This window comes from Williamsia herbipolensis (genome assembly GCF_000964005.1).
GTDB lineage: Bacteria > Actinomycetota > Actinomycetes > Mycobacteriales > Mycobacteriaceae > Williamsia_A > Williamsia_A herbipolensis.
Map to the genome: position 1 here is coordinate 1 of NZ_JXYP01000035.1, position 103,565 is coordinate 103,565.

At 68.6% G+C, this 103,565-nt stretch carries 93 protein-coding genes and 1 pseudogene; 39 read left to right on the forward strand and 55 right to left on the reverse strand.

Annotated elements, in window-relative coordinates:
• A partial coding sequence (gene ygfZ / locus TU34_RS17940; protein WP_203225491.1) for a CAF17-like 4Fe-4S cluster assembly/insertion protein YgfZ occupies positions 1-1,122 on the forward strand: 1,122 nt, incomplete at its 5' end.
• Positions 1,119-1,805, forward strand: coding sequence for an MOSC domain-containing protein (locus TU34_RS17945; RefSeq protein ID WP_045824284.1), 687 nt, complete (start codon positions 1,119-1,121; stop codon positions 1,803-1,805). The genes ygfZ and TU34_RS17945, both read left to right, overlap by 4 nt.
• Before the next feature lie 3 nt (positions 1,806-1,808).
• On the opposite strand, the gene TU34_RS17950 is transcribed toward TU34_RS17945, so the two are convergent.
• Positions 1,809-3,101, reverse strand: coding sequence for a glycosyltransferase family 61 protein (locus TU34_RS17950; protein ID WP_045824285.1), 1,293 nt, complete (start codon positions 3,099-3,101; stop codon positions 1,809-1,811).
• 220 nt (positions 3,102-3,321) lie between these two features.
• On the opposite strand from TU34_RS17950, the gene TU34_RS17955 reads away from it, so the two are divergent.
• Positions 3,322-3,501 (forward strand): DUF3073 domain-containing protein, encoded by a 180-nt coding sequence (locus TU34_RS17955; RefSeq protein WP_045824286.1) that lies wholly within the window; start codon positions 3,322-3,324, stop codon positions 3,499-3,501.
• 64 nt (positions 3,502-3,565) lie between these two features.
• Here the strand turns inward: TU34_RS17955 and purM are convergent, their stop codons facing one another.
• The 5 genes from purM to TU34_RS17980 all read right to left on the reverse strand — a co-directional run bounded on the left by purM (position 3,566) and on the right by TU34_RS17980 (position 10,096).
• Positions 3,566-4,675, reverse strand: a complete 1,110-nt coding sequence (gene purM / locus TU34_RS17960; RefSeq protein ID WP_045824287.1) for a phosphoribosylformylglycinamidine cyclo-ligase — start codon at positions 4,673-4,675, stop codon at positions 3,566-3,568.
• Positions 4,676-4,705: 30 nt separating this feature from the next.
• Positions 4,706-6,385 carry an ABC transporter ATP-binding protein gene (locus TU34_RS17965; RefSeq protein WP_082080410.1) on the reverse strand — a complete coding sequence of 560 codons (1,680 nt, stop codon included), beginning with the start codon at positions 6,383-6,385 and terminating at the stop codon, positions 4,706-4,708.
• Positions 6,382-7,347, reverse strand: coding sequence for an ABC transporter permease (locus TU34_RS17970; protein WP_045824288.1), 966 nt, complete (start codon positions 7,345-7,347; stop codon positions 6,382-6,384). The genes TU34_RS17965 and TU34_RS17970 overlap by 4 nt, the downstream gene beginning before the upstream one ends.
• 9 nt (positions 7,348-7,356) lie before the next feature.
• Positions 7,357-8,370, reverse strand: a complete 1,014-nt coding sequence (locus TU34_RS17975; RefSeq protein ID WP_052689043.1) for an ABC transporter permease — start codon at positions 8,368-8,370, stop codon at positions 7,357-7,359.
• Between the two features lie 115 nt (positions 8,371-8,485).
• Positions 8,486-10,096, reverse strand: coding sequence for an ABC transporter substrate-binding protein (locus TU34_RS17980; RefSeq protein WP_150116591.1), 1,611 nt, complete (start codon positions 10,094-10,096; stop codon positions 8,486-8,488).
• 224 nt (positions 10,097-10,320) lie between these two features.
• Here TU34_RS17980 and TU34_RS17985 point away from each other — a divergent pair, with 224 nt between their 5' ends.
• Positions 10,321-12,312 carry an OPT family oligopeptide transporter gene (locus TU34_RS17985; RefSeq protein ID WP_045824289.1) on the forward strand — a complete coding sequence of 664 codons (1,992 nt, stop codon included), beginning with the start codon at positions 10,321-10,323 and terminating at the stop codon, positions 12,310-12,312.
• Between the two features lie 16 nt (positions 12,313-12,328).
• Here TU34_RS17985 and purF read toward each other — a convergent pair whose 3' ends face one another.
• Together purF and TU34_RS17995 are read right to left on the reverse strand one after the other, a co-directional pair.
• On the reverse strand, positions 12,329-13,903 hold the full coding sequence (gene purF / locus TU34_RS17990) for an amidophosphoribosyltransferase (protein WP_045824290.1): 1,575 nt from the start codon (positions 13,901-13,903) through the stop codon (positions 12,329-12,331).
• Between the two features lie 121 nt (positions 13,904-14,024).
• Positions 14,025-14,408: a sterol carrier family protein gene (locus TU34_RS17995; RefSeq protein ID WP_045824291.1), complete on the reverse strand. Its 384-nt coding sequence runs from the start codon at positions 14,406-14,408 to the stop codon at positions 14,025-14,027.
• A 69-nt stretch (positions 14,409-14,477) separates the two neighbouring features.
• On the opposite strand from TU34_RS17995, the gene TU34_RS18000 reads away from it, so the two are divergent.
• The 3 genes from TU34_RS18000 (at position 14,478) to TU34_RS18010 (ending at position 16,892) form a co-directional block, all read left to right on the forward strand.
• Entirely contained in the window at positions 14,478-14,825 is a 348-nt protein-coding gene (locus tag TU34_RS18000; RefSeq protein ID WP_082080412.1) for a VOC family protein, read from the forward strand.
• 63 nt (positions 14,826-14,888) lie between these two features.
• Entirely contained in the window at positions 14,889-16,397 is a 1,509-nt protein-coding gene (locus TU34_RS18005) for a glutamate-cysteine ligase family protein (RefSeq protein ID WP_045824293.1), read from the forward strand.
• A 42-nt stretch (positions 16,398-16,439) separates the two neighbouring features.
• Positions 16,440-16,892: an Rv0361 family membrane protein gene (locus TU34_RS18010; RefSeq protein ID WP_045824294.1), complete on the forward strand. Its 453-nt coding sequence runs from the start codon at positions 16,440-16,442 to the stop codon at positions 16,890-16,892.
• A 25-nt stretch (positions 16,893-16,917) separates the two neighbouring features.
• Here the strand turns inward: TU34_RS18010 and TU34_RS18015 are convergent, their stop codons facing one another.
• The 4 genes from TU34_RS18015 to purL form a co-directional block, all read right to left on the reverse strand.
• Positions 16,918-17,763: a phytanoyl-CoA dioxygenase family protein gene (locus TU34_RS18015; protein WP_045824295.1), complete on the reverse strand. Its 846-nt coding sequence runs from the start codon at positions 17,761-17,763 to the stop codon at positions 16,918-16,920.
• A 44-nt stretch (positions 17,764-17,807) separates the two neighbouring features.
• Positions 17,808-18,887 (reverse strand): NAD(P)H-dependent amine dehydrogenase family protein, encoded by a 1,080-nt coding sequence (locus TU34_RS18020; RefSeq protein ID WP_045824296.1) that lies wholly within the window; start codon positions 18,885-18,887, stop codon positions 17,808-17,810.
• Between the two features lie 129 nt (positions 18,888-19,016).
• Positions 19,017-19,211: a DMT family transporter gene (locus TU34_RS18025; protein ID WP_045824297.1), complete on the reverse strand. Its 195-nt coding sequence runs from the start codon at positions 19,209-19,211 to the stop codon at positions 19,017-19,019.
• The gene (gene purL, locus TU34_RS18030) at positions 19,208-21,541 is read right to left on the reverse strand and encodes a phosphoribosylformylglycinamidine synthase subunit PurL (protein WP_045824298.1); all 2,334 of its coding nucleotides are present in this window, start codon (positions 21,539-21,541) and stop codon (positions 19,208-19,210) included. Before purL ends, TU34_RS18025 begins: the two co-directional genes overlap by 4 nt.
• 106 nt (positions 21,542-21,647) lie before the next feature.
• On the opposite strand from purL, the gene eccA reads away from it, so the two are divergent.
• Together eccA and TU34_RS18040 are read left to right on the forward strand one after the other, a co-directional pair.
• Complete coding sequence (eccA, locus tag TU34_RS18035) at positions 21,648-23,447, forward strand: type VII secretion AAA-ATPase EccA (RefSeq protein ID WP_045824353.1); 1,800 nt, start codon at positions 21,648-21,650, stop codon at positions 23,445-23,447.
• A gap of 98 nt (positions 23,448-23,545) precedes the next feature.
• A complete protein-coding gene (locus tag TU34_RS18040) occupies positions 23,546-24,298 on the forward strand; it encodes an SDR family oxidoreductase (protein ID WP_045824299.1) in 753 nt (250 codons plus the stop codon).
• Between the two features lie 6 nt (positions 24,299-24,304).
• Here the strand turns inward: TU34_RS18040 and TU34_RS18045 are convergent, their stop codons facing one another.
• Positions 24,305-28,315, reverse strand: a complete 4,011-nt coding sequence (locus TU34_RS18045) for a type VII secretion protein EccC (protein ID WP_045824300.1) — start codon at positions 28,313-28,315, stop codon at positions 24,305-24,307.
• A gap of 78 nt (positions 28,316-28,393) precedes the next feature.
• Here TU34_RS18045 and eccD point away from each other — a divergent pair, with 78 nt between their 5' ends.
• Genes eccD through TU34_RS23680 form a run of 5 tightly spaced genes read left to right on the forward strand, consistent with a single transcriptional unit; the run spans position 28,394 to position 34,799 of the window.
• Complete coding sequence (gene eccD, locus TU34_RS18050) at positions 28,394-29,962, forward strand: type VII secretion integral membrane protein EccD (RefSeq protein ID WP_052689033.1); 1,569 nt, start codon at positions 28,394-28,396, stop codon at positions 29,960-29,962.
• The gene (gene mycP, locus TU34_RS18055; protein ID WP_238981375.1) at positions 29,959-31,425 is read left to right on the forward strand and encodes a type VII secretion-associated serine protease mycosin; all 1,467 of its coding nucleotides are present in this window, start codon (positions 29,959-29,961) and stop codon (positions 31,423-31,425) included. Before eccD ends, mycP begins: the two co-directional genes overlap by 4 nt.
• Positions 31,425-32,198 carry a hypothetical protein gene (locus TU34_RS18060; RefSeq protein ID WP_045824301.1) on the forward strand — a complete coding sequence of 258 codons (774 nt, stop codon included), beginning with the start codon at positions 31,425-31,427 and terminating at the stop codon, positions 32,196-32,198. The genes mycP and TU34_RS18060 overlap by 1 nt, the downstream gene beginning before the upstream one ends.
• Positions 32,199-32,211: 13 nt before the next feature.
• A complete protein-coding gene (locus TU34_RS23675; RefSeq protein ID WP_150116592.1) occupies positions 32,212-32,940 on the forward strand; it encodes a hypothetical protein in 729 nt (242 codons plus the stop codon).
• Positions 32,937-34,799, forward strand: a complete 1,863-nt coding sequence (locus tag TU34_RS23680; RefSeq protein ID WP_150116593.1) for a hypothetical protein — start codon at positions 32,937-32,939, stop codon at positions 34,797-34,799. Before TU34_RS23675 ends, TU34_RS23680 begins: the two co-directional genes overlap by 4 nt.
• A gap of 15 nt (positions 34,800-34,814) precedes the next feature.
• Here the strand turns inward: TU34_RS23680 and TU34_RS18070 are convergent, their stop codons facing one another.
• Together TU34_RS18070 and eccB are read right to left on the reverse strand one after the other, a co-directional pair.
• Positions 34,815-35,216 (reverse strand): DUF732 domain-containing protein, encoded by a 402-nt coding sequence (locus TU34_RS18070; protein ID WP_160298549.1) that lies wholly within the window; start codon positions 35,214-35,216, stop codon positions 34,815-34,817.
• A gap of 23 nt (positions 35,217-35,239) precedes the next feature.
• Positions 35,240-36,679 carry a type VII secretion protein EccB gene (gene eccB / locus TU34_RS18075; RefSeq protein ID WP_045824304.1) on the reverse strand — a complete coding sequence of 480 codons (1,440 nt, stop codon included), beginning with the start codon at positions 36,677-36,679 and terminating at the stop codon, positions 35,240-35,242.
• Between the two features lie 116 nt (positions 36,680-36,795).
• Here eccB and eccE point away from each other — a divergent pair, with 116 nt between their 5' ends.
• Positions 36,796-38,829: a type VII secretion protein EccE gene (gene eccE / locus TU34_RS24515; protein WP_082080416.1), complete on the forward strand. Its 2,034-nt coding sequence runs from the start codon at positions 36,796-36,798 to the stop codon at positions 38,827-38,829.
• A 78-nt stretch (positions 38,830-38,907) separates the two neighbouring features.
• Here eccE and TU34_RS18085 read toward each other — a convergent pair whose 3' ends face one another.
• The 10 genes from TU34_RS18085 to TU34_RS22450 all read right to left on the reverse strand — a co-directional run bounded on the left by TU34_RS18085 (position 38,908) and on the right by TU34_RS22450 (position 45,964).
• The gene (locus TU34_RS18085; protein WP_045824306.1) at positions 38,908-39,198 is read right to left on the reverse strand and encodes a WXG100 family type VII secretion target; all 291 of its coding nucleotides are present in this window, start codon (positions 39,196-39,198) and stop codon (positions 38,908-38,910) included.
• Between the two features lie 29 nt (positions 39,199-39,227).
• Entirely contained in the window at positions 39,228-39,542 is a 315-nt protein-coding gene (locus TU34_RS18090) for a WXG100 family type VII secretion target (protein WP_150116595.1), read from the reverse strand.
• Positions 39,543-39,629: 87 nt separating this feature from the next.
• Entirely contained in the window at positions 39,630-40,427 is a 798-nt protein-coding gene (locus TU34_RS22440; protein ID WP_052689034.1) for an ESX secretion-associated protein EspG, read from the reverse strand.
• A complete protein-coding gene (locus TU34_RS22445) occupies positions 40,424-41,416 on the reverse strand; it encodes a PPE domain-containing protein (protein WP_052689035.1) in 993 nt (330 codons plus the stop codon). The genes TU34_RS22440 and TU34_RS22445 overlap by 4 nt, the downstream gene beginning before the upstream one ends.
• A gap of 58 nt (positions 41,417-41,474) precedes the next feature.
• On the reverse strand, positions 41,475-41,780 hold the full coding sequence (locus TU34_RS18105; protein ID WP_045824308.1) for a PE domain-containing protein: 306 nt from the start codon (positions 41,778-41,780) through the stop codon (positions 41,475-41,477).
• A 43-nt stretch (positions 41,781-41,823) separates the two neighbouring features.
• Positions 41,824-43,056 (reverse strand): hypothetical protein, encoded by a 1,233-nt coding sequence (locus TU34_RS18110; protein WP_160298550.1) that lies wholly within the window; start codon positions 43,054-43,056, stop codon positions 41,824-41,826.
• A 59-nt stretch (positions 43,057-43,115) separates the two neighbouring features.
• Entirely contained in the window at positions 43,116-43,433 is a 318-nt protein-coding gene (locus TU34_RS18115) for a type VII secretion target (protein ID WP_045824309.1), read from the reverse strand.
• A gap of 131 nt (positions 43,434-43,564) precedes the next feature.
• On the reverse strand, positions 43,565-45,166 hold the full coding sequence (locus TU34_RS18120) for a WXG100-like domain-containing protein (protein ID WP_150116596.1): 1,602 nt from the start codon (positions 45,164-45,166) through the stop codon (positions 43,565-43,567).
• Between the two features lie 5 nt (positions 45,167-45,171).
• A complete protein-coding gene (locus TU34_RS18125) occupies positions 45,172-45,495 on the reverse strand; it encodes a hypothetical protein (protein WP_045824311.1) in 324 nt (107 codons plus the stop codon).
• A 34-nt stretch (positions 45,496-45,529) separates the two neighbouring features.
• Positions 45,530-45,964: a YbaB/EbfC family nucleoid-associated protein gene (locus tag TU34_RS22450; protein WP_150116597.1), complete on the reverse strand. Its 435-nt coding sequence runs from the start codon at positions 45,962-45,964 to the stop codon at positions 45,530-45,532.
• A 246-nt stretch (positions 45,965-46,210) separates the two neighbouring features.
• Here TU34_RS22450 and TU34_RS23150 point away from each other — a divergent pair, with 246 nt between their 5' ends.
• Together TU34_RS23150 and TU34_RS18140 are read left to right on the forward strand one after the other, a co-directional pair.
• Entirely contained in the window at positions 46,211-46,666 is a 456-nt protein-coding gene (locus tag TU34_RS23150; RefSeq protein ID WP_052689038.1) for a DUF2694 family protein, read from the forward strand.
• The gene (locus TU34_RS18140) at positions 46,663-47,088 is read left to right on the forward strand and encodes a YbaB/EbfC family nucleoid-associated protein (protein WP_052689039.1); all 426 of its coding nucleotides are present in this window, start codon (positions 46,663-46,665) and stop codon (positions 47,086-47,088) included. The genes TU34_RS23150 and TU34_RS18140 overlap by 4 nt, the downstream gene beginning before the upstream one ends.
• Before the next feature lie 12 nt (positions 47,089-47,100).
• Here the strand turns inward: TU34_RS18140 and TU34_RS18145 are convergent, their stop codons facing one another.
• The 5 genes from TU34_RS18145 to cysD are packed head-to-tail and all read right to left on the reverse strand — an operon-like array spanning position 47,101 to position 51,323.
• Positions 47,101-47,418 carry a DMT family transporter gene (locus tag TU34_RS18145; protein ID WP_045824312.1) on the reverse strand — a complete coding sequence of 106 codons (318 nt, stop codon included), beginning with the start codon at positions 47,416-47,418 and terminating at the stop codon, positions 47,101-47,103.
• A complete protein-coding gene (locus TU34_RS18150) occupies positions 47,418-47,768 on the reverse strand; it encodes a DMT family transporter (RefSeq protein WP_045824362.1) in 351 nt (116 codons plus the stop codon). Before TU34_RS18150 ends, TU34_RS18145 begins: the two co-directional genes overlap by 1 nt.
• An 8-nt stretch (positions 47,769-47,776) precedes the next feature.
• Positions 47,777-48,532, reverse strand: coding sequence for a 3'(2'),5'-bisphosphate nucleotidase CysQ (locus tag TU34_RS18155; protein WP_045824363.1), 756 nt, complete (start codon positions 48,530-48,532; stop codon positions 47,777-47,779).
• Between the two features lie 14 nt (positions 48,533-48,546).
• Positions 48,547-50,409, reverse strand: coding sequence for an adenylyl-sulfate kinase (gene cysC, locus TU34_RS18160; protein WP_045824313.1), 1,863 nt, complete (start codon positions 50,407-50,409; stop codon positions 48,547-48,549).
• The gene (gene cysD / locus TU34_RS18165) at positions 50,409-51,323 is read right to left on the reverse strand and encodes a sulfate adenylyltransferase subunit CysD (RefSeq protein ID WP_082080419.1); all 915 of its coding nucleotides are present in this window, start codon (positions 51,321-51,323) and stop codon (positions 50,409-50,411) included. Before cysD ends, cysC begins: the two co-directional genes overlap by 1 nt.
• Before the next feature lie 58 nt (positions 51,324-51,381).
• On the opposite strand from cysD, the gene TU34_RS18170 reads away from it, so the two are divergent.
• The 6 genes from TU34_RS18170 (at position 51,382) to TU34_RS22455 (ending at position 57,790) form a co-directional block, all read left to right on the forward strand.
• Positions 51,382-52,275 carry a helix-turn-helix domain-containing protein gene (locus tag TU34_RS18170; RefSeq protein ID WP_082080420.1) on the forward strand — a complete coding sequence of 298 codons (894 nt, stop codon included), beginning with the start codon at positions 51,382-51,384 and terminating at the stop codon, positions 52,273-52,275.
• 42 nt (positions 52,276-52,317) lie between these two features.
• The gene (locus TU34_RS18175; RefSeq protein WP_045824316.1) at positions 52,318-53,214 is read left to right on the forward strand and encodes an enoyl-CoA hydratase; all 897 of its coding nucleotides are present in this window, start codon (positions 52,318-52,320) and stop codon (positions 53,212-53,214) included.
• Positions 53,215-54,399, forward strand: coding sequence for an acyl-CoA dehydrogenase family protein (locus tag TU34_RS18180; protein ID WP_045824317.1), 1,185 nt, complete (start codon positions 53,215-53,217; stop codon positions 54,397-54,399).
• Positions 54,396-55,364: an acyl-CoA dehydrogenase family protein gene (locus TU34_RS18185; RefSeq protein ID WP_045824318.1), complete on the forward strand. Its 969-nt coding sequence runs from the start codon at positions 54,396-54,398 to the stop codon at positions 55,362-55,364. The genes TU34_RS18180 and TU34_RS18185 overlap by 4 nt, the downstream gene beginning before the upstream one ends.
• Positions 55,361-56,470 carry an acyl-CoA dehydrogenase family protein gene (locus TU34_RS18190; protein WP_045824364.1) on the forward strand — a complete coding sequence of 370 codons (1,110 nt, stop codon included), beginning with the start codon at positions 55,361-55,363 and terminating at the stop codon, positions 56,468-56,470. Before TU34_RS18185 ends, TU34_RS18190 begins: the two co-directional genes overlap by 4 nt.
• 72 nt (positions 56,471-56,542) lie before the next feature.
• Positions 56,543-57,790 carry a sensor domain-containing phosphodiesterase gene (locus TU34_RS22455; protein WP_160298551.1) on the forward strand — a complete coding sequence of 416 codons (1,248 nt, stop codon included), beginning with the start codon at positions 56,543-56,545 and terminating at the stop codon, positions 57,788-57,790.
• On the opposite strand, the gene TU34_RS18200 is transcribed toward TU34_RS22455, so the two are convergent.
• The 6 genes and pseudogenes from TU34_RS18200 to hsaA all read right to left on the reverse strand — a co-directional run bounded on the left by TU34_RS18200 (position 57,787) and on the right by hsaA (position 63,671).
• Positions 57,787-58,953: a sulfotransferase family protein gene (locus TU34_RS18200; protein ID WP_045824319.1), complete on the reverse strand. Its 1,167-nt coding sequence runs from the start codon at positions 58,951-58,953 to the stop codon at positions 57,787-57,789. The genes TU34_RS22455 and TU34_RS18200 overlap by 4 nt on opposite strands.
• Before the next feature lie 28 nt (positions 58,954-58,981).
• The gene (locus TU34_RS18205) at positions 58,982-59,764 is read right to left on the reverse strand and encodes an SDR family oxidoreductase (RefSeq protein ID WP_045824320.1); all 783 of its coding nucleotides are present in this window, start codon (positions 59,762-59,764) and stop codon (positions 58,982-58,984) included.
• A gap of 7 nt (positions 59,765-59,771) precedes the next feature.
• Complete coding sequence (locus TU34_RS18210) at positions 59,772-60,992, reverse strand: hypothetical protein (RefSeq protein ID WP_045824321.1); 1,221 nt, start codon at positions 60,990-60,992, stop codon at positions 59,772-59,774.
• A pseudogene (gene hsaB / locus TU34_RS18215) lies at positions 60,983-61,557 on the reverse strand (3-hydroxy-9,10-secoandrosta-1,3,5(10)-triene-9,17-dione monooxygenase reductase subunit). Before hsaB ends, TU34_RS18210 begins: the two are co-directional and overlap by 10 nt.
• 1 nt (position 61,558) lies before the next feature.
• Positions 61,559-62,485, reverse strand: a complete 927-nt coding sequence (hsaC, locus tag TU34_RS18220) for an iron-dependent extradiol dioxygenase HsaC (protein WP_045824322.1) — start codon at positions 62,483-62,485, stop codon at positions 61,559-61,561.
• 4 nt (positions 62,486-62,489) lie between these two features.
• Positions 62,490-63,671 (reverse strand): 3-hydroxy-9,10-secoandrosta-1,3,5(10)-triene-9,17-dione monooxygenase oxygenase subunit, encoded by a 1,182-nt coding sequence (hsaA, locus tag TU34_RS18225; protein WP_045824323.1) that lies wholly within the window; start codon positions 63,669-63,671, stop codon positions 62,490-62,492.
• Between the two features lie 181 nt (positions 63,672-63,852).
• Here hsaA and TU34_RS18230 point away from each other — a divergent pair, with 181 nt between their 5' ends.
• From TU34_RS18230 to TU34_RS18245, 4 genes are all read left to right on the forward strand, one after another.
• On the forward strand, positions 63,853-65,055 hold the full coding sequence (locus TU34_RS18230; protein ID WP_045824324.1) for a 3-ketosteroid-9-alpha-monooxygenase, oxygenase component: 1,203 nt from the start codon (positions 63,853-63,855) through the stop codon (positions 65,053-65,055).
• A gap of 4 nt (positions 65,056-65,059) precedes the next feature.
• Complete coding sequence (locus TU34_RS18235; RefSeq protein ID WP_045824325.1) at positions 65,060-65,422, forward strand: hypothetical protein; 363 nt, start codon at positions 65,060-65,062, stop codon at positions 65,420-65,422.
• Positions 65,423-65,489: 67 nt separating this feature from the next.
• Positions 65,490-66,290, forward strand: coding sequence for a VOC family protein (locus TU34_RS18240; RefSeq protein ID WP_045824326.1), 801 nt, complete (start codon positions 65,490-65,492; stop codon positions 66,288-66,290).
• Between the two features lie 125 nt (positions 66,291-66,415).
• Complete coding sequence (locus TU34_RS18245; RefSeq protein WP_045824327.1) at positions 66,416-67,342, forward strand: type IV toxin-antitoxin system AbiEi family antitoxin domain-containing protein; 927 nt, start codon at positions 66,416-66,418, stop codon at positions 67,340-67,342.
• Positions 67,343-67,403: 61 nt separating this feature from the next.
• On the opposite strand, the gene dmpG is transcribed toward TU34_RS18245, so the two are convergent.
• Genes dmpG through TU34_RS18260 form a run of 3 tightly spaced genes read right to left on the reverse strand, consistent with a single transcriptional unit; the run spans position 67,404 to position 70,161 of the window.
• Positions 67,404-68,453: a 4-hydroxy-2-oxovalerate aldolase gene (gene dmpG / locus TU34_RS18250; protein ID WP_045824328.1), complete on the reverse strand. Its 1,050-nt coding sequence runs from the start codon at positions 68,451-68,453 to the stop codon at positions 67,404-67,406.
• 1 nt (position 68,454) lies between these two features.
• Positions 68,455-69,354: an acetaldehyde dehydrogenase (acetylating) gene (locus TU34_RS18255; protein ID WP_045824329.1), complete on the reverse strand. Its 900-nt coding sequence runs from the start codon at positions 69,352-69,354 to the stop codon at positions 68,455-68,457.
• Positions 69,355-69,363: 9 nt separating this feature from the next.
• Positions 69,364-70,161 carry a 2-keto-4-pentenoate hydratase gene (locus TU34_RS18260; RefSeq protein ID WP_045824330.1) on the reverse strand — a complete coding sequence of 266 codons (798 nt, stop codon included), beginning with the start codon at positions 70,159-70,161 and terminating at the stop codon, positions 69,364-69,366.
• Between the two features lie 172 nt (positions 70,162-70,333).
• Between TU34_RS18260 and kstD the strand changes: the two genes are divergently transcribed.
• Together kstD and TU34_RS18270 are read left to right on the forward strand one after the other, a co-directional pair.
• On the forward strand, positions 70,334-72,022 hold the full coding sequence (gene kstD, locus TU34_RS18265; RefSeq protein ID WP_045824331.1) for a 3-oxosteroid 1-dehydrogenase: 1,689 nt from the start codon (positions 70,334-70,336) through the stop codon (positions 72,020-72,022).
• Positions 72,022-72,885 (forward strand): MaoC/PaaZ C-terminal domain-containing protein, encoded by an 864-nt coding sequence (locus TU34_RS18270; RefSeq protein ID WP_045824332.1) that lies wholly within the window; start codon positions 72,022-72,024, stop codon positions 72,883-72,885. The genes kstD and TU34_RS18270 overlap by 1 nt, the downstream gene beginning before the upstream one ends.
• Before the next feature lie 10 nt (positions 72,886-72,895).
• Here TU34_RS18270 and TU34_RS18275 read toward each other — a convergent pair whose 3' ends face one another.
• The 3 genes from TU34_RS18275 to TU34_RS24520 all read right to left on the reverse strand — a co-directional run bounded on the left by TU34_RS18275 (position 72,896) and on the right by TU34_RS24520 (position 74,833).
• A complete protein-coding gene (locus TU34_RS18275) occupies positions 72,896-73,858 on the reverse strand; it encodes a ferritin-like domain-containing protein (protein WP_045824333.1) in 963 nt (320 codons plus the stop codon).
• 136 nt (positions 73,859-73,994) lie between these two features.
• Positions 73,995-74,609, reverse strand: coding sequence for a TetR family transcriptional regulator (locus TU34_RS18280; RefSeq protein WP_045824334.1), 615 nt, complete (start codon positions 74,607-74,609; stop codon positions 73,995-73,997).
• Between the two features lie 95 nt (positions 74,610-74,704).
• Positions 74,705-74,833: a hypothetical protein gene (locus tag TU34_RS24520; protein WP_268810425.1), complete on the reverse strand. Its 129-nt coding sequence runs from the start codon at positions 74,831-74,833 to the stop codon at positions 74,705-74,707.
• A 170-nt stretch (positions 74,834-75,003) separates the two neighbouring features.
• Between TU34_RS24520 and TU34_RS18285 the strand changes: the two genes are divergently transcribed.
• Positions 75,004-76,686 (forward strand): MFS transporter, encoded by a 1,683-nt coding sequence (locus tag TU34_RS18285; protein ID WP_045824366.1) that lies wholly within the window; start codon positions 75,004-75,006, stop codon positions 76,684-76,686.
• Here TU34_RS18285 and TU34_RS18290 read toward each other — a convergent pair.
• The 7 genes from TU34_RS18290 to TU34_RS18320 all read right to left on the reverse strand — a co-directional run bounded on the left by TU34_RS18290 (position 76,683) and on the right by TU34_RS18320 (position 84,546).
• Entirely contained in the window at positions 76,683-78,350 is a 1,668-nt protein-coding gene (locus tag TU34_RS18290) for an AMP-binding protein (RefSeq protein WP_045824335.1), read from the reverse strand. The genes TU34_RS18285 and TU34_RS18290 overlap by 4 nt on opposite strands.
• Entirely contained in the window at positions 78,347-79,522 is a 1,176-nt protein-coding gene (locus TU34_RS18295) for a lipid-transfer protein (RefSeq protein ID WP_045824336.1), read from the reverse strand. Before TU34_RS18295 ends, TU34_RS18290 begins: the two co-directional genes overlap by 4 nt.
• Positions 79,519-79,959 carry a MaoC family dehydratase gene (locus TU34_RS18300; protein ID WP_045824337.1) on the reverse strand — a complete coding sequence of 147 codons (441 nt, stop codon included), beginning with the start codon at positions 79,957-79,959 and terminating at the stop codon, positions 79,519-79,521. The genes TU34_RS18295 and TU34_RS18300 overlap by 4 nt, the downstream gene beginning before the upstream one ends.
• Positions 79,956-80,969, reverse strand: a complete 1,014-nt coding sequence (locus TU34_RS18305) for a bifunctional MaoC family dehydratase N-terminal/OB-fold nucleic acid binding domain-containing protein (RefSeq protein ID WP_045824338.1) — start codon at positions 80,967-80,969, stop codon at positions 79,956-79,958. Before TU34_RS18305 ends, TU34_RS18300 begins: the two co-directional genes overlap by 4 nt.
• Positions 80,970-80,975: 6 nt before the next feature.
• On the reverse strand, positions 80,976-82,142 hold the full coding sequence (locus tag TU34_RS18310) for an acyl-CoA dehydrogenase family protein (protein WP_045824339.1): 1,167 nt from the start codon (positions 82,140-82,142) through the stop codon (positions 80,976-80,978).
• Between the two features lies 1 nt (position 82,143).
• The gene (locus tag TU34_RS18315; RefSeq protein WP_045824340.1) at positions 82,144-83,229 is read right to left on the reverse strand and encodes an acyl-CoA dehydrogenase family protein; all 1,086 of its coding nucleotides are present in this window, start codon (positions 83,227-83,229) and stop codon (positions 82,144-82,146) included.
• A gap of 156 nt (positions 83,230-83,385) precedes the next feature.
• Entirely contained in the window at positions 83,386-84,546 is a 1,161-nt protein-coding gene (locus TU34_RS18320) for a beta-ketoacyl synthase N-terminal-like domain-containing protein (RefSeq protein ID WP_045824367.1), read from the reverse strand.
• A gap of 231 nt (positions 84,547-84,777) precedes the next feature.
• On the opposite strand from TU34_RS18320, the gene TU34_RS18325 reads away from it, so the two are divergent.
• Positions 84,778-87,270 carry a sensor domain-containing protein gene (locus TU34_RS18325; RefSeq protein ID WP_160298552.1) on the forward strand — a complete coding sequence of 831 codons (2,493 nt, stop codon included), beginning with the start codon at positions 84,778-84,780 and terminating at the stop codon, positions 87,268-87,270.
• Between the two features lie 21 nt (positions 87,271-87,291).
• Here the strand turns inward: TU34_RS18325 and TU34_RS18330 are convergent, their stop codons facing one another.
• On the reverse strand, positions 87,292-89,454 hold the full coding sequence (locus TU34_RS18330; protein ID WP_045824369.1) for an acyl-CoA dehydrogenase family protein: 2,163 nt from the start codon (positions 89,452-89,454) through the stop codon (positions 87,292-87,294).
• Between the two features lie 205 nt (positions 89,455-89,659).
• On the opposite strand from TU34_RS18330, the gene kstR reads away from it, so the two are divergent.
• The 3 genes from kstR to TU34_RS18345 are packed head-to-tail and all read left to right on the forward strand — an operon-like array spanning position 89,660 to position 91,984.
• Positions 89,660-90,361: a cholesterol catabolism transcriptional regulator KstR gene (gene kstR / locus TU34_RS18335; protein WP_082080422.1), complete on the forward strand. Its 702-nt coding sequence runs from the start codon at positions 89,660-89,662 to the stop codon at positions 90,359-90,361.
• Positions 90,358-91,521, forward strand: coding sequence for an iron-containing alcohol dehydrogenase (locus tag TU34_RS18340; RefSeq protein WP_045824341.1), 1,164 nt, complete (start codon positions 90,358-90,360; stop codon positions 91,519-91,521). The genes kstR and TU34_RS18340 overlap by 4 nt, the downstream gene beginning before the upstream one ends.
• A gap of 49 nt (positions 91,522-91,570) precedes the next feature.
• Complete coding sequence (locus tag TU34_RS18345; protein WP_045824342.1) at positions 91,571-91,984, forward strand: DUF6264 family protein; 414 nt, start codon at positions 91,571-91,573, stop codon at positions 91,982-91,984.
• Positions 91,985-92,012: 28 nt separating this feature from the next.
• Here the strand turns inward: TU34_RS18345 and TU34_RS18350 are convergent, their stop codons facing one another.
• Positions 92,013-92,594, reverse strand: a complete 582-nt coding sequence (locus TU34_RS18350) for a TetR/AcrR family transcriptional regulator (RefSeq protein ID WP_045824343.1) — start codon at positions 92,592-92,594, stop codon at positions 92,013-92,015.
• Positions 92,595-92,710: 116 nt separating this feature from the next.
• Here TU34_RS18350 and TU34_RS18355 point away from each other — a divergent pair, with 116 nt between their 5' ends.
• The 3 genes from TU34_RS18355 (at position 92,711) to TU34_RS18360 (ending at position 96,313) form a co-directional block, all read left to right on the forward strand.
• Entirely contained in the window at positions 92,711-94,489 is a 1,779-nt protein-coding gene (locus TU34_RS18355; RefSeq protein ID WP_045824344.1) for an acyl-CoA dehydrogenase, read from the forward strand.
• A 283-nt stretch (positions 94,490-94,772) separates the two neighbouring features.
• A complete protein-coding gene (locus TU34_RS22460; RefSeq protein ID WP_052689041.1) occupies positions 94,773-95,069 on the forward strand; it encodes a hypothetical protein in 297 nt (98 codons plus the stop codon).
• Positions 95,057-96,313 (forward strand): HNH endonuclease signature motif containing protein, encoded by a 1,257-nt coding sequence (locus tag TU34_RS18360; protein ID WP_052689042.1) that lies wholly within the window; start codon positions 95,057-95,059, stop codon positions 96,311-96,313. Before TU34_RS22460 ends, TU34_RS18360 begins: the two co-directional genes overlap by 13 nt.
• A 19-nt stretch (positions 96,314-96,332) precedes the next feature.
• Here the strand turns inward: TU34_RS18360 and TU34_RS18365 are convergent, their stop codons facing one another.
• The 4 genes from TU34_RS18365 to TU34_RS18380 all read right to left on the reverse strand — a co-directional run bounded on the left by TU34_RS18365 (position 96,333) and on the right by TU34_RS18380 (position 101,668).
• On the reverse strand, positions 96,333-97,226 hold the full coding sequence (locus tag TU34_RS18365) for a DUF8017 domain-containing protein (protein WP_045824345.1): 894 nt from the start codon (positions 97,224-97,226) through the stop codon (positions 96,333-96,335).
• A 64-nt stretch (positions 97,227-97,290) separates the two neighbouring features.
• Complete coding sequence (locus TU34_RS18370; protein WP_045824346.1) at positions 97,291-98,283, reverse strand: hypothetical protein; 993 nt, start codon at positions 98,281-98,283, stop codon at positions 97,291-97,293.
• Between the two features lie 247 nt (positions 98,284-98,530).
• Positions 98,531-101,059 (reverse strand): ATP-dependent Clp protease ATP-binding subunit, encoded by a 2,529-nt coding sequence (locus TU34_RS18375; protein WP_045824347.1) that lies wholly within the window; start codon positions 101,057-101,059, stop codon positions 98,531-98,533.
• A gap of 216 nt (positions 101,060-101,275) precedes the next feature.
• Positions 101,276-101,668, reverse strand: coding sequence for a winged helix-turn-helix transcriptional regulator (locus tag TU34_RS18380; RefSeq protein WP_150116599.1), 393 nt, complete (start codon positions 101,666-101,668; stop codon positions 101,276-101,278).
• A 127-nt stretch (positions 101,669-101,795) separates the two neighbouring features.
• Between TU34_RS18380 and TU34_RS18385 the strand changes: the two genes are divergently transcribed.
• Together TU34_RS18385 and TU34_RS18390 are read left to right on the forward strand one after the other, a co-directional pair.
• The gene (locus TU34_RS18385) at positions 101,796-102,650 is read left to right on the forward strand and encodes an NmrA family NAD(P)-binding protein (RefSeq protein ID WP_045824348.1); all 855 of its coding nucleotides are present in this window, start codon (positions 101,796-101,798) and stop codon (positions 102,648-102,650) included.
• 69 nt (positions 102,651-102,719) lie between these two features.
• Positions 102,720-103,334: a class I SAM-dependent methyltransferase gene (locus TU34_RS18390; protein WP_045824349.1), complete on the forward strand. Its 615-nt coding sequence runs from the start codon at positions 102,720-102,722 to the stop codon at positions 103,332-103,334.
• Positions 103,335-103,565: the final 231 nt, after the last annotated feature.

Sequence of the window (103,565 nt, forward strand, 5' to 3'; positions counted from 1 at the left end):
ATCCCCGCCCCCGATGACTCCCCCGACGCCGGTGTCGCATGGCACCACGGCGACCCGCTGGGCGAACAACGCAGCGCGGCCGAGTCGGTGGTGGTGGTCGATCGGTCGCACCGTGGCGTGATCGAGATCAGTGGCGACGAGCGGTTGAGCTGGCTGCACACCATCACCAGCCAGTTCGTCAGCAACCTCCCCGACCGGCAGTCGGCCGAGAACCTCAGCCTCGACGTGAACGGTCGCGTGGAGGAGCATTTCGTCGTCACCGACATCGACGGGCTCACCCTCATCGACACCGAAGCTGAACGGACGCAGCCGCTGTTGGGGTTCCTGCAGCGAATGGTGTTCTGGGCGAAGGCCGAACCGGTTCTCCGCGACGACCTCGCCCTGCTCACACTGCTGGGCCCCGACGCGATGTCGGGACCCGTCGCGGCGCTGCTCGAGATCCCCGCGGATGCGGCGGTCTACCAGGCGGGCAGCATCCCCGAGCAACACCACGACGCCGAGCCGGTCGGGTTCTGGCGCGTCATGCCCCCGCTGGGTGAACGCGGCCCCGATGGCCGACCGACCATCCCCCGCGTCGACGTCCTCGTCCCGAGGACCGAACTGGGCCGATGGTGGGACGCCCTGGTCGAGGCCGGCGCCCGACCTGCGGGCTCATGGGCCTACGAGGCGTCGCGGGTGGTCTCGGTGTCGCCGCGATTGGGTGTCGACACCGACGACCGCACCATCCCCCACGAGGTCGAATGGATCGGCGGCCCCGCGGAATTCGGCGCGGTCCACCTCGAGAAGGGCTGCTACCGCGGACAGGAGACCGTGGCGCGGGTGCACAACCTGGGCAAGCCGCCGCGGCGACTGGTGCTGCTGCAACTCGACGGCAGCTCCGACACCCGCCCGGTGACCGGCGACGCCGTCACCGCCGACGGCCGTGCGGTCGGCCGGATCGGCACCGTGGTCGACCACTACGAGTACGGACCCGTCGCCCTGGCGCTGGTCAAGCGCAGCGTGCCGGCCGGGACCGCACTCCTCGCCGGCGGCGCCGCGGCCGCCATCGACCCGTCGTCGCTGCGTGACGACGACCGCGTGCAGGCCGGACGTGCCGCGATCGAAGGATTGCGCGGGCGATGACCCTGTCCGACGCCGGCTCGGTTCTCGCGGTCTGTGGCGCCGACCGTCCCGTCGCGCTCGATCGCATCGGCGACAGCGGCATCGCCAAGACCCCGTTCACCGGCGCGGTCTCGGTGACCGCCGAGGGTGTCGTGGGCGACCTCATCTGCGACACCAAACACCACGGCGGCATCGATCAGGCCGTCTACGCCTACAGCGACACCGAGGCCCGTCGGTGGGCCGACGAACTCGATCGTGACCTGGCGCCGGGCTGGTTCGGCGAGAACCTGCGCGTCGACGGGGTCGCGGTCAGCGATGCGGTCATCGGCGAACGCTGGCGGGTCGGCGACACCGTCGAACTCGAGGTGACGATCCCGCGCGTCCCGTGCCGGACGTTCGCGGCGTGGGCCGAGGAGGACCGCTGGGTTGCGCGGTTCGCCGATCGCGCCGACGTCGGCGCCTACCTGAAGGTGCTGGTCCCGGGCCCGATCGCTGCCGGTGACGACATCGTCGTGCTCGACCGTCCGGACCACGGCGTCACCGCCCGCGCCCTGTTCACCGGCGACGTGACCACCGCCGCGCTCGAGCACCTGACCACCGACCCCCGTTACGCCGGCAAGGTGCATCGCGAGGCGTCGAAGGTGCTGCGCAGACAGACCCGCGAGGCGGCTCGGACAGCCCGTGCGAGCGTCGCGCCGGAGTGACCGTCACACGGCGCCGACGTCATCGAGCGCGCGTTCGACCTCCCCGACGTCGATGGTGAACGGCAACAACCACGGCGACCCGGTCCCCACCGTCGGCCCGTACACGCTCGCGTAGCGGTGACCGCAGGCCGCGGCCAGATCGGCGTAGTACGGCTCGGTCCACCCACTCGCGGCCAGGTGGATCACCGATGTCCCCCGCGGGGCGAAGATGCTGTTGACCATGGCCGCGCCCATCACGCCGACGATCACGTCGGCGCGCAGGCACGCCTCCGCCTGCTCCCGGGCCGATGCCGTGATCGGGTCGAGGGTCACGAATCCACGCCGAGACAACAGGTCCTCGATCTCGGCGCCGTTGATGATCTTCCGACCCGCCGCCCCACCGCGGCGGAGGATGTGCAGACGTGTGCCGGGACCGTCGGGCCGTTCCAACCCGGCGACGACGGCCTCGCGAGACGCCGCGATCGCGTCGGGTGACTTCCGCACCGGGTGCAGCGTCGGTTGCGACATGTACCGGACGTCGCGGACCACGACGGGCCGCTCGAACGGGACGAGCGTCACCTCGACGTCCGGATCGCCGAGCGCGAGGCCCAGCGACTCCTGTCGGCGCAGGTTGATGAGTGTGCCGCGGTCGGTCATGACCCACCGTGGCCGGGTGCCCGGTGCCGTGCTCCTGGCCGCGGCGACCGCTCGGGAGAGGTCATCGGTGAGCCAGTGGCCGAAGTTGCTGCTGCCGGGCGAGCCGAGGTAGACGGTGTCGGGATGATCGGGCAGGGTCCGCGCCAGGCGGAGATCGGCCGGGGTCGGCTGCTGCAACGCCACCCGGTCGTGTGACCGCGCGCTCTCGTACAGAGCACGGATCGTGCCATCCCGCCGCAGGTAGACCGCGTTGCGGTAGAGGATCACCTCGTCGAATCGCGCCTCGCGGACCTCGACGCCGGCCGGATGCACCCGCCGCGTCTCCTGGTAGATCTCGGCGGCGTCGAGCGGCTCGCCGTAGAGATGCAGCTCGGGACCGTCGTAGGTGTGTCGCCCGAACACCTCGGTCGTGGCGACGGCGGCGTCTCCCAAAACGAACGACTCGTCCTCGTGGAGGGTCTCGTCGTCGTACATCGGCGGGTGCATCGACAGCGCGGTGCGGGAGAAGTCCTCGACGTCATGGTCGGACAGGTCGGTCGGATGACGCCGCAGCACGCGGGCGACGAGATCGGCGACCATCCATCGCAACCGTTGGCCGTTGTCGGCGAGCAACCGCCGGGTCCCGTAGTTGTCGATCGACGCGCGTATGAGGTCGGCCACGTGACAGCACACCTTTCTCGACGTGATGCACAACCGTACAATTTCCCTGGTGGGAGCCGCTGAACGGCCGACGCGCCACGACCCGCCCTCGCGCGGTGCGGGCTGGTCCGCATCGGGGCCCGGAGCGCGCTAGACTGTTGCACACGACAAGATTTATAAACTCAGAATGGGGCCGCCAGTCTTGATTGGCCGCCCCGTCATTGTGCGAGGGGGTCCCCCTATGGGCCGCGGCAGAGCAAAAGCGAAGCAGACGAAGGTCGCTCGGGAGTTGAAGTACAGCTCCCCGAACATGGACCTCTCCAGCCTGCAGCGAGAGCTGGCGAACGAACCCGAACGCCCCTCCGATCGACCGGACCCCGCTGACGCGTGGGCCGACGAGGACGAGTGGCGTCGGGCCTGACGGGCTCCGTCACCACCGACGTACCGCACTGACCACCGCACGGCCCGCGAGGGCCGCGGTCGGATCAGAATCGCGGATGTTCACCCTTCAGTGCAGCGGCTCCCGCGTGGTCTTTTCCGTCGTGTGACTTGGTGATCGACCCGAGCACCCAGCTGTTCAGGTGCCGGGCGGTCAGCACGGCCAACGCGCGATCGGTGTCCTCGGGGGCCACGATCGCGACCATGCCGATCCCCATGTTGAAGGTGCGTTCCATCTCGAGGCGCTCGACGCGTCCGCGCTGGGCGATCATCGCGAACACGGGGTCGGGCGTCCATGTGCCGCGATCGAGTTCGGCGAGCAGGCCGTCGGGGATGACACGTGCCAGGTTCTCGGCGAGTCCACCGCCGGTGACGTGGCAGAACGTGCGGACATCGGTCTCCGCCGCCAACGCGAGGCAGTCCTTGGCGTAGATGCGGGTGGGTTCGAGCAGTTCCTCACCCAGCGTGCGACCGAACTCCTCGACCTGTCCGCCGAGATCCATGTGGCCCCATTCGAGCAGCACCTTGCGGGCGAGCGAATACCCGTTGGAGTGCAGACCCGAGGACCCCATCGCGATCACCACGTCGCCGGGGCGCACGCGGTCCGGTGACAGCACCGAATCCGCCTCCACCACACCGACTCCGGTGGCCGACAGGTCGTAGTGCGCGTCCTCCATTAGTCCGGGGTGCTCGGCGGTCTCGCCGCCCAGCAGGGCGCACCCCGCCTCGACGCATCCGTCGGCGATGCCCTTGACCAACTCCGCGACGGTCTCCGGCACCACCTTGCCGACGGCGATGTAGTCCTGGAGGAACAGCGGCTCGGCGCCGCACACGACGAGGTCGTCGACGACCATGGCGACGAGATCGCGACCCACCGTGTCGTGCTTGTCCATGGCCTGGGCGATGGCCAGCTTCGTTCCGACACCGTCTGTCGAGGAGGCCAGGACCGGCTCGCGGTAGGTGCCCTTGAGGGCGAACAGGCCGGCGAACCCGCCGATGCCGCCGAGCACCTCCGGTCGCGACGCGCGTTTGGCGTGGGGGGCGAACAGTCGCACGGCCCGATCACCTGCGTCGATGTCGACGCCGGCATCGGCGTAGGACGCCCCCCGCCGGACTGGAGTGCTGTCGCCTGCGGGATCGGAGTCCTGATTGGTCACGCGCCACACGCTACCGGAGCAGGTCCGCGCTCATCGCCCTTGCTCCCGCCTGCGCTGCTGGACCACCGGATCCGGAACAGGAACCGCGGCGAGCAGTCGCTTGGTGTACTCGGCCGTGGGGGAACGCAGGATCGTCGAACCCCGGTCGAGTTCCACCACGACACCGTCCTTGAGCACCGCGACGCGCTGTGCGACCTGCTCGACGACAGCGAGGTCGTGGCTGATGAACAGTGCCCCGAAGCCGTTCTCCCGTTGCAGGTCGGCGAACAGTTCGAGCACCGATGCCTGCACCGACACGTCGAGTGCGCTGGTCGGTTCGTCGGCCACCAGCAGGTCGGGCTTCAGAGCCAGGGCGCGGGCGAGGTTCGCCCGTTGCCGCTGGCCTCCGGACAACTCGTGCGGGTAGCGCTTCTCGGTGCCCGCGGGCAGGCGCACCGCGTCGAGCAGGTGGCGCACGCGGGCGTCGATGGCGGCGCGGTCACCGAACCTGTGCACCACCAGCGGTTCGGCGACACAGTCACCGACCGTCATCCGCGGGTTCAGCGATGTCGCCGGGTCCTGGAAGACGAATCCGAATCGCTTGCGGATGGGCTTCATCGCCCGACCCGAGAGCCCGGCGATGTCGGTGCCCAGGACGGTCACACGGCCGGCGCTGGACTTCTGGAGTCCGGCGACGCATCGACCGATCGTCGACTTGCCCGATCCCGACTCACCGACGAGCCCGAGCGTCTCGCCGCGGGCGATGGTGAACGACACGTCGTCCACCGCACGGAACACCCCGCCGGCGATGCCGAGGGGGAACTCCACGGTGAGGTGCGCGACCTCGAGCACGGTCTCGGCGTCGTCGGGCACCTCCGGGGCGGACGAGTCGGTGCCCAGGTGCGGCACCGCACCGAGCAGCATCGCGGTGTAATCGTTTTTCGGGGAGGCGAAGAGCTCGCGCACGGGAGCCACCTCGACCACACGGCCGGCGTTCATCACGACCACCCGATCGGCCATGTCGGCGACGACGCCCATGTTGTGGGTGATCAACACGATCGCCGACCCGAGCCGGTCCTTGAGGTCACGCAGCAGATCGAGGACCTCCGCCTGGACCGTGACGTCGAGGGCGGTCGTCGGTTCGTCGGCGATGATCACAGCCGGGTCGCAGGCGATGGCGATCGCGATCACCACGCGCTGCTTCTGACCGCCCGACAGTTCGTGCGGGTAGTAGTCGACACGTTTCTCGGGATCGGGCAGTTGCACCATCGTCAACAACTCGACGGCGCGGGCCCGCACCTGCTTGCGGGTGAGCTTCGCGACCGCGGAGGGGTGCGCGGTGATCGCCTCGGCGAGTTGCGATCCCACGGTGAACAGCGGGTCGAGGACCGCGCCGGGTTCCTGGAACACCATCGCGATGTACTTGCCGCGGATGGCCGTCAGCTCCCGCGCACCCATCGCGGTGACCTCGCGGTCGCCGAGGCGGACGCTGCCCGAGACCGTCGCCGTCTCCGGCAGCAATCCGATCGCGGTCCGGGAGCTGACCGATTTGCCCGAGCCCGACTCGCCGACCACGGCGAGCACCTCGCCGGGCTGCACGGAGAAGCTCACGTCGCTGACGGCGTCGACGACACCGGCGTCGGTGCGGAACGACACCGACAGCCCTTCGATCGACAGGGCTGGACCTGCCGGGGCCGGAATTGCCGGGGCGGGTGTTCCGGTGGTGGTCACGACGCGTCCTTCGAGCGGCCGCGGCGCGTCCGCAGCAGCGGGTTGGTGGCCTCATTGATGCTCTCGCCGACCATGGTGAGTCCCAACACCACGAACACGATCGCCAGACCGGGGAACACACTGGTCCACCAGATGCCGTTCGAGACATCCGGCAGTGCGCGGTTGAGGTCGTACCCCCACTCCGAGGCCGACGTCGGCTCGATGCCGAGGCCGAGGAATCCGAGACCGGCGAGGGTCAGGATCGCCTCCGAACAGTTCAGCGTGAGGATGACCGGGAGCGTCGAGGTCACGTTGGGGAGGATGTGGCGGAACATGATCCGGCCCGATCCGGCACCGGTGACGCGTGCGGCGTCGACGAACGGTTCGGCCTTCACCGACACCGTGGCATTGCGCACCAGCCGGAAGTACTGCGGGATGAACACGACCGTGATGGAGATCGACGCGGCCATGATCCCGCCGAAGCCGCCGCTGAGATGCGCTCCGAGAGAGGCGGACACGACGATCGCGAGCAGCAGCGAGGGGAACCCGTACATCGCGTCCATGAACAGGACCAGCACGCGGTCGACCCAACGTCCGACGAAGCCCGACACCAGTCCGAGTGCGATCCCGACGACGATGGAGAACGCCAGGGCCAACACGATGACGATCAGGGCGGTGCGGGCGCCGTAGGCGACGCGGGAGAACACATCGAGCTGACCCACGGTGGTGCCGAACCAGTGATCGGCCGACGGTCCCTGCAGTGCCGGGAAATCCTGGCCGCCCGAACTCTGTTGACTGAAACCGTACGGCGCGATCAGCGGCGCGAAGAGCGCGACGAGGACGAAGAACGCCACCAGCACCAGGCCGGCGACGAGGGTCGCACGCTGCAGTCCCGACGTCGACCGCAGCAGACCGACGCCGGGGAACTGCCGACGGCCGGGTGGTGGCGGGACGTGTGCGACGTCGACGAGTGATTCGGTCATCGTGTTCCCCTAGAACCGGATCCGTGGATCGATCATGGCGACCACCGCGTCGATCACGAAGCTGATGACCGCGATGATCACCGCGATGAAAGCGACGATGCCCTGGACCGCGATGTAGTCGCTGTCCTGCAGATATCGCGCGAGTTGATAGCCGAGGCCCTTCCACTCGAAGGTCGTCTCGGTGAGCACCGCACCGCCGAGCATCATCGCGATCTGCATGCCGATCACGGTGACCACGGGCACCATCGAGTTACGGAAGGCGTGGCGTCCGACCACTTTTCGTTCGTTCAGGCCGCGCGCGCGGGCGGCCTCGACGTACCCCGACCGCAGGGTCTGCAGCAGGTTCACACGCACCAGGCGCAGGAACACCCCCGCGGTCATCAGTCCGAGGGCCAGGGCGGGAAGGATCGCGTGCTTGAGCACGTCCCAGATGTAGCCGGAGTCGCCGTAGAGCAGCGCGTCGACGATGTAGATGTTGGTCTTCGGCGACACGTTCTGGATGGCCAACTCGGTGGAGACGTCGGCCCGTCCGTTCGACGGCAGCCATCCCAGTTCAGCGGAGAAGATCAACTTGAACAGCATGCCGACGAAGAACACCGGCGCCGCGTAGAAAAGGATCGCCATCACCCGCAGCGTGACGTCGGACAGACGGTCACGATGGGTGGCGGCGAAGCGCCCCAACGGGATTCCCACCGCGAACGCCACGATCAACGACCAGAACACCAGTTCCAGGGTCGCCGCCCCGTAGGTGACGATCACGCTGGAGATCTTCTCGCCGTCCACGCTGGCGCGACCGAGATCACCGGTCAGCAGTCCTTTGAGGTACTCCCAGTACTGCACCAGGATCGGGTGGTCGAGGCCGGCCGCGCGGCGACGTTCGGCGATCTGCTCCGGCGGCAGGATCCCGCCGAGCTTCGCCGAGATCGGGTCTCCGGCGATGCGCAGCACGAAGAAGACGACGGTGACGAGGATCCAGATCGTCGGGACGATCAACAGCAGACGGATGCCGAGGTACTTCGCCAGGGCGCCCTTGCGGGAGGCGAACAGGTCGCGCCGTCCGCCCGCGGGTGCGGGGGCGGACGACGCGGTGTCGCCTGCGGTGGCGTTGCCTGCCTCGGCGGCAAGCGATTCGGTCACGTCAGCTCTTCGCCAACATGCCGTAGCGGAACGTGAACGACTTGTCGAGGGTCACGCCCTGCAGCGACTTCACCCCGATCGCGACCTGCTTGCCCTGCAGCAGCGGCAACGTGGTGACGAAGTCCTCGGCGACGGTGTTCTGGATGTCGGCGAGGATCGCCGCACGCTTGGTCGGATCCGCTTCTGTCCGTTCGGCACTGAGCATCTGCGAGATCTGCGGATTCGAGAAGTTCGACTGCAGGAAGTTGTTCTGGTCGAGGAACGGCGTGAGGTAGTTGTCGGCGTCGGGGAAGTCCGGGAACCAGCCGAGCTGGTAGGTCGGGTAGTTGTCCTTCACCCGGGCCTTGTTGTAGGTCTCCCAGTTCGCCGAGTTCAGCGTCACCCGGAAGAGCCCGGTGGCCTCGAGTTGGGCCTTGACCTTGGCGTACTCGTCGGCGGAGTTGGAGCCGTAGTGATCCGGGTTGTACCAGAGGTTGATGTCGACGGGCGCGGTGACGCCGGCCGCGGCCAGGAAGCCACGCGCCTTGGCGGCATCGGGCTTCTCCCCGTAGATCTTGTAGGAGTCCACCGCACCGGGCAGCCCGCCGGCGACCATGCTGTACGCCGGCGAGTACGTGTCCTGGTAGACGTCCTTGGCGATGGCCTCGCGGTCGACCGAGGAGGCGATGGCCTTGCGCACGGCCAACTTCTGCGCAGGGTTGGCGCCCGCCATCGTGTCGAAGTTGAACACGATGTAGCGCAGCTCGCCGCCGGGGCCCTCATGCACGGTCAGCCCGCTGTCCGACCGCAGGGCAGCGATGTCGGTCGGGGTCAGCGACCGGTAGGCGACGTCGATCTGTTTCTGCTGGATGTCGAGCTTGAGGTTCGTCGGCTGCGCGTAGTACTTCACCCGGATCGTGTCGGTCTTCGGCGTGCCCAGCATGCCGTTGTAGCTGTCGTTCTTCCGGTACTCGACGAGCTGGTTCTTCTGGTAGCTCGTGATCTTGTACTGACCGCCGAAGGCGTTGGACTTCACGATCGCGTCGTCGTCCAGGATCTTGTCGGCCGGGAAGACCTTCTCGTCGACGATCGGCCCGACATTGGTCGTGAGGACCTGCGGGAACGTCTGGTCGTTCGGCTCCTTGAGGGTGAAGTTGACCGTCGTCGCGTTCGGCGCGTCGGTCTTCGACAGGTTCGCCAGCAACGAGGCGGGTCCGTTGGGGTCGTTGATGCCCAGCATCCGGTCGAAGGTGAACTTCACGCTGGTCGCGGTCAGGGGGTCGCCGTTGGCGAAGGTCAGTCCCGATTTCAGCGTGCAGCTGTAGACCGTCGGCGCGGTGAAGTCGCATTTCTCCGATGCGGACGGGGTGAGTGCGCCGGTGTTCGGTGCGGAGTCGAGGAGGAACGGGTAGACGTTCTTCATCACGGCCATCGAGCCGTTGTCGTAGGAGGCGGCCGGGTCGAGCGCGTAGACCTGATCGGTGGTGCCGACGGTGACGACGTCACCGGATCCCCCGGAGTCGGTGCGGCCCGAACCGCACGCGGTGAGAACCAGCGCCCCGGCGGTGACCGTGACGAGCGCGGCGGTGACCGCGCGGGCGGTGCGGGGGGAATTCGCCTGTGGTGCAGACATGTTCATCGATCCTCTTCATCCGACCCCGATCGGGGGTCTCATCGTGCTCGCAGCCACACCCGCAGGCGTGGCACGGCGGTACCGCAGCGAGATACGACGGGGGACGTTACCCACGCTGTGTTGCGTCGGGGTAAAAATGGCCGGATCGGCCCCATCCGACATGAGCGTGCGACACCGCGGCCATACTCGGATGCGAGTTCGAGCGACGAGAGTGAGGACCGGCGATGTCCGTCGACAGCAGACCCCGTGGTGCCGTGCGTGAATTGACCGTGCGCGGTGTGATCCTCGGCGGGATCATCACGCTCGTCTTCACCGCCGCCAACGTCTATCTCGGCCTCAAGGTGGGCCTGACGTTCGCCACCTCGATCCCCGCGGCGGTCATCTCCATGAGCGTGCTGCGGTACTTCCGCAACCACTCTCTCGTCGAGAACAACATCGTGCAGACCATCGCCTCGGCGGCAGGCACGCTCTCGGCGATCATCTTCGTGCTGCCCGGCCTGATCATGGTCGGCTGGTGGACCGGGTTCCCCTACTGGACGACCGCTGCGGTCTGTGCGACCGGCGGCATCCTGGGCGTCGCGTTCTCCATCCCCCTGCGCCGCGCGCTGGTGACCGGCTCCGACCTTCCCTTCCCCGAGGGTGTCGCGGGCGCCGAGGTCCTCAAGGTCGGCACGTCGGACTCCGCACAAGCCGCCGCCGACAACAAGACCGGACTGCGGATGCTGTCGGTGGCCGCGGTCGTGGCCGCGGGGTTCTCGCTCGTGTCGTCGCTCAAGGTGATCAGCAACGCGGTGTCGACGTCGTTCAAGGTCGGCTCGGGCGGCACGATGGTCGGAGCGAGCCTGTCGATGGCGCTCATCGGCGTCGGCCACCTGGTCGGTCTCACCGTCGCCATCGCGATGGTCGTCGGTCTCGTCATCTCGTTCGGCATCCTGCTGCCCATCCGCACCTCGGGGAACCTGTCGGGCTCCGAGGCGCTCGCCGACACCGTCTCGTCGACGTTCTCCTCCGACGTGCGCTTCATCGGCGCCGGTGCGATCGCGGTCGCCGCGGTCTGGACGTTGGCGACCATCCTGCGTCCCATCGTCACCGGCATCATCGAGTCGGCACGCTCGGCCCGCCTGCGCCGTGGGGGCACCGAGGTCGACGTCGTGGAACGCGACATCCCCATCCAGATCGTCGCGGGCGTCACGGTGTTCATGCTCATCCCGATCGGCTGGCTGCTGTGGGATTTCACCAGCAGCACCGCACTCAACGGCGGTGTCGCCGGGATCATCACCGTCAGCCTGGTGTACCTGCTCGTGTTCGGTCTCGTCATCGCCGCGGTGTGCGGCTACATGGCCGGCCTCATCGGCTCGTCGAACAGCCCGCTGTCGGGCGTCGGCATCCTCGTCGCCATCAGCGCGGCGCTGCTCATCAAGGTCACCTTCGGTGACGCGAACAGCTCACAGATGACCGCACTCGTCGCCTACACGCTGTTCACCACGGCGGTGGTGTTCGGCGTCGCGACGATCTCCAACGACAACCTGCAGGACCTCAAGACCGGTCAGCTGGTCGGGTCCACCCCGTGGAAGCAGCAGCTGGCCCTGGTGATCGGTGTGCTGTTCGGTTCGGCCGTGATCCCGCCGATCCTGCAGCTGATGCAGACCGCGTTCGGGTTCGCCGGTGCACCCGGCGCCGGCGACGACGCGCTCGCCGCTCCGCAGGCCTCGCTGATCTCCTCGCTCGTCAGCGGCGTGTTCGGCAGCTCGCTCGACTGGGCACTGATCGGGCTGGGCGCGCTCATCGGCCTCGGTGTCATCGCGATCGACGAGACGATGAGCCGCACCACCCGGTTCCGGCTGCCCCCGCTCGCCGTGGGACTCGGCATGTACCTGCCGATCTCACTCACACTCGTCATCCCGATCGGCGCCGTGCTGGGCTTCTTCTACAACCGCTGGGCCGACCGGAACGCGACCAACGTCGAACGGACCAAGCGCCTCGGTGTGCTGCTCGCGTGCGGACTCATCGTGGGCGAGAGCCTGTTCGGCGTGGTGTTCGCCGGCATCGTCGCGGCGTCGGGCGCCGACGATCCGCTGCGCATCGTCGGCGAGGGCTGGGACAACTGGGCCCAGATCGTGGGGATCCTGGCGTTCGTCCTCGTGGTGGGCTGGCTTTACAAGCGCACCCAGAAGGTGTCGGAGACCGCCGCCGTGAAACCGGAGGCCCCGGTCTGATCGACCGCGGTGGCGGTCAGGGACGACGCAGCGCGCTGGCGTTGTCGTTGACCGCACCCAGCGGATCGGAGCCGACCGCGTTCGAGAGCATCGTCTCGAGGACGGCCTTGCCCATCGAGGTCTCGGTCGGCAGATCGATCGGGTACTTGCCGTCGAAACAGGCCGCGCACAACTGGTCTCGCGACTGATCGGTGGCGGCGATCATCTCGTCGATGCTGATGTACCCCAGCGAGTCGGCGCCGATGGCCTGACGCACACCCTCGACCATGCCCTCCTCGGACTCCATGCCGTTGGCGATGAGCTCGGCGGGAGAGGCGAAGTCGATGCCGTAGAAACACGGCCACCGCACGGGGCTCGACGCGATGCGCACATGGATCTCGGCGGCACCGGCCTCGCGCAGCATGCGGATCAGGGCGCGCTGGGTGTTGCCGCGGACGATCGAATCGTCCACCACCACGAGCCTCTTGCCGCGGATGACCTCTTTGAGCGGGTTGAGCTTGAGACGGATGCCGAGCTGGCGGATCGTCTGCGAGGGCTGGATGAAGGTGCGACCCACGTACGCGTTCTTCATCAGGCCCTGGCCGTACGGGATCCCCGATTCCTGCGCGAACCCGGTGGCCGCCGGTGTACCCGACTCGGGTACCGGGATCACCAGATCGCCCTCGGCGGGGAACTCGCGCGCCAGGCGGCGACCGATCTCGACCCGCGAGGAGTGCACCGAGCGACCGTTGATGACGCTGTCGGGGCGGGCGAGGTAGACGTACTCGAACACGCACGCCTTGGGGGTGGGCTGGGCGAACCGCGAGCTCCGGACGCCGTCGGCGTCGATGGCGAGCAGCTCGCCGGGCTCGATGTCGCGGACGAACGAGGCACCGACGATGTCGAGGGCGGCGGTCTCCGAGGCGACGACCCACCCGCGGTCGAGGCGGCCGAGGCACAACGGGCGGACGCCGTGGGCGTCACGCGCGGCGTAGAGGGTGTGCTCGTCCATGAAGGTCAGGCAGAACGCGCCCTTGAGCGTGGGCAGCAGTTCCATCGCGGCCTGCTCGATGGTGCGGTCGGCCGCACCGTGTGCGAGCAGCGCACCGACGACGTCGGAGTCCGACGTCGCCCCGCCGTGCAACCGCGACTCCATCAGCCCCGCGGCGCGGGCGGTGCTCGCGAGATCGGCGGTGTTGACGAGGTTGCCGTTGTGGCCCAGTGCGACACCGGTTCCCGCGGCGGTCGTGCGGAAGATGGGCTGCGAGTTCTCCCAGGTGGTCGATCCGGTGGTCGAGTAGCGGCAGTGCCCGATGGCGACGTGGCCGGGCATCGAGGCCAGCGTCTGCTCGTCGAACACCTGGCTCACCAGACCGAGATCCTTGAACACCAGCACCTGCGAGCCGTCACCGACGGCGATGCCGGCGGCCTCCTGGCCGCGGTGCTGCAGGGCGTAGAGCCCGTAGTAGCTGAGTTTGGCGACATCCTCGCCGGGCGCCCAGACGCCGAAGACGCCGCACTCTTCCCGGGGGTCGTTCTCGTCGATGTCGAGCTCGGCATCCGGCGTGAGGCCGGCGAGAAGATTCGGGCTGTGGATCGACAGCTCGGTCACAGTGACGCTCCCAAAGGTGGGCGGTGCGGAGGGCGTAGAAGTGAGTCTAGGGCCCCTGCGCCGACCTGGGCGAATCATGTGAGTGCGCGTCTCTCCCGTGCGCCCCTCGGGCACCAACGGTTCAGATCGCGACCACGGGCAGGTACGCCGCGACCTCGACCGCACGGCTCCCCGAGGCCGACACCGCTCCCGCGGCCACCGCGTCGTCGAGATCGAGCAGTCCGGTGGCGAGCAGCAGCCAGGTGCGCGGGTCGGTCTCGACGACATTCGGAGGCGTACCCCGGGTGTGCCGCGGGCCCTGGATGCACTGCACCGCCACGAACGGGGGCACCCTGACCTCGACCGACGCCCCCGGAGCGAGTTGGGCGACGGTGCGTGCGGACATCCGGACCGCGGCGGCCAGATCGGCGCGGGCCGGCGTCGGCAGCGTGTCGTCACGCAACCACGCCGCCACGGCGAGCACCGATGCGCGCATCTGCGCGGGATCGACGGACTTGGGGGCCATGAGCACCGATGATGACAGCAGCGGCGCGCACCGACCCGCACCCCGGACACCGACGGAGGAATTCCCGCCATGACCGTGAGAAGGATCATGCCGATCGTCACCGTCGCCGACATCGCGACGGCGAGTCGGCACCACACCGACATCCTCGGTCTCACCGAGGTGATGAACCACGAGTGGATCGCGACGTTCGCCGATCCGGGATCGGGACTCCAGCTCAGCCTGATGACCACCGACCTCACGGCACCGTGCAACCCGGCGATCTCGGTCGAGGTCGACGACGTCGACGCCGCCTATGCGCGAGCCCTCGCCTCCGGGGCGGAGATCGTGCACGAACTGCAGCCCGAGGACTGGGGCGTACGGAGGTTCTTCTACCGCGACACCGACGGCACCGTGGTCAACGTGCTCCAACACCAGTAGCTCCGACCGTCGGCGTGTCCGATATGCGGGCGCGCACCCCCTCGTCGATGACACGATGGGCCGATGGGCGCCGAGGTCTCCACGCGTGAGTTCACCCGGGAGGACCGGCGCCGTTTTCGCGAGCAGGTCGGCCGCGGCACCGACGCCATCGCCCGGATGCTCGCCGACGGCCTGTTCACCGACGCCGGTCGGCAGGTGGAGCCGCTGCTGGGCATGGAGGTCGAACTCAACCTGATCGACCGGGCGATGAACCCCGCCATGTCGAATGCGACTGTGCTGCAGGCGATCGCCGACCCCGAGTTCCAGACCGAGTTGGGGCAGTTCAACATCGAGATCAACGTCGCGCCGCGACCGTTGACCGACGACAACACCATCGCCCTCGAGCAGGCCCTACGCGCGTCGCTGAACCGGGCCGAACAGCGCGCCGCGGCCACCGACAACCACATCGTGATGATCGGCATGCTGCCCACGCTGCGCACCGACCACCTGCGCCACCGGTGGATCTCGGCCAACCCCCGCTACGGTCTGCTGAACGAGCAGATCTTCGCCGCGCGTGGTGAGGACATCGCCCTCGACATCGACGGGATCCCGCTCGGCGACGAACGCGTCGGCGAGCGTCTGGTCACCACCAGCGATTCGATCCTCCCCGAGGCGGCGTGCACATCGGTGCAGCTGCACCTCCGTGTGGCCCCGGAAACCTTTGCCGCGCACTGGAACGCCGCGCAGGCGATCGCCGGTGTCCAGGTGGCCGTCGCCGGCAACTCCCCGTTCTTCGCCGGCAAGGCGCTCTGGCACGAGAGCCGGATCCCGGTCTTCGAACAGGCGACCGACACCCGACCGCTGGAACTGAAGAACCAGGGCGTACGTCCGCGGGTGTGGTTCGGCGAACGGTGGATCACCACCATCTTCGATCTGTTCGAGGAGAACACCCGATACTTCCCGGCGCTGCTGCCCGTCTGCAGCGACGACGATCCGCTGGCGACCCTCGCGTCGGGTCGGATCCCCGAGCTGAACGAACTGAAACTCCACAACGGGACGGTGTATCGCTGGAACCGTCCCATCTACGACGTCGTCGACGGCCACGCGCACCTGCGCATCGAGAACCGGGTGCTGCCGGCCGGGCCGACGGTGCTCGACACCATGGCCGACTCGGCGTTCTACTACGGCGTGGTCCGCGCTCTCGTCGACGCCGACCGGCCGCTGTGGTCGCAGATGTCGTTCGACGCCGCCACCGAGAACCTGCACTCCGGCGCCCGCGACGGTCTCGACGCCCAGCTCTACTGGCCCGCCGTCGGCTGGGTGTCGCCCGACGAGCTGGTGCTGCGACGACTGCTCCCCCTCGCCGACCGCGGTCTCGCGGCTTTCGGGGTGTCCGAGCGGGCGCGCCGGCGCTACCTGTCGGTGATCGAGGGGCGATGCCTGCGCCGACAGACCGGCGCGGTGTGGCAGCGCGAATCGGTGGCCGCACGCGAGCGCGCGGGCGACTCCCGCGACCGCGCGCTGTCGGGCATGTTGCGCGAGTACGTCGACCGGATGCACGAGGGAGAGGCCGTGCACACCTGGGATCTGTAGTCCCACCACCTACCCGACGGACGCACGGCTACCGTTGCGTCCATGACCGCCGCACCCGATCCGACAGCACCCGACCGCTCCAACCGCCGCGGGTTCGTCATTGTGGCCGTCGTGGTGGTGGTCGCCATCGCGGCACTCGCCGTCGGACTGGTCGCCTACTTCTCCGACGGCAGCGACGACGCGAAGGGTGGCCGCACCGACACCCAGCAGGTCAGCGATGTCGCGCACCAGTTCACCGACGCCGCCAGCAAAGGTGACGCGACCACCGCGCGCGACGCGGTGTGCACCGCGGACAAGAGCCGGTACTCGAACCTGTCGACACGTCCGCTCCCCCAGGCCCTGCCCGCGTTCACCCTGGTCGACGTGAAATTCGCCGGCGATGACGCGACCGGCACGGTGAAGACCACCGGCCAGCCCGACGGCGCGATCTACTTCCACAAGGACGGCGCGGACTGGAAGCTCTGCCCGTCGTCGAAGGCGAAGTTCTCCGGCTGACGACGGTTCGCCACCGGGCCGTGGACTACCGGGCCGCGTTCTTGACGAACTCCTCGACGCCGGCAGGCGGTCGGACACCGCCGAAGTAGCCTCCCCGCACGTGCCGGCGCCGTTCACCGTCGTCGGTCGCCCGGGCCGCGGAGTGCCAGAGGTAGGCGTCGTGCAGGATGACGTCGCCGGCGTCGGCGTACACCGCGACCTCGCCGCGCACCTTCTCGAAACGCAGCGGCATGTCGAAGGGCGGCGTCCGGTCGGTGCGACCGCGGGCGGCGCGGGCGCCGTCGGGAACCGTGACCCCGTTCGCGTTCCGGAAGGGCGCCGGTGTCGCCCAGAGATGGCTTCCCGGAACCACTCTCAAGAATCCGTTGGCCGGACTCGTGCCGTCGACGTGGATGGTGAACGCGGTGCTGGGCCAGACGTCGAGGCTCGGGCCGGCCTGCCAGTCGGTGTGCCAACCGATGCGTGCGTAGCCGGACTCCTTACCCGGACGGGCGTCCTGGTAGACCACACCGAACTGCTCGTGGGCACGCAGCCAACAGTTCTCGCCCAACAGCGAGGACATGACCGACCGCAGCACCGGGTCGGACACCGCGTCGGCGACGGCGGGCGAGACCTCCGAGACGTATTCGACGTAGTTGACGAATCCTTGTGTCCCCGTGTTCTCGTCGAGGAACACCGTGGAACCGTACCGGTCACCGAGGTCGCCCGACCGGACCCTCTCCTGGGCCTCGATGCACTCCGCTTCGATCCGCGCCAGCCGCGTCTCGTCGACGAGTCCACGCAGGATCGCGTACCCGTGCATGTCGTAGAACCACAGCAGGTCCTCGATCTCGTCGGTACCGAAGACGCCGATGCTGTGGTGGGCTCCCATGGGCCGAGGTTACGACCGCAGGCGGGTGTCCGCGCGTCGAGCGATCACGCCGGCGGGATCAGACCTCGGCCGGTGATGAGAGGGAGGTCGAGAGCGGTGACGAGGCCGGGCTCGGCGGCGACGACGGCCTCGACCGCGTTCACCAGCCGCATGGCGGTGACGATCATGCCCGAGACGTTGTGGTCGCCGTGCTCGCCGTGATGGGTGAAGTCGACGGTCATCATCGGTTCGCCGGTGATCTCGATCCGGTAGCAGCCGTCGCCGGTGTGGGGTGTCGGCCAGTCGGGTCGCTGTGTCGGGTCGGTACGGGTGATGTGGTCGAGAACCACGCGTTCGACCCCGTCGACGGTGCCGATCACCTGGAAGCGGACGGCGGCCATCGTGCCCTCGGCGATGTCGCACGACACGGTCGAGATGTCGCGCTCGGCGGGGACGCGTTCCACCTTCTCCACCAACGGCTCGTCGAGGGTGAGATCGAGACCGGCGGCGATCTGGCGCACCACACTCCCCCACGCCATCGACAGGACTCCCGGCGTGAACAGCATCGGGGTCTCGTCGAGGGGCTTGCCGAAGCCGAAGATGTCGCTCATCACCACCGGTTGGTAGTAGGTCGAATAGTCGGCGATCTCGTAACAGCGGACCTGGTCGATCCGCTGCGACAGGCTCGTCATGGCCAGGGGCAGAACATCGTTGGCGAAACCCGGATCGATGCCGTTCACGTGCAGGCTGGCGTTGCCCTTCTTGCCCGCGGCGTCGACCCTCTCGACGAGATCGGCGGGCACCACGCCGGTCGGGAACTGCAGCAGCACCGGACCCGACGACACGACGTTGATGCCGTGCTCGATGAAGTAGATGAGGTCTTCGAGGGCCTCGAAGATCCGGTCGTCGACCATCGCGGTGTGCACGATGCAGTCGGGTTTCAGGGCGATGAGCGCGTCGCGATCGTTCGTGGCGAGCACCCCGAGGTCGCGGCCGAGGTCGGCGAGCTCTCCCGCATCCCTGCCGACCTTCGCCGGGTTGGACACCCACACGCCGACGAGCTCCAGGTCGGGGCGGGCGTCGATGCCGGCGATCGCGTGCCGTCCCACCGTTCCCGTGGACCATTCGACAACCCTGAGCACCACGCGAGACCTCCGTGTCCGACCGTCACCGACCACCCCAGAGTAGAACAGGTTCTAGTTTTGCAGGCCGCTTTGAGCATCGCCGGGGACCGCTGAACTGAGCGCTCCCCCGATCTGGGCCCGGGACGAGTTCTACGCGTCGATGTGTGCGGTGCCGAGGTTGACCAGGATCGCGCCCACCACGATGAACGCGATGCCCACCAGCGCGACGAGTCCGAGTCGTTCCCGGAAGAACACGGCACCGGCGATCGCCACGAGTGTCGTGCCGGCGGCCGACACGTCGCACCCGATGGCGCCGCACAGCAGCAGCGCCGCCGCCGGTGTCATCCGAACAGAGCGGGCAACGTCGCCTCGTGGACCTCACGCAGTTCGGCGAGGGTGACCGAGAAGTGGTCCTGGATCTCGACCGAGTCGCTGCCCTGATCGACCACGCCGATCCGCGTCCAGGGCATCTCGCGAGCGGTGAGCATCGAGCAGAACCGGGTCTCCTCGGTGCGCGGCACCGCGACGAGCACCCGACCGGCCGATTCGGAGAACAGCCATACGAACGGGTCGGCACCCTCGGGAAGGATGATGCGGCAACCGGTCTCGCCCGCGAGCGCCGATTCGACGACGGTCTGCGCGAGCCCGCCCTCGGACAGGTCGTGCGCCGCGGAGATCAGTCCGTCACGTGATGCCGCGGTGAGGATCGACCCGAGCAGGCGTTCGCGCTCGAGGTCGACCTCCGGGGGGACGCCACCGAGGTGGTCGTGGGCGACCTGCGCCCAGATCGACCCGTCGAGTTCGTCTCGCGTGTCGCCCATGAGGATCAGCGTCTCGCCGGGTTCGGTGCCGAATCCGGTCGGGATACGTCGGTGGACGTCGTCGATGACACCGAGCACGCCGACCACGGGGGTCGGGAGGATCGGGGTCGAACCCGTCTGGTTGTAGAAGCTGACGTTGCCGCCGCACACCGGGATGCCCAATTGCGCACAGCCGTCGGCCAGACCCCGGACCGCCTGCGAGAACTGCCACATCACGGCCGGGTCCTCGGGCGAGCCGAAGTTGAGGCAGTTGGTGACCGCCTTCGGGGTGGCGCCGGTGACGACGACGTTGCGGTAGGCCTCGGCCAGCGCGAGCTGCGCACCGCGGTACGGGTCGAGGAAGGTGTAGCGGCCCGAGGCATCGGTCGCGAGAGCGATTCCGCGACCGGTGTTCTCGTCGATGCGGATCACACCACCGTCGGCGTTCTCGGCCAGCACGGTGTTGCCGCGGACATACCGGTCGTACTGCTCGGTGATGAACTTCCGGCTGCACAGCGCCGGCGAGGCGAGCATGGTCAGCAGTGTCGAACGCAGCTCGTCGTCCGACGACGGGCGCGCGAGATCGGCGCTACGCGAGGCGATCACACCGTCCTGCCACTCCGGACGCTCCACCGGGCGCTGGTACACCGGACCCTCGTGGGCGACGGTGCGCGGCGGCACGTCGACGACGGTCTCGCCGTGCCAGGTGATCTCGAGGTTGTCGCCGTCGGTGACCTCACCGATCACGGTCGCGAGCACGTCCCACTTCTTGCAGACGGCGAGGAACGCGTCGACGTTCTCCGGCGTGACCACCGCGCACATGCGCTCCTGCGACTCGCTGGAGAGCACCTCGGCCGGGGTCATGCCCTCGGCGCGCATCGGCACCGTGTCGAGCTGGATACTCATGCCGCCGTCGCCCGCGGACGCCAACTCCGAGGTGGCACAGGACAGTCCGGCGCCGCCGAGATCCTGGATGCCGACGACGAGGCCTGCGTGGTAGAGCTCGAGGCAGCACTCGATGAGCACCTTCTCGGTGAACGGGTCGCCGACCTGGACGGCCGGCAACTTCTTGCGATTCGGGCCGGATTCCCCGGTGTCGTCGAAGGTCTCCGACGCCAGCACCGACACGCCGCCGATGCCGTCGAGACCGGTGCGGGCACCGAACAGGATGATCTTGTTACCGGCGCCGGAGGCGAACGCGAGCTGCAGGTCCTCGACGCGGAGCACGCCTGCACACAGCGCGTTCACGAGCGGGTTCCCCGCGTAGCTCGCGTCGAAGACGGTCTCGCCGCCGACGTTGGGCAGACCGAGAGAATTGCCGTAGCCGCCCACACCGCGCACGACACCGTCGACGACGCGACGGGTGTCGGGGGCGTCGGCCGCACCGAAGCGCAGCTGGTCCATCACCGCGATCGGACGCGCACCCATGGCCATGATGTCGCGGACGATGCCGCCGACCCCGGTCGCCGCGCCCTGGTAGGGCTCGACGTAGGACGGGTGGTTGTGCGACTCGACCTTGAAGGTGACCGCCCAGCCGTCACCGATGTCGACGACGCCCGCGTTCTCGCCGATGCCCGCGAGCATCGACGAGCGCATCTCGTCGGTCGTGGTCTCACCGAAGTACTTCAGGTGGACCTTCGACGACTTGTAGCTGCAGTGCTCCGACCACATCACCGAGTACATCGCCAGCTCGGCGTCGGTGGGACGCCGGCCGAGGATCTCGCGGATCCGTGCGTACTCGTCGTCCTTGAGGCCGAGCTCGGCGAAGGGCTGCGGGACGTCGGGGGTGTCGGCGGCGACGGAAACGGTATCTACCTGTGCGCTCACAGCGACATCGTATGTGGTCGGGTCGCAGCGCCGCCTCCTCGCGCCCATGCGGTGTCGCCGTCCCCCGCACGGGATAGTCTGACGGGCGCAATCGTAGGAATGTGCGGGAGCGTTCGAACCGCATCCGCTCCAGACATGCCCGGGGGTCGTGGTCGTGGTCGATATCCGTCAGGCACGCCAGCTGTTCGATCTCGGTGTGCTGTCGCTGGGCATCCCCGTCGACGGCCAGGAGGCCGCCCGCGATCCGCGCCAGGCGATGCTGGCGTTCCAGCGCGCCACCGAGTACGCGCCGGAGATGTGCGACGCCTGGCTGGGCCGTCTCGCCTGCGGCGACGACGCCCCCGACGCGATCATGAACCTCTACCGCTCCCGCGGCGCGGTCAACGCGGAGCTGCGGCGACTCGGGCTGCCCCCGCGAACCCTCGTCGGTCGGTTCGCGACCGGGCTCTACATCGACTTCCCCATCACCGACACCGTCGAGATCATCGCCGCCTACGCCGCGTCGCTCGTCGGTGGACTGGACTACACCGGCGCCGAGGAGGTCCTCGACGAGATCCCCGCCGGCACCGACGCCCCCATCGCCACCTACGTCCGGGCGATCATGCACTTCCGCACTCAGCGGTGGCCCGACGTGTTGACGATCCTGTCCGGCTCGGGGTCGTGGACCGACGAGTACATGCAGGCGGGCGCGAACGTGATGGCCGGTTCGGCGTGCGCACAGCTGGGCATGTTCGCCGAGGCGAACCGCCGCCTGTCCGAGGCCGAGACCGGTCCCATCCCGGCGGCGTCGACCGCGGCGATGTTCACCCACGGTCTCGTGCTCCGCGAGGAGGGGCAGGAGGACAAGGCCCGCGCCCTGTTCGAGCAGGTCTACTCCCGCGACCCCAGCTTCACCGCCAACGCCAGCGCCCTGGCCGACCAGCGCTATCGGCTCGTGGTCGTCGAACCCGACCGCATCGCACGTCGTACCGATCGCTGGGACCCGGCGTCGGTGCCCGAGGAGACACCGGCGGGGATCACCGACCCGGTGACCGGCGCACAGACCGATCAGCTCGCCGCGGCGAAAGCCGAACTCGAACGCCAGGTCGGTCTCGCCTCGGTGAAGAGCCAGGTGGCCAAACTGTCGTCGGCGGTGGCACTGGCGAAGGTGCGTGCCGACAAGGGGCTCGCCAGCCAGTCGCGCAGCCTGCACCTGGCGTTCACCGGCCCTCCCGGTACCGGCAAGACCACGATCGCGCGCATCATCGCCAAGACCTACTGCGGGCTCGGGCTGCTCAAGACCGACTCCATCGTCGAGGCCAGTCGGCGCGACCTCGTCGGCGAGCACCTCGGTTCCACCGCACCCAAGACCTCGGCGGTCATCGACCGCGCGCTCGACGGCGTGCTGTTCATCGACGAGGCCTACACACTCATCCAGACCGGACTGTCCGGTGGCGACGCGTTCGGTCGTGAGGCGGTGGACACGCTGCTGGCCCGCATGGAGGACAACCGCGACCGGCTCGTCGTCATCATCGCCGGCTACGACGGCGAGATCGACCGACTGCTGTCGTCGAACGACGGTCTCGCGTCGCGCTTCGCCCGCCGCATCCGCTTCGACTCCTACCGTCCCGAGGAACTGGCGGAGATCGCCGAGGTCATCGCCGCCGCGCGCGACTCGGTGCTGCCCGCGGCGTCGGCGTCGGTGCTGCACCGCGCGTGCATCCCCCTCTACGACACCGTCGTGACCGACCAGAGCGGCCAACAGGTGCGTCTGATCGACCTCGCCGGTAACGGCCGTTTCGTCCGCAACGTCATCGAGAGCGCCGAGGAGGAACGCGAGTTCCGACTCAGCTCCGGCGACATCGACATCACCGACCTCGATGCCGACGCGCTCATGCGCATCGAGCCGCAGGACATCCAGACCGCCGTCGACGGCATCATCGCGTCGATGAACCTCGACGCGCGTGTGCGCTGAACCCTCCCCACCTGCGAGGTCGTTTCCCTCGGGAATGAAATGCGTCGGCTGACCGTCGTTGAGTACGACCGCGTTCGTGAACTCAGGAGGTAGACGGCATGGCATCAGCACGATTGGGCGAGACGGTGGCCGTGGTGACCGGCGCCTCGAGCGGGATCGGCGAGGCCACCGCCCGGGCGCTCGCCGCCGAGGGTGCGACGGTGGTCCTGCTCGCACGCCGTCGTGACCGGCTCGACGAGCTGGTGGCCACCATCGGATCCGACGGCGGCACCGCACACGCCCACGAGGTCGACGTGACCGACGCGTCGGCGGTCGCCGAGGTGATGACGTCTCTCGCGGAGCAGTTCGGCCGCATCGACATCCTGGTGAACAACGCCGGTTTCCTCGCCAACAGCCTCGCGCGCGACGCCGACCTCGACGACTGGCACCGCATGCTCGACGTGAACGTCGGCGGCGTGCTCAACACGACCCACGCGGCGCTGCCGCACGTGGTGGCCGCGGCCGGCGATGTGCGCGGTGTCGCCGACATCGTGACGGTCAGCTCGCTCGCGGGCCGTCGCGTGCCGACCGCGGAGAGCAACGTCTACTCCGCGACCAAGCACGCCGTCAACGCGTTCTCCGAGGCACTGCGCCGCGAGCTGGTCGGCGAGCGCGTCCGTGTCGGGGTCGTCGAGCCCGGGGTGGTGCGCAGTGAGATGACGACCGGTGGCGGCAAGGGGGCTCCCGACGCCACGACGGGCGATCCACTCCACGCCGAGGACATCGCCGACGCGATCGTCTACATGGTGACCCGGCCCGATCACGTCGCGGTCAACGAGATCCTGATCCGTCCGACCGAACAGGAACGCTGACGCGCGTCACTCCTTCGGAGCGGTCCAGGCGACCTGGACGAGTCCCTCTCCGCGACGCGACACCAACATGCCGCGGCCGGGTGGGCGCGGCGCGCACTTCGTGATGCCGAGCAGCACGCCCTCGTCCTTCGAGGCGCTCATCACCAGGCCGTCGGCCGACAGGTCGCGCAGGCGCGCGAGGATCGGGTCGAACATGGCGCGAGACGCACCACCGGAACGCCGAGCGACGATGAGGTGCAGACCGATGTCGCGGGCCTGCGAGAGCAGATCGAGCAACGGCAGCAACGGGTTACCGGTCGCGACGGCGACCATGTCGTAATCGTCGACCACGATGTAGAAATCGGGGCCCTGCCACCACGAACGGTCGCGCAGTTGCGCCGGGGTGACGTCGGGTCCGGGGGCGCGCGACTCCATCAGCGTCGCGATCTCGGCCACCAGCGACCCGAGGGCCTGCGCCGAGGTGGCGTAGGCGGCGAGATGATTGCCCTCGACCTCGCCGAGCAGCGACCGCCGGTAGTCGACCATCACGATCTTGTTGTCGGCCGGGCGACCGTTCTCGACTAGCCCCCGCACGATGGTGCGGATCGCATTGGTCTTGCCGCTCTCGGTGTCGGCGAACAGCAGGAAGTGCGGCTGGGCCGCGAAATCGACGAACACCGGGGCGAGTTCGGCCTCGTCGACACCGAGCAACACCTGCGAGGGTCGTCGGTCGCGACCGGCGTAGGCGGCGTCGAGAAGAGCGCCGCGGTCGATCGTCTCCGGCAGCATCCGCACCGCGGGCGCACCCTGGTCGGGGTAGAACGCCGCGACCTGCTCGACCGCCGCCGCGACACCGACCGAGAGGTCCTCGGTGCTCGAGGATCCGTCGAGGCGGGGGATACCGATGAGCATGTGCAGCTTGTCGGGGCTCAACCCGCGGCCCGGACGGCCGATGGGGACGGTGGCGGCGACCTTGCGGTCCACCTCGGAATCGGCCGGATCACCCAGTCGCAGTTCCACTCTCGTGCCGATCAGGTCTTTGATGACCGGGCGGATCTCCATCCAGCGCGACGCACCGAGCACCAGGTGCACACCGAACGCGAGGCCCTGGGTGGCGATCGCGTTGAACTGGTCCTCGATCGACTCGAACTCGCCGCGGATGGTGGCCCATCCGTCGACCACGAGGAACACGTCGCCGAACTGGTCGGCGTCGAGCCCGGGATCGCCCGCGGCGCGGCGACGGCGGAACTCCTGCATGGAGTCAATGCCGAGTTCGCGGAAGCGACTCTCCCGGCGACGCAGGATGGTCATGACCTCGGCAACGGTGCGGCGCACCCGATCCTCTTCGAGTCGCGTCGCCACCGACCCGACATGAGGCAGTCCGGTCAGTGCGGCGAGCGTGCCGCCACCGAAGTCCAGACAGTAGAACTGCACCTGCAGCGGGCTGTGGGTCACCGCCGCGGAGACGATGAGCGTGCGCAGTGCCGTCGACTTGCCCGCCTGCGGTCCACCGATGACCGCGACGTGGCCCTGCGCGCCGGCGAGGTCGACGAAGAGGACGTCGCGACGCTGGTCGTAGGGGCGGTCGACGATGCCGATGGGCAGTCGCAGCGAGGAGTGTTCCTTCGAGGCCGCCGCACGCCAGTCCCGCACGGGGACGAGCTGATCGACCGGGGTCGAGTCCTCCAACGGCGGCAGCCACACCTCGTGGGCGGCGCGGCCGTGGCCCTCGAGTCGCGACACCACCATGTCCAGCTCGGTGACGGTGCGACCGTCACGCAGGATCGGACCCGACTCCTCGACCGGTGCGGCGATCTCCTCGACCACCGGCGGGGGTGCGATCTCGGCGACCGAGGTGGCCGAGAAGGCCCGCACGGGCACCACCGGTCCGCGTCCGGCGGTACCCCGGCGGGTGCGCGCGGCGCGGCTCGCGACGTAGGGCCCCGACACGTAGGAGGCGTTGAAACGCAACGGATCCGACGAGTCGCACTTGAGGTACGCCGAGCCGGGGATGGCCGGCAGGTGGTATGCATCGGGCACGCCGAGCACGGTGCGGGATTCGCTGGCCGAGAAGGTCTTCAGACCGATCCGGTACGACAGATGCGAGTCGAGTCCGCGGAGCTTGCCCTCCTCGAGGCGCTGCGAGGCGAGCAGCAGGTGCATCTGCAGGGATCGACCCAGGCGGCCGATCATCACGAACAGCTCGGCGAAATCGGGCTTCTGCGCGAGGAGTTCGGAGAATTCGTCGACGACGATGAACAGGGCGGGCAGGGGCGGCAGCGGCGCGCCGTTGAGGCGGGCCTTCTCGTACTCGGCGACGTTGGCGAAGTTGCCCGACGCGCGCAGCACCTCCTGTCGCCGGTTCATCTCGCCCGCGAGGGCGTCACGCATGCGGTCGACCATCGCCAGCTCGTCCTCGAGGTTGGTGATGACCGCCGCGACATGCGGCAGGTCGTCGAGACCGAGGAAGGTGGCACCACCCTTGAAGTCGACGAGGACCAGGTTCAAGGCATCAGGAGAGTGCGTGGTCACCATCGACAGCACGAGCGTGCGCAGGAACTCCGACTTGCCCGATCCGGTCGCGCCGATGCACAGCCCGTGCGGGCCCATGCCGTTCTCGGCGGCCTCCTTGATGTCGATCTCGAGGGGTTGACCGTCCTGCGTGACCCCGACCGGCACCCGCAGACGCTCGCGCGAACTGCGTGTCCGCCAGACGGTGTCGGGTTCGATGGTCGCGGCGTCGCCGATGTGCAGCAGGCGCATCAGGCCCGGATCGCGGGGGCCGCTGTCGGGTTCGAGGTTCACCAGCTGCGCGGCGGTGGCGAGCGAGTAGCGGGCCATGCGTCGTGCGACGGCCTCGGCCATCGGCACCGACACCCTGTCGTGCACGGCGAAGTTCTCGACCCCGAACGCCGACTTCGCGCCGACCGACGGTCCCTCGATGACGAGCTGCGTGCCCTTGCGTGCGGCGAGCCCGAACTTCGGCGCGGTCAGGTCGAGCACGGTCACCGAGTCGAGACCGCCGTCGTTGATGACGCGTTCGTCGCCGGCGACGTAACCGTCGGCGACCACGATCAGCCACTGGGCGCGACCGGCGACCGGCGTCGCGTTGCGCGAGAACCGCGGACGCTCCTGCAGATCGAGGTCGTGGTCGGATTCGAACTCGCGCAGCGACTGGTAGAGCATGCGGACCTTGCCCACGCCGTCGCGGCGTTCGGGGTGTCCGACATGCGGCAGCCACTTCGCCCACGACCACTCGCTGCTGTCGGGGTCGGCGCAGATGACCGCGACGCGGACCAGGTCGGGTCCGTGGAAGGTGGTCAGCTGCAGGAGGATCGATCGCACCAGGTCGTTGACCTTCGCGGTCTCGCCCTCGAGGTTGATGGCCGGGAACGCGCGCAGCGAGATCGCCGTGGGCAGCCCGCGCACCACCGAGTGCATGCGGACGAAGCGTCGCAGCGCCATCATCGACACCGGCTCGAGGTCCTCGAGCGGGCCGGTCTCGGGCGGCGCGAGACGCGTGGCCAGTCGCTGCGCACCGATGCCGAGGCGGACGTGGCAGAAGTCGTTGTCGTCGGTGCGACGTTCCCACATCCGTCGCGATCCGATGGCCGGCAGGATCGACCCCGGCTCGGGATGCGACCACAGCAGGGCCTTGAGCTGATTGCGCGAGGTCTCCTCGACATCGTCGCGGGTGCGACCGAGATAGCGCAGGTAGTCCTTGCGTTCCTCGTTCAGCTCGGCCGACCGCTGGCCGCCGCCGCGGCTGCCGCCCGTCGCGAACATGCCGACCATCGACATCAGCATCATCATCGGGAACAGCAGGGTCACCGGGTTGCGCAGTGCCGAGGAACCGGCGGTGAAGAACAGAGCCATCATGCCGACCATCGCGACCACCATCACCACCGGCAGCAGGCGCGTGAGGATGCTCGCCGGGATGTTGCGGGGGATCTCCGGTGGCGGCTGAACGGCCAGCTCACCGCCGGGCAGACGCGGGCGGGGCGGACGTGGTCGACGGACAAAACCCTCGGTCGTCATCGACGCCCTCCCTGTGTACGAAATCGTGACGTCGGCTATCGTACGTTTCGCACAGATGACAGGGAGGGGCGGTCTTCCATGACCACATCGACGCCGGGATCCGCTCCAGCGGGCGGCATCATCCCGGCCGGTTCGGGTGGTGTGCTGGCCGGGCCGCGCACATCGAGTTCACTGTCGCCCTCGGCCGCCGCGGGTATCGCCCGCGCCGTGGAACCCGAACTGTGTCGCGTGTCGGTGTTGTCCGGTCGCACCCAGGTCGACGTCGCCCTGCCCGCCGACGTCCCCGTCGCGTCGCTCCTCCCCGAGCTCGCAGGCCTGTTGCTGCGCAACCAGTTCGGTGAGCCCGAACGGGTCCCCGACGACCTCACCGTCCGCTGGACGCTGGGCAAGGTCGGCCACGATCCGCTCGACGACGGTCTCTCGCTGGCCGAGTCCGGCGTGCTCGACGGCGATCTGCTGGTGTTGCGGTCGGACTCGACGACCGAGCTCGCCACGGTCTACGACGACGTCATCGACGCCGTCGCGGGCATCACACGCCGCGAGTTCCATTCCTGGACACCCGCTGCCGCACGATGGCTCGGTGTGATCGCGTTCCTCGTCGCCGCGACGTCGGCGAGCGGCCTCGCGATCGCCGCCACGTGGAGCGACCACCGCTACGACGTCGCCGCGATCGGTTTCGTCGCCTTCCTCCTCTTCGCCGTCGCCGGACTCATCGCCGGGAACTCGTCCCATCCCGACCGACTCGTGGGCGCCGCGCTCACCACCGGTTCCTGCCTCGCGGTGTTCGTCGGGTGCTTCGCCGTACTCCCCGGGGACGACAACGCCGCCAACATCCTGCTGGGCGCCGGGGTCTCGACGCTCGTCGCGATCGTGGCGATGCGCACCACCACCGGCGAACCGTTCACCCACCTCGCCCTGGCCACCACCTCGCTGCTCGTCACGATCGGCGGGCTCATCGCGGTGCTGTCGGGCGAGAGTGCCCGCGAGACCGCCGCCATCGTGACCGTGATCGCGCTGATGGTCGCGCTGTTGGCCCCGCGCCTGACGATCCTGCTGGTGCGCCTGCCCATCCCGGCGGTGCCCGCCGCGGGCGCCTCGCTCGACGCGATCGATTCCCCGGCCACCGCGAACGTCAACGCCGGTGTCGCGGCGATCGGTGCGGTCGCGCTGCCCGAGGCCACCGCCCTGGAGGTCCGCGCCAAGGCCGCCAACGCACACATGTCCGGGATGATGATCGGTGCCGGCGCCGTCGTCGTCGGTGCCGCCGTCCTCGGCGCCGTCCCGCACCCCGACTTCTCCTGGCAGAGCACGGTCCTCGGACTGCTGGTGTCGATGGCGTTGGTCCTTCGCGGACGCTCGCATTCCGACCTCGTGCAGGCCACCGGGCTGATCTCGCTCGGCGGGGTCGGACTGCTCGCGGTGCTCGGCGTGCAGACCGTCGCGGGTGGCGAGTGGACCGTGTGGGCCATCGGCCTGGGCATGCTCGTGGCGCTGGCGGCGTTCGCGTTCGGCGTGGTCACCCCGTCGATGGAGTTCTCCCCGGTGCTGCGGCGGATCGGCGAGTTCATCGAGTACCTCATCATCGCGGTCACGGTTCCGTTGGCGGCGTGGGTGATCGGCGTGTACTCGCTGGCCCGAGGCTTGTGACGATCGGTCCCGCGGGACGTCTCGCGCGTCTCGTGCTGGTGGCCGCCATCGGTGTCGGCGCACCGTTGGTCGCCGTCGCGCCGGCCCAGGCCCTGCCCGGCATCGCGAGAGAACTCCCGCCGGTCATCACCGGACCGATCCCACGCGAAGGTCCCGTCGCGCCGCTCGTGGCGACCAAGCAGACCGCGGTGTGTGCCACCGAGATCGCGACGCGCGGCGACTTCGTCTCTCCCCCCGCCGGTCTGGTCTCCCTCGACATCGCCAAGGCCTGGGAGTTCTCCAAGGGTGCCGGACAGAAGATCGCGGTCATCGACACCGGCGTGTTCCGCCACCCGCGCCTGTCGGTGATCGCCGGCGGCGACTACGTGTCCACCGGCGACGGCACCCGTGACTGCGACGGACACGGCACCATCGTGGCCGGGATCGCTGCGGGCAAGCAGTCGTCGGGTGACGGGTTCGCCGGTGTCGCGCCCGACGCGCAGGTCATCGCGATCCGACAGACGTCGGAGTCCTACGCCCCCGCCGACGCACGCGAGGCCGGCTCCGACACCCCGATCAACGCCACCGGGTACGGCAACGTCACCACCCTGGCCCGCGCCGTGATCCGCGCGGTCAACCTCGGGGCCGACGTCATCAACATCTCCGAGACCGCCTGCTTCCCGGTGAACGTGCCGATGCGCGACCAATCCCTCGGTGCCGCCGTCAAATACGCCTTCAGTCGCAACGTGGTCGTGGTCGCCGCGGCCGGCAACCTCTCGACCCAGGACCAGAACTGCACGACCCAGAACCCCGGCGCCAACGGGGCGCGACTGGCCAACCCGTGGGCGTCGGTGCTCACCCAGTCGTCGCCGGCGTACTTCTCGCCGTACGTCGTGTCGGTGGCGTCGGTCGACCCCGACGGCCGTCCGTCGAACTTCTCCCTCGCCGGGCCCTGGGTGACGGTGGCCGCACCCGGGACCGACCAGGTGTCGCTGAACATCTCCACCAACCCCCCGGTCATCGACGCGATCCAACTCCAGGGGAAGTCGCAGCCGATCAACGGCACCAGTTACGCCGCTCCCTATGTGGCCGGTCTGGCCGCGTTGATCAAGGCGCGCTTCCCGCAGCTGACCGCCGCGCAGGTGATCGACCGCATCACCCGGACCGCACACCATCCGTCGGACGGTCGCGACAACGCCGTCGGCTACGGACTCATCGATCCGGTGACCGCGTTGACCACCACGACACCCGACACCACCGTCGCCGGCGCCGACGTCGCCGATCCCCGTACCGGCGACACCCGCAACATCTATGCCGCCGAGAAGATCACCCCTCCGGCCGCCGCACCTGCACCCGACCACACGCCACGGAACATCGCCATCGGGGTGTCGCTGCTGGCGCTGGCGCTCGCGGTGGCGTCATGGGCGCTCATGCGCAACCGCAACGGCGACCGTCGTCGACTCCGTGAGGGCACCGACTACTGATGTCCAACAGCGACTGGGCGCTGAGCACAACGGACTTCCGGCTCCTCTGGGAGCAACAGGACGGGTCGGAGTTCCCTCCTGACCTACTTCCCGTAGGCACCCCCGGCGTCGATCTCGAACGGCGGCGAATCGATCTCGAGAACGCGCCGTTGACCGGAGGCCGTCTCGAGGCCATGGCGGCTTTCACCCGCCCTTACGTGTCGATCGGGGTTGCCGGGATCGACGCGACCCGCGACTTCGCAGATCCGATCCATCACCTCCATCTCACCGCGGCATGGAGTGTCGGGGCGGAATACGCGTACGTCGCGCGTCAGCAGGTCGGCGCGCATATCAGCGAGGGTGGCGACGTCACTATCTCACGCGTTCCTTCGAATTCGCTGCCCGGCACGGTCGTTGAGATGCTGCCGCCATCGAGCGGTGCAGGACGTCTCCCCGCCGACCTCGCGGTCACGTTTCGACAGGAGCCGCTCCTGGCCGAGTCCACCATCCCCGTGGTGGTGGCAGCACGATCAGACGTGGCGACGGCCGCATTCGAATCGACAGTCACGCCGACAACCTGCGGAAGTCTTCGCGTACAGGTGGGATCCATCACCGATGGCCGCCGCCCCTCATCTCTGGAGCTGCGCTTCCGAGACATTCCTGATGATGGTCGCTACCTGTTGATCATCGACGATCCCGGGGCCGCGATGCCCGTCGATTCCATTACCCTGACGAAGATGCTCAACCGCGTGATCAACCTTCTCCGCAAGCGACACAAACAGACAGCGATTTGAGGAACGAGACACGATGCACAGGCACAAGCGTGGCACCCTGACGCGAAACATCGGCGTGTCCGCACTGGGGTTAGTAGCGGTTCTCGGCATCGCTGCCTGCAGCTCCGATGGCACCGACAACGCCCCGGTTGCGTCGTTGAGTAATCCCAGTCCGAGCTCGGTCGCCGCGTCGGCGTCGGTCCCGGCGGGCGTCGAGAAAGACAGCGTCCTCGACCTCAACTCGACCAAGGACATGACCGGGGTCGTGACCACAGTGCCGATTAACAAGAGCCCCTATATCGATCATCTCCCCGACATATGTCAATTCATCCCCGACTCGGTCGTTCAACAACTGGGTGCGACACGAAAGAAAAAGGGATTTACCGGCACCCGCCTGATAACACAAGGCTGCGTAATTCAACCGCCGTTGGGTGAGCTCACCTTCAGCATTAATGCGGCCATATACGTTAATAATATACGCGAGTTATTGACTCGGCCGGAGAACAGAATTTTCAGGAGCAACGTTGAGATTGCGTCATCTCTGAGAGGAACGGCATTTCAAGATACTGGCGTCGATCTGAACGATGGTCGCGGTTACGAGAATTGCCGGGTCGCGTGGGGAACGTTTTACGGGGCCGCAGTGATCAGTTTCGATATCAACCCGGGTTACAAGGCAAATACATGTGAACGCGCAATTAGTGCTGCACAGGAAATTGCGCCCTTCATGCCGAAAAGTCCGTCTCAGATGCGGAGCACGCCATGAGCGGCGATCAGGTTACCTTCAGCACGGAGGCGGCCGAGCAGTTGGAGAATGCCGCGTCCGTTATTCGCGACGCGATAGCACAGCTAACGAACTTGGTGCGACAGCTAGAACTGGTCGAAGGATGCGGAGGCTTCCCATCGGGTTCCGCCATACGTGCAGCCCTGATCGCCTTAGGGAAGATCGCGACTGAAGCAATAATCCGACTTCAAACGGCACTTGAGAAAATTCAATCTTCGGTGCGCGCTGCGGGGAACATTATCGACGGACAAGAGGACGAATCGGCCGCGGCGATTCGAAGTCCAAAGCCGTCAGCAAGCCCACCGCCCGATCTGTCGGGGATCATGACCGGCGGTGCGCCCCCGACCTCCAGCGGGACGACGTCGACGCCCGGAATCGGACCGCTCATCAACGGGTTGGTGAACGGCACAGTCCACCAGCAGCAGAGCCCGCTCGGTGTGAGTGGCGGGTTGCCCGGTCTGCTGGCCGCGCCGCCCGAGGCTCCAAAATCCCCCGGAGCGGATGCGGCGGGCAAATTTCCGACGAACGCATCGCCGGAGGCCTCGGGGGGGCTGACACTCGATGCCATCCTCGCGGCCCTGAATCCGTCGGACGCAGCGACTCTGACGAGACTCGCCGAGCAGTGGCAGCAGGTTGCCGACTCGTTGAACACCGCGATCGCGGGCTTCAACGGCGTTTTCCAGAAACTTCTCGGCGGTCCCACATGGAACGGCTATCTCGCGGACACGATGCGAGGAAAGCTCACCGAGTTCACCACCAACGTGCAGGGTATCGCCGACCAATCGCACGCCAATTCGGGTGCGATCAACGTCTGGGCGACCGGTCTCGGCAACTCGAAGTCGGCGATCCAGCAGTTGGAAGGGGGCCGCGCGACAGCTATGGGCGCGGCACCCCCGGAGACGAAGCTCCAGGTACAGCAAAGCTACGACCAGGCCGCCCGGATGGCCATCGACGGTACCTACAACCCCGCTGTGACCGCCATCAGCGGCGGCCTCTCGAACATCTCCGACCCGAGCAGCCCTGTGGGGACCACTCCCCTCTTCCTCCCCGGAATGGGCCCCAACAATGGTGGAAGCGGACCCACGTTTGCTGCGGCGCCGTTCTCGGGCGGCGGGGGTGCGAGCGGTGGCGGCGCCAGTGGTTCCAGCAGCGGTGGCGGTGGTGGTGGCGGTGGTTCCGACGCCGCGGCCGCCCTGCAGCGCCGCGCAACGGCGGACGCAGCATCAGCCGCGAAGACCGCGAACAATCCGGCGAACACACCACCTGCGGGCGGGCCGTCGCAATCTGGATCGGGCAGTCCTGCCGCCGCAGCGCAATCAGCCGCGTCGAAGGCCGGCGAGGCCGGCCAAGGTCTCACCCGTGGCGGACTGGGCACAAACTCAGCGGGGGTCGGATCGATGAGTTCGGCCGAGAAGGCGGCCGCGGAACAGGCCAAGCGCGCCGCGGCTCAGGCGGCGGCCAAAGCGGCCGGCGGCGGTGGCGCCGGGGGAGGCGGCTCGGCAGGAGGTGCCGGACTCGCAGCAGCCGAGAAGCAGGCGCTGTCAGCTCGTGGGGCATCAGCGATGACTGCAGCCGAGCGCGCCATGGCAGCCGAGCAGGGCGCGTTGTCGAATTCGCGGGCCAACCCCGCTGCGACGGGCGCGACGCCGATGGGTGGTGCACGTCCGGGCGGGGGCGGCGAGGACGGCAAGTCCCACAAGTCGGCGCGCTACCTCCGGTCGACCGAGAACGGCGAGGAGATCGTGGGCGCGCAGGACGACGTTGCGCCCACCGTCCTCGGCGGCCTCAATCTCGACACCACAGATACGCCGCCGACGACTCCGACGACGCGCCCACGCTGAGCCTTCGAGGGGTGGTCACCTCGGACAGAACGTCGACGTCGCCTGAGTGACGAAGTAGTCGGCGCGACGGGTGTCGCCGCCGTAGCTCTGTGACATGTCGGCGACGACCGAGGCGCGCGATGCACCGGACGCCAGGTCGGCGCACACCTCCTGAGCGGTGGCGACGAGGGTCGCATCGTCGGCGAACTTGAGGTCGCCGTACTGGAGCGACGAGATCTGCAAGATGCCCAGGAACGCCTGATCGCGGGTCGCGCCGATCGCCTTCTCCAGCTCCGCGGCTGCGGACTGCTCGGCGGGACTCGGCGTCCTCGACGTCGAGGACTGCACCGACACCGACGACGACTGCGGGGTGGCCGAGGGCTCGGCGGCCGAACCGCAACCGGCGGTCGTCAGTGCGACGGCGACGACACCGGTCACCACCGCCACCCGCACGCGAATCATCAACTGCCGCCGGTGGGGGCGAGGTCGTCGCGCGCGGTGAGGGCCGCGTTCTGGGCCAACGTGGGTCCGGGCGGCAGCAGCGCGACGATCGCGTAGGGCGCGGCGAGCGGATCGGGCATGCCCAGGGGCGACGCCGACGATGCGGGCACCCCGTATCGCACACCGGTGTCGGTGACGAGGAAGTCCGAGGCGGAGCGGGTGCTGTTCGCGTCGACGCCGGTGGTGCGCACGAAATAGCCGCTGCCGGGCGGGATGTAGGCGACGTCGGCGCTGAGTCCGTCACCGGTCGCGCCGACCGTCGGGACCATCGAGGTGGGATTGGCGACCGGGAAGTCCGGCCCGAGCGACAGCCCGATCGAGGCGGCGTCGTCGCCGTTCTTCGTCCACCCCAGGCACAGCGCCTTGTCGGCGGTCCCGTCGACGAGCCGGGGGGCGGTGGCGGGGTATCCGGACACCGCCAGCTCGTCGACCGTCGGGACCGTTGTCAGCGCGTTGAGCGGCACCTCGATGGGCCTGTCGCTGATCGCCTGCTTCGCGCGGATCAGATCACCCACCAGCGGCGAGATCTGTTGCACACCGTCTTTGAGCACCACGTAGAGCTTCGAGGTGGTGCCGCCGGAGTTGTCGAGGCTCGTGGCGGTGACGATGGATCCGATCCGTGCCCCGTTGAGAGTGAAGGAACTCGGCCGTCCGGCGTCGGCGATGGTCGGCGCGACGATCGGCCGCGACGGAGGGATCGCGTCGAGCACCGCGTTGCTCACCGACCGGGCCGATGCGTCCTGCAGGCCGAACGTCTGGCGCACCGCGCTGTCGGCGGGATCGATGGCGGCGCGGGTGTTGCGGTAGATGAGGTAGGCGTCCTCGCCGTTGCGGACCAGCATCGCGTCGTCGGGACCGATGCCCCGGGTGGTCGACAAGGCGGTCGGGGGCCCGGCCACGACACCGACAGTCGGTTGGCCGTCGGGGTTCCGCGGCTCGTCGAGGCGGTCGCAGACCGTCCAGATCGACCGGCCCGGCGCCCCCTTCGCCGCCAGGCTGCTCGGCGCGCCCGCGATGCCCAGCTGCGGCCCGCGGGTGTACTTCGACAGGATCTTGTCGCTCACCGAGTTCGGGTTCTCGTCGACGCCGGCCGCCAGACGCGCGGACGCGAGGTTCAGCGCGGGATGCAGTTGGTCGCCGAGGAGGACGTAGAGCTGACCGGACTGCTTGCTGATGAGCACCTTCGAATCACCGACGGATCCCTGGGGCTTGAAGAACGAGAGCGCCACCGCGCCACCGAGCACCACCAGCGTCAGCACGAGGCCGACGACGAGTGCCTTGACGTGACCGCTCATCGGGTCGTGGATCATCCGCACGTCGCGCCGCACCAGGGCGTGCTCGAGACGACGCAGCAGGAATCGGTAACCACTGACCTGGGACTTCGTGGTCCTCTGGGCCATGATCGGCTGCCACCCCCGCAATCGGTGTCGATGCTCGTCGCGCGCCGTGGCGTGCGCCGATACCGGCATTCGTACAGTCATCAAGTCGAGAAATTACTGCTGTTAAGGTACTCGACGTGGTGGAATCGGCTGGGCCGGGTACCCGGCCACGGAGCGGGGGGCTCACCTCCGCGTTACCCCTGTCATCGATCGCCGTCGCCGAGATCGTCGCGATAGCTCTCTACGCGGTGCTCCGCGTGGTCGGCGTCGCCCAGATGCCCTCCGCGGCCGCGGCTCTCGCGGTCGGGGTCATCGGCGCGGCGTTGGCGATCTCGACGCGCGGGTTCATCTCGGTGTGGGGTCGGCTGCGCCGCCGCATCCGTTTCGTTCGTCGCCGCGTCGGCGAGTCCGACGACCCACCGATGCCGTTCGATGTCCCGACGACCGACCGCACCCTGATGGGACTGCGTTGGGTCGACGGACGGCTCATCTCCGTCATCCGCCTCTCCCGACCCGTCGCACCGAGCGTCCTGAGCCCCACCCAGACCGTCGTCAGCGGCTCCGGGCTCAAGCTCGGCGTCGTCGCGCGGGCCCTGCGGCAGTTCGACATCGAGCTCGAGTCGATCGACGTCGTCGCCCACGGCTGGCGCACCCGCAGCGCATCGCACGTCGCCGGGCCGTACCAGAGCCTCACCGGCAGCCTGCCCGCCGTCCCCGAACAGGATGTGTGGATCGTGTTGCGGCTCAACCCGTTGCAGTGCCCCGACGCGATCGCCTCACGCGGCGGCGGGTCGACCGGTGTGATACGCACCGCGATCACGGCCACACGACGGGTCGGGAACCACCTGGCCCGCGAGGGCTACCGCACCCGCATCCTCACCGCCGGCGAGATCACCGCCATGACCGGTCGTCTGCTCGACGGCGCGCCGGTCGATTCCGCCGAGGAAGATTGGGACGAGGTGCGGTACGGGTCGTACAGAGCGAGCGCCTGGGCGGTCCCGGGAGCACTCGACGCACAGATCCTCACCGACATCTGGTCGACCACCGCGCTGTCGACGACGACCTCGACGACAATCACCCACGACGGCCCCGACGAGTTCGAGCTGTCCACCGTCGTCCGCTACGGCTCGGTCGGCGACCTGCAGCTCGCCGTTCCCGAAGGCCTCGAATCGCTGGCCGGGCAACAGGAGCCGGCGATCGCCGCATCGGTTCCCGCGCACCGACCCCGGGTGCGACGGATGCCCGTCTCCGTCGGAGATCTCGCCGCGCTCGACGCCACGGTGGTGCCCGACGGCGGCTGCGGACAACTCATCGGCGCCGATCAGGCGGGGTCGGCGGTGGCCGTGCCCCTCTTCGGCCCCGACGTGCGACGCGTCGACCTCTACGGCGACCCGTATCTCATGCTGCAGATCGCGGTGCGTGCGATCGCCCTGGGGGCGCGGATCCTCGTCCGCACCGACCGACCCGAGACGTGGCGCGCGCTGTCCGAAGGGGTCAATGACGCCCGCACCCTGTTCATCTCGGCCAACGCCACCGACCAGCGATACCCGACGAACACCTACACCGTCTGCCTTCTCGACAGCAGGCAGGCGACCGAGGATCAGACCATCACCACCCACATCCGGGTGCACCGTGAGACCGGTGAGGTGACGCCCCTGGGCGAGACCGCAGACGTCGCCGTCTACCAGGATGCCTCGTCGACGAGCCGCATCTACCTCGTCACCTCCTCGGGGGCGATGGCGCTGACGTTGGTGTCGGTACCGGCCGAGAACAACCTCATCGAGGGATTACGTGCTCCCCGGCCGCCCGTACCGGTCTCCGCGACACCGCAACGGCCACAGGATCGTTTCGACGACCCCCGCAGCGGATCCGTTCCACCGCAGGGGGATCAGGGACCTCGACGCCCTGCGCCGTTCACCTCCGGTCCCGGCCCGGGCGGCCCCGGTCCGAACGGCCCTGGCCCGGGTGGTCCCGGCCTTCGTCCGCAGGGCCCATACGCGCCGGGTCCCGGTTTCGACCGGCCGCAGCAGATGCCGCCTACGAGGGACATGCCCGCATTCGTGCGGCCCGAGCCGCGCGACGACGGTCCACCGACCGATCAGCACTCTCGTATCGGCCGACACAGCAACCCGCCCCCGGGGCGTCACTCGAATCCGCCTGACGACGCCTGAACGCCGTTCCCCGACGCAACGGGCGACGCACCTCGTGAGAGGAGCGCCGCCCGTTGAGCGTTCGTGGTGCGGTGTCGATCAGCCCCAGCCGCTGGCGATCGAGCTGTTGGTGGACTGCATGTCCGAGTTGCCCGAGCCCGCGGCGGTGACGATCGAGGCGAGGACCTGCTGCACCTCGTGCGAGCCCTGAATCCACTTCTGGTAGACGGCCTGGAAGGCCTCGGCCGATGCGGGGTCCTCCCACAGCGACGCGGTCTGGTTGCGGATGCCGTTCATCTCTTCGGTCATCTGCACGAGCTGGGCCTGCTCATTCTTGGCCTGCGACAGCAGGCCTTCGATGCCGGCGTAGTCGTAATGGATCTGTCCCATGATGTTCTCCTGTAATGGTGGGGTGGGCGTCAGACTGCGGTGTTCAGACCGCCGCCGGCGGACTTGATCGAGCTCTGCGCCTGCTCCTCCTGCGAGGAGTACTGGTTCATGTTCTGGTTGAGCATGCTGATCATCTCGTCCATCGAGGTGTTCATCTTCGTCGCGGCCTGGTGGTACTCCGAGGTCACGTTCATGAAGGCAGCCTGTGCGGCACCCTTCCAGACTCCACTGGACTCACTCACGGTGGAGTTGACGCGCGCGAGCAGGCCGACCATCTGCTGGTGCACATCCTTGGCCTTGTTGATGGCCGCGTTCATCCCCTCGATATCAACCTGCGTTGCCACAGTGCGTTCCTTTCATCGTTGGCATCCGCGAGTCGAACGCCGTCATACGAGCCGGGGCGGTTGCCCCACTCGAATCCCGTTGCGCGATCATCGATCGCCTCCAGGAAGATTTTCTGCGAGTTGCCGGACCGCGGAGACCACGGCGTAGTCGTCGCCGGGCGCGATGGACGTCCATCGTTCGCCTCCGAGCGACGGCGCCGCGAGCGACACGACACGACCGCGTTCGGTGTCGAACACGGCGAGCACGGCGCGGTCGGTGAGAGAGGCGTTGTTCACGACGATCTCGGTCTGACCGACGCAGTGCGACAGTGTCGCCGCGACCGCGCGGCCCTGCGGCTCGGGCACGCCGAGTCCGAAAAGGGCTGCGGTGTAGTCGACCTCGTCGACGCAGAGAGCCAGGGCTGCGTCGAGTACAGCACTCGGAAATCGCAGCGGGGTGATCGGAGCACCAGCGGTGGCCCCGATGCGGGCGGTCACCTCGCGGACCAGCAGCTTGGCGTCGTCGTCGGCCCTGATCTCCTCGAAGGAGAAGCGCTCACCTGATCGCGAGACCAGCACGCGATGTTGGCCGTCGGCCACGATGCACATCCGAAAGACCTGGGTGACGTCGATGCGTCGCAACTCCAGCATCCACTCCGGGTCGGCGGCCGCCTGCATCATCCACTTGAGGGTGGGATGGACGTTGCCCATCGCATCGAGCACACCGCGCTCGGCGAGGGTGGAGCGGCCTGCAGCCCGGAACTCGATTGCCGCGGAATCGGTCTCGTGGCGTTCCTCGACGCGTAGGACAGCAGGCAGTGTCTGGATCACGAGCGCGTCGCAGAGGGCCAGGAGTTCGCCCAGCTCGAGGTCGAACGACGCGGTCGAGGTGTCGACCATGATCATGTCCCCTCCCCGTCCGGTACCCCGATGACCGACGGCGAGGCCACCTGCGACCCCGCCGACGCCGCTTCCTGTACAGAAGCATAGTTCGTGGTGACCGGGAGTGGGGCCTGACCCTGATGACCGGGCGCACTGGCCGCCGCCGCCGACATCGGGGTGGCGGGCACGAACTGCGACTGGGCGCCAGACTGACCGTCGACGACCACACCGTCGGCGCCGGAGTTCGCGGCCTGCACCACGACCTCTCCGTCGGCCCGGGCGGCGGCGTCGATGCGAGCGAGATCGCGACGGGTCTGCGTCACGTATTCGTCGGACCGGTAGGCGCCCAACGGCGTCGCGCCCATGGCGGCGATCTGAGCGAGCATCGCGCCCTGCCCCATCAGCGCCTGCTGCTGGGCGATCTTGGCCGCGGCCTTGTCCTTCTCCGCAGTGAGCGACGCCCGGTGGACGAGGTGGGCGGGTACGGGCACCGAATCCCACGATTTCGCCACCGGAGTGGTCGCCAGCTCGTAGGACTCCATCACCCGAGCGGCCTGGGCCTTCATGCCGTGCGCCTGCTCGTCGAGCCTGGCCAGTCCACCGGCGATGAGCGAATGTGGCGGAGCGGCAACGGCCTTGAGCGCGTCCTCGAGTTGTCCGAGCGCACTGATGACCTCGGCGTCGGGCATGGCCGCCATGGCGACGGTGTGCGCCACCGCCTGACGTTCGGCCGCGGTGGCGTTGTGCGCGGCCATGTCCGCGGTCTCCGAGACCCAGGTGGAGAGTTTGTCGAGCGACTGCGCCATCGCGGCGTCACCCTTGCCGCGCCAGCCCTCGGCCATCAACTTCCGGACGCCGGCGAACTCGCGATCGAGTTCGTGCAGCGCGGAAGCGATCGCCGCCCACGACATCCCGGCCTCGAACAACGGCTTGGCACCGGCGCCGCGGCTCAGGTCGCGACTCAGCTGTTCAGCCGGTCGCGCATCCCACCTGATGCCGGTGAAGCCCGTCATGTGCCGATGCCTTCCTGGTTCGTCGTGCGTGGGTGTCGCGGTGGTGCGGTGCGGGGTCCTACAGCGCCGTCAGGTCGCCGGCCACCGCTTCGTCGTGGCTGTCGACCGCGGAGGTCTGCTCCCGCAGCGCACCGGCCACGTCACGGATGGCCGATATTCCTTTGACGAGCTGATCGGAGAAAAGTTCCGCCGAATCGGAAAAAGATTTCGCCGCGGCGACCGACACCTCATCGGAGCCGGCCGGGGCCACGGTCAGCGAGGCGCGATGGCTCCCGATCGTCTTCTCCAGCGAGGTGGCGATCGACTCGAGACGTCGCACCGCCTCGGAAAGGTGTTCGGTGTCGACGGACAGGTTTGCGGTCATCGGGATACTCCTTCGCGGGCGATGATGGATGGGACGGACACGGTCAGGCTTCCAACTCGTCGGATTCTTCCCAGATCGACTGGCTCACCGAGGCTTCCACCCCGCCGAGCACGGTCGGGCTGGCCGAGGGGATCTCACCGACGATCTCCTCGGTGTGGCGGGCGTCGACGACCTGTTCACGATCGGCGTTGTGCTGACCGCCGGCCGACGGCGTGGCACCCATCGCGCCGCCCGCACCCATCGGCATCGCGGCCGGTGTGGTCGCTCGGGTCACCACGCGCTCCTCGCTGTCTCCCACGACCTTCCCGCCGGGTATGCCGCCGCGTGGCCCGCCGAGGGAGTCAGGTGTGGTGCGCGGGCTCAGAGGCGCAGCCGGACCGGACGATCCGACTCCACCGATACCGCCGACACCCATCGGTACGGCACCGCCACCGCCTCCGGCCGAGGCGCCCTCACCGCGTGCGCCGAGATCCAGATCGTCGCCGTCCCGTCCCCCGAGGTCTGCGCTGTGACGGCCGCCGAGACCACCGGCGCCACCGCCCGCCTTGATGAGCGACTGGATGGGCTGGCTGATCGTCTGCACCGTGGTCATGGCCATGCCGGGGATCTGCGAGGCGACCTGCGGGACAGCCGTGATCGCCACCGGCGCGCCCGCGCGGGTCATGTTCGCGGTGTGGGCGAACAGTTCTCCACGTGTCTCGGCGACGACCGCGAGGCCCTCGTTGAGGTGGACGGTCGCCGAGGCGATGATCGCGGCCTGCCCACCGGGGGTGAAGGCGAGACCGATCGCCGCGGGCAGCGTCGCGACGAAGCTCGCGATGATGCCCTGCAGCATCGCCACACCCTTGGCGACGGTCGCGGTGGCGGTCGCCACGACGGTGGATATGTCGCCGCTCTGTGCGCCGGTCGCCGTGCCGTTGGCCTGCGCGGCGGTACCGGAGGCCATCGCCTGTGCGGCCGCCGGTCCGGTCCACAACGGGGTCAGCGCCGACATGGCCTGACCGCCCATCTGCACCACGCTCTGGAACGCCTGCATCAGGCCCTCGAACAGCTGCATCGGGTTGAACGGCGCCGACGACATGTCGCCCGATCCGAAACCGCTCATCAGATCGGTGAGTGGCTTGAGCAGGGCGCCGATGTCGATCGTCGGCAGCGGTGGCAGCTGCGGGAGGGGCGGCATCGGGGGCAGCTGCGGAAGGGGTGGGAGGCCCATCTGCTTCAGGACGTCGTTGACCGGCATGTGCAACAACGGCGCCACTGCGCTGTGGTCCAGCATGTCCATCGCGCTGGGACCGGATCCTGATGCGGGTGCCGGCCCGTGGCCCGCACCCTGGGTCACAGCGAGGAGGCCGCGGTGTTCAGCGCGGCCGAGGTGTCACCGTCGGTGCCCTCGTATTTCGCGGCGGTCGACATGGCCGACACGGCTGTGCCCTGATGCACCGCGACCAGGGAGGCGGTCGACACGGCGTTGGCGAACTGCGACACACCGAAGCTGGCCAGGAAGTCCTGTCCGATGAGCCCGAAAACCGGGACCATCACCGCGACGTTGGCCGCCAGATCCATGGCCGAGGCACTGTCGATCACACCGCCGATGGCAGACGAGGCGGCGCCGTATCCGCGGATCGCGTTCGGATCCGCAACGAAGTCAGTCATCGAGTCTCCCCTGTTGAGTGCAGCTGGACGCATGTCCGGTGTCAATCGGCCTGAACTTTATCGCAGCTGAGGACATATTTCCACGTGATCGTTAGTGACGGTCATGACGATGTGCGCCGACAGAGGAGCCGTCATCTGCCGCTCCCGGGGTCGTCCGAGGTGTCCAGATTGAGGCCCGACGATTCCGACGGCGGGAGGAGCTCCGCCGATGCACCGGGATCAGCCCCGGACCCCGACGCCGCCGCGGAGGGCCCGATCGATTCCACGAACGGCGCCAATCCGTCGGTGCGCAGCGGCGGCGACCCCGACAGCGGCAGGTCAGATGAATGGCCCTCGATGACCGCACCGGTGATGTCGGTGCTGTCGATCGCGGCCGTCGGGAGGCTCGAGACGCCCACGGGCGGCTGCGACGGATCAACCGCCCAGGTCTCCGCGACCTGTTCACCGGCGAGATCGCCGGAGGCGCCGGACATCACGTCCTCGGGTGTGTCGGTCTCGACCTCCGGTCGGACCGGAGCGGATCGCGTATCGGTGTGCGGCGCGCCATCGCGCCCGCCCGCACCGCCCTGGGACGGTGCCGCACGCGACGGCTCGGACGGGGCGGGGCGGGTCTCGGACGGTGGCCGAGTCGTCGCCGATTCCGGTGGCCCGGGATGTCCCGAGGTCGTGGAGACCGACGGTGAACGGCCGTCGGGAGACGAAGGCGTCGACGACGGTCGTGGTGTCGAGGCCCCCCGGCTGTCCCCTCCCGTGCTCGAAGGCGGGACGGCGGCCGGACCGGGCGCGCCGCCTGCTGTGGCGTCGTGGTGGTCGCCGCGAGGAGAGGTGCCACTGGCGGGATCGGGTGCGGGTGGGCGCGCGGACGAGGTGTTCCCGTCCGAACCTGCGCCGTGGTTCGCCACGCGACCGGAACCGCTGTCGCCGTGGCCGGATCCGCCGGTGTCTCCCGAACCCCCGTTGTCACCGGAACCGCCGCCGCGTCCCGACCCGTCAGGGTGGGCCGATGGACCGGTGAGACCACGCTTGCCGACACCGTCGACGGCTCCGGACACCGCACCCTGCGCACCCGACGACACCGCTGCGCCGAGGACCTTCCCGGGATCGACACCGTCGCCGAAGAACCGGCTCGCGATGAGTGCCTCGGAGAGTTCCTTCGTCGCACCGATGGCGGCTTCCTTGCCCGCCTCGGTGGCGATCTCGACCCCGACCTCCCTCACGATGACCTTCAGGCCCGTGGCGGCGATGTGTTCGACGATGTTCTCGATGAGTTCGGTGATGATCGCGCGCAGCATGGCACCGGTGATCACCGCTTCGCCGGCGGCCACACCCATCGATGCCCCGAAGGTGAACGGGGCCGCGGCGAGTGCGGCGTACAACTCGATCGCGAACAGCGCGAGCGTGCCGATGTACGCCCCTTTGGCGACCGCGACCGACCCCGCGGTGAGGCGGCAGAGCGTCGAGCATCGGGAGAAGTTGTCGGCGACCCCCGCGAGACCCTCCGATCCCGATATCTGGTCGAAGTAGGCGGCCATCGCGTCGTGCACCTGACCGGCGATGACACTCTGCAGTCCGGCCGATCCGGCTGCGACGTCCAGGCCCGCCGCCTCCAGCGCGTCGGCCGCCGCGGCGTAGGCGTCACTCATGGCGCCCAACGCGTCCTCGTCGCCCTCGGGATAGGTGAAACCGCCCCCGATGAATCCGAGAACGTCCCCCAGGTATCCGGGCAGTGCCATACCCATCAGGAACCCGATTCGCCGAACGACGTCGCGTTCGCATCGTCCTGGTCGGAGATGATCCGCGCCGATTCGGGGACGCCCACGGCTGCGGCGGACAGGCGTTGGTGGATGTCGCGCAGCGTCGCCATCGCATCCTGGTGCGCGGGTTCGTAACCCTCGCCGAAGACGCCTCCGGGCTCGTCGCCGCCCCAGACGCTCGCGTCACGGCCGTCGACCTCGGCCGAGACCTTGTCGAGCGCTGCCTGCACTTCGTCGGCCGCGTCGGCGAAGCGTCGCGCAGCCGCGCGCAGGCCGGCGATGTCCGTCGACAACGGATCTGTACTCATCGGTGGCTCCTGGACGTGGGGATGGGAACGACGCTCACCGGAATCGACGGCGATCGGACTCCGGCGGGTCCGTCGAGGGTGTGGGGGCGGTCGTCAGGGACTCGAAGCCGGGCAGGGCCGCCGCCTTGCCCATGAGATCCCCGGGGTCGGCCAGCGCCCTGATCTCCGCGAGCGTCGCCTCGACCTGACCGCGCACGATCGACGCGGCGACCTGCGCCACCTCGGTGATCTCCACGGCGAGCTCGTCGGGCCGGCGATCGCGGAAGGTGTCCGGATCCAGGTCGGTGCGGATCACCGTGCCGGTCGCGTTCACCCAGATCTCGATCATGCCGTCGCGCGAGGCGGCCGACGCGGTCGACGACATCGCCTGCTCACGCAGTCGCGTGGCCTCGGCCATCGTCTCGGCGAGACCCGCCAGTCGCTCGGCGACCTCCTGTTGTGCGGAGCGCCGAATCGCATCGAGATCCATCACCACCACCTCTCGTCTCGCCCGTTCGTGTCGTCGATGGTTCTAGGACGCGGCGACCCAGCTGTCGGTTCCATCGGGTTCCGGCCGAGTCCATCGGGTTCCGGCCGAGTCCATCGCATCACCCCACGAGGAGAACTGATCAAACGTCCGGTGTGAGAGTAGACGGCACCCGTGGGGTCGGCACGACCTGTGGACAACCCGCCGTCGGGGCGCGCCCCACTGAACTGACGGTGTCATCATGGTGCGGTGACCGGGTACCGCGACCATGATCCGTACGTCTACGAGGAGTACGACGAGTACGACCGCGACGCCGCCGACGAGATCGACCAGGCGCAGGCCGAGGACGAGGCCACCGCGACGTCCACCGAGCACTCGTTGCCGACCGTCGGTCTTGCGGCGACACCGTCGGGGTCGATCGAGGTGCGCACCACCGAGCAGGGCCTGCCCACCTCGATACGGATAGAGCGGTCGGAGATGGACAAGCCGGCCGACACGCTCGCGCGGACGATCCTGCTGCTGTGCCAGCAGGCCGGTAAACGCGCGGCCGCCGCCCACCGCGCCCAGTTGCTCGCCGACGGCCATCCCCTCGAGGCCGTGTCGTACCTCAACCTGCCGACCGACCGTGATGCCGCCGATTTCGATCTGTACGTCGATTCCCAGCTCGGCGACTCCGAGCCCGACACCTGGATGCGCCGCGTATGACCGACACCCCGTCCACGCCCGGAGGTGGCCAATTCCCCCCGCGCGCACCGCTGCCCGACTCGCCACCGATGCCACCGAACTTCGGCATCACCTTCGACGACCTCGAGGCCTCGGCCCGTCGGGCCCTCGAACGCATGCAGTCGATCGGCGAGTCCATCGCGGCGATCGCGGTCGACGAGACCTCCGAGGACGAGAACATCAGTGTGCGGGTCGATGCGATGGGATCTCTGACGGCACTGCGCATCCACGACGACGCCATGTCGATGGACCCACGCGAGCTCGGCGACCTGATCGTCGCCACCGCGACCGCCGCGGCGGGCAAGGCGTTCGGTCAGATGGGCGAACGCATCACCGAGTTCAACACCCTCAGCGCCGAGGACACGCTGCCCGGGGCGCCACCGCCGCCCGACCGGGAGGCGTGAACCTCCCCCGGTTCAGGCCGCACCGACCTCGATGAGCACGACACCGGCCATGACCGCCACGATGCCGAGCACCATCACCCGGGTCAGCGCCTCGCCGAACAGGACGCGCCCGGCGAGCGCGGTGAGTGCGACGCCGGTCGCAGCCCAGATCCCGTAGGCGACACCGAGTCCGACGCCTGCTGCCAGAGTGGCCGAGAGCGCGACGAACGAGATCGCGTAACCGACGGCGACGGCCAGGTAGAACGCCCGCCGCCCGCCCGCGGCGACCCGCAACGACACCGTGCCCGACACCTCGGCGAGCACGGCGATCGCCAGGTACAGCCAGCCCATCAGTCGCCCGCGTCCGGCGAGCGGCGTGCGGGTGAGCCGAACTCGATGCACAGCACACCGCCGATCACGAGGACGATGCCGACGATCATCAGTGCGGTGAACGCCTCACGGAAGATGACCGCCGACAACACGGCCGTGGCGGCGACGCCGAGCGCACCCCAGATCCCGTACGCGACACCGAGTCCCAGACCGGCGCGCAGAACGCGGTCGAGCAGCACGAATGCGCCGAGATAGCCGACCGCGACCACGACATAGAGGCCGGGGTGATCGAGTGCGCCTTTCAGGGCGAGCGACCCCGCGACCTCGGCGCCGATCGCGCACCCGAGCAGCCCCCAGGTCCGCGGGGCCACCGCCTGTGTCACCGCGCCCGGCGCAGCGCCGCGAGGATGGTGTCGGACAGTTCCGGTCGGCAGATCACGAGGTCGGGTAGGTACACGTCGTCGGAGTTGTAGCGCAGGGGCGACCCGTCGATGCGGCTGCAGAAGAGTCCTGCCGCCTCGGCGACGGCAACCGGTGCGGCGGAGTCCCATTCGTACTGTCCGCCGGCGTGGACGTACGCGTCGGCCTCGCCGCGGACCACGGCCATCGCCTTCGCCCCGGCCGAGCCCAGCGGGGTGACGACCCCACCGACGGCGTCGGCGACGGCGTCGGAGAACGTCGGTGGCCGCGATCCGCTCACCACCACGCGCAGGGTGTCGTCGATGCGGGGATCGAGCAGTCCCACAACGGGCCCCACCGGCATCGACCCGGTGTCGTAGGTCACCCCCAGCGCGGGCAGGGCCACGGCGCCGGCGACCAGACCGGTACCGGCGAACCACAACGCCACGTGAACGGCCCAGTCTCGGCGACCCTCCGTGCGGTACTCGCGGGTGCCATCGAGGGGATCGACGATCCAGACGCGGTCGGCGGCGAGCCGTCGGCGGTCGTCGGCCGACTCCTCGGACAACACGGCATCGTCGGGGCGCTCCGCCCGCAACCGTTCCAGCAGGAGATCGTTGGCCTGCTGATCCCCTGCGTCACCGAGCTCGGTGCCGCTCAGACCGCTCTCCGCCCGCAGCGCCACCAGCAACTCCCCGGCCGCGGTGGCCAGTTCGGCGGCCAGGCGTGCATCCACCGACGCGCCACCGGTCACAGTCCGAGATCCCGGATGATGGCGTCGGCGATGTCGGTCGGCGACCCGCCGTCCGGGGTCACGACGATCTCGGCGTCGGTGGGACGTTCGTAGGGCGAGTCGATCCCGGTGAACTGCTTCACCTCTCCCCGACGCGCGCGGGCGTAGAGACCTTTGGGGTCGCGCCGTTCGCACTCGGCGAGCGGGGTGTCGACGAAGACCTCGAAGAACGGCAGGCCGGCGGCGGCATGGATCTCGCGCGCCCGCCGACGTTCCGCGGCGAACGGGCTGATCAGCGAGACGATCGCGACCGAGCCCGAGTCGGCGAACAGCGACGCGACCTCGGAGGTGCGTCGGATGTTCTCGCGTCGGTCGTCGTCGCCGAAGCCGAGGTCGGAGTTGAGTCCGTGGCGCAAGTTGTCACCATCCATCAGGTAGGCGGGGCGCCCGGCCGCGACGAGGCGACGCTCCACCTCCACCGCGATCGAGCTCTTTCCCGATCCGGACAGTCCGGTGAGCCAGATCGTGGCACCACGATACGGACGCTGATCGGCTGACACCTTCGACCCGTGCCACACGATGGTGCTCTGATGGTCGACCGGGCCGCTGATCATGCCCGCGGCCACGGTCGTGTTGGTCGCCTCATCGACGAGGATGAAGCTGCCGGTGTCGCGATTGCGGCGGTAGGCGTCGAACATCAGGGGCTGCTGTGCGTGCAGCGTGACACGGCCGATCTGGTTGACCGACAACGCCTCCGCGGTCTCGTCGCGGTGCAGTGTGTTGATGTCGAGGCGGTAGTTGAGGGTGGTGATCTCCGCGCGCACCGACGCCGTGGTCGCCGAGATGACGTACCGGTTGCCCGGACTCAGCGTGGAGTCGTCGGAGAACCAGCACACCATCGCGTCGACGTCGCGGCCCACCCACGGACGGTTGTTGGGTCGCGCGATCATCTCCCCGCGGGTGATATCGATCTCGTCGCGCAACGACACCGACACCGCCATCGGCGGGAACGCCTGCGCCACCTCGACACCCCCGGGCGCCCAGATGCGATCGATCGTCGAGTTGAAGCCGCCGGGGAGCACCACGACCTCGTCGCCCGGCGCGAAGGTGCCGCCGGCGACGGTCCCGGCGTAGCTGCGGTGATCGGAGCCGTCGCTGCGCTGTGGCCGGATCACGTACTGCACTGGTAGTCGGGCGTCGATCAGATTGCGATCCGACGCGATGTGCACCTCCTCGAGATGGTCGAGGAGCGGCGCACCGTGGTACCAGCCCATGTTCGCGGACGGGGTCACGACGTTGTCGCCGAGCAGGGCCGACACCGGGATGAAGGTGAGGTCGGTGACGGTCAGTTTCGAGGCGAACGAGGCGAACTCGTCACGGATCTCGTCGAACCGGGCCTGCGAATAGTCGACGAGGTCCATCTTGTTGACCGCGAGCACGAGGTGCGGGATGCCCAGCAGCGACGACAGGAACGCGTGGCGTCGGGTCTGTTCGAGCACTCCCTTGCGTGCGTCGATCAGCACGATGGCGAGGTCGGCCGTCGATGCCCCGGTCACCATGTTCCGCGTGTACTGCACGTGTCCCGGGGTGTCGGCGATGATGAACTTGCGCCGCGGCGTGGCGAAGTAGCGGTAGGCGACGTCGATGGTGATGCCCTGTTCGCGCTCGGCACGCAGACCGTCGGTGAGCAGGGCGAGGTTAGCGTACTCGTCGCCGCGTTCGGCGCTGGTCCGCTCGATCGACTCCATCTGATCGGTGAAGATCGACTTCGAGTCGTACAGCAGGCGCCCGATGAGGGTCGACTTCCCGTCGTCGACACTTCCCGCGGTCGCCAGACGCAGCAGTTCTTTTCGGCTCTCGGCCGCGATCGGCAGCGCCATCAGAAGTAGCCCTGCTTCTTGCGGTCTTCCATCCCCGATTCGGAGATCCGATCGTCGGCACGGGTGGCACCACGCTCGGTGAGTCGGGTGGCGGCGACCTCGGCGATGACCTCGGCGACCGTCGTGGCCGCACTGAGCACGCAGCCCGTGCAGGTCGCGTCGCCGACGGTCCGGAAGCGCACGGTCTCGGTACGTGCCGTCTCGTGCTCTGCGGTCTCGAGGAAACGGGTGCGCGCCAACAGCATCCCGTCACGCTCGACGACCTCGCGGTCGTGGGCGTAGTAGATCGGCGGCAGGTCGATGGACTCGGCGGCGATGTACTGCCAGATGTCGAGTTCGGTCCAGTTGCTCAGCGGGAACACCCGGATGTGTTCGCCCGGTGCGTGTCTGCCGTTGTAGAGGTTCCAGAGTTCGGGACGTTGCGCCCGGGGATCCCAGGCGCCGAACCGGTCACGGAAGCTGAAGACGCGTTCCTTCGCGCGGGCCTTCTCCTCGTCACGACGGGCTCCGCCGAACACCGCGTCGAAGCGGTTCTCGGTGATACCGCGCAGCAACGCGGCGGTCTGGAGCCGGTTGCGACTCGCGCCGGGGCCGGTCTGTTCGAGTACCCGCCCCGCGTCGATGTCGTCCTGCACGCTGGAGACGAGCAGTCGCACGCCGGTCTCGGCGACGATCCGGTCGCGGAACTCGATCACCTCGTCGAAGTTGTGCCCGGTGTCGACGTGCATCAGCGGGAACGGGACGGGCGCGGGCCAGAACGCCTTGCGCGCCAGGTGGAACATCACCACCGAGTCCTTGCCGCCCGAGAACAGCAGACCGGGACGCTGCGCGGTGGCCGCGACCTCCCGGATGATGTGCACCGATTCCGCCTCGAGGGCGGCCAGGTGCGACAGCTCGTAACCGCCGTCGAGCATGTGACTCCTCCGACTCAGCGCTTGTGATGTCGATTATTCGACAGTAGCGTTCGACTATGTGACAGTAAACACCACGACATCGGAGCGTCAACCGGTGTCGGCGCCGACGCACCGCGTGGTCGCCGTCGTCGAGTTCCTCGCCTCCGATCCGTCCCGGCGCCCGTCGCTCGCCGAGATCGTGCGCGCGGTCGGGATGACCCGCGCGACCGCGCACGCCGTGCTCACCCAGTTGTGCGCGGAGCGGTGGGTCGACCGTGGCGAGGACAACCGTTTCGCGCTGGCGCCGGCGTTCCTCGGACGGATGGCCGCATCGGCGCGCACACGCCCCCTGGTGGCGACGTTCGGCCCGTCGATACGTGCTGCCGCACGCGACCTCGCCATGCCGGTCATCCTCGCCGAACGCGAGGACGCGTCCATCACCGTGGCCGACATCGCCGGCGACATCGCGTGGGCGCAGACCGGCATGCGCATCCCGATCTGGGCCCCCCTGTGTCGGGAGTTCATCGCGTGGGAACGATCCACCGAGCGCGCGCAGTGGCTCGACACCGTTCCCGAGGCGGCGCGCGACGCGGTCACCGACGTGATCCGCACCGTCGGCGATCGCGGTTTCAGCGTGGAGAACCTGGGGCGCGAGGCGACCGAGGTGATGGCGACGCTGCACTCGGTGCACCGCGCCGATTCGGCCCCGGCGGTGCAACGCCGCATCGCCGACCTGCTGATCGACCTGATGACGTCGGATTACCGACCGGAGGATCTGTCCGGGACGGTCCCGACCATGTCGGTCGCGGTACCCGTCGCCACCCCGGAACGGATCGAGTCCGACGGGTCGCACCGGGTGACCGCATCGCTCGTGGCCTGTCCGGGCGCGACGGTGGATGCACGCCGGATCGACCACATCGTGGAGCGCCTGCGCGAGGCCGTCACCACGACAGACGGTGCGACGACCCCCTGAGGTCGCTTTACCAACCAAGCACTTGCTAGGTATGGTCGGCCCATGACCTCACCACCGCAGATCCCGGCACCTCTCACCGGCGCCGAGCTGACCGCGGACTCCACGCCGGTCGCCTACGAGGTGGCCGACGGTGTCGCGTACGTGACCCTCAACCGTCCCGACTACCGCAACGCGCAGAACTCGGTGATGACCTATTCGCTCGACGCTGCATTCGTGAAGGCGGTCGACGACCGCGGGGTATCGGTGATCGTGCTGCGCGCCCACGGCAAACACTTCTCCGCGGGCCACGACATCGGCACCCCCGAACGTGACTTCCACGTCGAGTACCCCAACACGGCGACCATCTACTGGGACCACACCGACCGCACCGGTGGCGATCAGCGCCTCGCGCGCGAGATGGAGGTCTACGTCGGGATGTGCCGCCGGTGGCGCGACATCCCCAAACCGATGATCGCGCAGGTACACGGCGCGTGCATCGCGGGCGGTCTCATGTTGGCGTGGATCTGCGACTTCATCGTCGCGTCCGACGATGCCTTCTTCTCCGATCCCGTTGCCCGCATGGGCATCCCGGGTGTCGAGTATTTCGCCCATGCCTTCGTACTCGGCCCGCGGCGGGCCAAGGAGATCCTGTTCACCGGCCGCCGCTTCACCGCCGCCGAGGCGCTCGACTGGGGCATGGTCAACCACGTCGTCCCGCGTGACGAACTGTCGACGAAAGTCGCCGAGATCGCGGCATCGATCACCGAGATGCCCCCGCTGGGTCTTGCGCTGTGCAAGAAGGCCGTCAACATCTGCGAGGACCAGATGGGCCTGCGGAACTCGATGGACTCGGTGTTCGGCTGGCACCACTTCGCCCACAGCGCGAACGCCGAGTCATCCGGCGGGGATGCGTTGGGCGGCATGGACGCCCGGTCGATGAAGGCAAGCGGGGCGTCGTAGATGGATCTCGAATTCGACAGCGACGTCGAGGCCTTCCGACTCGAGGTGCGTGACTGGTTGCAGGCCAACGTACCGACCACACCCCTGCCCTCGATGGACACCGCCGAGGGGTTCGAGGCCCACCGCGCGTGGGAGGCGACCATGGCCGACGCGCGGATGTCGGTGGTGAGCTGGCCTCAGGAGTTCGGTGGCCGCGACGCGAGCCTGCTGCACTGGGTGGTCTTCGAGGAGGAGTACTACCGTTCCCGCGCCCCGGGCCGCGTGAGCCAGAACGGGATCTTCCTGCTCGCCCCGACCCTCTTCGATCACGCACACCCCGAACAGCTCGCCCGCATCATGCCGAGAATGGGGCGCGCGGAGGACATCTGGGGACAGGCGTGGAGCGAGCCGGAGGCGGGAAGCGACCTCGCGTCGCTCCGGTCGAGCGCGGTCCGCACCGACGGCGGCTGGCTGCTGCGGGGCCAGAAGACGTGGAGTTCCCGGTCGAGTTTCGCCGACCGCGGGTTCGGACTGTTTCGCACCGACGCCGACTCCAGCCGCCACCGGGGGCTGACCTACTTCATGTTCGATCTCCGCGCCGAGGGGGTCACGGTGCGGCCCATCGCCCAGCTCGACGGCGAACCGGGTTTCGCCGAACTGTTCCTCGACGACGTCTTCGTGCCCGACGACCCCGACAACCCCGGTGAGTCGGGGGTCATCGGCGAGGCCGGCAACGGGTGGAAGATCGCGATGAGCACCGCGGCCAACGAACGCGGTCTGTCGCTGCGGTCGCCAGGCCGGTTCCTGGCGACCACCGACCGGCTGCTCGAACTGTGGGGGCACCGGGATCCCACGGACCCCGACGCCGCAACGCTCGGCGCGCGTGTCGCCGATGCCTGGATCGGCGCCCGCGCCTACGAGCTGTCGACGTACGCGACGGTCAGTCGTCTCGCCGAGGGCGGGCAGCTGGGGATGGAGTCGTCGGTCACCAAGGTGTTCTGGTCCGAGTGGGACATCGCGACCCACGAGACCGCACTCGATCTCCTCGGCGTGGACGCCGAACGCGCCGACTCCCCCGGCGGTGACCACGACTGGATGGGCGGTCATCTGTTCTCCCTGTCGGGCCCGATCTACGCCGGCACCAACGAGATCCAGCGCAACGTGATCGCCGAGCGGCTGCTGGGACTCCCGAGAGGCGACCGATGAGATTTCTGCTCGACACCGAACACCTCGATCTCGCGGGCAGTATCGACGCGATGCTCGCCCGCGCCGACATGCCCGCGGTGGTGCGGGCGTGGAACGACGGCGATCACGACCCGGGCCGAGCGGTGTGGCGCGGGCTCGCCGACACCGGCGTCACCGCGCTGCTCGCCTCGGAGGAGGCGGGCGGCGTCGGGGCGGGCGCGGTCGAGATGGTCGTCGCGGCCGAACAACTCGGTCGCCACTGCGTACCCGGCCCGGTCGCCGAGACCGTCGCCGTCGTCCCGGTCGTGCTGTCCGCCGCCGGACGGGCCGACCTCGCCGAACCACTGTTCGCGGGGGACCTCGCGACGATCGCGGTGCCCGACGAGGTGCCGTACGCCGCCGACGCGATGACCGCCGACCTCGTTCTGCTCCTGCAGGATTCGGTACTGCACGTCGCCGAACCCGACGTCACCCACGCCTCGGTCGACCGGTCGCGGCACATCTCCACCGTCGTCGCCCGTGAGTCGGTGGCGACCGACATCGACACGCAGCGGGCCCTCGAGATCGGTGCGCTGGCCACCGCGGCGCAGCTCGTGGGTCTGGCGTCGGCGATGCTGTCGACGGCGAGCGATCATGCGCGCAACCGGACCCAGTTCGGGCGCCCGATCGGATCGTTCCAGGCCGTGAAGCACCACCTCGCCGACGTCGCGATCGCCGTGGAGATGGCACGCCCCCTGGTGCACGGGGCCGCGCTGGCGATCGACTCCGGCGCCGCGACGACCGGGCGCGACGTCTCCGCCGCGAAGGTCGCCTGCGGCCGCGCCGCCGATCTCGCGGCACGCACCGCCCTGCAGACCCTGGGCGCGATCGGCTACACCGCCGAACACGACCTGTCGCTCTACCTGACCAAGACCCGTGCGCTGCAATCGGCGTGGGGCACCGCGGCGCGACACCGCCGCACGGTGTTGTCGGCGATCACCGCATGAGCGACACCGTGTTCGCCGCACCCGGGGTCGACACCGCCGAACAGTCCGCGCTGCGCGACTCGGTGCGCACCGTGCTGGCCCGCCAGGGCGGATCGGCGTCGTTGCGCGCCGCGATGGCCGCGACCCCCCGGTTCGACGGCTCTCTGTGGAGAACACTGGCCGAGCAGGTGGGGGTGGCCGCGCTCGCCGTGCCCGAACGGTTCGGCGGGGTCGGCGCCACGCTGGTGGAGAGCCACATCGTCCTCGAGGAACTCGGGCGGTCGCTGCACCCCGTGCCGATGCTGGGCGCGGTGCTCGCCACGCAGGCCCTGCTGCTCACCCGCGACGACGACGCCTGCGCACGATTGCTCCCCGGTATCGCCGAGGGGTCGTCGGTCGCCGCACTGTGCTGGGCCGACGAATCGGGCTGGGACACCCGCGGCGTCGTCGCCGATGGCGGACTCCTGACCGGGACGGCGCACTACGTGCTCGACGGCGAGTACGCCGACGTGTTCCTGGTGATCGCCCGCTCGGGGACGCACACGACGCTGCACGAGGTCTCCCCCGACGCCGACGGGGTGTCCCGGACCCCGCTGCCCGTGCTCGACCCGACACGACCGCTGACCCGGGTGACCTTCGACGACACACCTGCTCAGACGATCGCCGCACCCGGCGACCTCATCGGTCGACTCCAGGCCGTCGCCTCGGTCGCCCTCAGCGCCGAGCAGGTCGGGGTGTCCGCAGAACTGCTCGACCGGACGGTCGCCCACACGTCCGCACGTACCCAGTTCGGCCGGCCGATCGGCTCGTTCCAGGCCCTCAAACATCGGATGGCCGACATGTTCGTGGCGGTCGAGTCGGCGCGATCGATCTCCTACGCCGCCGCCCACGCGCTGGCGCACGACTCCGGACCGGACGGCGCCGACCCCACCATCGCCGCGGCCCGCATCCACTGCTCCCGCGCCGCGGCGGCCGTCGCCGGAGAGGCGGTGCAGATGCACGGCGGGATCGGCATCACGTGGGAGCACGACGTCCAGCTGTACTTCAAACGCGCCCACACCGACGCGCAGCTGTTCAAACGCCCGCAGACGGCGAACGAGGGCCTTGCGAGGACCCTCGAACTGTAAAAAGTTCAGCCGTTCGACCGACTTGCGTCCACATCAGTCCGCCGTCGCGATCACCGTATTACCATCGCGATGATGAACGACCGCTCGAGTTCGCGCGCCGGGAACGCGGCGAACTACGTGGACCCGAAGGCGGTCAGCCCTGCTCTGACCACCACTCTCGAACTCGCGGCGCGCGCGGTGGACTTCTCGATGGCGATCCTGCACATCCTCGACGACGAGAACCAGTACGTGCTGGCCGCGCACGGCGTCCGCGGAGCCATCGGCTCGGTCACGCCGCGCCAGAACACGACCTGCCGCGAGGTCGTCGACACCGGACGTCCGCTCGTCATCGCCGACGCCACGAACTCGACGATCAACGAGTCGCTGCTCGATCCGCTGCGCAAGGCCGGTCTGCGGACGTACGTCGGTGTACCGCTGTTCAGTCGCGAGCACACCGCGATCGGGACGTTGTGCCTCACCGACACCGAGGTGCGTGAACTCGACGTCGACGACCTCACCCTGCTGCAGAAGTACGCCCGCGTCCTCGAGGAGCAACTCGAGTTGCAGCGCGACCGGGAGGTCACCGCCGGGGTCTACCCGCTCGACGAGATCATCACCGGGCTCCAGCGCGGCGAGATCCGCCCGTACTTCCAGGCGATCGTCGATCCGCGCACCCGCCGCATGCACGGGTACGAGGCGCTGTGCCGCTGGATGCACCCCACCGACGGTCTGCTCCCACCGAGCCGTTTCTTGCCCGCGGTCCGCGACACCGACATCATGCTCGACATCGACCTGTCGGTGATGCGCATCGCGATGACGGTGATGGCCGGGTCGTCGGACACCGTGGTGCACGTCAACGTCGACGGCGCGCATCTGATCCGACCGGCGCGACTGCACCTCCTGCTCGACGCCGTCGCCGAGGGCGCGTTGCCCCCCGAACGTCTGTGCCTCGAACTCGTCGAATCGGCCACCCTCGACGACACCGAGGCCATCGAGGCGATCTCCGCGCTGCGCGCTCTCGGCACCCACATCGTGATCGACGACGTGGGCCGCGGATGGTCGTCGCTGAGCCGCATGATCACCTGGCCCATCGACGGTTTCAAGATCGACGCGTCCCTCACCGCCGGCCTCGGCACCGACGTCGTCGACCACCTGCTCAGCGGACTCATCAGCCACGCCGCGGCCAACAATCTCAGCGTGATCGCCGAGGGGATCGAGACGCCCGAGCAGGTCACCTCGCTCGTCGCGCTGCACTGCCCACTGGCGCAGGGCTACCACTTCCAGGTGCCGCAGCCCTATCCCATCGCCCTGCGTGCCGGAGACGTGACCGAGCGCATCTAGCGGCGGGCGATCAGGCCGTCGAACGCGTCGTCGACGGCGGCCTCGGTGAGTCCGAAGTCCTCGAGCGAATAGCGGTGCACCGGTTTGCGATCGCCGCTCTTGCTCTCGGCGTCCATGGCGACCATCGCCGCGCGTGCCTCGTCGCCGAGAGGCGTGCCCAGTGCGGTGTAGATCGTCTCGACCGCGCCGAGGGGATCGTCACGGAGGTCGGCGAAGTCGATGTCGACGAACGACGCGGGATCGTGTCGTGCCCGCGCCTGGGTGAATCGCTGCAGACCCCGCGACCACAGTTCGAGTTGGGTCGCACCGATGGTGTCGCCGACGAACGTCGTCGACCACCCGTCGGTGGCGCTGGCGGCCAACGAGCACATCGATCCGATGATCGTGCGCGGCGGCCGGTGGGTCTGGACCACGAGGGCGTCGGGATAGACGGCGAGGAGTTCGTCGAGAGCGAACAGGTGGCTCGGATTCTTGAGCACCCACCGCTTCTCGGGCTCGTTCGCGCCGATCAGTGCCAGGTTGCGACGGTGGCGTTCGTAGGCCGGCGTCCAGTCACGACCGTCGAGCCAGCGTGAGTAGGTCGGCAGATGCGCCAGCGACTCGTACGAGATCGACATCATGGTCTGCCGCAGGAGTTGCCAGCACTCCTCGACGTCGTCGGCACTCATGTAGTGCAGGCCCATGAACTCCGGGTTCTCCACGTGGTGTTGCTCGAGGCCGGCATTGATCTGTTGGAACACGGGATTCGCGGCCCACGTGTCGCGCGGCGGGCGCGGTTGGGGGAACTCCGCCAACCACATCTCGAGACCCTGGTGCGCGGGATCGGCGGTCAGCAGGCGGTGCAGTGCCGTGGTGCCCGTCCGCGGCAGCCCGGTGACGAAGATCGGCCGGGTGATCGGGGTCGAGGACAACCCGGGGTTCGCCGTGAACGACGCCTGACTGACCAGCCGCGCCACCAGTGCGCCGCGGAGGAAGAACCGGGACATCTTGCTGCCCAGTTCGGTCAGGCCTGCGTCTCGCTGGTAACTCTCCAGCAGCACCGACAGGCCCTCGCGGTAGTCGTAACCGCCCGGCTCGTCGGTACCGAAATCGTCGAGCCCGCAGGCCTTGATCGCCGAGGCGTGCAGGTCCTCGACGGTGCCCACACCGGTACGTCCGGTCATCGTCGGTCCTCTCAGGAGTGATCTCGCATCAACTATGGAACTGGCCGCAGTTGACGTCGAGGGTCTGCCCGGTGATCGCACTGGCCCAGTCCGACGCCAGGAACACCACCGCCCGCGCGATCTCGTCGGGTTCGGGCAGTCGCTTGAGGTCCGACTTCGAGGCCGTCTCGCGGTAGACGTCGTCGGGGCTGATGTCGTACTTCTTCGCGACCTCGCCGAAGTACCACCGGAGTTGATCGTCCCAGATGTACCCGGGCGCAACACTGTTCACCCGGATGCCGTGGTCTCCCAGTTCGGTCGCCAGGGTCTGCGACATCGCCAGCAGCGCCGCCTTGGCCAGCTTGTAGCTGCCGTAACGGGGTTCGCTGTGGCGCAGCACCATCGAGTTGATCATCACCACCGCACCGGACGTCGCGCCCAGAGCCTCGGTGAACGCCTTCGTCATGCGCAGACCGCCGAGCACGGTGAGGGCGAGGCTGGAGGTGATGGCGTCGAAGTCGGTGCGGGCCAACGACTTCATCGAGGGCAGGGCGAAGGCGTTGTTGACGAGCGCGTCGACGCGGCCGAACCGCTCCACCGTCGCCGCGACGAGGGCGTCGACCGCCTCGTCGGAGGTGATGTCGGTCGGCACCGCGTGCGCGACACCACCGGCGGTGGTGATCTCGTCGGCCACCGCGTGCAGACGTTCGGGGGTCCGTGCCGCGAGCACGACCGATGCCCCGGCCGCGGCGGACTGCAGGCATATCGACCGGCCCAGTCCGGGACCCACGCCGCCGACCACGACGACCTTGCCGTCCAACAGTCCGGTCATCTCGCCCTCACCCCAACATCCTGCTCGCGATGCCGCGCTGTCGGGCGGCGATCCGCTCCCGCCAACCGTCGGCGTCGATCACGTTGTGGGAGTGGAACGGGAGGTGTTGTGCGACATCGTCGAACGCGATGACCTGCGCGGTGGGGCCCGCGCTCGCAGGGATGGGCGCCGAGGTGCGTTGCCACCGGATCTGCAGGATGCCGTGGCTGCGGCCGGTGGTCTCGATCCAGTTGGCGACACCGGGATCGCGGCGGGAGACCACCATGCGGATCATGCCGTCGGGGTCGGTCTGCGCCTGGGCGGTGTTGAGGCTGGTCTGATGGCCGATGTAGTCGAGCGAGATGTACCACATGCTCCCCAACTGGAAACCCTGATACGGCGCATCGGATCTCGGGACCGTGATGATCATGGCCTCGTCGTCGGCGAGGTCGTAGTGCCCGACCGAGGAGAACTGTGTCGACAGTCCGCCGGGGGTGAGGCGGGGCTCGGTGAAGGTGTTCACCGGCAGGTCGAGATAGAACCATTTCGGGAAGTTGAACCAGGTGTTGATCCGCGAGAGCAACATCTTGCCGGCCACCCGATACCGCTTGGTGAGAACCGCGATGTCGGGTTCGTCGGCCGGGGTACCCACGGTGTCGACGCGCTCGATCGAGATGGTCCCCTTCTGCTCGGCCGGCCAGTCGCCGAACACCTCGCGCACCGCGAGCGTGGTGGCCCCGTCGGCGAGGGTGAAGTGGTTCGGCCGTGTCTCGTCGGGACCGTAGGGGCCGAACCACAACTCGAAGGAACCGTCGGCGGCGATGTCGAGGCGTCGGTCGTCGAACGCGTCGTCGCCACCGGGAACCCGGTCGGGGTCGTAGTTGCCGGTGATCACCTGGAAACTGAGATCGGTGGTGGTGCCCCGCGTCCCGGTGACCCGGTACTCGGCGCCGGCCACGAGATCGGCGCTGTAGTAGAGGGTGTCGGGGTTGTCGAGGCCCATCTTCGTGTACGGGCCGGTGGAGGTGACGAAGAACGGGTGGGTCAGCGCCCGCGACCACGCGAGTTGCATCACCGCGTGGATGCTCTGCCCGAGATAGCTGTACCCCTCGGCGAGGTCGATGTCGGTGCGGATGAAATCGGCTCCGCGGATCAACTCCTCGGCCTCGGCGATCGCCGCGGTCAGCGGTGCGGTGATGTCGGCGACCGGCACCGGCGTCGACGCCGGGATGTCGCTGCTCACAGCCATGTGTCGCCTCCGGTCCAGGTGAGGAAGTTCTCGAGCTCGGCCTGCGCCGGCGTCACCCGCGGATGTTCGGTCGACAGATAGCCACCGCGATAGAACAGCAACGGCTTGTCCTGCAGCATCTCGCCGAGCACGGTGACCCTGCCGATCACGATGAAGTGGTCGCCACCGTCGTCGACGCGTTCGATGTCGCACTGCGCCCAGGTGATGCAGTGGCGGATCACCGGCAGGCCCCCGGGTGACCGGTCCCAGTCGATGTGCGCGAACTTGTCGGTGCCCGGCGCGCCGAAGGTGGCGCTGACGTCCTGCTGGTGGTTGGACAGGATGTTCACGCAGAACCGACCGGCCGTCTCGATGACCTTCCAACTGCGCGCGAGGTCTTCTGCGGACAGAACAGCACGAGCGGCGGGTCGAGCGACAGCGCGGCGAACGACTGGCAGGCGAACCCGGCCGGTGATCCCTCGGCGTCGAGGGTGGTGATCACGGTGACCCCGGTGCAGAACTGCCCCATCGCGGTGCGGAACTGGCGCGGGTCGAAATCGGTGGTGCCTCGCGAGGCGTGGCTCATGTCAGTTCGCGAACCCGATGGAGAAGTCGTGGCCCCAGAGACTCACCGCGGTGCTCTCGCGCGCCACCCATTCGTGATCGTCGACAGTGCGTCCCTCGCAACCGAATTCGATGTCGAACCCACCGGGGGTCTTCATGTAGAAGGAGTACATGAGGTCGTTGACGTGGCGGCCCAGGGTCGCCGACATCGGCACCTTCTTGCGCAGCGCCCGGTCGTGGGCGAGGCCGACATCGTCGGTGGAGCCCACCTCGACCATGAGGTGCACGATCCCCGTGGTGTTCGGGATCGGCAGGAACGCGAGGCTGTGGTGGCGCGGATTGCATCCGAAGAACCGCAGCCACGGGGTCGGGTCGCCCTCGCTGCGCCCGACCACCTGCGGGGGCAGGCGCATCGAGTCGCGCAGACGGAAGCCGAGGACGTCGCGATAGAACTCGAGCGAGGCCTCGTCGTCGTCGGTGGTGAGCACCACGTGCCCGAGGCCCTGTTCACCGGTGACGAAGGTGTGCCCGTACGGACTCACCACCCGTCGGTGCTGCAGCGCCACACCGTGAAACGCCTCGAGGACGTTGCCGGTGGGATCGGAGAACACGATCATCTCGACGACCTGACGGTCGACGAGCTCGGAGTCCTTCGCCTCGCGGTAGACGATGCCCGCCGCCGAGAGGCGGTCCCGCACCTCCTGCAGCCCTGCGGCATTCGCACATTCCCACCCCGATGAGGCAAGGCGGTCCTGGTCGCCGGGGACGATGACCAGTCGCGCCGGGAAGTCGTCCATGCGCAGGTAGAGAGCGCCTTCGGTGGTGCCCTTGCCCTCCACCATGCCGAGGACCTTGAGTCCGTAGTCGCGCCAGGCCGCCATGTCGGTGGCCTCGATGCGCATGTATCCGAGCGAGCGGATCGGTCCGGAGTCGGTGGTTGCCGAGACCATGCGATCAGACCATCGTGTCGCCGATGGGGATGCCGTACTCCCCGTTGGCGAAGGCCTGGTAGGCACGCTCGGCGTCGTTGGCGGCGTGCACACGGCCGGCGTGGGCGTCCCGCCAGAAGCGTTGCAGCGGTTGATCGCTGTCGAGTGCCCGGGCGCCGGCAGCCTCGAAGAGGCGGTCGATCGCGGAGATCGAGCGCGACGACGCGCGGACCTGGTCGCGACGGGCACGCAGCCGCAGCTCCATCGGGACCTCCTCGCCGGCCACGATGAGGTCGTATTCGTCCTGGACGTTGCCGGAGAGTTGACGCCACGCGGCGTCGATGTCGCTGGCGGCCTCGGCGATACGGACCTTGCCGAACGGGTCGTCCTTCGCCTTCTCACCGGCGTAGGCCGCGCGGACACGCTTGCCCTGGGCCTCGACGTGCGCGGCGTACGCGCCGTAGCCCATGCCGACAACCGGGGTCGAGATCACGGTCGGATGGATGGTGCCCCAGGGCATCTTGTAGACCGGTGCGGTGTTGGTCTCGAGGCCCGGCGCGGTGCCGGTGGCCATGGCGCGGAAGCTGAGCATGCGGTGCGAGGGCACGAAGGCGTCCTTGACGACCAGCGTGTTCGATCCGGTGCCCTTGAGTCCCGCGACGTGCCAGACGTCGCGGATCTCGTAGTCGCTGCGGGGCAGCAGGTAGCTGACGAAGTCGACGGGCTTGCCGTTCTTGAACACCGGGCCACCCACGAAGGTCCACTGCGCGTGGTCACACCCCGACGACCAGTGCCACTCGCCGTTCACCTTGTAGCCGCCGTCGACGACCTCACCCATGCCCATCGGGGCGTAGGAGGAACCGATGCGTGTGGTCGGGTCGTCGCCCCACACCTCCTCCTGCGCCTGCTGGGGGAACAGCGCGAGGTGCCAGTTGTGGATCCCGAGGATCGACGAGACCCAGCCGGTGGAGCCGCAGGCGGTGGCCAGACGTCGGACAGCCTCGTAGTAGGTGACCGGGTCGACCTCGTAGCCGCCCCACTGCGAGGGCTGGACGAGCTTGAAGAAGCCCACCTCGTCGAGGCTGTCGATGGTCTCGGTGGGAATGCGGCGCTGATCCTCGCACTCCTGGGCACGCTTCTCGATCTCGGGCAGCAGGGAATCGATCTTGTTCAGCACCTCGGTGCCGATCTCACTCCGCTGTGTCATGCGCGCACTCCCAACTCATGGTGAACAATCTCGGATCCAAGACTAGAACACGTTCTCATTTATGTCGAGGCCTGCGCGTTTGCGCCGGTACAGTGGCGTCTCGAAGGGCATTTCTGTAACGTGTTCTACTGATGATGCCGCGGGTACACGCCGCGTGTGGCCGGTCGCGAGGAGCGTTGAGATGACTGATCTGCAGAACGATGTCGCCATCCGCGAGATCGACACCGGGACCCCGCCCACCCGCTTCGCCCGGGGATGGCACTGCCTGGGTCTGGCCTCGGAGTTCACCGACGGCGTCCCGCACTCCATCGAGGCCTTCGGCACCAAACTCGTCGTCTGGTCCGATGCCGACGGGGAGGTGAGCATCCTCGACGCGTACTGCCGCCACATGGGCGGCGACCTGTCGAAGGGCAGCGTCAAGGACGGCAACATCGCGTGTCCGTTCCACGACTGGCGCTGGAAGGGCAACGGCCGCTGCGCCGGCGTCCCCTACGCCAAGCGCACACCCAAGCTCGCGAAGACCCGCGCCTGGCCGACGATGATCCGCAACGGACAGCTGTTCGTCTACAACGATCCCGAGGGCAACCCGCCGCCCGCCGACGTCGTGATCCCCGAGATCGAGGAGTTCGGTACCGGCGAGTGGACCGACTGGACCTGGAGCCGCATCGTCATCGAGGGCTCCAACTGCCGCGAGATCATCGACAACGTCGTCGACATGGCGCACTTCTTCTACATCCACTACGCGCTCCCCGACTACTTCAAGAACGTCTTCGAGGGCGAGACCGCGGCGCAGTACATGAACTCCCGTGGCCGGCCCGACATCGAGATGACGTCGGCCTACGGCGACAGCTACCTGAAATCGATTGCGGCGTACTACGGTCCGGCCTACATGCTGAACCCGATGCACCAGACCTACGGCGGCTACGCGATCGAGACGATCCTGACCAACTGCCACTACCCCATCGACAACAACTCGTTCGTGTTGATGTTCGGCGTGATGGCCAAGAAGCCCGAGGGCTTGTCCGAGGAGCAGGCGCAGGGCATGGCACGCAAGATCTCCGAGGGCGTCGAGGTCGGGTTCCTGCAGGACGTCGAGATCTGGAAGCACAAGAGCCGCATCGACAATCCCCTCCTCGTCGAGGAGGACGGGCCTGTGTACCAGCTGCGCCGGTGGTACGAGCAGTTCTATGTCGACGCCGCCGACGTCACCGAGGAGATGACGGCACGCTACGAGTACGAGATCGACACCACCAAGGCCCTGGAGAACTGGGGTGTCGAGGTCGAGGACAACCTGCGCCGCAAGGCCGCGGGCGAGGACACCGAGTCCGACATCCGGGCCGAGCAGCAGAAGCTGTCGGCGACCAACGACGCCGCGAAGGTGTGACGCGATGACGCGGGCCGTCGACCGACCGACCGGGTCGGTGGGTGCGTGGGCGAAGGCCCCCGACTTCGCCGACGACCCGCACCGGCGTGCCGAGATCGCCTCGGCCACCGACCGCGATCGGGCGCACTACCTGCGCGACGGTTTGCGCGAGATCGAGTGTCGGGCGTGCCATGCCTGCGTGATGGTGAAGAAGATCAGCGAGTTCCAGACCAGCGTGCAGTGGTCGGGCGAGGCCCGGGCGCAGTGCCCGGAGCTGACCCGGGTCCGCGACAGCGGCGGCAACCCGGCGATGACCCCCACGTGTTCACGGCTGTCGGCCAGCATCGACCACGGTGTCATCGAGGGGATCATCCCGCCGCACCAGTGATCGGCGATGATTTCTCGCGACGTCGCCGGTCTGTACCGGTGACATCCACCCGCGAGAGGATCTGACGATGACCGAGTACTCCGCGCCCGCCGGCGCACCCATCTGGTTCGACCTGATGAGCTCCGACCCCGCACGTGCCGCGGAGTTCTATGGTGCGGTGTTCGGCTGGGAGGTCGAGGGACCGCCGCGCAAAGAGTTCGGCGGATACCAGAACTTCACCCGTGCCGGAGCCCGCGTCGCGGGACTGAGCCCGTGGATGGAGCAGGCGGGCGGGCCCGCCGACATCTGGTCGGTGTACCTGCACGCCCCCGACGCCGCCGCCACGGTCGCGGCCGCCGAGAAGGCCGGGGCCAGCGTGAACGTGCCGCCGATGGCCGTCGGCACCGAGGGCACGATGGCGATGGTCGCCGATCCGGCCGGTGCCGCGATCGGCTTCTGGCAGCCCGCCGACCATGTCGGGTTCACCACCTGGGGCGAGCACGGCACACCCTACTGGTTCGAGAGCCAGTCGAAGGACTACGCCGCATCGACCGCCTTCTACTCGACGGTGACGGGGGCGAGCCTGCTCGAGGTCGGCACCGGGGGCGCCGAGGACGCCCAGGGCCCGGAGCACTACTCGCAGTTGATGTACGGCGAACTGGGCTACGCCGGGATCATGGACGCGGTGAAGGTGTTCCCGCCCGAGGTGCCGTCCTTCTGGCAGTTCTACGTCACCGTCGACGACGTCGCCGCGGCCACCGCCGAGGTCTCCCGACAAGGAGGCGAGGTCCTCATGGGCGGCGAGGTGACCCCCTTCGGCACCCTCGCCTCCGCCAAGGACCCCATGGGCGCCGTCTTCTGCTACGCCTCACCGCCCGAAGGCATGTAGCCCCTGCGATCTGAGGAAACGCGGGTCGAATCGGGGAACGCGGGTGCCACGGCACCGGCGTTACACGGATCGGCCCGCGTTCGTCGCGCCTGGAACCGGACGGTCACGGCGTCAGTCAGAACAGGATGATCACCTTCCCGACCGATCGTCACGGACTCGTCCACCGAGAGATCGCCTTGGCAGCGGGGTTCACCGACGACGAGATCAGACGCGAGCTGCGCGACGGTCGTCTGTGTCGCGTGCAGCGAGGCGTGTACGTCGCCCCCGCTCCGCGATCACCCGAGGACGTTCACCGGCTGGCCGCGGTCGCGTCGGCCGAGATCTCGGGCGACCGTACGGTTCTGAGCCACCAGTCTGCGGCCACGGTGCACGGACTGTCACTGCTGAGGCCGGATCTGCAACGGATCCACACGACGAACGGGCGCCTCACGGGTGGCTGGCGGACGTCGATCCGGCAGGATCACGTGGGTTCACTCGCCGACGGCGAGGTCACGACCATCGACGGGGTGCGCGTCACCTCGCTGGAACGGACGGCGGTCGACGCCGCCCGTACGGCACGTGGCGGGTTCGCCGCGGCGCTGTCCGTCTTCGATTCCGCACTTCGCCTCGGCGCCGACCGCGCGGCGATGGCCGACGGTCTCGCGGCAACCCGCCGCGGAGTCGGACCGGCGCGCCGCGCGTTCTCACTCGCCGACGGCAAGGCGGAGAATCCCGGGGAATCGTGGAGCCGCGCTCAGATGATCGAGGCCGGCCTCCCGACACCGCGCCTGCAACACGAGTTCCGAGACGCAGACGGGAATGTCATCGCGCGCACCGACTTCGACTGGTCGGGCCGGTTGGTCGGCGAATTCGACGGTGACGTCAAGTATCAGAAGTATCTGCGACCCGGCGAGACGCCGTTCGACGCGATGAAGCGAGAAAAGCTCCGAGAGGACGCACTACGCCGACTCGGGATCATGGTCATCCGATGGACCTGGAGTGACCTCGTGTCGGGTCGGTTGGTACCGATGATCCGCGAGTGGCTCATCCGACTCGACCTGATGGCCGCGTAACGCGTGCGGAGTCGGCGAACGCGGGCGCCCCGACCCTCGCGTTCGCCGAGACGGCCCGCGTTCACACTCCGGCGTTGGCGTCCTGTTTCTTGCGGAGTTCGAGGGCGATGTCGATGAGTTGGTCCTCCTGGCCGCCGACGAGTTTGCGGGCACCGGCCTCGAGGAGGATCTCGGCGACCGAGACGTCGTACTTGGCGGCGTGACCCTCGGCGTGTTTGAGGAACGAGCTGTAACAGCCGGCGTAGCCCATCATCATCGCGGCGCGGTCGACGAGGCACTCGCTGGGCATGATCGGCGCGACGACATCCTGTGCCGCGTCGGCGATCTTCATGAAGTCGATGCCGGTCCGGATGCCGAGCTTGTCGCACACGCCGACGAACGCCTCGACCGGGGTGTTGCCGGCACCGGCTCCGAAACGCCGCACCGACCCGTCGATCTGTCGGGCACCGGCCCGCACGGCCGCGATCGAGTTCGCCACGGCGATGTCGAGGTTCTCGTGACCGTGGAACCCGACCTGCGCGTCGTCGCCGAGCTCGGCGACCAACGCCGACACCCGATCCGACACCTGCTCGAGCACCAGGGCACCGGCGGAGTCGACGACGTAGACGCACTGGCAGCCGGCGTCGACCTGGATGCGGGCCTGGGCGGCGAGCACCTCGGGCGGCTGGCTGTGGCTCATCATGAGGAACCCGACCGTCTCGAGTCCGAGTTCACGCGCGAGACCGAAATGCTGGATGGAGACGTCGGCCTCGGTGCAGTGGGTGGCGATACGACAGATCTGCGCGCCGTTGTCCTGCGCGGCGCGGATGTCGTCCTTCACACCGAGGCCCGGCAACATGAGGAACGCGATCTTCGCGTTCTGCGCGGTCTCGACCGCGGCGCGGATCAGCTGCTGCTCGGGCGTTTTCGAGAACCCGTAGTTGAACGACGACCCGCCGAGACCGTCGCCGTGGGTGACCTCGATGACGGGTACCCCGGCACCGTCGAGGGCACCGACGATGTCGCGCACGTTCTGTTCGGTGAACTGGTGGCGCATGTGGTGGCTGCCGTCACGCAGCGACGAGTCGGTGACCCGGATGTCGAGGGTGTCGGAGTACGCGACCGCGGTCATGTCAGATCCCCAGCTTCTGCTTGGCCAATTCTTCGCCGACCTTGGTGGCGGCGGCGGTCATGATGTCGAGGTTGCCCGCATAGGGCGGCAGAAAATCGCCGGCGCCTTCGACCTCCACGAAGATCGACACCCGGGCCATGCCACCGTTGATGGCGCTCGGCGGATCGAACTGCGGGTCCTGCAGCAGCCGGTATCCCGGCACGTAGGACTGGATCTCTTTCTCGCGGCGGTGGATCGACTCGGCGATCGTGTCGGTGTCCGCATCCTCCGGTATCGCACAGAAGATGGTGTCGCGCATGATCATCGGCGGATCGGCGGGGTTGAGGATGATGATCGCCTTGCCCCGCGTCGCGCCACCGATCGTCTCGATCCCCCGCGAGGTGGTCTTGGTGAACTCGTCGATGTTCGCCCGGGTACCCGGGCCGGCCGACACCGACGCCACCGAGGCCACGATCTCGGCGTAGGCCACCGGCACCACCGACGACACCGCGTGCACCATCGGGATCGTCGCCTGACCACCGCAGGTGATCATGTTGGTGTTCGGCTTGTCGAGGTGCTCACGCAGGTTCGCCGGCGGCACCACCGCAGGTCCGACTGCGGCGGGGGTGAGGTCGATCGCGGTGATGCCTGCCGCCTCGTATCGCGGGGCGAACTCGCGATGGACGTACGCCGAGGTCGCCTCGAAGATCAGGTCCGGCATCTCCGTTGAACCCAACAACTCCTCGGCTCCACCGGACATCGTGATCAACCCGTGGTCGGCGGCCCGTTTCATGCCCTCGGAATCGGAGTCGATCCCGACCATCCAGCGCGGCGAGATCACCTCGGAGCGTTCGAGTTTGTACATCAGATCGGTCCCGATGTTGCCCGATCCGATGATCGCGGCGGTGACCTTGGCTGTCACGTCGTCTCCTCAGTTCTCGTTCGAAAAATCTGCGGTCACCGAACCCAGGCCGACGAATTCGGCGCGGAACCGATCGCCGGGCCGCACATCGATCGCGCGCGTCGCCGTGCCGGGCAGGATCACGTCGCCCGCCCGCAGCCGCACCCCGAAACCGTCGACCTTGCGCGCCAGCCACGACACCGCGTTGAGCGGGTGGCCGAGCACCGCCGACGAATTGCCCTTCGCGATGACCTCGCCGTTGCGGGTGAGTTCGGCGTCGATGTCGCCGGTGTCGATGTCGGCGATCGCGACTCGCTCGTCACCCAGGATCCAGCCACACGACGACGCGTTGTCGGCGATCGTGTCGCACAGGGTGATCCGCCAGTCGCGGATCCGGGAATCGATGAGCTCGATCGCGGGCACCACCCACTCGACCGCATCGATCACGTCGTCATTGGTGCACCCCGCGCCGGGGAGGTCCCTACCCAGGATGAACCCGACCTCGACCTCCACACGGGGGAAGCAGAAGCGGCGGGCATCGATGGGCGCGTCCTGGCGGTATCCCATCGTGTCGAGGAGGTGGCCGTAGTCGGGCTCGTCGACGCCCATCATCTGCTGCATCGCCTCCGACGCCAGGCCCACCTTGTGGCCCACCACGCGGGCGCCACCGGCCACCCGTCGGGCGATGTTGCGCAGCTGGATCTCGTAGGCGTCGACGACGTCGAGGTCGGGATGCGACGCGGTCGGCGGCTCGATGGCCTGCGCACGGGCCTCGGCGTCGGCGAGGGTGTGCGCGATGTGATCGCGCACGTCGTCGGGAACCGTCACGTCTGCGCCCTCTTTCGTAGGAACGTGTTGCCGTTTCGCCGACAAACGTCGGTGGTGAACCATCGTCGACCTGGTATAGCCTGCACGGAGACCAATTCTATAACGTGTTCTAGATTTGCGGGAGGCCGGTGTCCCCTGGACACCGCCCCCGAGACAGGCGAAAGGGCCGGCCATGACCAGCAGAGACCACCTCGAAGCGGAATACGACGTCGTCGTCGTGGGCGCGGGTGGGGCAGGGATGAGCGCCGCGATCACCGCGGCGTCGCAGGGCCTGAAGACCGTCATCATCGAGAAGTCCGCGTACTGGGGTGGGTCGACGTCCCGTTCGGGCGGCGGCGTGTGGATCCCGAACAACTCCGTCCTCGAGCGTGACGGGGTGAAGGACGATCCCGAGGCCGCGCGCACCTATGTCCGGTCGATCGTCGGCGATGTGGTCGCCCCCGAGCGCATCGACGCCTACATCGACAACGGCCCGAAGGTCCTCGACTTCCTCTCCGAGCACGCCCCGCTCGATCTCGAGTGGGTGAAGAACTACTCCGACTATTACCCCGAGGCCCCCGGCGGCCGAGTCGGCGGACGCTCCTGCGAGCCGCGACCGTTCAACGCCAAGAAGCTGGGCGCCGATTACGCGAACCTCCACCCGCAGTACACGAAGGCCCCACTCGGCGTCGTGGTGAAGCAGTCGGACTACCGCTGGCTCTCGACCGGACTGCGCCACTGGCGCGGACCGCTGAAGATCATGCAGGTGGGTCTGCGCATGATCTGGGGTCGCGTCACCCGCAAACACCTCATCGGCATGGGTGCCGCCCTGATGGGCGAACTGCTGCTCGGCGTCCGCAAACTCGGTGTGCCACTGCTGCTCAACACCGGTCTCACCGATCTGGTCACCGAGAACGGTCGGGTCGTCGGGGTGACCGTCGACGCCGACGGGACACCGACGACGATCCGCGCGCGCAAGGGCGTCATCCTCGCCTGCGGCGGTTTCGAGCACAACGAGGAGATGCGCAAGAAATACCAGCGCGAGCCGATCGGCACCGAGTGGACCACCGGCGCGCCGAGCAACACCGGCGACGGCATCAACGCGGGCATCAAGATCGGTGCCGCGGTGAGCTTCATGGAGGACTCCTGGTGGGGTCCGACGATCATGCTGCCCCGTGGCCCGTGGTTCGCCCTGGCCGAGCGCTCGCTGCCGTGTTCGTTCATGGTCAACACCCGCGGCAAGCGGTTCATGAACGAGTCGCTGCCCTACGTCGAGGCCGTGCACCAGATGTTCGGCGGCGAGTACGGACAGGGCGAGGGTCCCGGGGAGAACATCCCGGCATGGCTCGTGTTCGACCAGACCTACCGCGACCGCTACATGTTCGCCTCGGTGTCGGGCCGACAGCCATTGCCCGGCAAGTGGTTCAAGTCCGGCGCTGTCCTGAAGGCCGAGTCACTGGAGAGTCTGGCCGAGAAGATGGAGGTGCCCGCCGATGCCCTCGTCGCGACCGCCGAACGCTTCAACGGGTTCGCGCGCAGCGGGTCCGACGACGACTTCGGACGCGGCGTCAGCCGCTACGACCACTACTACGGCGACATCACCAACAAGCCCAACCCGAGTCTCGGTGAGCTGACGAAGGCCCCGTTCTACGCGGTGAAGATGTACCCCGGCGACCTCGGCACCAAGGGCGGTATCAACACCGATGTCGCCGGACGCGCTCTGCGCGAGGACGGTTCGGTCATCGACGGCCTCTACGCCGCGGGCAACACCAGCAGCCCGGTGATGGGTCACACCTACGCCGGCCCGGGCGCCACGATCGGCCCGGCCATGGTGTTCGGCTATCTCGCCGCCATGGACATCGCCGCGCAGCAGGCCGCCTGATGCCGATCGATCCGTCCGTCGCCGTCGGTGCCGATCTCGGCGAGACGTCGTTCGAGTGGAGCGCATCGGATGTCGCGCTCTACAACCTCGGCGTGGGTGCGGCGGCCGATCCGTTGGACACCCGCGGACTGCGCTACGTCGACGACACCGCCCCGGCGGTACTGCCGACGTTCGCGACCGTCGCCGAGAACTTCCACGCGACGGCGGCGCCGACGGTGTCGTTTCCCGGCATCGAGATCGACCTCGCCAAGGTGGTCCACGGCAGCCAGCAGGTCACGATGCATCGACCGATCCCGGCGAGCGGCAAGGCGACGACCCGTTCCCGCCTCGCCGAGGTCCAGGACAAGGGGTCGGCGGCGGTGGTGTTCACCGAGTCGCAGACCTTCGGCAGCGACGGCGAACTGCTGTGGAGCGCGCGGTCGTCCATCTTCGCCAAGGGTGAGGGCGGGTTCGGCGGCGAGCGCGGCACGTCGGACCGCGTCGAGTACCCCGACCGCGCACCCGACAGCGTGCTGACGGTGCCGACGCGACCCGATCAGGCATTGCTGTACCGGCTCTGCGGCGACCGCAATCCCCTGCACTCCGATCCCGCGTTCGCCGCCGGGGCGGGCTTTCCCGCCCCGATCCTGCACGGGCTGTGCAGTTACGGAACGGTGTGCCGGGCGCTGGTCGACGAGGTCCTCGGGGGCGACACCGACGCGGTCGGTTCGTTCGGCGCGAAGTTCGCCGGTGTCTTCTTCCCCGGCGAGACGTTCCGGATATCGGTGTGGGACACCGGCACCCAGATTCTCGCCACCGCGACCGCCGCCGACCGGGACGACGCCCCCGTACTGGGAAACGTGGTCCTCGAGCGGCGGCGGTGACGAACGGTGTCTAGCCGCTGATGTTGAGCGCGCCGTTCACACCCGCGGGGTAGAAGCCGCCACGGGTGACCGGCTTCGGGTTGAGGTACACGATGTTGAGGACCTGGAAAGGCGTGCGTCCGAACGCGATCGCGTTGCCGTCGGTCGGCACCAGGTTGGCCGCGCCGCCCTTGGTGATGCCCTGGTCGAGATCGGACGAACCGTCGAGGCTGTCGCGGGCGTCGGAGATCGCGTTCGCCTCCTTGACGAGTCCCTTGTTGTACAGGCTCGATCGGACGATGCCCGCGTGGTACGCCTCGACGGCGAGGATGCCGGCGGCGGCGTCGAGATAGGTCTTGTTCTGCACCAGCGGAGCAGCACCCTTGTAGGCCGTGACGCCCACGTCCTCGAAGATGAAGGCGCCGAGGAGGAAATTGTCCTCGTTGGCGAAGACGTCGAACGTCTGGTTGCCGCTGATCAGACCGGCCGCCTTGGCCGCAGCGGTGAAGCTCGCGTCGAGATCGATGGCCGGGCGGGCCACCGCGGCGCCACCGAGTGCCTTGCGGAGGAACGCGACGTGCGCGAGTTCGTCGGCGGCGATCTCCTGGGCGTAGGCGCGCACAGCCGGCGAGGTGAAGGTCACCTTGCGGCCGCCCTTCACTCCGCCCAGGCGGCCCTTGCCGCCGAGCAGGTTGTTCGGCAGGCCGACACCGTTCACCGCGCGCTGATAGAACTCGGCCTCGAGGTACTCGAGGTTGAGGGCGAAGTTGAGGATCGCGCCGTCGGTGATCGGAGCGGCCGGTGAGGGGATCAGGTTGCCCACGCCCGGCGGGATCGACGGGCTGTTGTCGGCCGCAGCGATTCCCGTGCCCGCGACCATCGCGGCACCGGCGCCGAGTCCGGTCAGGCCGGCCGCGCGCATGAAGCGGCGGCGATCGACGGAGTTCTCGGAACTGCGGGCAATGGCAGAGGTGAGGAATGTGCGATCGAACATGAACGAGTCCTTTGGTTCACAGCTGACGACCGACACGCGGCCCCGACGAAGTACGCGTCCCCTGGTTTTAGAGATCGTGAATCGACCTAAGCACACTCTGTTGCCTCGCGGGGATTCCCGGCCCGGATTCTCAGGATCACCGGTCGCGGTGCGTGCGCGCAGCCCAGAACCCGTCGACCGCAGCACGGGCGACGGCCTCGTAGTCGAAGGTCGTCAGGGTGCTCAGGCGGCCCATCGCCAACGGCCCCACGAGCAGGGCCATCGCGGTGATGCGATCGACGTGGCCGAGCTGGGCCACGGCCTCGGGAGTGCCGAGCACCTCGTCGAACGGGCGGAGGTACTGCTCGGCGACGCGTTCACGGAGGGTGCGCTGTTCGACGAGCTCGTCGGGACCGCCGGCCCGGAAACCGGCGCCGAGGTCGGCACCGAGGGAGAGCCAGGCGAGGAAGGTGGTGGTCGCCGGCACCGCGGCGATCAGGCGTGCCTGACTCAACGTGAGGGCCAGCAGTTGTTCGCGCACCGAACCGGATTCCGGCGGCACGGGCGCGGGTGGGATGACGACGTGGAAGGCGGCGGCGACGAGTTCGGCGGTGCCGGCGAAGTGGCGGTAGAAGGTGGCTCGCGAGACGTCCGCGGCGGCCACGACCGCGTCGACGGTGACCGCGGACGGCCCCGCGTCGCGGAGGAGGTCTGCGGCGGCATCGATCAGTTTCGCGCGCGACTGTGCCGGGCGGGGGTCGCGACGACGCACCGGGACATCACCTCCACTGTGGGCGAATCGAGGACGAGACTACACAAGACTGTTAGTCTCAAAAATCTCGACGACCTCAGGGGGTCGAGCGGGGGTCAGCCCATCGAGCCGACCACGAGCAGCATGCCGATGACGAGTGCGACGAGCGGCGCGATCATCGCGACGACGCGCCACAGGCGGATGGATGCGGGTGAGTGATGACGATTGTGCATGGTGACGGACATGGGATCGGTTCCTTTCACCCCGGGGCAGCAATGACCCGGCTGAGCGAGCTGTGTGGTGCTCGTGTGAAAAGAGTGACAGAAGTAACACTTGTGGCCGCGAAACGACGCCGCATCGCGACGTCACGATTGCGCAACACCGCCGAGTTCCGTGCGACGTCGGGGTCGTGGACATGACCGACCGCACCGGGTCTGTCGACGCCGGCAGCCGCCGCGATGCGCTGACCGCGCGCGACGTCTGGCTGATCGTCGTCGCGTGCGCCGCTCTCTCCGCGGTCGTCGCGGCGATGGCCGCACTGAACACCGCGCTCGCCGAGATCGCGCCGGACATCTCCGCCGACTCCGCTCAGATCACCTGGCTGGTCGACGGCTACACCCTCACGCTGGCGGCGCTGCTGCTGCCGGCCGGCGCACTCGGCGACCGATTCGGACGACGCGGGATGCTCATCGGCGGCATGGTCGTCTTCGGGGTGGCGTCGGTGCTGCCGGTGTTCCTCGGTGACCCGAACCTCATCATCGCCACCCGCTGCCTCGCCGGGGCGGGCGCCGCGCTGGTCATGCCGGCGACACTGTCGCTCATCACCTCCGGGGTACCCGAGTCGAAACGACCGATCGCCGTGAGCATCTGGGCCGGTGTGGCCGGCGCCGGGGCCATCGGCGGGTTCTTCGTCACCGGCATCCTGCTCGAGTTCTTCAGCTGGCACTCCATCTTCATCACCTTCGCCGGCGCGTCGGTGCTCATCGTGGCGCTCTCCCTCACCATCGGGACGTCGCGCGACAGCAACCCACCGCCGTTCGATCTGCCGGGGTCGATGACATCCGCCGTCGCCATCGCCGCGTTCGTGTTCGGGCTCATCGAGGGCCCCGTGCGCGGATGGGACGACCCACTGGTGCTGGTCGCCCTCATCGCGGGGCTCGGCCTGGCCGCGTTGTTCGTCCGGCTCGAGACCCGACGCGACCATCCGCTCCTCGACGTCCGGCTGTTCCGCCGTCGTGCATTCGGCTCGGGCGCGTTCGCGATCGCGTTGCAGTTCCTCGGCTCGTTCGGGACGTTCTTTCTCATCCTGCAGCGCCTGCAACTGGTGATGGGCTACTCGCCCCTGAAATCGGCCGTGGCGATGTTCCCCCTCGTGGTCGTCGTGATGGTGATGTCGCTGCTGGGCAACTGGCTCGCGGTCCGGTTCAACTTCCGCGCGGTGCTGGCACCCGGGATGTGCATCTTCGGCATCGGCATCGTGCTGCTCGGCGCGCTGACCTACACCGAGTACTCGACCATCGCGATCCTGTTGTCGGTCATGGCCTTCGGACTCGGTATCGCCACCGCCCCGGCCACCACCGCGATCATGGTGTCGACCCCGGTGGAGAACCAGGGCGTCGGTTCGGCCGTCAACGACACCGCGCGCGAGCTCGGTGCCGCCATCGGGATGGCACTGGCGGGCAGCATCGTCGCCGCCGGCTACACCGCGCGCATCGGGCCCACCGCCGACGCCGCGCGCGACCAGTTGCGTGCGCTCGGTGCCCAGGTCACCGCGGGCGGGGACGCGGCGCGTGGTCAGATGCTGGTCGGCCAGAGCGACACCGTGCGCGACACCATCGGTCGGTCACTGGCCGAGGCCCGCGCGGTGTCGGAACAGATCGGCCAGAACATCCCCGGTCGTCTCGGAGCCGACATCTTCGACGGCGCGCAGCGGGCGTTCCTCGACCCGTCGAACCAGGCCTACATCGTGCTGGGCTCGTTGGTGATCGTCGGCTCGATCGCGCTGGGTTTCTGGGCGCCGAACCGACTGGACGAGAAGGCCACCGGAACGACGGTCGTCTCGGCGCCCGCCGATCGTGAGACCGACCCGGTCCCCTAGACCGAGGCGGCTTTCGGTGCCGCAACCGATTTCCCGGCCGTCGACCCCAGAGCAGCGGACGACGCCCACTTGTAGTCGGCCTTGCCCGCGGGCGACCTCTTCACGGCATCGACGACGGTGAGCGCCCGCGGGATCTTGTAGCCCGCGATGTGCTCGCGGCAGACGGTCTGGACGTCGGCGAGTGTCGGCGTCGGCGACCCCTCCACCACCGACACCACCGCGGCGACCCGCTGTCCGAAGCGCTCGTCGGGAACCCCGACGACGAGGACGTCGTGCACCGCCGGATGCGCCTGCACCGCGGCCTCGACCTCCTCGGCGAACACCTTCTCGCCACCGGTGTTGATGCATCCCGAGCCGCGGCCGAGGAACACGACGCCGCCGTCGGCGTCGAGACGACCCATGTCGCCGAGGATCGCCGCACGACGCCCGTCGGGCAACGTGACGAACGTGCGGGCCGACTTCTCGGGGTCCTTGTGATAACCGACCGGAACGCGGCCGACGCGGGCGATGTAGCCGATCTCATCGGATCCGGGCTCGATCGGTGCGAGCGTCTCGTCGAGCACGGTCAACGCCGGGTTCGAGGTCGACCGCAGCAGCCCGTCCTCCCCCATGATCAGCTCGCCGTCGTTGCCGGTCTCCGAGGCACCGAAGTTGTCACGGAACCACAGGTCGGGTTTGACCGCCCGCATCCGCTCGCGCACCGCACTCGACCAGATGGCCCCGCCGTTGGTCACCGACAGCAGGCCGCTCACGTCCAACGTGCCCTGCGCAGCACGATGTTCCATCTCCTCCACCAGCGGCGCACCCATGCCGTCTCCGACGATCAGCACGATCTGCACACCGTGGTGCTCGATCGAGTCGAGGACGGCCGAGGGCACGAAATCACGTTGCAGGACGAGGCGCCCGCCGTTGATGAAGAACATGAACAGCGAATAGATGGCGGCACCGTGCATCAGAGGCGCGGCCAGCAGGAACGAGATCGGCGCGAAGGTGCTCGCGTTGTGGGCGATCGCGGCATGGTCGGCCAACGGCTCCGGGCCATAGGGGTTCCCACCCGAGAGCGGCTTGTGGAAGAAGTCGTCGTGGCGCCACACCACGCCTTTCGGGTAGCCGGTGGTGCCGCCGGTGTAGAGGATGTAGTGCTGATCCCCCGAGCGGGTCGGGAAATCGCGCGCCGTGCTGTGCGCGCTCAGGTCGACGGATCCGACCGACACCCGGTCACCCTGTGCAGCAGACAGTTCGGGCGCGACTTCGCCGATCACGAGCACCGTCTGCACCGACGTCTGCGGTAACACCCCGGCCAGGGTGCGTTGGTGTTCGGGCAGCTCGACGAGGACCGCGACGGCGTCGGAGTTGTCGAGGATGTAGGTGAGCTCGGTCGCGGTGTAGCGGTAGTTGATGTTGATCGCCGTGGCGCCGATCTTCAGCAGGGCCACGATCGCGTACACGTGCTCGAGACTGTTCTTCAGGTACAGCGCCACGTGATCTCCGGCACCGATCCCGTGGTCGCGCAACAGGTGACCCATCGCGTTCGACCGTTCGTCGAGTTCGCGGTAGCTCACGTCGACGCCCTCGTAGCCGATCGCGATGCGGTCGGGTACCGCGTCGGCGATCGTCTCGAAGATGTCGCCCAGGTTGAAGTCGGTCGAGGTGGGATCTGTCATCGGGTCAGCACCAATCCGCTCGTGGGAACACCGGTCCCCGCCGTCACGACGACGCGTGCCGCGCCGTCGACCTGATTGACCGAGTCGCCCCGCAGCTGCCGGACGCCCTCGGCGATGCCGTTCATGCCGTGGATGTAGGCCTCGCCGAGCTGACCGCCGTGGGTGTTGAGCGGCAGCGCGCCACCCACCTCCAGCGCCCCGGGGACACGTACGAAATCCTTGGCCTCGCCACGCCCGCAGAACCCGAGCTCCTCGAGCTGCATCAACGTGTACGGGGTGAAGTGGTCGTAGAGGATGGCCGCGTCCATGTCACCGGGGCCCAGACCCGACTGCTCCCACAGCTGTCGACCGACGAGTCCCATCTCGGGCAGGCCGGCCAGATCGTCACGGTAGTAGCTCGTCATGATGTATTGGTCGGTACCGCTGCCCGAGGCGGCACCGGCGATGACGGCCGGGGTGTGCGGCATGTCCTTCGCCCGCTCGGCGGAGACGATCACCAGCGCGACACCGCCGTCGGACTCCTGACAGCAGTCGAGCAGGTGCAGCGGCTCGGCGATGTAGCGGGAGTTCTGGTGGTCGTCGATGGTGATCGGTTTGCCGTGGAAGAAGGCGTTCGGGTTCACCGCGGCGTGCTTGCGGTCGACCACCGCCACGGCACCGAAATCAGCACTGGTGGCCCCGTATTCGTGCATGTATCGCTGGGCGACCATCGCCACGAACGCCGCGGGCGTCGACAGTCCGTGCGGGTAGCTGAAGGCGTTGTCGGTGCCCGAGGAGTTGTCCTGGGCGGCGAGACCGGCGTTGACCTGCCCGAAGCGCATACCCGAGCGCTCGTTGAAGGCGCGGTAGGCGACGACGACGTCGGCGACACCGGTGGCCACCGCCATCGCAGCCTGCTGGACGGTGGAACATGCTGCGCCACCGCCGTAGTGGATGCGCGAGAAGTAGGTCAGCTCTCCGATGCCGGCGGCGCGGGCCACGGCGATCTCGGTGTTGGTGTCCATAGTGAACGAGACCAGGCCGTCGACGTCGGACGGCGACAGGCCGGCATCGGCGACCGCGGCCCGCACGGCCTCGGCGGCCAACCTCAGCTCACTGCGACCGGAGTCCTTGGAGAAGTCGGTGGCGCCGATGCCGACGATGGCGGCCGCACCGGACAGCGTGCTCGTCACGAACGACCCTCCCCGGCAGTGTGATCGAGCGCCACGGTCACCCGGGAGGTCACGTGCTTGCCCAGCGAGTTGGTCCCCACGACGTCCACCGTGGCCGTTCCCGCGTCGAGCGCGGTGACGGTGCCGGAGAAGGTGAGGGTGTCGTAGGCGTACCAGGGCACACCCAGACGCAGGGTGATCGACCGGATCTGCGCCCGTTGCCCGGCCCACGCGGCGACGTAGCGGCCGACGAGGCCGGTGTCGGTGAGGATGTTGACGAAGATGTCCTTCGACCCCTTGGCGTGGGCGAGATCCCTGTCGTGGTGGACGTCCTGGAAGTCACGCGTCGCCAGCGCCGTGGAGACGATGAACGTCGGGGTGGCCTCGATCGTCAACGGCGGCAACGTGTCACCGACACCCACCGTCGGCGGGTGGGCGGGGACGGTCGGGGCGGTCATGATCGCTCCTGGGGGTCGAGGGGTCGCCAGGCGTAGAGACTCCAGGGAGAGTCGTCGGCCCCACCGGCCTGCGCGGGGACGTCGAGGAACTCGACGGTCACGGCCATCCCGATGGCGACCTCGGACGGGTCGACGCCGCGCAGTTGGCCGAGCATACGCACCCCCTCGTCGAGTTCGACGAGCGCGATGACGAACGGCAGCGCGCGTCCGGGAACCCGCGGCGCGTGGTGCACCACGAAGCTGTAGACGGTGCCGGTGCCCGCCGCGACCTGATAGTCGGTCGGCTCGGTGTGGTCCTTCCACAGCGCGGGAACCGGGGGGTGGGTCAGTGCGCCGACGGGCAACCGCTGGATCCGCAGTTCGTGACGTGCCACCCCGTCCCAGAAGAACGCGGTGTCGCGGGAGGCGCTGGGGCGCATCATCGTCGCGGCGTCGAGATCGGCCGTGTCGGCCCCCACCGACGAGGTGACCGGGGACGAGGAGTCCGACGTCTGCCGGTCGACGGGCCGGAACTTGAGGATCCGGAAGTCCATCTCGGCGACCACCTCGTCACCGACCGTCCACACGCTGTGGGTGGTGAAGAACCAGCCCTCACCCAGCCCGGTCTGCTTCGGTCCGACCACGTCGGTCAACGCCGAGGAGATCGCCACCTCCTCACCGGGACGCGTGTAGCGGTGATAGGTCGAGTCGCAGTTGGTCGCGACCACCGAGGTGTAACCGGCGTCGTCGAAGATCTGCGACACCGCCGAGAGCGGGTCGTCGGCCGGACGCGCTCCGTGCAGTCCCCGCATCGTCCACACCTGGGCCATCGCGGGTGGGGCGACGACGCCGTCCCACCCGGCGGCGCGGGCCGCGGCGTCGTCGGTGTGGATCGGGTTGGCGTCGCCGATGGCCTCGACCCAGTTCGCGATCATCGGTGTGTTGATCGGATCGCGGCCGAGAACGGGCGCGCTCGACCCCGCGGCGCGCACGGTGTCGGTGGCGTCGCGGATGGTGTCTTCGAGGGTCACGGGCGGCTACCGCGCTGCTCGCGGCAGACCGAGGCCCGCGGTCGCGATCATGTCGCGCATCACCTCGTTCACCCCACCGCCGAAGGTGATCACGACGTTGCGCTTGGCCTGCGCGTCGAACCAGTCGAGCAGTTCCGCGGTGGCCGGATCGGTGAGATCGCCGTAGCGACCGACGATCTCGTCGATCAACCGCCCGATCCGCTGCACCCGTTCGGTGGCGAAGACCTTCGTCGCGGCGGCGTCGGCCATCGAGATGGACTCGTCACCCGACGACGCGATCTGCCAGTTGAGCAGCTCGTTGATGCGGGTGTAGGCGGCGATCTCGGCCAGTGCGCGCCGCACGTCCGGGTTCTTCGCCGGGACGGCGCCGTCGGCGGCCGGCCGGTGCGACCACGCGGTGATCCGCGCCAGCAGGCCGTCCATCCGACCGGCCGGGCCGAGCATCACCCGTTCGTGGTTGAGCTGCGTGGTCAACAACTTCCAGCCACCGTTCTCCTCACCGACGAGCATGCTCGCCGGGACGCGGACGTCGGAGTAGTAGGTGGCGTTGACGTGGTGGGCGCGATCGGCGGTGATGATCGGGGTGAAGCTGTAACCCGGGTCGCGGGTGTCGACGATGAGGATCGAGATGCCCTTGTGCTTGGCCACGTTCTTGTCGGTTCGCACCGCGAGCCACACGTAGTCGGCGTCGTGACCGCCTGTGGTCCAGAGCTTCTGGCCGTTCACCACGTACTCGTCGCCATCGCGGACCGCGGCGGTCGTCAGCGACGCCAGATCGGTGCCCGCGCCCGGCTCGCTGTAGCCGATGGCGAAATGCACCTCCCCGGCGAGGATCGCGGGCAGGAATCGCGCCTTCTGCTCCTCTGTGCCGTGGACCTGCAGGGTGGGACCCACGGTCTGCAACGTCACCGCGGGCAGCGGGACGTCGGCGCGAGCGGCCTCGTTGACGAAGATCTGCTGCTCTATCTCGCCGAAACCCTTGCCGCCGTATTCCGTCGGCCAGCCCACACCGAGCCAGCCGTCGGAGCCCATCTGCCGGATCACCTTCCGGTAGGTGGGCCCGTGGCGTTCGGTGCGCATGGTCGCCGCGTCCTCGGGCGAGATGAGCGACGAGAAGTACTCGCGCAGCTCGGCTTTGAGCGCCTTCTGTTCGGGTGTCAGGTCGATGAACACGTCAGATCCCCTCTTCCACCGACTGCGCGAGCTCGGCTGCGAGCATTGACGACTCCGCAAGCTCGTCGAGCCGTGCGGTGGGGCCGCCGACGAGCCGTGCGAGGTCCTTGACGATGGAGGCGTAGCGATGCAGCGGGTAGGTGATGTCGACACCGACACCCCCGTGCAGGTGGGTCATGGTCCGCAGCGTCGACGGCATCTCCGCGGCGAGCCAGTAGGCGGCGATCGACAGGTCGCGGTCGGCGTCGAGGCCCTCCGACATCCGCCAGACCGCGGAGGTGACGGCGAGGTTCATCGAGCGCCCGATGACGTAGATGTCGGCGAGCTGTTGGGTGACCGCCTGGAACGTCGCGATCGGCTTGCCGAACTGCACGCGGTTCGTGACGTGGTCGGCGGTGATGCGCAGCGCGCCGGCGAGCACGCCGTCGGCGTAGGCCGACAGCGCGAAGCGGTGGGCGTCGCGGACCACGCGGGCGTCGCGGGCCACCACGCGGTCGTCGGGGACGGCGACGTCGTCGAAGCGCACGGTGTACTCGCCCCACCCCGTCGACGAGGGCGTCGCGGTCAGGGTGACCCCGGGTGCGTCGGTGTCGACGAGGACCGCACCGGAGTCGGTGGTGACGAGCAGGGCCGCGCTGCCCTGGGCGTGCAAGACCGCGGTCTTGGTGCCGCGCAGACGACCGTTCGACAGCGACGTCTGCGGGGTGGTGGTGAGCGGCGAACCCGGCTCGGACACCGCGACCGCGACGTGACCGCCGCCCTCGACGATGCCCGCCACGACCGACGCGGCCCCCGGGCCCGTCGCGACCGCGCCGGCGACCACGGTCCCGAGGGTCGGTGTCACCGCGGCCGCGGTGCCCAGCGCGCGGAGCAACGGGTGCAGGCCGATCAGACCGACGTCGTCGCCACCGTGGTCGGTGGGCAGCGCGAGGGCGAGAAGGCCGGCGCGGTGCACCGACGCGTACAGGTCGGTGTCGAATCCGCCGGGGTCGACGAACTCGGCGTCCCAGACCGGCGTGTGACGGCGCAGCAGGTCCGACACCACATCGCCCACCGCGGTCGCGGTGGAATCGACGGTGAAGTCCACGGGGCGAACACCTCTTCTCCAACTAGAACCTGTTCTAGTTGTAGCAGAGATGGACCCCAGACCCCAGGGGCGTCGACCAAGCGACCATCCGGGGGCGGCCGCATGCGTGGGCCGCTCCCGATCAGCCGAACACCCCCGGAGTGTTCGGGTGAGCGGTCACACGGGAGACACCACCAGCGCCGAGGTGTAACCACCCATGCCCAGCGACGTCTTGAGGGTGAGCCCCGGCTCGGCAGAGGTGAGGCCGTCGAGCAGGTTCCCGATCGCCGCGGGGGACACCTGCGGTGTCGCGGGCACCTCGCCGTGGGTGAACCCGAGTAGCGAGGCGGCCAGCTCGACCGCGCCCGCCGCGGCCTGGCAGTGACCGGCCAGCGGCTTGACCGAGAACACCCCCGCGTCGGGTACGCGCGTCGTCGCGATCACGCCCTCGGCGGCATCGCACTGCGCGGTGCCGGGTCCGTGGGCGTTGAGGAACGCGATGTCGCCACCGGACACGCCGGAGTTCTCCAGGGCCTCGTCGATGCACCCGAGCACGTGTGTGAGCTCGGGGTCGATCGACGTCGGGTGGAAACCGTCGTGCGCCATCGCGCCGCCCAGGACGTCGGCGTATCCGTCGACGTCGCGCCGGTTGGTCATCACATACCCGACGGCGGCCTCGCCGAAGGTGAACCCGCGGCTGCCCTCCTGGAACGGGCGGCACGCCGAGAGCGGCTCGTCATCGGTGATGGCGACCCCGAGGCGCATGAACATGTTGACGATCTCCGGCGTGGCCGAGAGGTCGGTCGCGACCACGACGACGTCGTCGACCATGCCGGCGTCGAGCCACGTCTTGGCGGTGATGACCGCCGCCGACCCCGAGGTGCACATCGCCGACACGCTGATCGCCGGTCCGTGGAACCCGTACTCGCGCATCAGCAGGGTGATGGGCGTCGAGGGGGTGACGGCCACGTACTGGCGCGGGCTGAACGCACCTGGCGTGCACGAGAACATCGGGTGCATGGCGGTGTCGTTCATGACGGTCGCGTGGACCAGTCCGACGCGACGTCCGGGCGTCCACCCGTGCGCCAGCGCGTCCTCGATCGCCTCACGGGCCGCCCACCGCATCGCCCGCGCGAAACGTGTCGCACCGTCGGTGGGCTCGCCGCCGTCGGGCACCGTCACGATCCAGCCCGCCTCGTCGGGGGTCGACCCGAAGCCCGCGTGGAGACCCGCCGCCGGTTTGCCCGACGCCAGCCCCTCCCACAGGCGTTCACGACCCCATCCATAGCCGGTGACCGCGCCGACACCGGACACGCGAGAGTGCAAGTTCTTTGTCATGGTGAACTCCTTGTCGTTTGGCACGATAAGCAGTCGCATATCGTGAATCCGCCCAGGTCAGACGGCACTTCCCACGATCCCGTACTTTCGTCCCGAATGGCGAGTCCGTGAGATTTCACAGACCTCGCGGATGCACTTCCGCCTCACCTGGCACATGCGCTAACGATGTGCGGGAGAATGGGGTCGTCGGTTCGCGACGAGTCGGCCGCAGACGAGGAATCGGGAGTGGTCGTGCCAGTCGGGGGAACGTCGGACGGGGAGGTGGCCAGCGGTGTCGTCGACGACGTCCCGGGGGCCGTTCTCGGTGACGTCGTGGCACCCGCCGCGGCCCCGATGACACCGTCGGCCGTCTCACCGGTCGCCGAGCGCTACCGGTTGCTGCTCGAGCTCAGTCCGGACCCCATCGTGGTCCACCAGAACGGTCTCGTGGTGTACGTGAACTCCGCCGCGGTGCGCTTCGGTCGCGTCGAGACCCGCGAGGACCTGCTCGGTCTGCCGATCACCGATTTCGTCCATCCCGACTCGTTGCCGCGCATGCTCGAGCGCTTCACCGACATGGGCGACGAGCCGGGCGCGGCGACCATGCCCGAAGAGGTGTTGATGCGCAACGCCACCGGGGAGACGCGGCCGATGGAGGTCACCTCGGTCCGGACCATCTGGGAAGACGCCCCCGCCTACCAGGTGATCCTGCGCGACGTCGCCGCCATCCGGGCCGCCGAGACCGCGTTGCGCCACCAGGCCGCCCTGATCGACCACGTCAGCGATGCGGTGGTGTCGGTCGACCGCGATCTGCACGTGCGGTCGTGGAACCGCGGCGCGTCACGGATGTACGGCCTCAGTGCGCTCGACGCGATCGGCCGCTCGCTGCGGACGGTCGTCGGCGCCGGCACCGACCCGAGCGCGATCGTCGCGATGGGCGGCGTGGTCGACGAACTGCACCACCGGTACGACAACGGCCGGTCGCTGCTCACGCGGGTGTCGGCGACGGCGATGGGCGACGGCTACCTGCTCGTCTGCGCCGCGACCCGCCGCCCGCTCATCGAGCGGCTCGGGGCGATCCTCATGTCGCTGCACCAGGCGGTCATCGTGGTGCGCGAGGGAGGCCGCATCGAGCTGGCCAACCCGGCGGCGGTGGCCATGCTCGAACTGCATCCCACCGCGGTGCCCGGTGTCGACATCGACTCGCTCGCACTCGATTTCCCCGACGATGTCGAGTCGCCGATCGCCGGGTGCCTGCGCACCGGACTCCCGGTGGCCGACCGCACCGCGAAGCTGACGACCCGCGACGGCCGACGCTGGTTGTCGTGCAGCGCCCGCATCATCGACGACGACGCGAACGGGGCGGCGGCGCTGGTGTCGATCGTCGACATCACCGATCGACACGAGCGCACCTCACAACTCGCGTGGGAGGCCAACCACGACCACCTCACGGGACTGCTGAACCGCGGCGGCACACTCCGCAGACTCGCACGGGAACTCGACGGCATGGCCGCGCCCGACGACCGTGTCGCGGTCTACTACCTCGACCTCGACAACTTCAAGCTCGTCAACGACTCCCTGGGGCACTCTGTCGGCGACGAGGTGCTGCAGACCATCGCGCGGCGACTCGACGCGATCACCCCGGCCGGCAGTGCGATCGGCCGGATCGGGGGCGACGAGTTCGTCATCGTCACACCGCTGTCGGACGACTTCGCCGACCGCATCGAGGCACAGAGCCAGGCGGTGCACGCCGCGATGGGCGCCGCGATCGCGTTGGGGACACGCAGCGAACGGCTCACCATCAGCATCGGCGTGGCCGTCGCGGGCCTGGGCGACGGACGGTCGCCGACCGACCTGCTCCGCGACGCCGACATCGCCCTCTACCAGGCCAAGCTCGAATCCAGCTCCCGCACACCGTATGTGCACTTCCGGGTCGAGCAGCGCGAGGGCCTGCAGCGCCGCCAGTCGATCGAACAGGATCTTCGTGAAGCCCTGCACTCGGGGGCGCGCGGACTGTTCATGGAGTACCAGCCGATCGTGGCGACCGGCGACCACCGGGTCGTGGCGGTCGAGGCCCTGTTGCGCTGGGACCACCCGACACTGGGCCGCGTCTCCCCCACCGAGTTCATCCCCATCGCCGAGATGACCGACCTCATCGACCTGATCGGCGACCACGTGGTGCGCACGGCCACCACCGAGTTCACCGCCGCCCCGTGGACCTCGGGACTCACCCTGTGCGTCAACATGTCCCGCCGCGAGCTCACCGACCGCCGGTTGCTGTCGCGGCTCACCGCCGCCATCGAGGAGTCGGGCATGGATCCGGGGCGACTCTGCGTGGAGATCACCGAGAGTGCACTCGCCGAGGGCGATTCGCGCGCGCCGGTCACCCTCGCCGCGATCCGCGAACTCGGCATCCAGGTCGCGATCGACGACTTCGGCACCGGCGCGTCGTCGTTGAACCAGCTCTACCGTCTGCCGATCAGCATCCTCAAGACGGCCAAGCCGTTCGTCGACGCCCTCGACGAGAGCGTCGAGGCCCGCGCGATCCTCTCGAGCATCGTCGCGATGGCGCACACCACCGGGATGCGGGTGGTGGCCGAGGGTGTCGAGACCTCGAGCCAGGCCGCCAAGGTGAGCGGCGTCGACTGCGACTTCGCGCAGGGCTACTACTACGCGACGCCGACGTCGCTGGACGCGATCGCGCCACTGGTGACGCGCGACGACACCGACCGCCCCACGCACTGAACGCGCCGGGGTGTCACGCCGTCAGCGTGGCAGCCCCAGGATCCGTTCGGCCGCGGCCGAGGCGAGGACCTGCGACGTTCCGCCGGCGATGGTCAGACACCGGTTGCGCAGGTACAGGTCGGCGGCGTCGGAGGTGGCGAGTCCGGCCTGGCCGAGTGCGGTGACCGCGAACTCGGGCACCGCCTGACGGTGGCGCGCGCCGATCAGCTTGCGGACGCTGGAGATCGCACCGGGATCCATCCCGGCGATGCTCGCCAGCACCGACCGCGCGTCGAGCACCCGACCGATCTGCGCGTCGACGCACAGTGCGCCGAGGGTGTCGCGACCCACCGGCGACAGCGACGGCGAATCACCGAGCTGCTCGAGGAGCGATTCCATCTCCTTGCCCAGACCGGAGCCGCCCATCGCCACACGTTCGTTGGCCAGCGTGGTGCGCGCGAGCCGCCAGCCGCCGTTCACCTCGCCGACGAGGCAGTCGTCGCCCACGAACACGTCGTCGAGGAAGACCTCGTTGAACAGGGCGTTGCCGGTGATCTCCCGCAGCGGTCGGACATCGATGCCGGGGCTGCGCATGTCGACGAGGAAATAGCTGATGCCCTTGTGCTTCGGGACGTCGGCGTCGGTCCGGGCGAGGCAGATCGCCCAGTCGGCGGTGTGGGCCTCCGAGGTCCAGATCTTCTGCCCCTGCAGGCGCCACCCACCCTCGGTGCGGGTGGCGCGGGTACGCAGCGACGCGAGGTCGGATCCCGCCTCGGGTTCGGAGAACAGCTGGCACCACACGATGTCGCCGGCGAGGGTCGGTGCGACGAACCGCTCACGCTGCGCGTCGGTGCCGTGTTCGAGGATCGTCGGGATCGCCCAACCCGCGATGACGATGTCGGGCCGGATCACCCCGGCGCGGTCGAGTTCGTCGTCGAGGAGGATCTGTTCGGCCGCCCCGGCACCGAGACCGTACGGGGCCGGCCAGTGCGGCATGAGGTAGCCGGTCTCGGCCAGCGCGCGACGGGTGTCGGCGGAGGACGCGATGCGCTCACAGGTCGCACGGACCTCGGCTCGCCGATCCTCGACCGCGGAGAGATCGATGTCGACCCGCCGGCGGGTCCCGGACAGCGCGGCGGCGGCACAATGCGCCCGCCACGCCTCGCTGCCGCCCAGCATCGTCCGGATCGACAGCGCCGCGCGGAGATGCAGATGTGCGGGATGGTCGAAGGTGAAGCCGATACCGCCGAGCACCTGGATGCAGTCCTGCGTGGTCGCCACCGGCATGTCGGCGGCGGCGGCCGCGGCGACCGCGGTCGACAGGGCCAGTTGGTCGGGGGCGGCGCCATCGGCGACGGCGTGCGCGACATCCCAGGCGGCGGCGGTCATCTGCTCACTGCGGCAGAGCATCTCGGCGCACAGGTGTTTGACGGCCTGGAACGACCCGATCGGAGCACCGAACTGGCTGCGGACCTTCGCGTGGTCGACGGCGGTGTCGAGCGCCCACCGCGTGATGCCCGAGGCCTGAGCGGCGAGGCCGGCGACAAGCCGGGCCGCGACCACCTCGGCGGGGGCGTCGATCACCGCGACCGCGGCGACCCCGCGCAGCGACATCGTCGCCACCCCGGCGCGGCCGTCGAGCGCGGTGGCCGTCTTCAGGTCGACTCCGGGTGCGGCCAGGTCGACGACGAGCCATCGGCGCTCCCCACCGTCGGCGGCTAGCAGCACCAGCCCGCCGGTGCTCGCGCCGACCACCGTGACGGTGTCGGCGTCGACGAGCACGCCCTGCGCGCTGTCGCGGATCACGGCCCCGACGTCCGCACCGGGCGCGACACCGGCGGGTGCGAGGGCGACGCTGCGGTCGCCGGTGAGCAGAGTGGCCCCCAGGTCGGATCCGGCGAGCAACTCGGCGGCCACCGCGGTCGCCACGAGCGGACCGGGGACGAGATCGCGCCCACACTGCTCGAGCATCACCGCGAGATCGACGGAGGTCGCCCCGAGGCCGTCGAGGTGTTCGGGCACCGTGACCGCGAACAGGCCGAGGTCGGCGATCTGCGACCAGACCCCGGTCCATGTGTCGGTGCCGCCGCGGGGATCGGTGTGGTCGATCTCGGCGCGGACCAGCGCGACGGTGTCGACGTGCTCGGCCCATCGGTGGACGGCGTCGGTGAACGACGCGTGCTCGCTGGTGTCGGCAATCGCCATGGGTCCGCCCTCACTCATCTCACCGATCACGAAACTAGAACGTGTTCTAATCATGCCAGGCGTCGGTTCGAGCAGAAAGCCCGGGAGGACGTCGTGTGGTGGGAACGGTGCGGCAAGTCGTCGACTTCGACGAGCGCGGCATATCGTTGATCCATTCGAGAACCGGTTCGCCCGCCGCGAAGCGGGCGAAGTGAGGATGTGACCCATGGCCACGCCGGCGACACCGGGCGGAATCGCGCCCACGACCGACAGCCCAGCTGAGCAGAGCGAGAGCGCGGCCGACGCCCGTCGGCCCGCCCCCACGCCGCAGAGCGGCGCCGACACCGACCTCGGCTCCACCGCGCAGCGCGAACGACGCCGCCGGATCCTCGACTCCACCCTCGCGCTGGCCTCGAAGGGCGGCTACGACGCCGTGCAGATGCGCGCGGTGGCCGATCGCGCCGACGTCGCGGTCGGGACGCTCTACCGGTACTTCCCCTCGAAGGTCCACCTGCTGGTGACCGCCCTCGCGCGCGAGCTCGAACGTGTGGAGGGCCGCGCCGACCGCAGCAAACTGCAGGGCGACACCGCGCTCGAGCGTCTGCGCCACGTCCTGGACCTGATCACGCTGGCGATGCAGCGCGATCCGTTGCTCACCGAGGCCATGACTCGCGCGTTCATGTTCGCCGACGCCTCGGCCGCCGCCGAGGTCGACGCGGTCGGCGCGGTCATCGATCGCCTGCTCGCCAACGCGATGGTGACCGGCACGCCAACCGACGAGGACCTCAAGATCGCCCGCGTCATCTCCGACGTGTGGATGTCGAACCTCGTGCAGTGGCTGACGCGGCGGGCCACGGCGGCCGACGTCACCAACCGCCTCGAACTCACCATCGAGCTGCTGCTGGCCGGGCGCGAGTCGCGCTCGTGACCGTCGCGGCGATCGCGCTGCCGCGGTTGGCGTACATCGGGGCCGGTGCCCTCGACCGCCTCGGGTCGGTGGTCGAGACCCTCGGGGTGCAGCGCCCGGTGGTCGTCACCGACTCGTTCATGGTCACCGCCGGCGTGGCGCAGCGGGTGCTCGACCTGCTCACCGACGCCGGGACCACCCCGACCCTGTTCGACGGCACCGTGCCCGACCCGACGACCGCGTCGCTGGCCCCGGGACTGGAGGCGGTGCGCGCGGCCGACGCCGACGCGGTCATCGGACTCGGCGGCGGCTCCCCCATGGACACCGCGAAGGCGCTGTCGGTGCTGTTCGCCCACGGTGGCACCATGGGCGACTACCGCGCACCCGGCCCCTACACCGGTCCGGCACTGCCGATCATCGCGATCCCGACCACGGCCGGATCGGGTTCGGAGGCAACGCAGTTCACGGTCATCACCGACAGCGACACCGACGAGAAGATGCTGTGCCCGGGGCTGTCGTTCCTGCCGATCGCCACCATCGTCGACGTCGACCTGACGATGTCGATGCCCGCGCGGCTGTCCGCCGACACCGGCGTCGACGCGCTCACCCACGCCATCGAGGCCTACGTCAGCCGCAAGGCCAACCCCTTCAGCGACGGCCTCGCCCTGGCCGCGATGCGCACCGTCGCCGGAGCCCTGCGCCGGGTGTACGCCGACGGCTCCGACCGTGAGGCACGGGCGGCGATGATGGTCGCCTCGACCCAGGCGGGGATGGCGTTCTCGAACGCCTCGGTGGCGCTGGTACACGGTATGAGCCGCCCGATCGGCGGGCACTTCCACGTCGCCCACGGGTTGTCGAACGCGATGTTGCTGCCCGCGGTCACACGGTTCTCGGTCGATGCGGCGCTCGACCGCTACGCCGATTGCGCCCGCGCCATGCGCGTGGTCGGGGACGGTGCCGACGACCGTACCGCCGCCCACGCGCTCGTCGACGAGCTCACCCGACTGTGTGCCGACGTCGAGGTCCCCACGCCTGCGACCTACGGCATCGACGCCGACGACTGGTCGTCGCGGCTGTCGGTGATGGCCGAGCAGGCTCTCGCCTCGGGGTCGCCGGCGAACAACCCGCGGGTGCCCGACGCCGACGAGATCGTCGGCCTCTACCGCGAGATCTATCAGTAGGTAGTTTCACCCTTATCGGACCCGCCGCAGGTCACCTACTGTTCCCGGCATGAGAGACGACGTCGGCTTCTTCCCGCCCCCGCCACCACCGCCCGGACCGGGGTCGTCGGCGGCGTATCCGTACCTCGCCCCGCAGCGACCGTCGCGGACCGCCGACGTGATCGTGACCTCGATCCTGCTGGTCCTGTACTGGGCCGGCTTCGCGTTCGTGGCGTTCTTCAGTCTGTTCGGGATCATGATCACCGACTCGTGCGGCTACAACGACTGCAACTACGGGAACATGAACCTCGCCTACATCCTGTTGGACGGGGTCGGCGGGCTCGTGTTGCTCGCCGCGTCGGTCGTCGCGATCGTGCTGATGGCCCGACGCCGCATCGCCTTCTGGGTGCCCCTGGCCGGCATCGCGGTCCAGTGCCTGTTGGTGGCGGCCTGGTTCGGGCTCATGGGCTCGGTCGTCCCGTGAGCCGTCGTGTCGTGTTCCCGAACGCGGGTCAGCGCACCATGCGCAGTGCGATGCGCGCGTACGCCGCACCGAGGTCGACCGGGTCCCGATAGGCCCCCGACGGGAACCACCGGCACACGTCGACACACAGCGACGAGATCGCCAGCACGATCCCGTCGACGTCGTCGATGTCGAAATCGCCTGCCGCGCGGCCCGCGTGCGCGATCGCCGCGATCACACCCATCGTCTCGCGCCGGATGACCACGATCTCGCGGTAGTGGGCCGGCGTCAGGGCTCCGAGTTCGTACTGCACCACCCGGGCGAGGCTCGAGAACTCGGCCTGCCACCGCGCGAACGCCGCGACGACGGCCTCGAGGCGCTTCGTCGGCGAGGCCGCGGGGTCGTCGGCGTCGCGCATCGCCCCCAGCACGCTTCGGTGACCCTCGAGCGCGATGTCGAAGAGCAGCTCCTCCTTGGAGTCGAAGTGCGGGTACATCGCGGTCGCACTCATGTTGAGTCGCCGTGTGATCTCGCGGGTGGACGTGCCGGCGTATCCCGACTCGGCGAAGGCGTCGATCGCCGCGCGCCGAATGCGATCGGCGGCCCCGGCGCGACCGGCGGTGATGCTCATGGACTCTCGACTCGTCAGGGGGTGTGGCGGGCGCCGACCATTGACGATCGGCGCACCCGGAGAGCATCATAAGCGGGCGCTCATTTATTAGCGAGTGCTCATATCGAGGAGAACTCATGGCCGACCCGTTGTCCCGTCGCGACATCGACTTCCTGCTCCACGAGTGGCTCGACGTCACCGCGCTCACCGAGCGTGAGCGTTTCTCCGAGCACTCGCGCGAGACCTTCGACGACGTGCTGTCGCTGAGCGCCGACATGGCGATCGAGCTGTTCGCGACGCACAACAAGAAGGGCGACCAGAACGAGCCGTACGTCGGCGAGGACGGCAAGGTCGTCCTCATCGACGAGGTGCGCACCGCGCTGGCCGAGTTCACCAAGTCGGGTCTCATCGCCGGGTCGTTCGACGAGTCCGTCGGCGGTCTGCAGCTCCCGTCGGTGGTGAGCAAGGCGTCGCTGGCGTGGTTCCAGGCCGCGAACCCGTCGTCGTCGACGTACCCGTTCCTCACCGTCGGCAACGCGAACCTGCTGGCCGAGTACGGCACGCCCGAGCAGATCGACACCTGGGTGCGCCCGATGGTGGAGGGTCGCTTCTACGGCACGATGTGCCTCTCGGAGCCGCAGGCCGGATCGACGCTGGCCGACATCACCACCAAGGCGGTTCCCGCCGACGACGGCAGCTGGCGACTGACCGGCACCAAGATGTGGATCTCGGCCGGCGAGCACGAGCTGAGCGAGAACATCGTCCACCTGGTGTTGGCGAAGACCCCGGGCGCGCCTGCGGGCGTGAAGGGCATCTCGCTGTTCATCGCCCCGAAGTACCTGCCCGACGGCACCCGCAACGACATCGCCCTGGTGGGTCTCAACCACAAGATGGGCAACCGCGGCACCACCAACTGCCTGCTGAACTTCGGCGACGGCACCCACTCCCCCGCCGACGAGAAGGGCGCGGTCGCCTATCTCGTGGGCGAGGAGCACCACGGACTCATGTACATGTTCCACATGATGAACGAGGCCCGCATCGGTGTCGGATTCCTCGCCACCGCAATCGGTTACGCGGGATACCTCGCCTCGCTCGAGTACGCGAAGGTGCGCACCCAGGGGCGCCCGCTCGACAACAAGGACCCCAGCTCACCCGCCATCCCCATCATCGACCACGCCGACGTCCGCCGGATGCTGTTGGCGCAGAAGTCGTACGTGGAGGGTGCTCTCGCCCTGGGGCTCTACGCCTCCAAGCTCGTCGACGAGGAGCAGACCACCGAGGGCGAGGCGGCCGAGAACGCCCACACGCTGCTCGAGGTGCTCACGCCCATCGTGAAGAGCTGGCCGTCGCAGTGGTGCCTCGAGGCCAACAGCCTGGCCATCCAGGTGCACGGCGGCTACGGCTACACCAAGGAATTCGACGTCGAGCAGTTCTACCGCGACAACCGGCTCAACCCGATCCACGAGGGCGCCCACGGCATCCACGGTCTCGACCTCCTCGGCCGCAAGGTAGTGATGAACGGCGGCAAGGGTTTACAGCTGCTCGTCGGGACCATCACCGAGACCGTCGAGCGCGGGGCCGCCGCGGGCGGGCCGGCCGCCGACTACGCGACGCAGCTCAAGGCCGCGGCCGACTGTCTTGCCGAGGTGACGGTCGCGCTGTGGTCGGCCGGCGACGTGTCGGTGTCGCTCGCGAACTCGACGGTCTACCTCGAGGCCGCCGGCCACGTGGTGATCAGCTGGATCTGGCTCGAGCAGCTCCTCGCCGTCGGCGAGAAGACCGGCGATTTCTACGACGGCAAACGAGCGGCGGCGCAGTACTTCTTCCGCTACGAGCTCCCCAAGACCGGACCCCAGTTCGATCTCCTGGCCTCCCTCGATCGCACCACCCTCGACCTGGAGCCCGCCTGGCTCTGAGTTCTCGCTGGTACTGCTGACTGCGCGGAAACGGTCGTCGAGTGCGTGGGCCACGGTTGCTGACTGTGCGGAAACGGTCGTCGAGTGTGCTGACAGCGTCACGCGCGCCGACGACGAAACAGCGCACACTCGGCGTCCGGCTTCCGCACCGTCAGCGGCGGTTAAACACAACCACCCACACGAAATACACTCACGTTCAACACTATTCACCATAATCAATCTCCCACACCTCGAACACGCGTGCTAGAATAGACGTACAGTCACACCTGGGGAGGGGCAGTCCGTGAGCGATCTCGTGGCGAAATACGCTGCCCTGCAATCCCTCGTCGACGAGATCGCCGCAGAGACCTCAGACGCCCTTGACGACGAGACAGTCGCACAATTGGCGATCGCCAACGAAACCGTTGTCCGCCAATTCGAATCCATCGGCAACCAGCGGATCCTCGAGGTCTCCGACCGCGACGCCCACAAGACTGTCGGGTGCGTGACCGTCGCCGAGTTCCTGCGAACCAAGCTGCGGATCACTCACCCCAAGAAGCGGCTGCAGGCCGTGCAGGCATTGGAACGATGCTTGCGCTGACCGGCCAGAAACTCCCGCCCGCCTGCCCGAACACGGCGCGAGAGTTGGCCGCCGGAACCATCGGCCCCGACCACGTCCACGCTGCGTTGGACGTGATGAAGAAGATTCCGTCGGCCGTTGATGTGGATGATCGGGCGCGTGCCGAGAAGGCGCTTGCCGGCTTCGCGACGACGTTGACACCGAGGGAGATCGGCGCGGTCGGTGTGCGGATCCTGGCCCACCTCGACCCGGACGGGACCCTCACCGACGACCGCGACCGTGCACGAAATCGGAAGCTGAACCTCGGGTGTCAGGGCAGCCAGCTGATGTCGAAGCTGACCGCCACTCTCGATCCGATTACGCGAGCACTGTTCGACGTGGTCTTGGCGAAGTGGGCGGCTCCCGGGATGAACAATCCCGACGATGATCAGTCACCCAAGGGCGATGGCAGCGACATCAGCGCCGACCTTCTCCGCGAGGCGGCCGATCGGGACTGCCGTTCACAGAGTCAGCGGAACCATGATGCACTGAAAGCGTTGCTCGACGCCGCGGTGAACGGTGGACTCCTCGGTGGGTCGCATCGAGGATTGCCGCCGCAGATCATCGTGTCCATCACCGACGCACAACTGCGCGAGCACGCCGGTGTTGCACGCACCACCACCGGCAGTGACCTACCGATCAGCGACGTCGTAAAGCTCGCCGCCGACGCACAGACCCATCTCGCGGTGTTCGACGACGTCACCGGCGAACCCCTGTTCTTCGGACGCGGCCGGCGGCTCGCGTCGCAAGCGCAACGGTTGATGGCGTTCGCCCAGTACAGCGGCTGCAGCAAAGACGACTGCGCCGTCCCGTTCGCGCATACCGAAATGCATCACGCCGAAACCGACTGGGCCGACGGCGGACACACCGACTCGCCACACATGGCACCGGCCTGCGGACGCCGCAATCGGGCTGTCGGTCCTGAACCCCACCAGTGGTCGACCGAGAAGATCACCGACGGCCCCGACAAGGGCCGTTACGGCTGGCGTCGCAACACCGACCCGCCCGAGAAGCTCCGTGCCAACCACCTCCACCGCATCGACAAACTGCTACAGCAGCATTCGGCGATCGAAGACCCGTGGGTCGACCCGTCGGACACCCTAGAACCGCCGCCGCCGTTCATCGACGTCGAGCACCAGCTCGCTCGCCTCGCGGCCGAGCGGCTCTCACGCGCGCCGCGCGTCGACATCACCTGGCCAGACGCTCCGCTGTATCCCGCCGCGTAGGTCGTCAGCGCCGTTCGGCTCAGCCGATGCGGCGCAGCGTCGCGACCATCTGGTCGCCGATCGAGGGCGCGACCGCGCCGGCCATGCCCTGCGGCAGGGCGATGACGAACATGACCGAACCCGGTTGTCCGGGAACGGTGGTGGCCACCATGCTGTGCAGCGCGGTGGGGCCCTGGCAGGGAGACGTCTCGACGCCGGTGACCGATGCGACCACCTGGACCGCCTCGGCACCGCCGACGGTGAATCGCCGTGGCGCACTCAGTTGCACGCGGGGAACCCGGCCGGAGTCCGAGGTGTAGATGTCGGCCACCAGAGCCGATTCGTCACGCACCGCCTGCATGATGTCGCTCGTGTCGGACGCACCGGGGAGGCCGGCGTCGGCGAGCGTGCTCTTCGGGCACGCGGTGGACTCGAGCGTCGCGGCACCGCTCATCGTGCGGATCGGGCAGAAGCCGAACGGGCCGTCGGTGCACTTCTTCTCCCAACCGATGACGGTGCCGCAGGGCTTCACGGTCCAGCTGGGCGGTACGTCGTAGGCCAGACCGCGTTTCCCGGTGACCGACTTCCACCCCGTCGGGGTGGCCGGGCCGGCAGACGGGGTCGGGCACTGCTCGCTGTCGCCGGACTCGGGTGACGACGGGTCCACCGAGGACGACTCGGCTGCAGACGGCCGGGTGTCGCTCGGGCCGGCCGGCGACGACGTCGTGGTGGCCGCGGCCGTGGACGTGTCCCCGCCGGGACCGAACTGCTGATAGGCCACCACACCCACGGCGGCGATGACAGCGAGCAGAACCGTCAGCACGACGGTGAGGATGATCAGCGAACGACCGCTGCCACCGCCGGGAGGTGGCGGTGGCAGCGGTGGGCCGCCATACGGCGTGCCCCGATCCCATTCGTGGTTCGGGTGACTCACGTGACCGACTCCCTGCTCTCGCTTGACGTGCGTACGGTATCAAGCGCGAGCAGGGGCGATCCGGTCAGTTGGTGCCGGCGATCTCCTTGGCGATCGAGGCGAGTTGGGTCTGCGCCGCGGAGACGACACCCTGTCGATCCTTGTGTGCCTCTTCGTAGTCGACGACGAGGCGGATGTCGGACGGCTTGTCGAGTTCCTTGATCGCCGATACGGCCGAGCCGACGGTGAGGTCGTCGTAGCCATCGATCGGGAGGTCGTCGGCGGTGATGGTGCCGGTGGCGACGCGCGCGGAGTGGATGGTCTCGGCGATACCGGTCGCGCCGGTCTCACGTGCGGCCTCCTCGGCGGCCTCGAGTGCGGCGTCGCGTCCCGCGGTGAGCGTGACCGCGACGGTCTCGGTGGTCTCCTTGGCCGCCGAGCGCAGGCCGTCGGTGGTCTCCTTCGCTGCCGATCGCAATCCGCCGATCCGCTGCGGGACGCGGCTCACGGAGTCGATGACGCGGTCCGCACCACGTGCGATGACGGTTCCGGGCAGGGTGACCGCGGTGGCCAGAACGCCACTCGCCCACTGGGTGGGGGTGCGGCGCAGTGCCGCGGGTCCGCCGATGGCCTCTTCGGCGAGGACGGTGGTCAGCCAGTCGACGGTCGCCGAGTGTGCGTCGATGAGAGTGTCGGCGAGGTCGATCACCGACGGCAGGTCATGCGCCGTGCCCAGCGCCTTGACGTACTTGGCGCGGCCGAGCAGCTGCTGCTCGAGCGCGAGGTCACCGAGCAGTGCCTCGTCGAGCGGCTGCGCCTGCTCGAGGACGGTCTTGCCCAGCGCGACACCGCGCCCGACGAGCGGGCGGGTGATCTCGGGGATGCCACCGAGTTCACGGAGGACCTTCGCGATCGCGATCGCGCGCACCTTGCCGTTCTCGGCGTTCTCGCGGAGCTCGGTGGCCACCGCTTCGGTGCGGGCCTGTGCGACGCGAGTCTGGGCGATCCGGATCTCGGTGTGGGTCAGTGTCAGCAATGTGCTCAGTTGGGTACGAACCGGCGTGGTCGAGACTGCCATGGAGATGCCTCCTTCAAGTCGGTGTGAATACCTGTCTCATCCAGGACAACGTCTCGGGCGCCGATACACCACCACCTCGCGCCCGATAGTGGGCAAGGTCATCGCTCACGGCTATCAGCGGCACCTTCGGCACCACGGGCACCACGGGCACCACGGGCACCACGGGCACCGACAGGGCGGCCGAACGCGACGAAGGGGCGCAACCGAAACGGTTGCGCCCCTTGTCGGGTTGTCGGTCAGCCGCGGATCAGTCGGCGGCCTTTGTCAGCTCCACCGGCGACTCGGGCAGTTCGACGGGCTTCTTCTCACCCTTGAAGGTGAACTTCACGCCGTCTCCGTCGCCTTCGCCGTCCCACTCGTCGATGTCGACCAGGACGATCTGTCCGGGGGTGATCTCGTTGAAGAGGATCTTCTCCGACAGCTGGTCCTCGATCTCGCGCTGGATGGTGCGACGCAGCGGCCGCGCACCGAGCACCGGGTCGAATCCGCGCTTCGACAGCAGGCTCTTCGCCTTGTCGGTGACCTCGAGCGCCATGTCCTTGTTCTTCAGCGCACCCTCGACGCGGTTGAGCATGAGGTCGACCATCGTGATGATCTCCTCCTGGGTGAGCTGGTGGAACACGACGATGTCGTCGATGCGGTTGAGGAACTCCGGGCGGAAATGCTTCTTCAGCTCGTCGTTGACCTTCTGCTTCATCCGCTCGTAGTTCGAGCCGGTCCCGTCGCCGGACGAGAAGCCCAGGCCCACGGCCTTGGAGATGTCGGCGGTACCGAGGTTCGAGGTGAATATCAGCACGGTGTTCTTGAAGTCGACCGTGCGGCCCTGACCGTCGGTGAGGCGACCGTCCTCCAACACCTGCAGCAGCGTGTTGTAGATCTCCGAGTGCGCCTTCTCGATCTCGTCGAACAGCACCACCGAGAACGGCTTGCGCCGGACCTTCTCGGTCAGCTGGCCACCCTCCTCGTATCCGACGTAGCCGGGAGGGGCACCGAACAGACGCGATGCGGTGAAGCGGTCGTGGAACTCGCCCATGTCGATCTGGATGAGCGCGTCGTCCTCGCCGAACAGGAAGTTGGCCAGCGCCTTCGAGAGCTCGGTCTTACCGACACCGGACGGACCGGCGAAGATGAACGAGCCCGACGGACGCTTGGGGTCCTTCAGACCGGCGCGGGTACGACGGATCGCCTTCGACACGGCCTTGACCGCCTCGACCTGGCCGATGATCCGCTTGTGCAGCTCGTCCTCCATGCGGAGCAGACGAGTGGTCTCCTCCTCGGTGAGCTTGAAGACGGGGATACCGGTCCAGTTGCCCAGCACCTCGGCGATCTGCTCGTCGTCGACCTCGGCCACGACGTCCATGTCGCCGCTGCGCCACTGCTTCTCACGCTCGGCACGCTCGGTGACGAGCTGCTTCTCCTTGTCGCGCAGGTTCGCGGCCTTCTCGAAGTCCTGGGCGTCGATCGCCGATTCCTTCTCTTTGCGCGCGCCGGCGATCTTGTCGTCGAACTCGCGGAGGTCCGGCGGCGCGGTCATCCGACGGATGCGCATGCGCGCGCCCGCCTCGTCGATGAGGTCGATCGCCTTGTCCGGCAGGAAGCGGTCGTTGATGTACCGGTCGGCCAGGGTGGCCGCGGCCACCAGCGCACCGTCGGTGATGGAGACGCGGTGGTGGCTCTCGTACCGGTCGCGCAGCCCCTTGAGGATCTCGATGGTGTGCTCCACCGAGGGCTCGCCGACCTGGACCGGCTGGAAACGACGCTCGAGCGCGGCGTCCTTCTCGATGTACTTGCGGTACTCGTCGAGCGTGGTGGCACCGATGGTCTGCAGCTCGCCACGAGCCAGCTTCGGCTTGAGGATCGAGGCGGCGTCGATCGCGCCCTCGGCGGCACCTGCGCCGACGAGCGTGTGCAGCTCGTCGATGAACAGGATGATGTCGCCGCGGGTGTTGATCTCCTTGAGCACCTTCTTGAGGCGCTCCTCGAAGTCACCGCGGTAGCGGCTGCCGGCGACCAGCGACCCGAGGTCGAGGGTGTAGAGCTGCTTGTCCTTCAGGGTCTCGGGGACGTTGCCCGACACGATGGCCTGCGCGAGACCCTCGACGACGGCGGTCTTACCGACGCCGGGCTCACCGATGAGGACCGGGTTGTTCTTGGTGCGTCGCGAGAGCACCTGCATGACCCGCTCGATCTCCTTCTCGCGCCCGATGACCGGGTCGAGCTTGGCGTCGGCGGCGGCCGCGGTGAGGTTGCGACCGAACTGGTCGAGGACCAGCGAGGTCGACGGGGTGCCCGACTCGGAGCTGCGTCCGCCGGTCCCGGCCTCCTGCGGCTCCTTGCCCTGGTAGCCCGAGAGCAGCTGGATGACCTGCTGACGGACCCGGTTGAGGTCGGCGCCCAGCTTCACGAGGACCTGGGCGGCGACGCCCTCGCCCTCGCGGATCAGGCCGAGCAGGATGTGCTCGGTGCCGATGTAGTTGTGGCCGAGCTGCAGCGCCTCACGCAGCGACAGTTCGAGCACCTTCTTGGCGCGCGGCGTGAACGGGATGTGTCCCGAGGGCGCCTGCTGGCCCTGGCCGATGATCTCCTCGACCTGGCTGCGGACACCTTCGAGCGAGATGCCGAGCGACTCGAGGGACTTGGCGGCGACGCCCTCGCCCTCGTGGATCAGACCGAGCAAGATGTGCTCGGTGCCGATGTAGTTGTGATTGAGCATCCGCGCCTCTTCTTGGGCGAGGACGACAACCCTGCGAGCGCGGTCGGTGAACCGTTCGAACATTGTTCTCCCTTACGTACCTCGGCCGACCAGGTGTGATGCGGATACAACTCACCCGCCGGAAGCCTTGTCACCACTGTAGTGGGCGCCTGTCGGTGCCACCGGGGATGTGTCACCGAGGGTGTGGACAGCCCCTCAGCGAAAGTGATGTCTGCTGTGTCAACGCCGCAGGTGAGGCTGGTGTTTCGACAGGCGATACGCCGACAGCGAACGAGCCTCTCACCGAGCCGGATCGGTGTCGTAGCGATCGCGGGCGGCCATCACCTGCGGGACCGCGCCCTCGACCTGCTCGACCAGCGATCGCACCGACACCGACACCGCGCGGCCCAGGTCGGTGAGCGAGTACTCGACGCGCGGCGGGATGCTCTGCAGCACCGTCCGCGTGACGAACCCGTCGCGCTCCAGGGTCTGCAGCGTCTGCGACAACATGCGTTCGCTCACCCCGTCGACCCGGCGCCTCAGGGCGTTGAACCGGTAGTCGCCCTCGCTCAACGCCAGCAGCGCGAGCAGACCCCAGCGGCCGGTGAGGTTCTGGAGGACGTCGCGGGAACCGCAGTTGCGCGCGAAGACATCGGCCTCGAGAGAGGCGTCGGGGACGTCGGGCGCTGACATGGACGAGAGCATACCCCCGATCGTGGTGTGCATGCGTCGATGCTTTCACTGCGGATTAGTAAGTGCTATCACTGACGTCAGCGCCGGGACGTCCGGCGATGCCACCACCAGTCGGAGAAGAGAAACCATGACCACCTATGCGGTGACCGGAGCAACCGGTCAGCTCGGATCGTTGTCCATCGAGGCCCTCCTCGAGCGGGGAGTCGCAGCCGGCGACATCGTCGCGGTGGTGCGCGACGCGGCGAAGGCCTCGCCCCTGGCCGACCGTGGCGTCACCGTCCGCGTCGCCGACTACTCCGACCGCGCGGCGCTCACCGCGGCGTTCGCCGGCGTCGACCGCCTGCTGTTCGTCTCCGGGTCCGAGGTCGGGTCGCGCATCGCGCAGCACACCACGGTCGTCGAGGCCGCCGTGGCCGCGAAGGTCGGACTGGTGGCGTACACGAGCGTGCTCAAGGCCGACACGAGCGGACTGCAGCTGGCGCATGAGCACATCGCCACGGAGAAGGTCCTCGCCGTCAGCGGGCTCGACCACATCCTCCTACGCAACGGCTGGTACTCGGAGAACTACACCGCGTCGCTGCAGCCAACGCTCGAGGGCGGCGTGCTCTACGGAGCGGCCGGCGACGGCAAGGTCGCGCCGGCGACCCGGGCCGACTATGCGGGCGCGAGTGCCGCCGCGTTGATCGCCGGCGAACCCAAGGTCTACGAACTCGGCGGCTCCGAGCACCTCACCTACGCCGACATCGCCGCCGTGCTGGCCGAGGTGTCCGGGAGACCCGTTCGCTACCAGGATCTCCCGGAAGCCGACTACGCCGCGGCCCTCGCCTCGGCCGGGGTACCCGAACCGATGCCCGCGGTCCTCGCCGACTCCGACGTCGGCATCGCCCGGGGCGACCTCGACACGTCCTCGACCGATCTCGCCGATCTCCTCGGTCGTCCCAGCACACCGTTCACAGACGTCATCCGGGCCGCGGTGGCGTGACGCTGTCGGCGCCCGCCGGACGAGTACGCTCCGAATAGGACAGGCGAACGACCAACGGGCCGGAGCGAGATGACGTCGAGCACGATCCCAGAGCGCGACCGGTGGAACTACAACATCCACTACCACCGCCTCACCGATCGGCCGTCGGACGGGGCACGGACCGCGCTCGACGTCGGGTGCGGGGAGGGGATGCTGGCCCGACGCCTTCACCGCACTGTTCCTCGGGTCACCGGCATCGACCCCGACCCGGCGAGCATCGAGGCGGCTCGTGAAGAGTCGGATGACATCGAGTTCATCTGCGGCGACGTGTTCGAGCATCCCTTCGAACCCGCATCAGTCGATGTGGTGACGTCGTTCGCCGCGCTGCACCACATGGACGCCCGTCGCGGACTGGGCCGTCTCGCCGAGTTGGTGCGGCCCGGCGGCACGCTCGTCGTGGTGAGCTGCGCGCGCAGCGAGTTCCCCCGCGACCTCTTGATGGAGGGTGTCTCGTTCCTGGCCGCGCACATCCAGATTCGGCGCCACACCCTGTGGGATCACGGGAGCCCCGTGGTGTGGCCGCCGCCGGCCAGCTATCGCGAGATGCGACAGATGTCGGCGGACCTGTTGCCCGGCTCGCGCTTTCGGCGCCATCTGCTCTTCCGGTACTCGATCGTGTGGCGCAAGCCGAGCAGCGTGGTCTAACCTCAGTCTTTCACCAGCGTTTCGCTGATTACTGATTCTGTTGTGTGGCTGCTGGTTTGGTGATGTGGGCATGCGGAGGTTGCCGGCTGGCTGTGTCGGTGGGCGGTGAAGTACCCCAGGTTTAGTTCCTACGTCGTTACGAGGGCCGGGACGGCTGACTCGCTGGGGTGTGAGGCTGCCCGTAGGGCGGCCTCGTACTCGGCTGGGGGTTGATAGCCGAGGGACTCGTGG

Bases quoted from the DNA above. Each gene is read 5' to 3' on its own strand.
- TU34_RS18185 (WP_045824318.1), top strand. From the start codon at position 54,396: ATGAGATTTCTGCTCGACACCGAACACCTCGATCTCGCGGGCAGTATC.
- TU34_RS18375 (WP_045824347.1), bottom strand. From the start codon at position 101,059: ATGTTCGAACGGTTCACCGACCGCGCTCGCAGGGTTGTCGTCCTCGCC.
- TU34_RS18025 (WP_045824297.1), bottom strand. From the start codon at position 19,211: ATGACACCGGCGGCGGCGCTGCTGCTGTGCGGCGCCATCGGGTGCGAC.
- TU34_RS22445 (WP_052689035.1), bottom strand. From the start codon at position 41,416: ATGACGGGCTTCACCGGCATCAGGTGGGATGCGCGACCGGCTGAACAG.
- TU34_RS23675 (WP_150116592.1), top strand. From the start codon at position 32,212: ATGCACAGGCACAAGCGTGGCACCCTGACGCGAAACATCGGCGTGTCC.
- TU34_RS18330 (WP_045824369.1), bottom strand. From the start codon at position 89,454: ATGGCGATTGCCGACACCAGCGAGCACGCGTCGTTCACCGACGCCGTC.
- TU34_RS18120 (WP_150116596.1), bottom strand. From the start codon at position 45,166: ATGGCACTGCCCGGATACCTGGGGGACGTTCTCGGATTCATCGGGGGC.
- TU34_RS18230 (WP_045824324.1), top strand. From the start codon at position 63,853: ATGACTGATCTGCAGAACGATGTCGCCATCCGCGAGATCGACACCGGG.
- TU34_RS24520 (WP_268810425.1), bottom strand. From the start codon at position 74,833: ATGTCCGTCACCATGCACAATCGTCATCACTCACCCGCATCCATCCGC.
- kstR (WP_082080422.1), top strand. From the start codon at position 89,660: ATGGCCACGCCGGCGACACCGGGCGGAATCGCGCCCACGACCGACAGC.
- TU34_RS18245 (WP_045824327.1), top strand. From the start codon at position 66,416: ATGATCACCTTCCCGACCGATCGTCACGGACTCGTCCACCGAGAGATC.
- TU34_RS18145 (WP_045824312.1), bottom strand. From the start codon at position 47,418: ATGGGCTGGCTGTACCTGGCGATCGCCGTGCTCGCCGAGGTGTCGGGC.
- TU34_RS18040 (WP_045824299.1), top strand. From the start codon at position 23,546: ATGGCATCAGCACGATTGGGCGAGACGGTGGCCGTGGTGACCGGCGCC.
- TU34_RS18140 (WP_052689039.1), top strand. From the start codon at position 46,663: ATGACCGACACCCCGTCCACGCCCGGAGGTGGCCAATTCCCCCCGCGC.
- TU34_RS18345 (WP_045824342.1), top strand. From the start codon at position 91,571: ATGAGAGACGACGTCGGCTTCTTCCCGCCCCCGCCACCACCGCCCGGA.
- hsaC (WP_045824322.1), bottom strand. From the start codon at position 62,485: ATGGTCTCGGCAACCACCGACTCCGGACCGATCCGCTCGCTCGGATAC.
- TU34_RS18390 (WP_045824349.1), top strand. From the start codon at position 102,720: ATGACGTCGAGCACGATCCCAGAGCGCGACCGGTGGAACTACAACATC.
- TU34_RS18235 (WP_045824325.1), top strand. From the start codon at position 65,060: ATGACGCGGGCCGTCGACCGACCGACCGGGTCGGTGGGTGCGTGGGCG.
- TU34_RS18015 (WP_045824295.1), bottom strand. From the start codon at position 17,763: ATGGGAGCCCACCACAGCATCGGCGTCTTCGGTACCGACGAGATCGAG.
- TU34_RS18355 (WP_045824344.1), top strand. From the start codon at position 92,711: ATGGCCGACCCGTTGTCCCGTCGCGACATCGACTTCCTGCTCCACGAG.
- cysC (WP_045824313.1), bottom strand. From the start codon at position 50,409: ATGGCGCTGCCGATCGCGGCCGAGAGCCGAAAAGAACTGCTGCGTCTG.
- TU34_RS18045 (WP_045824300.1), bottom strand. From the start codon at position 28,315: ATGACGACCGAGGGTTTTGTCCGTCGACCACGTCCGCCCCGCCCGCGT.
- TU34_RS18290 (WP_045824335.1), bottom strand. From the start codon at position 78,350: ATGACAGATCCCACCTCGACCGACTTCAACCTGGGCGACATCTTCGAG.
- TU34_RS17995 (WP_045824291.1), bottom strand. From the start codon at position 14,408: ATGGCCCCCAAGTCCGTCGATCCCGCGCAGATGCGCGCATCGGTGCTC.
- TU34_RS18200 (WP_045824319.1), bottom strand. From the start codon at position 58,953: ATGACCGGACGTACCGGTGTGGGCACCGTCGAGGACCTGCACGCCTCG.
- TU34_RS18085 (WP_045824306.1), bottom strand. From the start codon at position 39,198: ATGGGACAGATCCATTACGACTACGCCGGCATCGAAGGCCTGCTGTCG.
- TU34_RS18275 (WP_045824333.1), bottom strand. From the start codon at position 73,858: ATGTTCGATCGCACATTCCTCACCTCTGCCATTGCCCGCAGTTCCGAG.
- TU34_RS18270 (WP_045824332.1), top strand. From the start codon at position 72,022: ATGCCGATCGATCCGTCCGTCGCCGTCGGTGCCGATCTCGGCGAGACG.
- TU34_RS18180 (WP_045824317.1), top strand. From the start codon at position 53,215: ATGGATCTCGAATTCGACAGCGACGTCGAGGCCTTCCGACTCGAGGTG.
- TU34_RS18000 (WP_082080412.1), top strand. From the start codon at position 14,478: ATGACCGTGAGAAGGATCATGCCGATCGTCACCGTCGCCGACATCGCG.
- TU34_RS17955 (WP_045824286.1), top strand. From the start codon at position 3,322: ATGGGCCGCGGCAGAGCAAAAGCGAAGCAGACGAAGGTCGCTCGGGAG.
- TU34_RS18175 (WP_045824316.1), top strand. From the start codon at position 52,318: ATGACCTCACCACCGCAGATCCCGGCACCTCTCACCGGCGCCGAGCTG.
- TU34_RS18385 (WP_045824348.1), top strand. From the start codon at position 101,796: ATGACCACCTATGCGGTGACCGGAGCAACCGGTCAGCTCGGATCGTTG.
- TU34_RS18300 (WP_045824337.1), bottom strand. From the start codon at position 79,959: ATGACCGCCCCGACCGTCCCCGCCCACCCGCCGACGGTGGGTGTCGGT.
- TU34_RS18115 (WP_045824309.1), bottom strand. From the start codon at position 43,433: ATGACTGACTTCGTTGCGGATCCGAACGCGATCCGCGGATACGGCGCC.
- TU34_RS18105 (WP_045824308.1), bottom strand. From the start codon at position 41,780: ATGACCGCAAACCTGTCCGTCGACACCGAACACCTTTCCGAGGCGGTG.
- TU34_RS18285 (WP_045824366.1), top strand. From the start codon at position 75,004: ATGACCGACCGCACCGGGTCTGTCGACGCCGGCAGCCGCCGCGATGCG.
- TU34_RS18125 (WP_045824311.1), bottom strand. From the start codon at position 45,495: ATGAGTACAGATCCGTTGTCGACGGACATCGCCGGCCTGCGCGCGGCT.
- TU34_RS18110 (WP_160298550.1), bottom strand. From the start codon at position 43,056: ATGCTGGACCACAGCGCAGTGGCGCCGTTGTTGCACATGCCGGTCAAC.
- cysD (WP_082080419.1), bottom strand. From the start codon at position 51,323: ATGCTCGACGGCGGTTACGAGCTGTCGCACCTGGCCGCCCTCGAGGCG.
- TU34_RS17980 (WP_150116591.1), bottom strand. From the start codon at position 10,096: ATGTCTGCACCACAGGCGAATTCCCCCCGCACCGCCCGCGCGGTCACC.
- eccD (WP_052689033.1), top strand. From the start codon at position 28,394: ATGACCACATCGACGCCGGGATCCGCTCCAGCGGGCGGCATCATCCCG.
- TU34_RS22450 (WP_150116597.1), bottom strand. From the start codon at position 45,964: ATGGATCTCGATGCGATTCGGCGCTCCGCACAACAGGAGGTCGCCGAG.
- TU34_RS18005 (WP_045824293.1), top strand. From the start codon at position 14,889: ATGGGCGCCGAGGTCTCCACGCGTGAGTTCACCCGGGAGGACCGGCGC.
- TU34_RS18350 (WP_045824343.1), bottom strand. From the start codon at position 92,594: ATGAGCATCACCGCCGGTCGCGCCGGGGCCGCCGATCGCATTCGGCGC.
- TU34_RS22440 (WP_052689034.1), bottom strand. From the start codon at position 40,427: ATGATCATGGTCGACACCTCGACCGCGTCGTTCGACCTCGAGCTGGGC.
- hsaA (WP_045824323.1), bottom strand. From the start codon at position 63,671: ATGACACAGCGGAGTGAGATCGGCACCGAGGTGCTGAACAAGATCGAT.
- TU34_RS23680 (WP_150116593.1), top strand. From the start codon at position 32,937: ATGAGCGGCGATCAGGTTACCTTCAGCACGGAGGCGGCCGAGCAGTTG.
- TU34_RS17985 (WP_045824289.1), top strand. From the start codon at position 10,321: ATGTCCGTCGACAGCAGACCCCGTGGTGCCGTGCGTGAATTGACCGTG.
- eccB (WP_045824304.1), bottom strand. From the start codon at position 36,679: ATGGCCCAGAGGACCACGAAGTCCCAGGTCAGTGGTTACCGATTCCTG.
- TU34_RS18370 (WP_045824346.1), bottom strand. From the start codon at position 98,283: ATGGCAGTCTCGACCACGCCGGTTCGTACCCAACTGAGCACATTGCTG.
- TU34_RS17945 (WP_045824284.1), top strand. From the start codon at position 1,119: ATGACCCTGTCCGACGCCGGCTCGGTTCTCGCGGTCTGTGGCGCCGAC.
- TU34_RS22455 (WP_160298551.1), top strand. From the start codon at position 56,543: ATGAACGACCGCTCGAGTTCGCGCGCCGGGAACGCGGCGAACTACGTG.
- TU34_RS18320 (WP_045824367.1), bottom strand. From the start codon at position 84,546: ATGACAAAGAACTTGCACTCTCGCGTGTCCGGTGTCGGCGCGGTCACC.
- TU34_RS17970 (WP_045824288.1), bottom strand. From the start codon at position 7,347: ATGACCGAATCACTCGTCGACGTCGCACACGTCCCGCCACCACCCGGC.
- TU34_RS18060 (WP_045824301.1), top strand. From the start codon at position 31,425: ATGTCCAACAGCGACTGGGCGCTGAGCACAACGGACTTCCGGCTCCTC.
- TU34_RS18190 (WP_045824364.1), top strand. From the start codon at position 55,361: ATGAGCGACACCGTGTTCGCCGCACCCGGGGTCGACACCGCCGAACAG.
- purL (WP_045824298.1), bottom strand. From the start codon at position 21,541: ATGGGCGCGAGGAGGCGGCGCTGCGACCCGACCACATACGATGTCGCT.
- TU34_RS18240 (WP_045824326.1), top strand. From the start codon at position 65,490: ATGACCGAGTACTCCGCGCCCGCCGGCGCACCCATCTGGTTCGACCTG.
- TU34_RS18380 (WP_150116599.1), bottom strand. From the start codon at position 101,668: ATGTCAGCGCCCGACGTCCCCGACGCCTCTCTCGAGGCCGATGTCTTC.
- TU34_RS18010 (WP_045824294.1), top strand. From the start codon at position 16,440: ATGACCGCCGCACCCGATCCGACAGCACCCGACCGCTCCAACCGCCGC.
- TU34_RS18360 (WP_052689042.1), top strand. From the start codon at position 95,057: ATGCTTGCGCTGACCGGCCAGAAACTCCCGCCCGCCTGCCCGAACACG.
- TU34_RS18205 (WP_045824320.1), bottom strand. From the start codon at position 59,764: ATGACCGGACTGTTGGACGGCAAGGTCGTCGTGGTCGGCGGCGTGGGT.
- dmpG (WP_045824328.1), bottom strand. From the start codon at position 68,453: ATGACCGCGGTCGCGTACTCCGACACCCTCGACATCCGGGTCACCGAC.
- kstD (WP_045824331.1), top strand. From the start codon at position 70,334: ATGACCAGCAGAGACCACCTCGAAGCGGAATACGACGTCGTCGTCGTG.
- TU34_RS18210 (WP_045824321.1), bottom strand. From the start codon at position 60,992: ATGGCTGTGAGCAGCGACATCCCGGCGTCGACGCCGGTGCCGGTCGCC.